Here is a 115343-nt window from a genome sequence, read left to right on the forward strand (position 1 = left end):
GGCGCGCACGCGGCAGAAGCGCCAGTTCGATGGTGACAATGGGAGCGATTCCAGCAAACCAGCAGCCCAGCCAACGGAAAATTCGGCGAACGAGACCGATCGGGCCACGACGGATTCGAGGCCGGCAACATAGTCGAGCGATCCGTTCGTCGAGATCCTCCCATCCAAAACCGCATCCTGATGGCCGGATCGATGCGCCGATGCTCGAGCCGGCATTATCGATGGTCAGCACTCAGGAGTTGAGAGCTTCCCATACCCGTTCGGGCGTGGCCGGCATGTTGATGTGCTTGCCGCCCAGCGCGTCGGAGATGGCATTCATCACCGACGGCAGCGAGCCCGCGCAGCCGGCCTCGCCGCAGCCCTTGGCGCCCAGGACGTTCGTCTTGGCCGGCACCGAGTGGTAGTCGATCTTGAACGATGGCGCGTCGCCCGCCCGTGGGATCGCATAGTCGGTGAAGCTGCCGGTCAGCGGCTGGCCTTCTTCACTGTAGACGACGCGCTCGAAGATCGCCTGGCTGATGCCCTGTACGACACCGCCATGGCTCTGGCCCTCGACCAGTAGCGGATTGATGACCGTGCCGAAGTCGCCGACCATCGTGTACTTCACGACCTCGACATGGCCGGTGTCGGGGTCAATCTCGACCTCCGCCACATGGGTGCCATTCGGATAGGCCGACGGTGCCGCCTCGTGGACGTGGCTGACGTCGAGCGTCGTGGGTACGCCCTCGGGCAGCTTCATGCCGCTGCGCAGCCTGGCGGCCAGCTCCATGATGCCCATACCGCGGTCGGTGCCGACGATCTCGAAGCGGCCGAGCTTGAACTCGATGTCGGCGGCCGAGGCTTCGAGCGCCACGCCCGCAATCTCCTTGCCCTTCTCGATCACCTTGTCGGAGGCCTCCATGATCGCCGCGCCCGAGGCCATGATCGACTTGGAGCCGCCGGTGCCGCCGCCGGCGATCAGCAGGTCGCTGTCGCCCTGCTTCAGCTTGATCCGATGGAACGGAATGCCGAGTTTGGACGTCAGCACCTGGGCGAAGGCCGACCAGTGGCCCTGGCCGTAGTCGAGCGTGCCGGTGATGATCGTGACGTCGCCATTCTCCTCGAAACGAAGGCCGCCCATCTCGTTCATCGGGGGCGCCGTGACTTCGAGATAATCGCCGATGCCGAGGCCGCGCAGCTTGCCGCGCTTCCTGCTTTCTTCCTTGCGGGCGGCGAAGCCTGAAACGTCGGCCAGTTCCAGCGCCTTGTCGAGCAGGACGGTGAACTCGCCGCTGTCGTAGACCGTGCCCGATGCCGTCTTGTAGGGCATCTCCTCGGGCTTGATGTGGTTGCGCCGGCGCATCTCCATCTGGTCGAGGCCCATTTCGCGGGCCGCGGTCGTGATCAGGCGCTCCATGAAATAGTTGGCCTCGGGCCGGCCGGCGCCGCGATAGGCGCCGATCGGCGAGGTGTGGGTGAAGGCAACCTTGGTCTGCACCTCGATCAATGGCGTGCGGTAGACCGCCGCGAGATTGCGCGAGACGCCCAGCGCGCCCATGGCCGCGCCGACGTTGGAGAGATAGGCACCGAGATTGGCGTACCCCTTGAGGCGCACGGCGAGGAAGGTGCCGTCCTTGTCGAGGGCCAGTTCGGCGTCGAAATCGTGGTCGCGGCCATGCTGGTCGCTGAGGAAGCTGCCGGAGCGATCATCAGTCCATTTCACCGGACGGCCGAGGATCTTGGAGGCATGGAAGAGGCCGGCATATTCGGGATAGGGCGAGCCCTTCATGCCGAACGAGCCGCCGACGTTGCCGGTGACCACGCGCATCTGCGCGGGCTTGATGCCGAGCAGGGCCGCCATCTGGTTCTTGAGGCCGAACACGCCCTGGCAGCCAGCATAGAGTGTCGAGCGGTCGGTCTCCTTGTCGTAGTGGCCGATCGCCGTGCGCGGCTCCATGGCGCAGACGACGATGCGGTTGCTGACGATATGCAGCTTCGTCACGTGCGCGGCCTTGGCGAAGGCCTCGGCGACCTTGGCGCTGTCGCCGAACTGGAAGTCGGCGCAGACATTGTCCGGCACGTCGTCGAACACGATCGGCGCGCCGGGCTGGGCGGCCTCGCGCGCCTCGGTCACCGCGGGGAGCGCTTCGATGTCGAGCACGACCGCTTCCGCCGCATCGCGGGCCTGCGCCTGGGTCTCGGCGACGACGAAGGCCACCGGGTCGCCGACGAAGCGGACCTTGTCGGTGGCCAGCGAATAGCGCGTCGGCGTCTTCATCTGCGAGCCGTCGCGGTTCGGCACCATCATCACCGTCTTCAGCGCGCCGTACCCTGCAGCGTTGAGGTCGGCGCCGGTCCAGATTCCCAGCACGCCCGGCATGGCGCGGGCTTCCTCGGAATCGATGCCCTTCAGGAGCCCGTGCGCCACCTGGCTGCGGACCATCACGGCGTAGGCCTGGCCGGGCAGGTTGATGTCGTCGGTATAACGGCCCTGGCCCTGCAGCAGGGTCGGGTCTTCCTGGCGCGGCACGGGCTGGCCGACGCCGAATTTCATCAAATCGAGATTGTCGGCGGCAAGAGGCGCGTTCATGGGGATTCCGCTTCGAAAAGTGGGGGATTTGAATGCCATCATAGCGCAGCAAGGCACGGCCTGTGCTAGTCATTCGGACATGTCGAACCTCGATCCCGTCACCTTGACAGTCATCCAGAACGGCCTGATCCAGGTCTGCAACGAGATGGATCTGGCCTTCGTTCGTGCCGCCTTTTCGCCGGTGATCTCCGAAGGCATGGACCGCTCCGACGGCATCTACGACACCGTCGACGGCTCCTTGATCGCCCAGGGCGAACTCGGGCTGCCGGTTTTCGTCGGCACCATGCAGTTTTCCACCCGCGCCGTGATAGAGAGGGTGAAGACGCACTATGCCGGCAAGGTCGATCCGGGCGACGTGTTCATCGTCAACGATCCCTATCTCGGCGGCACGCATCTGATGGATGTGCGCTTCGTGAAGCCGTTCTTCTACAAGGGCGAGCTGTTCGCTTGGCTCGCCAATACCGGCCACTGGCCGGATGTCGGCGGCATGGTGCCGGGCGGCTTCTCCGCCAGCGCGACGGAGGTCGAGCAAGAGGGGCTCCGCCTGCCGCCGGTGAAGTTCTTCAAGAAGGGCGAGATGGACCAGGAGATCCTGTCCATCATCCTGTCCAACATCCGCATCGCCGATCAGCGCATCGGCGACATCAAGGCGCAGGCCGCCGCGCTCACGACCGGCGAAGTCCGGCTCACCGAACTGATCGACCGCTACGGTGCCGACGTCGTACGGGCCGCGATCGCGGAGATGCGCCATCGGGCGGAGCGGCAGATGCGCGCCAAGATCGCCGGCATTCCCGACGGCGTGTACGAGGGCGCCTCGCAGGTCGACAGTGATGGCGTGGTCGACGAGCCGCTCACCATCAGGATGAAAGTCACGAAGAAGGGCGAGGAGCTCACCTTCGACATGACGGGATCGAGCCCGCCTTGCCGCGGCCCGATGAACAGCGTGATCGCCACCACCAAGTCGGCGATCTATCTCGCGGTGAAGCATGTTTTCCCCGACGTGCCGATCAACGCCGGCACCTTCGAGCCGCTGCGCATCGTCGAGCCCGAGGGCACGTTCCTGTACGCGAAGTATCCGCGGCCGGTGTCGGGCTGCGCGGCCGAGGTGAGCCAGCGTGTTGCCGAGGCGGTGTTCGTGGCGCTCACCAAGGCGATCCCCGATCTGCTGTTTGCGGCGCCCGCTGGCACATCCGGCAATCTCGGCGTCGGCGGCTACGATCCGGAGCGCAAGCGCAACTACATCATGTATCTGTTCACGGGCGGAGGCTACGGCGGCTTCCAGGGCGGCGACGGCCTGAGCAACGGCTGCTCGACCATCGGCATCTCCAAGATGCCGCCGGTCGAGGTGCTGGAACAGTTCTATCCCGTGCTGTTCGAGGAGTTCTCGCTGCGCGAAGGCTCCGGCGGCGCCGGCGAGTTCCGCGGCGGCTTCGGCATCAATTACGCGATCAAGCTCCGGCGCGGCGAGGCGCGGGTGTCGATGGTGATGGACCATGGTCGCACCGGCCCGCAGGGTGTGCTGGGCGGGAAGGACGGCGGTACCAACACGGTGCAGGTCGAGCAGGGCGGCCGCGCCTACCATCCGCCGCATCTCTCGAAGGACCAGGACATCGAGATCGGCGTCGGCGATGTCGTGCGCGTTTCGACCCCGGGCGGCGGCGGCTTCGGCGATCCGGCCAGGCGCCATCCGGACGCGGTCGCCCGCGACGTGGCGCGCGGCTACTACACGGCGGCCGAAGCCCGCGAGAAGTTCGGATCGGCGCAGGCCGCCGAATGACTCGCTACAGGCGGTCTTTTCTCGCGCTGCCGGTGGCATTGCTGGCGGCGGACGCAGCGGCGCAGTCGGCCTCGTGGTTTCCGGTCGAGGGCGCCGACAAGTCGTTCTTCGTCGAGATGCCGGGCGCGCCAGTCTACAAGGTGCTCGATACGGTGTCGGCCGGCGGCACGCCCTTCGTCTATCACTCCTACAGCCTCGAATACCGGCGCCTGTCGTTCGTGGCGCAGAGTGCGCTCTTTCCCGCCGATGTCGACGTGCGGCAACCCAAGGTCAACCTGCAATCCGCGCTCGACGATCGCGCGCTGCGCCTGGCCGGGGCCAAGTGGACCAGCGTCGACTGGAAGACGGTGCAGGGTGCGCCGGCCGTCGAATCGACGGGGCCGCTGGCCGGCGGCAATGCGCTTCGGCAGCTCGTCGTGCTGAAGGGCCGCCAATACGTTTCGCTGGGCTATCTCGCGCCGGCCGATGCGCTGCGTGCGCCGGAAGCCGAGCGCTTCTTCCGCTCCCTGAGGCTCCTGTCATGACCCTTCCGCGTATCCAGATCCTGGCCCTTGGCGGCACAATTGCGACAGCACCGGATGCGTCGGGCGCCATGCAGATGGGACTGGGCGCCGACGATCTCGTCGCCGCCGTACCGCTGCTGGCCACGCTCGCCGACATTCGCGCGGAGACGGTGTCGCGAGTCGGCAGTCATTCGCTGTCCTTCGACCAGATCCACGCGCTGGCGAACAAGATCATGAACCTCGATGTCGACGGCGTGGTAGTGACGCAGGGTACCGACACGCTCGAGGAGACCAGCTTCCTGCTCGACCTGCTGGTCGAGCGCGACATCCCGATGATCGTGACGGCGGCGATGCGCAATCCCGCACTCACGTCGGCGGACGGGCCCGGCAATCTGCTCGCGGCGGTGCGCGTCGCCTGCGATCCCTGGGTGAAGGCGCACGCGAAAGCGCTGGGCGTCGTCGCGGTGATGCTGGACGAGGTCTATGCAGCATCCGACGTGCTGAAGATCCATCCGACGCGGCTCAATGCCTTCGCCTCACCGCAGACCGGCCCGCTCGCGGCGCTGGTCGAGGAGAGGGTCGTGCCGCTGTCGCTGCCGGTTCGTGCGCCCGTCGAGGCAGCGCGCAAGCGGCTGGGCGCGGCGTCGGCAGGAAGGGAGCAGCCGGTGGCGCTGCTGTGGCTGGGGCTCGACGAGCCGGGCTATATCCTCGAGGCAATGGTCGATCATCGCGACCAGCTCGGCTATCGCGGCGCCGTCGTGGGCGCGATGGGCGGCGGTCACGTTCCTGAGCGGGTCGCCTCGCTCGTCGGACAACTTGCCGAGATCATTCCCACCGTCGTGTCGCCACGCGCCGGCGGTGGGCCGCTGCTGCGCCAGACCTATGGTGGGCCCAGTTCGGAGATCGCCCTGCGCAAGGCCGGTCTCATCTGGGGTGGCCGCCTCAATCCGCTGAAGGCGCGCGTGCTGTTGCAGACTTGTCTGCGTGCCGGGCTCGATCGATCGGCGATTGCCGAGGTCTTCGACGTTTTCGGTTAAGCGAGCTTTTCCCGGACCCTCGATCGAGGCCGCCTCAGTCGACGCAGCAGCTCATGATGCTCGCGGAGGGCGGGACATCGAGAGCCGGATTTTCCGTGAAGAATCCCGCGGGATGAAGGGCGAAACCGGCGGTGATCACGGGCTGGACCGGGAAATCCTCGGGGCGCGGAATATGGTGCAGACCGAAGCTGTGCCAGATCACGACATCGGTATCGACCAGCCGTCGGTCCGATTCCGTCCAGGCCGGCAACCCATCGCCGCCGCCACTCTGGTTGGGGTAGCGCCCGGCCGCGTAGATCTCGTCGGGATGGTAGGCGGTGACCCAGAGTTGCCGGGTCATGAAGGCCGCGCGCCGGGAGACCATCGACTGGGGATGTGAGAACGTGGGAATCGGGCTCAACGGGAGCAACTTGTAGGCGGTGGGCTGGCCCAGCCGGTTGCGGACCTCGGCACTCTCGATCTTCCAGAAGCGGGCGGCGTTGAAGTCGACGCTGCGCTGCGCGCCCTGCTCGGTTTCGAGGACCGTCTCGCGTGTGGTGAAGGCATTGCCGTACGGATTGTCGGGGCCCATGGGCAAGGCCACGGTGTCGACCTCGACGACGCGGTTGCGCTCGCCGTCGACCGCCACGTCGAGGCGCATGTTGAATACGTGCTGATGGTAGTGGGCATAGACGCCCGGCGACACGATCGTCCCATAATCCGGCGCCTCGCCGGGCCGGAGGCCGGCGGTGTTCATGATACCGGTCGCCTTCATCTCGAAGTGGATCGAGCCGTCCTGGTGAAAGTACCAGAACGAGCCGTACTCGTAGTTGCCGACCGTCGAGATCGACGACACGACCAGCCGCCGGGCGCGCCTCACGTCGACTTCGCCCGTGAACAGGTCGGTATGCTTCCACAGGATGCCGAAATCCTCCTCGTGCAGACAAACCGCGCTCTCGATGCAGTAGGGATCGCCCTTGCTGTCGGCCAGCCAGGCGTCGAAGTAGCGGATGGCGCCGAGACAGTCGCAGCCCAGTGTCAGGGAATTGGCCAGCACGCCGATGCCGTACTCGCCGACATCGAAGGCATTCTTGCGAAAATGCCCGCCGCCGGGGTGACCGTAAGGCACGACCATCTCGGACAACGCTGCCCGGTGCAACACCGACCGCAGCCGTCCATCGTCCTCGTAGCCGATCGCATGTAGCACCAGCCCTTCGCGGGCATTGAAGCCGACGCGGAAGCGCCATTTCTGCCAGCGTACCTCGTTGCCCTCGACGACGAAGCTCGGGCCGGCCGGCTGGACGATCTCCAGAGGCTTCACGTCATCGCGAAAGACGCTTCGATAGCGGGCGGCATAGTTGCGATCGGGCCTCGGGACCTCGGCCACGCCGTAGTCGTCGACACGTAGCACCTCGGCCCGATCGAGATCGACGACGGCACAGAGCCCCTCGATGGGGTGGGCATAGCCGTTGTCGTTCTTCTCGCTGCGGTACCAGCAGAAAGTATGCGAGAGCCGCCGGCCCTCTTCGTCCGGCAGCCCGTAATTGCCGGCCGACCAGGGGTCGACCTGGACGTTTTCGATGTCAGTTATGCCACGCCGCGCCAGGGCCTCGCGGAAGCGGGGATCGGCTCGCGCCACCTCTCCGACCAGTGTTATGTCGTCGAGCAGGATGCGCGGCCGGACGCCGGGAACGTGACGCCAGTCGACGACCTTGTCGGCAATGAGGTCCACCCGGGCCTCCCAGACCTTGCCGTTGGTGCGGTCGAAAGTGCAAACGAACGCCTCGCGCGGAAACGACGCACCCGCCCGGAAGTCCTTCACGACGCTCTTGTCGGGTTCGTGCAGGCTCACCGTTTCGAACATCATGCCCGGCCCGAGATCGTGTGCCGCACGCACGGCCGCCGACGCTCGGCGTATCTCGTCGGGGGTCAGTGGATCGAGCGGATGGCCGGGGGCCGCGTGCGTCGGAGTCTCGGCGATGGCATCGGGCATGGTCTTCCTCTCGATCGCATTGTCACGTTGGCGATCGCAGAGCGCAAGAAGCCAGGGCGTGCAAGCGCGGACCTTGAGCTCCGACGAAACAAGACGCCGAATCCTATGGCTCGAATGGAATTGGCGCCGCCAGGTTCAATGGTCCATCTGGGAGAGGTGGCTAACAGTATTCGGCGCGGGCTTGCTTCGCCGCGGCGAAGCCGTGCATGCCCATGTGCCACTGCAGCGCGACGATCATGCCCTTGATCGGCTGCAGCAGGCCGATCGACAGAAGGATCACCAGCGGCGCCCACAGGGCCGTGTGCAGCCAGTAGGACGGCTGGTAGACGATCTCGACGTACATCGCGATCGGCACCACCAGATGGCCCACCAGGAAGATCGTCAGGTAGGCGGGAAAGTCGTCGGCGCGGTGATGGTGCAGGTCCTCGCCGCAGGCCGGGCAGCGATCGGCCACCTTCACGAAGGCGCGGAACAGCTTGCCCTCTCCACAGGCCGGGCAGCGTCCCATCATGCCCCTCATCAGATAAAGACCGCCCTTCCCAGCCATCATGTCCTCCTTCGATTGTCTGCTTGTATATCCATACGTATGGCCATACATTCAAGGACAAGGAGCGATATTGTATGGATTGGAGCCCTACACTCGACACAGACGGGCCGGTTTACGAAGGCATCGTGGCGGCACTCGAGCGCGACATCGCCTCCGGTCGCCTGCATCGCGGCCAGCGCCTGCCGACCCACCGGGCCCTCGCCAGGGCGTTGGATGTCGACCTGACGACGGTGACCCGCGCCTACAACGAAGCGCGCCGCCGCGGGCTTACGGATGCGCGAGTGGGGCAGGGCACCTTCGTCGCCGAGAATCGCACGCGGCCGGCCAGCCGCACCGCCGCCGGCATCGACACAGACCTGTCGATGAACCTGCCGCCGTCGCCCATCGAGGCCGATCTCGAAGGTCGGATCCTGCGGGGGCTGGCGGCCCTGCAGCGCGACCACGGCTTCTCCGATCTCCTGAGCTACCAGCAGGCGGGTGGCAGCATGGTGGATCGCGGTATCGCGGCCGAGTGGCTGCGGCGGCGTGTTCCCACGGTCCAGGCGGACCGGCTTGTCATCTCTCCCGGCGCGCAGAGCGCGCTCATGGCGCTTCTCCTGGTGGTGACGAGGCCGGGCGACGTCGTGCTGACCGACCGGCTCACCTATCCGGGCTTCAGGTCGGCGGCCGCATCGCTTGGCGTGCGTCTCGTCGGTGTGGCATCCGACGGCGAAGGCATGGATCCCCAGGCGCTCGAGGAAGCCTGCCGCCGTCACGCGCCCAAGGCGGTCTACCTGCTGCCGACGATTCACAATCCAACGACCGCGACAATCGGTCTGCCGCGTCGCGAAGAGCTTGCGGAGGCCGTTCGTCGTCACGATCTGGTGCTGATCGAGGACGACGCTTATGGAAGTTTCGAGCCGACTCCGCTGCCGATTGCGACGCTCATCCCCGAGCGCAGCTATCTCGCGATGACGCTGTCGAAGTGCATGGCGCCGGGATTGCGTGTGGCCCATGTGCTGGCGCCCGATCGCACCGCCGCGTCAGGCCTTGCCAATGCCCTGCGCACGGTATCGCAGATGCCGGCGCCGCTGATGGTCGCGCTGGTCTCGCGCTGGTTCGCCGACGGTAGCGCCGACGCCATCGTGTCGGCCGTCGCCGCTGAGGCTGCGGCCAGACAGGGCCTGGCGATCAAGGCGCTTGCGGGCCAGAGCTACGCCGCTCACGGCAAGGGTCTTCACGTGTGGCTGAGACTGCCCGCGACGTGGACCCGCGCAGAATTTGCGTCGCACGTTCAGCGACAGGGGCTTGCCGTGGTCACGAGCGACAGCTTCAGCGTCGATGGCGAACCGGAACACGCCATCCGCATCGCGCTGGGCGCGGCGCGAAGCCGTGCGGAACTCGTGGCGGCGCTGGACGTACTGGTCGTCGCATTGAAGTCGCCCGCTTACGCGTCGCGCATCGTCTAGGGAGAACGTGATGTTCGAGGGACTGGACGCCATCTTCCTCGCCAGACTGCAATTCGCCTTCACCGTCTCGTTCCACTTCATCTTCCCGTCCTTCTCGATCGGACTGGCGAGCTATCTCGCCGTGCTCGAGGGCCTGTGGCTATGGACGGGTCGCCAGGTCTATCTCGACCTCTTCAAGTACTGGCTGAAGATCTTCGCGCTCGCCTTTGGCATGGGCGTCGTGTCGGGCATCGTCATGTCCTATCAGTTCGGCACCAACTGGTCGGTCTTCTCCGACAAGGCAGGACCGGTCATCGGACCGCTGATGGCCTACGAGGTGCTGACGGCCTTCTTCCTCGAGGCGGGCTTCCTGGGCGTCATGCTGTTCGGCATGAACCGGGTGGGCAAGGGCCTGCACTTCGCGGCGACGCTCGCCGTCGCGGTCGGCACCTTCATTTCGGCCTTCTGGATCCTGAGCGCCAACAGCTGGATGCAGACGCCGGCCGGCCACGCGATCAATGCAAGCGGCCAGTTCGTGCCGGTCGACTGGTGGGCGATCATCTTCAATCCGTCCTTCCCCTACCGGCTCGTGCATACGGTGTTCGGTGCCTACCTGACGACGGCGCTGGTCGTCGGCGCGGTCGGTGCATGGCACTTGTTGCGGGAGCGCGGCAACGAGGGTGCGCGGGTCATGTTCTCCATGGCGATGGGCATGATCACCGTCGTGGCGCCGCTGCAGATCTTCGCCGGTGACCAGCATGGGCTGAACACGCTGGAGCACCAGCCGGTCAAGGTCATGGCCATGGAAGGTCACTTCCAGAGCCATCCCGACGGTGCGCCGCTGGTGCTGTTCGGGTGGCCCGACGAGGCTGCCGGCAAGAACCTGTTCGCGGTCGAGATTCCCAAGGCTTCGTCGCTGATCTTGAAGCATGCGTGGGACGCACCTCTGAAGGGGCTCGACACGGTCGACCGCAAGGACTGGCCGCCGGTGCCCGTCGTGTTCTGGTCCTTCCGGATCATGGTCGGCATGGGCATGCTGATGCTGGCCCTGGCGGCTTTCAGCCTGCTCGCGCGTGCACGCAAGCGCCTTTACGACTGGCCTCTGCTGCACCATTTCGCCCTGGCGATGGGACCGGCAGGGTTCGTTGCGGTCATCGCCGGCTGGGTGACGACGGAAGTCGGACGCCAGCCCTATACGGTGTACGGCCTGCTACGAACGGTCGATTCGGCCTCCGCGCTCGACGCGCCGGCGGTCGGTGCCTCGCTGATGGCCTTCGTCGTCGTCTACTTCTTCGCCTTCGGCGCCGGCACCTACTACATCCTGAAGCTGATGTCGCATCCGCCGCATCGCGGCGAGGAGGGGCCGCGGCGCGACCAGCCGGTGCGCGCCGCGGGCATCACGCCTGCCCCGGCGGTGGCCGATTCGCTCGCGACGGACAAGGAGGCCTGATCATGCCGTTCGACCTTCCGATGTTCTTCGCCTTCATCATCGCCTTCGCCATCCTGGCCTACGTCGTCATGGACGGGTTCGACCTGGGCATTGGCATCCTGTTTCCGTTCTTGCCGGTCGGTCGCGAGCGCGACAGCGCCATGAATTCGGTGGCACCCGTCTGGGACGGTAACGAGACATGGCTGGTGATGGGCGGCGGCGGCCTGTTGGCTGCCTTTCCGCTGGCCTACGGCATGATCCTCTCGGCCCTCTATGCACCCATCATCGCGATGCTTCTGGCACTGGTCTTCCGCGGCGTGGCCTTCGAGTTCCGTTGGCGCAACCCGCGCCATCGTGGGCTGTGGGACATGGCATTCAGCGGCGGCTCGATCGTGGCCACTCTCGCGCAGGGCATCACCCTGGGGGCGCTGCTGCAGGGAATCGCGGTCCAGAACCGTGCTTACGCCGGCGGCTGGTTCGATTGGCTGACGCCGTTCAGCCTGCTCGTTGGCGTGAGCCTTCTCTGCGGCTACGCGCTCCTGGGTTCGACCTGGCTGGTGATGAAGAGCGAGGGCTCCTTGCAGGAGCGTTGCTATCGCCTGGCGTTTCGCCTCGGCGTTGCGACGATCGTGGCGATGGCGGCGGTGAGTGCAGCGACGCCTTTCCTGCGCGACGCCTATTGGATGCGCTGGTTCGCCTGGCCGCAGGTCCTGTTCACGGCCCAGGTCCCGCTGCTGGTGGCGATCGTCACCTTCGTTCTGTTCTGGAGCTTGCGCCGCGGGCATCACTACACGCCGTTCCTGATGGCGCTCGCGCTGTTTGGCCTGGGACTAGCCGGCCTCGGCATCAGCCTCTATCCCAATGTCGTGCCGCCATCGGTCTCGATCTGGGATGCCGCGGCGCCGCATGACAGCCTGAAGTTCATGCTGCCCGGTGTCCTGGTGATCGTGCCGATCATCCTGGCCTATACCGGTTTTTCCTACTGGGTGTTCCGCGGCAAGACTGGTCACGAGGGCTATCACTGATGCCTAAAGCACGGCAGTGGCTGTGGTTCGTCGGCCTGTGGGCCGGCGGCGTCGGCGTCACGGCGCTGGTCGGCTACGCGATCAAGCTCTGGCTGAAGTAACTGCAAGCAGACATTCCGCTTGACGTTCAATCCGGCGGACGACAGTTTCGAAGAACATGATCGGGAACCACAACCTTTGTGATCGACGCCGACGTCGCTGCACCCAAGCGGCGGCTCTTCGGGCTGCGCGTCGATCAGCGTCCGTCGGTGTGGTGACTACGTCACCGTAGATCCCACCCGTCGGAAGTACTCCGGCCCGCGTTCCCGAACCCCCGCAGCCCCCGGCTCCGGGGGTTTTGTTTTGCCCAGACCCCAGAGGACACCATCATGAGCATTCGCGTCGGTATTGTCGGCATCAGTGGCTTTGGCGGCGGCGAGGCGATGCGCCTGGTCGCGAGCCATCCGTCTTTCGAACTGGTCTACGCCGCGGGCGAGGGCAGCGCGGGCAGCCGGCTGGTCGACCGCTTCCCCGGCTTGCCGGCCAGGCTGGCCGACCTCGTGATCGAGAAGTGGGATCCGGTGACCCTGCCGAAGCTTGACGTGCTGTTTGCCTCCTTGCCCACGGGCGCCTCGGCGGAGGCGCTGGCGCGCGTTCCGAAGGACGTGAAGATCGTCGATATCGGCGGCGACCACCGCTACGTCGAGGGTTGGGCGTATGGTCTCGCCGACGTCTGGCCTGCCGAGATCGCCGGGAAGACCCGCGTCGCCAATCCCGGCTGCTTTCCCGCAGCGACGCTGACCGCGCTGGCGCCGCTGCTGGCCGACAGGCTGATCGAGCCCGGCAACATCGTGATCGACGCCAAGACCGGTATTTCCGGAGCCGGCCGCGGCGGCGCCGACAGCCGGTTCGGCTATGCCGAGAGCAATGAGAACCTGGTGCCCTACGGCCTGCTGAAGCACACCCACATGCCGGAGATGGCCAGGACGATCGAGCGGCTGAGCGGCGGCAGCGCCGCCGGGCTGGTGTTCACGCCGCACCTTGTGCCGATGACCCGCGGCGTGCTTGCCACCATTTACTGCCGCGGCCGCGCCACGACGGACCAGTGCCTGGACGCGGCCCGGCGTTTCTACGCCGGCCGGGCCTTCGTGCGCGTGACCGACAAGCCGCCGCAGACCAAGTGGGCGACCGGCTCGAACCTCGCCTTCGTCAGCTATGCGGCCGATCCGGAGCGCAATCTGGTGATCGCGTTGGGCGTGGTCGACAATCTCGGCAAGGGAGCCGCCGGCCAGGCGGTGCAGAACGCGAACCTGATCTGCGGCCTGCCGGAAACCGCCGGGCTCGACGGCGCACCTGTTTGGCCGTGACCTTAAGTCGTGCGGCGCTGCGGTTGGCAGTTGGAGGCGAGCGGCGCCCCGCCGCTCAGCGCCTTGAGCGTGCCTGCATTGCCCGGGCCGGACCATTCGGTCGAGGAATCGGCGTAGCGGAAGCCCTGGCCGCCGCCCTGATATTCCATGCGCCATGTCCGGTCGCCCAGTGTCACCGAGGCGCGGTTCTTGGCGTAGACCACCGACACTTCCTTCCGACCTTCACAGAGATAGGCAATGCCTGTCGGCGTCGCCTCGTCGGGCGCGGGGCGTGGAATGTTGCTCGTCACCACTTGTTCCTGGGGCCCGCATCCACTCAACAGAGCCAAAGCAACAATCGACAGGCGCTTCATGGTGCGCTTTCCTCCTGGGGCGAACATAGCAAATCGCTTAGGAGACGGAATGGCCCTGTTCAAGCTGCGTGACGGCGCCGAACTCTACTACGAGGTCCATGGCAGCGGCCCCGCGCTGTTTCTGGTCGCCGGCCTCGGCGGCGATGGCCGATGGTGGGGCGACAACGTGTCCGAGCTCGCAAAGAATTTCACCGTCGTCGTGCACGATCATCGCGGCACCGCGCGCAGCAGCCTTTCGAGGATCGACTACAGCGTCGAACAGATGGCCGACGATGCACTGCAGCTCATCGAGGGGCTGGGCTACGACAAGGTCCATTGGTGCGGCCACTCGACCGGCGGCGCGATGGGGCAGGTCCTGGCGATCGAGCATCCCGCACGCATCGACCGGCTTGTGCTGAGCGCCACCTGGGCCAAGACCGACGCCTTCTTCCGGCGGCTGTTCGAGGTGCGTTCGCTGATGCTGCGCGAGCTGGGACCGGCGGCCTATCTGAAGTCGAGTGCGCTGGCGTTGAATTCGCCGGCCTGGGTACGCGACCACGATGCCGACCTCGTGGCCGCCGAAGCGAAGGCCCTCGATGCCATTCCCGTTCCCGAGATCGTCCTGTCGCGCATCGCCGCCATCGTGGCGCACGACCGGCGCGCGCAGCTGCAGAAGGTGGCGGCGCGTACCCTGGCCGTCTGTGCCCGCGACGATACGGTGACGCCGCTCTATTTCACCGAAGAGCTGGTGCGCCTGATCCCGGGGGCACGCGCCTATGTGCTGCCGGACGGTGGCCATGCATATCCGAACGTGCACGGCGCGGAGTTTCGTCGTGTAATGACCGCCTTCCTTTTGGAGTCCTGACCGCCATGAAGATCGAACCGCTGATCGCCGCCGCCGCCGCCGAGCTGACCGCCCTCCGGCGCGACATCCACGCGCATCCGGAACTGGGCTTCGAGGAGGAGCGCACCAGCACCATCGTCGCCCAGAAGCTGAAGGAGTGGGGCTGCGAGGTCACGACGGGTATCGGCAAGACTGGTGTCGTCGGCACCATCCGCGTCGGCAACAATCCGCGTGCCATCGGCCTGCGGGCTGACATGGATGCGCTGCCGATGGACGAGCTCAACACTTTCGATCACCGCAGCACGCACAAGGGCCGCATGCATGCCTGCGGCCACGACGGCCATACCGCGATGCTGCTGGGCGCCGCCAAGTATCTCGCCGCGACCCGCAACTTCGACGGTACGGTGCATCTCATCTTCCAGCCGGCCGAAGAGGGGCGCGGCGGCGCCGAGGCAATGGTCAAGGACGGGCTGTTCCAGAAGTTCCCCTGCGAGATCATCTTCGGCATGCACAACAGGCCGAAGCTCGACGTCGGCAAGTTCGCCATCCGCTCGGGCCCGCAGATGGCAGGCGGCGGCCTGTTCGACATCCACATCACCGGCAAGGGCGCGCATGGCGCGCGGCCCGAGACCGGCATCGATCCGGTCATCATTGCGACGCAGATCATCTCGGCGCTGCAGAGCGTGGTTTCGCGCAACGTGGCACCGCTCGATTCGGCGGTGATCTCGGTCACGCAGATGCATTCGGGCGACGCCTACAACGTGATCCCGCAGGAGGCCGTGCTGCGCGGCACGATCCGCGCCTTCCGGAAGGAGACGATGGCGCTCATCAAGGAGCGCATCGAGACGATCTCCAGCGGCATCGCCGCGAGCCTGGGCGGCAGCGCTAAGGCCGACGTGCGCATCGCCTTCCCGCCGCTGGTGAACGACAAGGACGCGGTGAAGTTCATCGCCGACGTGGCGGCCGAGATCGTGGGCCCGGAGAACATGAACCGCGAGGGCCCGTTCGTGATGGCCTCCGAGGATTTCTCGTACATGCTGGAGCAGGTCCCGGGCGCCTTCATCAACATCGGCAACGGCGGTGGCGAGGGTGGCTGCGAGGTTCACAATCCCAGCTACGACTTCAACGACGAGGCGCTCACCCTGGGCTCGACCCTGTGGGCGCGCGTGGTCGAGAAGCGGCTGGCGAAGGACGCACGGTGAGCACCGCCGGCGACGGCGCCGGCCGGCACTGGCTGGTGCGGGAGCTGCCCTATGTGGCGATGCTGGCCCTGGCGGTCGGGGGCATCATCCTGACCGGCTTTCGGGGGCCCACCACCTACGCCTACTGGATGGTCCTGGCGCCGATCTACGGCCTTGCCTGCGTGATGTCGGGATGGCGGGAGGTCGACAAGACGGCCGATCACCTGCGGCTCATCGTGACGCAGGCGCTGCACTGGCTCGCCTTCCTGGCGGCAATGTGGCTGATGTTCCTGCCCGAGGTGCGCGGCGTGGTGAACGACAATGCGACCAGCCTCGCGCTCCTGATCCTGCTGGCGCTCGGCACCTTCGTGGCGGGCGTCCACGCGCGGGTGTGGCGCATCTGCCTGGTCGGCCTGTTCCTCGCTTTGTCGGTGCCGGCCGTGGCGTGGATCCAGGATTCGGCCATGCTGCTGCTGGTCGGCACGTTGATGGTCGTCGCGGTCGGCGGCGTGTTCTGGTGGCTGTGGAGGCGCGAGAGGAGCGCGCCGTGACTGATCGCGCGAAAGTCATCCTCTGGAGCGACTATGTGAGTCCTTACGCCTTCGTGGCGAAGGCGTGGGCCTACGAACTCGAGGCCGACTACGAGATCGACCTCGACTGGCGGCCGTACACGCTCGACATCGCCTCGTTCCAGGGCTCGGTGGAGCAGCGCGATCCGCATCATTGGCGGCGTGTGCGCTATGCCTACATGGATGCCCGCCGTTTCGCCAACAAGCAGGGCCTGACCCTGATGGGACCGAAGAAGATCTACTATGCGCGGGCGATCAACGCTGGAATGCTCTACGCCCAGCAGCACGGCGTCTTCCGAGCCTACAACGATCTCGCGTTCGACCGTTTCTGGCGCCGCGATCTCGACCCCGAAAACGTCGCGGCCGTGAGTGCTGTCCTCGAACAGGCCGGCGCGCCTCCGGGCTTTGCTGGCTTCCTCGAAGGCGAGGGCGGGGCCCGGCACGATGCCCTCCGCAGCGAAGCCGAAGCGTCGGGCATTTTCGGTGTCCCGAGCTTCGTCCTCGACGGCGAGATTTTCTGGGGCGGCGATCGAGTCTTCCTTCTGCGGGAGAGACTCGACGAAAAAGGCGTGCCGCGCCGGCGCTAACCTTCCGCGCGATCCAGCGTGCGCTCGACGCGCTCGTGCAGGTTCTTCACCTCGCCCCGCTGCTTGCGCGCTCGTTCCTTGATCTGGCGCTTGGCGCGCCGGAACGCATCGTTCACCGCGAAGGTCGGATCGGCAAACCGCTCGTCGTCGTGCGACATATGATCGATGTTCACGTCGATATTGCCCGGCAGCGCGATGTGGATGTTGACGCTGTAGAGATTGCTTGTGCGGTGATGGCGGTCAGGCACCTGCACGATCACCTGGCAGGAAGTCAGCCGGCCATGCAGCTTCTCGAGCGTCTCGACATGGTCGTTGATCAGGGAGTTCAGCGCTTCGCTGGCTGTCCCACCCTGGTAGCTGATCCGCAAAGCAGTTTCCATTACAGCCTCCGCTTCTGTTCGCTTCCCCGCAGAAAACGTAGCACGTCGGGAAGGGGTTGCGCTTCTGTGGAGGGCGTCCCGGCCACCCTCATTTCATGACATAGGTCGCCGGTGCCGCGTGCCATAGGGGCGCGGCGAAAAAATCCGATGGCGGGTCAGGCCCCGGTGGCGATCGATAATTATGGAACGTTGCGCGATCGTCGGCGGCCGGGAATTAGCCCAGGGGCACGCCGTGCGCGAAACTGTTCCCCGCCCGTTCGCCATGACCAGAGAGGCGAGGGCTATGAAAGGCCCAAGGCAGGCCGGCAGGCTAAGGCGTTCGGCTAGTCGCCCGCCGCGACGACCGTAGCGTCGTCCTTTGCAGGACGCACCACGCGATGGCTCACCATGCGGTGATGAAGTGCGCGGATCGTATCGCTTCCGCGGGTCAGGCATACCCATGGAAGGATACCGTGCACGAAACAGGCGAGCGAGCCAACCAGCATCCTGGCGCCGAAGCCGAAGGCCATGCCCATGTGCTGGAGGTAGGTCTCGTTGACCGAGGCGGGGTGGTCGGTGAAGCGGCGGAACATGAGTAAATTGTACCGGCCATCGCGGGAAACGGCTTGCTACCTTCCCTGTGGCGCGCCCAAACTTGAGAACGCAATTCCTCGGGGAAGCCCATGGCCGGAAAATTCACACTGGATTCCTTCGACAAGAAGATTCTGGATTGCCTACAGGACAATGCCGACATGCCGCTGGCCGAGGTTGCAAAGCGCGTCGGCCTGTCGACGACGCCATGCTGGCGGCGCATCAACCGGCTGCAGGAGGAGGGCATCGTGCGCTCGCGCGTGGCGCTGCTCGACCGCAAGGCCGTCAACGCCCACGTCACCGTCTTCGTGGCGGTGCGCACGGCGCAGCACAATGCCCAGTGGCTGACCCGCTTCGCCAAGGCCGTGGCCTCCTTTCCCGAGGTCATGGACTGCTATCGCATGAGTGGTGAAATCGATTACCTGATCCGTCTCGCCCTGCCTGACATCGAGGCCTACGACGCCTTCTACAAGCGCCTGATCGCAAAGATCGAACTGTCCGACGTCACCTCGATGTTCGCGATGGAGGAGATCAAGTCCACCACGCGGTTGCCGTTGAACTACCTGCCCTAGCGGCTGGCTCTGGCCTCCCGCGCCGGTGAGCCTTAGGATCGCGCCCGTTTGCACAGCATGATCCAGGGGAAACGATGAATACGGGCCCGAATACAGGCAAGAATCGCAAGAAGGTGCTGATCGTCGGCCGCATGCCGGAGGCGGGAATCGACGTCCTCAAGGCGCGCGACGATGTCGACTACGAAATCCTGACCGACGACACGGTGCCGTCGCTCCATCCCAAGCTCAAGGACGCGAACGCCGTGACCCTGGGCGCCACGCCGTTCCGCCAAGCCGAGCTCGATGCGGCGCCTGGCATGATGGTGGTGGCGCGTCTGGGCGTCGGCTTCGATGCCGTCGAGATCCCGGCACTGAATAAGCGCAAGATCCCGCTGATGACCACCGGCATCGCCAACTCGGTCTCGGTGGCCGAGCATGCGATGTACATGCTGCTCGCCGCCGCGCGCCTCACCAAGAAGTCCGACCGCTGGGTGCGTACCGGCGCCTGGGGCGAGCGACTGAGCGACCTGCCGTCCGATGTCGCGGGCAAGAAGGTGCTGGTCGTCGGCATGGGCCGCATCGGCTCGCGCACGGTCAAGCGCTGCGTCGCGTTCGAGATGGAGACTTATGTGCTCGATCCCAACGTGTCGAAGGCCGACATCGAGAAGGCCGGCGCCACCAAGGTCACCGATCTCAAGGCGATCCTGCCGGAGGTCGACTATGTGTCGATCCACTGCCCGAAGGGGCCGGAGACGATCGACATGTTCAATACCGAGACGCTGGGGCTGATGAAGCCGACGGCGTTCCTGGTGAACACCGCGCGCGGCGGCATCGTCAATGAGGACGCGCTCTATGCCGCGCTGAAGGGCGGCAAGCTGCGGGGTGCCGGCCTCGACGTGCTCGACCGCGAGCCGCCGGATCCGAAGAACAAGCTGTTCGAGCTGGAGAACGTGTTCTTCAGCCCGCACATGGCAGGCGTCACCAAGGAAGCCAGCGACCGCATGGCCGTCACCGCCGTCGAGAACATCCTGAGCGTGTTCGACGGAAGGATCAACGCGGCGAACGTCGTGAACAAGGAAGTGCTCGGCTAGCCGCGGGCACGAAATCGGAGTGTGTGAAGGCGGCATCGGTCGACAGCGACCGGTGCCGCAGCTCTTTAAGGGGGTATCGATGAAGTACGGACCGCTCGGCCACTCGGGCCTGATCGTCAGCAGGATCTGTCTCGGCGGGAATTCATGGGGCGCCAAGGGTCGGCGGGGCTGGGGCAAGTTCGACGAGTCCGAAGCGCCGGCCTATTTCAAACGCGCGCTCGACGTCGGCATCACCTTCTTCGACACCGCCGATACCTACAATTTCGGCCGCTCCGAGGAGATCATGGGCGCGACGCTCATGAAGATGGCGAATCGCGAGGATTTCGTGCTGTCGACGAAGGTCGGCATCCGCATGAGCGAGAACCAGAACGACGTCGGCACCGGCCGCAAGCACCTGATGGCCTCGGTCGACGCCCAGCTGAAGCGCCTGCAGACCGACTATATCGACCTCTACCAGGTTCATCGTCTCGACCCACACACGCCGATCGAGGAGACCATGTATTCGCTCGACCAGATCGTGCGCTCGGGCAAGGTCCGCTACATCGGCGGTTCGACCATGCCGGCCTACAAGTTCGCACAGATGGTCATGGTTGCCGACTGGAAGGGTTACGCAAGGCCGATTGCCATGCAGAACCTCTACAACCTGATCCAGCGCGAGGAGGAGCATGAGATGAACCGGCTCTGCCACGAGCAGGGCGTCGGTCTGATCCCCTATTCGCCGCTGGCGCGCGGCTTCCTGGCGGGCAACCGCAGCAAGGACGGTGGCGGTTCGACCGAGCGCGCGAAGAACGACACGGTCGTGAAGGACGGCACCTACCGTGACTGCGACTGGGAAATCGTCGAGCGGCTGAAGAAGATCGCGAGCGGGAAGGGCTGCACGCCGGCCCAGGCAGCGCTCGCCTGGCTGCTGCACAAGCCTTACATGGGCTCGCCGATCATCGGCGCGACCGATCTTGACCAGCTGACTTCGGCCGCGAAGTCGACCGAGATCTCGCTCACGCCAGAGGAGTGCAAGGAGCTCGAGGCGCCCTATCAGTTCCGGGTTTCGCCGGTCAACTGAGCGCGCCGGCCGATCGCGGCGGAGAACCAGAAGGCCAGCAGCGGCAGCACGAGAGCGGCCGCCCAGAAGACGGGCGGCGCTCCCCAGCGGTCGACGATCGGCGCCGCGATGGGCACGCCGATCGCCTGGCCCACGAACAGGCAGAGCGCGAACAGCGCCATGCCGGCGCCGCGGGCTTCCGGCGCCATCTGGGTGCCGTTGGTCTGCAGCGTGTTGTGCAGCATGTAGAACGACACGCCCGACAGGACGATGGCGGCGAACTCGACCTCGGCGGTCGGCGCCAGCGCCATGGCCGCGAAGGCGATGCCCAGCCCCGTGCCGCCCCAGGTGCAGAGGCCGCGCTCTCCCAGGATGCGCACGAGATGGTGCGCCACCATCACGTAGAGGAAGCCGCCGGCGCCGAAGGCCGCGACCGCCAGTCCGATGGCGGCGAAGCCCAGGTCGAAGCGCTGGTGCAGGTCGGCGCCGACGAAGGTGAAGGCGCCCCAGAAGACGCCGCCCTCCAGCGCCACGACCAGGATGACCGTCATGGCCCAGGGTCTTTTGAGGACACCGACCATCTGGCCGATCATCGAGCCCGCAGCCCGTTCGCCCGGACGGGCGATGTCGGGCCGGGCGCGCATGACGGCGAACAGCGCGCCGCCAGCTAGGATGTATATCGCGGCCAGAACCCAGAAGACCGAGCGCCAGCCCAGCCAGTCGCCGATCGCCCCGCCCAGCGCCGATCCGGTCATCAGGCCGAGCGTCTGGCCGGTGAGGAAACGGGCCAAGGTCGCCTGCCGCTTCTCGTAGCTCACATTGTCGCCGACCCAGGCGATGGCGAGCGGGATGATCGCCGAACCGGTCACGCCCGTCAGGAAGCGCGCCAGGGTGAGCATCCCGAGCGACGTGGAGATCGCGCCCAGCATGCAGCAGAGGGCGGCGCCGATGCAGGCGATGGCGACGACGGGCATCTTGCCGTAGCGGTCGCCGAACGGGCCGTGCACCAGCACGAAGACACCGTTGGCGAAGAGGAAGGCCGTTGCGGCGATCGAGGCCGCGCCGACTGTGACGCCGAAGGAGGCGGAAAGCTGCACCAGCAGCGGATCGATCACCCTCATGTTGGCGGCCGACGCAAAGGCGGCGACCGACAGGAGCACGATGGCGATCGTCGGGGCGGCAGGAAGGGGACTGGCTGGGGAGGGCCGCGGCGGAACGGCGGGGGAAGACATCGGTTGCGGGCTTAGCGGCTCGGCCCTGCAAAAGAAAGGTCTCTTGGCGCGACCCAGCAATGACCTATGGTGGTGGGATGATGGAAGAGCTTCTCGTCCTCGCCCGCGACCCGCAAGCCTGGGCCGCGCTCGCGACCCTCGTGATCATGGAAGTCGTGCTGGGCATCGACAACCTGATCTTCATCTCCATCCTGACCAACAAGCTGCCGGAGGAGAAACGGTCCAGCGCCCGCCGCATCGGCATCGGTCTCGCGGTGATCCTGCGGCTCGGGCTGCTGAGCGGCGTCGCCTTCATCGTGCAGCTCACAACGCCGCTCTTTTCACTGTTCGACCACGGATTTTCCTGGCGGGATCTCATCCTGATCGGCGGCGGCCTGTTCCTGATCTACAAGGCGACCAGCGAGATCCGCGACCATGTCGTGGGAGAGCACGAAGACGAGGAGGAGGCGGCCGGCAAAGCCGTGCGTGTCACCGTGGCGGGCGTGATCGGCCAGATTCTGATCCTCGACCTGGTCTTTTCGCTCGACAGCATCATCACCGCCGTGGGCATGACCGACGATATCCCGATCATGGTGATCGCCGTCGTCGTGGCGGTTGGCCTGATGCTTGCTGCGGCTGACGGTCTGGCCAGGTTCATTGGCAACAATCCGACCATCGTCATGCTGGCGCTCGGCTTCCTGCTGATGATCGGCATGACTCTGATCGCCGACGGCATGGGCGTGCATGTGCCCAAGGGCTATATCTACACGGCGATGGCTTTCTCGGGTCTGATCGAGGGGCTGAACATGATGGCGCGTCGCGCCCAGCGCAAACGTCCACTGCGCAAGCGACCACGCTGACGCACTGACAAGGGGCGCGTCAGCGGGCTAAGCTTTCCGCCATGAAGCTCAAGGATCAGGTGGCTATTGTCACTGGTGCGGCGTCTGGAATCGGGGCCGCGACCGCACGATTGTTCGCAGCCGAGGGCGCCAAGGTCGCGCTGGTCGATCTCGACGAGACCGGCCTCGCGAAGATCGCCGCCGAAATCGGCGGCGAGACCCTCATCATCCCCGCCGACGTCAGCAACAACGACCAGGCCAGCGCCGGCGTGGCGAAGGTCCTGGAGACATGGGGGCGCATCGACGTGCTGGTGACGGCCGCTGGCGCCTCTTTCGGCGGCACGGTCGACAAGATCGACGAGGCGACCTGGGATCGTACCTTCGCGATCAACGTGAAGGGCACCTTTCTCTGGGTTCATCATGCCATCAAGCCGATGCTTGCCGCCGGATCGGGCGCCATCGTCACGCTGGGCTCGCAGCTCGCCCAGTCGAGCCTCGGCACCAACGTGGCCTATATCGCCTCCAAGGGCGCGATCGTCTCCTTCACCAAGACCGTGGCCGTCGATCATGCCGCCCAGGGCATCCGCATCAACGCGCTGATGCCCGGCGTCATCGACACGCCGATGCCGGCGCGTTCGCTGAAGCGTCAGCCCGACCCCGAGGCGGCGCGCGCCTTCTGGAAGGTGCGCCATCCGATGGGCCGCATCGGCCAGCCGGAGGAAGTGGCCAAAGCGGCCCTCTTCCTTGCTTCTTCGGATTCCTCCTTCACCACGGGGTCGCTGCTGTTCGTCGACGGCGGCTGGACGGCGCACTGACATGCCAAAGAAACTCACACCCGCGCAGATCGAAGGCTACGCCCGCGACGGCTATGTCTGCCCGGTCGACGCCTTCTCGCCCGAACGCACGCGGGCCTGGCGCGACAGGCTCGAGGCCTTCGAGCGCGCGCAGGGCCAGAAGCTGACGCGCGGCCACAATTTCAAGCCGCATCTTCTCTTTCCGTGGGTCGACGAGATCGTCCATTCACCCGAGGTGCTCGACGCGGTCGAGGATCTGATCGGACCCGACATCCGCCTGTTCCATCTCAGCGTCTGGCCCAAGGACGCGGGTTCCGGCGCCTATGTGAGCTGGCACCAGGATGCGACCTACTTCGCGCTGGAGCCCGCCTGCCACGTCACCGCCTGGGTCGCTCTCAGCGATGCGCCGGTCGAGGCGGGCTGCATGGAGGTCGTACCGGGGTCGCACAAGCTCGGCCAGCTGCCTCATGCCGAGATGCAGGATCCCGAGAACCTGCTGTCGCGCGGCCAGGAGCTGGCGGGCAACTTCGACCGCAGCCAGACGGCGTTCATGCCGGTGAAGGCGGGCCAGTTCTCGCTGCACCACACCCATCTTGTTCACAATTCGCGGCCCAACCGCTCGAACGACCGGCGCATCGGCCTCGGGATCAGCTATATCCCGACTTGGGCGCGATGCACTTCGCCGACTCGTGTGAGCGCCATGCTGGTGCGCGGCGAGGAGAAGTATGGACACTTCGACGACGAGCGCCGGCCGGTCCAGGAGGCGGGGCCCGAGGAGCGCGCCTTCCATGCCGAGGCGGTCGACAGGTTCCGGCGAATGAATACCGAGCAGACCGACAACAAGGTTGCGGTCGTCAAGAGGTAGGAATGCACACGATCAAGTTGCCGTATCACGACCGCTACGCCTATTCGCCGATCACCGAGCGCAAGGACTATTCGTGGCCGGAAGGCAAGCGGCTCGCGGTCTATCTCGGTCTCAACATCGAGCATTTCGCCTTCGGGGCGGGCGAGGGGCATCTTCTCACCGTCGCCAATCCACCGCCCGACCCTCGCACCTTCGCCTGGCGCGACTACGGCAACCGGGTCGGCGTCTGGCGCTGCCTCGAACTGTTCGACGAGCTCAACCTGCCGGCCGCGCACCTGATCAACACGACGGTGTTCGACTATGCGCCGCAGATCGTCGATGCGCTGAAGGCGCGCGGCGACGAGTTCATCGGCCATGGCCGCACCAATGCCGAACGCCATGGCGGCATGTGGGAGGCCGACGAGAAGCGCTTCCTGCAGGAGATCGCCGATTCGATCGAGAAGGCTTCGGGCAAGCGGCCGCGCGGCTGGATGGCGCCCTGGATGGCCTCGACCCGCGTCACGCCCGATCTTCTCAAGGAGACCGGCTACGACTTCCTGATGGACTGGCCCAACGACGATCAGCCGATCTGGATGAAGACGCGTTCGGGCCCGCTGATGAGTGTGCCCTATCCGATCGAAGTCAACGACAGCCCGCAGGTTCTGGTGCGCCACCATAGTGGCGACGAGTTCCGCGACATGATCATCGCCCAGTTCGAGGAGCTGCTGCGGCAGTCGGCGAAGCAGCCGCTGGTCTGCGGCATCGCGCTCCACACCATGATCGTGGGTCAGCCCTATCGCCTGCGGGCGCTGCGCGAGGCGCTGTCGCACATCGCCAATCATCCGCAGAAGGACAAGGTCTGGTTCACGCGGCCGAGCGACATCTACGACCATTGCGCCGCGCTGCCGGCGGGAACGATGACGCCACCGTCGCCATAGACTCTCAGTCGGGGTTCACCGAGACGCCCAGTCGTTCCAGAAGCTCCGTCTGCTGGCTTTCGCCGATCATCAGACCGGCGTAGCCGGACAGCACGGCCAGATTCAGTCCGGAGATCGTCGAGCCTCGAAGATCCGCGCGGGTCAGATTGGCCCGCTCCCATTCGGCTTTTTCGAGCGAACAGTCGCGCAGGACCGCGTCGGTGAGATTGACGTCGAAGAGCGCCGTGTCGAGAAACCTGCAGGTCCGGAATTCACAGCTCTCGAGCGACACGCCAGAGAAATCCGTGAAGGCGAAGTTGCAGGCTTCGAAACGCGCCCGCGTGACGATCACCCGCTTCGAAATTGCCTTTGTAAACGTCGAGCCGTGGAAGCGCACGCCCCGGAAGCTGCATTCCCGTGCGCCGAAATCATACATGTCGCAACGTTCGAAGCTGTTGACGGCGAAGTTGCATTTTTCCGCTTCGACGCCCCGCAGGTCGCAGAAGGCGAAGGTGCATCCTTTCTTCCGATCGGCGTCGAAAAAGCTACTGTCGTGGACGCGGGCCCCTGCGAGCTTGCAGCTCGCGAAGCGCCCTGGCGAAATGCGGCAACCCTTGAACAACGCTCCCGAGAAATCGGCGCCGCGGACGGAAGACAGGTCGAAGACGCAGTTGATGAAGCGACACTCCGCGAGGTCGAGTTCGTCGAGCGTCACGGCAGGCGTAAAGGCCACGGCGTCGAAGAGGCGATTTGTCTCCAGCGCTGTGTTGAGTTCGTCCTGGCGAACGGGCTTATGCGTGGGGTCGGTGTTCGCCATGGGGGTGACCTTGGAATAGGTTCTATCTTCGCTACGATTGTAGCTATCCTTGGCCCGCCGCGTATCGGATGTCCGGAGCTCATGTCGATGAATTCTGCGCCCCTCAACGGATGGCTGGCCCAGGGCGGTCTGCGCAACATGCCGCTGGAGGATATCGTCGAGGGGTTCGGACGCCGCCTGAACGAGGCGGGGCTCAAGGTCGAGCGGATATTCGTCGGCATGAACACGCTCCATCCGATGGTGCGGGCGCGCAGCCTGATCTGGGATGCGGCCGGGGGGATCGGCCAGCATTTCGAGTTCGGCCATGCCGAGATCGAATCGGCCGGAATCCAGCAGAGTCCTTTCGCGGCCATGCTGCGCGACGGTATCGCCGAGCTGCGGCATCGTTTCGATGGTGCCAACGACCGGCTCGACATCCCGGTGTTCGACGAGCTGCAGACAGCCGGCATGACGGAGTGGATCGGCTGGGTGCAGCCGTTCGGCGAGCTGTCGCCGCAGGTCGGCAGTTCCACCGAGGCCGATCATGCCGAGCGGCTCTGGCTCGTCTTTTCCGCCTCGACCGACCGGCCCGGCGGCTTTCGCGACGGGGACCTTGTTTTCCTGCGCGAGGTGCTGCCGGTCTTCGCCGTTGCGGTGAAGGCCACCAGCCTGCGCGGCATCGGGCACGGATTGCTCGCGGCCTATCTCGGCAACGACCCGGCGAGTCGCGTCCTTTCCGGCACGGTACTGCGCGGCGAGGTGCAGAGCGTCGAGGCGGTGGTGTTCTTCACCGATCTGAGGGGCTTCACGGCGCTTGCCGATACGATGCCCGGACGCGAGCTGATCGTGCTGCTCGACGACTATTTCAACTGCATGGTTCAGCCCATCGTTGCGCGCGACGGCGAGGTTTTGAAGTTCATGGGTGACGGCATGCTGGCGGCCTTCGGCGTGATCTCCGGCAACCGCGCCGAGGTCTGCGCGGAGGCACTGGCAGCCGCGGAAGAAGTGCTGGCCCGCGTCGAGGCACTGAACGCGGAGCGGCGAAATGCGGGACAGCGGGCCACGTCGCTCGACATTTCCCTGCACATCGGCCGTGTCCTCTACGGCAATGTCGGCTCCGATACGCGGCTCGATTTCACGGTGATCGGCCCGGCAGTGAACGAGGCCTCGCGCATCGAGGCACTGTGCCAGCCGCTCGACCAGGCTCTGCTGATATCGCAGGCTTTCGCCGAAGCCGCGACCGCGAGCCGCGACCGTCTGGTCTCTCTCGGCCGCCACCGCCTGCGCGGCGTGCGCGAGGAGACGGAGCTGTTTGGTCTTGCAGTTTAGAAAGGAATGTTTCAACGGAGCGCGCCACTCCAGTGGCGCTCATAGTTATGATGCGCCACTGGAGTGGCGCGCTCCAATGAAACTCTTCGATTAACGTCCGTACACCGCGCTCTCGAAGGCGTAGAAGAGCGGCAGCGACTTCACGTCGGCGAAGGGCAGGATCTGGGTCATGTAGACGCCGCCCAGGCGCCTCCTGCGGTCGATCCAGTAGTAGGTGTTCGGCAGGCCGGCCCAGCACAGGCTGCCGGCCGAGCGGCCGGTCGGCGCTTCCTCATTGTTGATCAGGAAGCTGAGGCCCCACTGCTTGGTGACGCCGGGGAAGAATTCGGCGTCGTTGGACAAAGCGGGCATCACGGTCTTCAGCAAGGTCACGGTCGAGTCGCCCATTGCGTTGGCCGCCATCGCGTCGACGGTCTCGGGCTTCATCACGGCCTCGCCGCGCGCCGACTTGCCGCCATCCAGCACCATCCGCACGAATTTCAGGTAGTCGTTGGCCGTCGAATAGAGACCGCCGCCGCCCGCCTCGAACTCGGGATCCTGCGGAATCTCGCGCTTGAGGTCCGCAACCAGGCTGCCGTCTGCCTGGCGATGATGGACCCTGGCCATGCGAGCGCGCATCGCGGGGGTGATCCGGAAGGCGGTGCTGTCCATGCCGAGCGGGGCGAACAGGTCGTCGTGCATCACCTGGCCGAGCTTCTTGCCCGTGACGGCCTCAACCATCTTGCCGGCCCAGTCGATGCCGATCCCGTACTGCCAGCGCGCGCCGGGGTCGAACAGCAGCGGCGTCGTCAGCGCCTTGTCGAGGCCGGAGCCTATGGTCGGCACGTCCATGGCCTCGCGATACTGCAGGATCTCCGGGTTCCAGATGTCGTAGCCGAAGCCCGCGGTGTGCGTGAGCAAATGGCGCAAGGTGATGTCGCGCACGGGCTTGCGCAGGCGCGGCTCGCCGGCGGCACCGAAGCCTTCCAGCACCTGCACCTCGCCGAGATAGGGAATCACCTCTCTCGCCGGTGCGTCCAGCGTCAGCACGCCGCGCTCGACCTGCTGCATCGCCACGGCGCCGGTGACGGCCTTGGTCATGGAAGCTAGCCAGACGACGGTGTCGGGCGTCATGTCGGCGTCCTGGCCCAGGATCGCCTTGCCGAAGCCGCCCTCGTAGATCGTGCCGTTCCCATCCGTTGCGACGGCCGCGACGCCGGGCACGTCGCCGCGCTGCACGGCCTCGTTCAGGATCGTGTCGATGCGCGTCTTCATGGCTTGGCTCCAGCAAGTCCGACTGTGTCCAGGGCGAAGGCATAGCCGATCGCGACCTCGTCGAGGCGGGAGAAGCGGCCGGACGCGCCGCCATGGCCCGCGCCCATGTTGGTGTGCAGGATCACCGGCCCGCCGCCCGTCATGGTCGCGCGCAGCCGCGCCACCCATTTGGCCGGTTCCCAATAGGTCACCCTCGGGTCGGTGAGCCCGGCCATCGCCAGGATCGCCGGATAGGCCTGCGCCACCACATTGTCGTAGGGCGAATAGGAGCGGATGGTGTTGAACGCCGCCTCGTCGGTGATCGGATTGCCCCATTCCGGCCATTCCGGCGGCGTGAGCGGCAGCTTGTCGTCGAGCATGGTGGCCAGGACGTCGACGAAGGGCACTTCGGCGAGGATGCCGGCGAACAGGTCGGGCGCCCGGTTGGCGACCGCGCCCATCAGCATGCCGCCGGCGCTGCCGCCATGGCCCACGATGCGTCCGGTCGACGTATACCTGGCCTCGATCAAGGCATGACCGGCCGCGACGAAATCGTCGAAGGTGTTGGTCTTCTTCTCGCGCTTCCCGTCGAGATACCAGGACCAGCCCTTGTCGGAACCGCCTCTGATATGCGCGATGGCGTAGACGAAGCCGCGATCGACCAGCGACAGGCGGTTGGCCGAGAAGGACGCGGGCATCGCCATGCCATAGGAGCCGTAGCCGTAGAGGAGCAGCGGCGCGCCGCTGTCGCGCACCAGGTCGCGACGATGCAGGATCGAGACAGGCACCTCGGCGCCGTCGCGTGCGATGGCCGTGATACGCGTCGTGACATAGGCGGCGGGATCGTGGCCGGACGGGATCTCCTGTCGCTTCCGCAAGGTCCGCTGCCGTGTCGCCATGTCGTAGTCGTAGACCTCCGAGGGGGTCGTCATCGACGAGTAGGCGAAGCGCATGACGGTCGTGTCGAATTCGTAACCGCCGATCATGTCGAGCGAATAGGCAGTCTCGTCGAAGGCGATCGTATGCTCGGCCTGGGTTGCGAGGTCGCGGATCACGATCGATGGCAGGGCATTGGCGCGTTCCAGTCGCACGAGATGGCCGGCGAAAAGATCGATGCCGAGGATGTAGGTGCCCGGCCGGTGCGGCACCAGTTCGCGCCAGTTGGCGCGCTCCGGCGCGGCGAGCGGCGCCGTGACGATCTTGAAATCGATGGCGCCGCCTTCGTTGGTGAGGATGAACAGCTCGTCGCCGCGATCGGCCACGCTGTAGCGCACGCCCGTCTCGCGCGGCGCGATCAGGCGCGGCATGGCGTCAGGTACCGAGAGATCGATCAGCCATTCCTCGGTCGTGTCATGGTCGCCGCCCGAGATGACGCAGAAGCGGCCGCTGGCGCTCTCGCCGATATGGGTGAACCAGCCGATGTCCTTTTCCTCGTGGACGAGGATATCGTCGGCCTGCGCCGTGCCGAGCCTGTGCCGGAAGACCTTGAGCGGTCGGTGGTTCTCGTCGACCTGCACGTAGAAGAAGAACGAGGAATCGCGGCCCCAAACGACGCTGCCGCCGGTCTCCGTCAGGATGTCGGGCAGGTCTTCGCCGGTATTCCAGCGGCGGATGCGCAACGCAAAATATTCCGAGCCGCGCAGGTCGGCGCTCCACGCTTCGAGCGCGTGATCGGGCGAATGCCGCGTGCCGCCGAACTTGAAGTAGTCCGATGCCTTCGCGAGCGCATCGCCGTCGAGGATCGTCTGCATCTCGCCGCCGCCGCGTGGCGTGCGACCGATCAGCTGATGCTGGCCACCCTCGCGGAATTTCCAGAGATAGGAAAACGGACCATCCGGCGTGGGCACGCCCGAATCGTCTTCCTTGATACGGCTGCGCATCTCTGCGACCAGCGTCTTCTGAAGTTCCTTCGTCGGTCCGAGCCTCTCCTCGGCATAGGCGTTCTCGGCTTCGAGATAGGCGCGGATGTCGGGATCGAGCAGCGACGGGTCGCGCAGCACCTCCTGCCATTTCTCGTCCTTCAGCCACGCGTAGTCGTCGGTGACCGTGACGCCGTGCAGGAGTCGCTGCGACGGCCGTCGCTGCGCGATCGGAGGCTTCATGCCGGCACTCAGTAGTTGCCAGCCTTGGCGGGCGCCTTGGCCGGCGCGGCGGTGCCGCCACCCAGCAGGCCACGCATCTCGGCGCCCTTGGTGTCCCACCAGTCGGCGAGGATGCGGACGTCCCAGCCGATGCAATAGTGCTTCACGCCCATGTCGAGGTACTTGGCGGCCTGGCTGGGATCGCGCAGCTCGACCCTCGGGTGCAGGCCCTTCCTGAGCGCCGTCTCGATCGTCTTCTTCTCGGCTGCCAGCACCTCGGGGTCGTTATACTGGCCGGTCTTGCCGATACTCATCGAGAAGTCGGAGGCGCCGAACTGCACCATGTCGATGCCCGGCACGTCGAGGATGCGGTCGAGATCGTCCACGCAGGACTTCTTCTCGACCATGATGGCGATCACCACCTCGTTCAATGCATCGACGTAGGCTGGCGAGCCGCCGGTCCGGACCGTGCCGACGTCGCGCCGCATGCCGACGCCGAGGCGCCCGCGGCCGCGCGCGCCCTGAGCCATCGTCGTCTCGGCGCGCACGGCGTCGACGGCGGCCTTGGCGTCCTCGACCGAGCGGATGTCGGCGAACAGCACGCTCTGGAAGCCAGAGCCGATCGCGCGCATGGCCTGATGCGTATACTGCGTCTGCTCGATCTTGATCATGCCCGACATGCCCATCAGCTCGAACGAGCGGCCGAGATTGTCGAGATCGTGCATGGTGAACGGCGCATATTCGGCCGTGAACTCCACGTAGTCGTACTGCCTGGAGTGACCGATCAACTCGACCAGAGTCGGCCAGGCGGACAGGATGTGCGTGCCGAGTGTCGGCTTGCCCTCGTTCAGGCGTTCACGAAGCGGATTGCGGCTCATCTTGTTCCCCCTGGGTGGTCGTTCGGGCTAGTGTGGCATCTTGTGCAGGGGGAGTTCCATGTTTCCGACACGAGATAAACTGACAATCTGCTTCGCGCATGCGGCATACCAGATGAAGGCCCGGTTCGATGCCCGGAATACCGGCATCAACAGCTTCCAGGTGCGCAGCTACGACGAGTTCGTGCAGAGGGTCGGCGAGGCCGACGTCGTCTCGGTCTCAGGCATGTGGAAGAACGACATCATCCCGCACGCCACGAAGCTCAAATTCATCCAGTCCATCAGCTCCGGCATGGACCAGTATTCGAAGGAGATGCTGGGCGCCAAGGGCATCCGCCTCGCGAGCGCCGCCGGCGTGAATGCCCGCGCCGTGGCCGAGCATGCGCTGGCCCTTATCCTGGCCGTCTACCGTCGCCTGCCGGAGGCCCGGGACAACCAGCACAAAAAGGTGTGGCGCGGCATGCTGGGCGACCTCACCCAGCGTGAGGACGAGCTCGGTGGCAAGACGTTGCTGATCGTCGGCATGGGCCGCATCGGCAGCCATCTCGCCAAGCTCGCCAAGGCCTTCGACATGAAGGTGATCGGCATCCGCCGCGATCCGAAGGCCGGCACGAACGGCGCCGACGAGATTCACGGCATGGACGATGTGGTCAAGCTGGTTCCACAGGCCGACATCGTGGCCCTGACCTGCGCGCTCACGCCGGAAACAACCGGCCTGATGAGCGCGGCGGCCTTCGCTGCGATGAAGCCCTCGTCGGTCTTCGTGAACGTCGCGCGCGGCAAGGTCGCGGACGAGGCGGCTCTGATCAAGACAATGGAAGGCAACAGGATCTGGGCCGCGGCCCTCGATGTCACGGCCGAGGAGCCGTTGCCGGCGGCATCGCCACTGTGGACGATGCCCAATGTCTTCATCACGCCCCATACGGCAGGCGAGACTCGCGCCTACGAAGACAACGTCATCGACATCCTGATCGAGAACCTCGACCGCCTGTGGCGGGGCGAGGCGACGCTCCGCAACCAGGTTCTGTAAGCAGCCTCTGAGCGCCGGCTGCTCGAGAAGGACGCGTTAGTCCTTGTCCTTGTTGCCGCCGCCGCCATTGTTGCCGCGCTGAGGCTGCGGCTGTTGGGGCTGCTGCTGTTGGGGCTGCTGCTGTTGCTGCGGCGGCTGGGCGATCTGCTGCTGCTGCGGTTGGGGCTGCGGGCGGGGCGGCTGAGCCTGCTGCGGCTGTTGCTGCTGCGGCGCCTGCTGCTGAGGCTGAGGACGCTGCGGCTGGACCTGCTCCTGGCGCTGTTGCTTCGGTTCGGCTCTCGGCTGGGGAGCCGGAGCCGGGCGGGGCGCCGGCTGCGGCGCGGCCTGACGGGGCTCTTCCTGCCGCTGCTGCGGAGTCGCGGCCGGCTTCTGCGGAGAGGGAGCCGCCTGCTTCGGTTCGTCCTGCTTGGGCTGGGGGGCAGCATTGGGCTTCTGCTGATCGGGGGAAGCCTGCTTCGGCTCTTCCCGCTTCGTGTCGTCGCGCTTCGCCGGTGACGGGTCGGGCGAGGCAAGAGCCGGCTTCGGCGGCGCGGGTGCGGCTTCCTTCTGCGGCTGGGCGGCCGGCTTGCCGGACTCCTGCTTGGCCGGCTCCTGCTTGCCAGGTTCCTGCTTGGCCGGGTTCGGCTCGGTCTTGTCTGTTTCCTTGAGCGCCGGCGGGGCAGCGCCCTGGCGCGGCCGCAAGGCTGGAGCGGTGGCGGGCTTGGCCGTGTTGGCATCGGGGCTTTCGGCCGTTGTGGCCTTGGTACCGGTGCCGGCCTTGGTGTCGGTCGAGGCGATCTTCGGGCCTGGCGCAGCCGCCTTCTTCCCTGTGTCCGTCGCCTTGGGCTTGGCCAGCGTCTCCATGTCGGCCACGGCTGTCTTGGCGACCGCAAAGTCACCCGTCTTCGCCTTGGCTTCAACCGCGGCCTTGGCTTCTGCAGCCGCCTTGGCATTGGCAGGCGCCTTCGCGTCACCCGGCTTAGCGGCGGCCTTGGTATCCGCCACCGCGGCAACCGAAGCGGCCGGGGCCGGAGGCGCGGAGACGGGCGCCACGGCAGCCTTGGCAAGCCTTTCGGCCGGCACGGTCAGCACCGCACGCTGCACCGGCTGCGATCGCACGAAGGCCTGCGAGGGCACGACCGTCGCGAAGCGCTGGTTCGCCAGCACCGAGTTCTGTCCCGCGATGAAAGCCTCGCGACGCTGCGCGCGCTCCCAACGCTCCTCGAGTTCGCGATCCTGGATTCGTGCTGCGCGGTTGATGCGCTGGTAGTAGTCACGGTTGGTCGAATAGGGTGGCACATAGACTTCACGCGGTCCCAGGGGGAACCAGCCGACCGGTCCGGTATTGCGGCCTTGGTTGCCGAGCTGCGCCGCCAGTTCGATGCCGCCTACGAAGGCGACCAGCGCCGGCGCATAGACCGGCCGCTGCTCGCGCTGCGGCGGCACCCAGACCCAGCGATTGTTGCTGTTGGCCCAGCGGCCGTAGTGATAGGGCGCGAAGCCCCAGGGCTGGTCGTCGATCCACGTCCAGCCCCACGGTTGCACATAGGACCAGTGGCCGGTGCGATAGGGCGCCCAGCCGGCCGGTGTCGACCGCGGCACCCAGACCTGGCCGTAGCTGCCGTCGTTGATCCAGTTACCGTAGCCGTTCAGGTCCTCGTAGCCGGTCATGCCGGCGGGCACATACTGCGGCTGCTGGTCGTAGACGACCTGCCGATCGCGCGCCGCCCACGTGGCGGCCGGCGCCGGCGGTGCGGCCCTCACCGTCTTGAGCTGCATCGAGCCGCCGTCGCCGTACACCTCGCCGACTTCGCCCGGCCGCACCGCCAGGGTCTGGCCGTTCAGGCCCTGGATCTGCGCCGCGCCGGCGCGGACGCCGAGGCGCGTTGGATCCTGATCCGAGCCGGCCTCAACATAGTAGTCGCCCTGCTGTTGCAGTGTGATGGTGCCGCGCGGGGTGACGATCTCGTAGGGCTGCGAGGTGTCCATCTGCGTGGTCTTCACATCGACGCGGCCCTGCGCCAGTTGCAGCCGCACCTTTTCGTCGTCGATCTGTGACATGTCGAGTTCGGTGGAACCTTCCATCCGGATGCGCGTGCCCGCGAGGGAAACCTCGCTGCGCGCATTGGGCTCGGTCCAGATGGCGTCGCCGGTCGTCAACGGCGTGTTGATCACGGCTTTCGTCCATCCGTCCTGCTGGTCATCGTGGAAGGAAACGGTTCCGTCTACGAAAGCAAGGCGGCCGACCCGATCCGGCGGGTCGTTTTGTGTCTGTGCCATGACGGTGAAAGTGACGAGAGACGCGCCGACGACGCCGGCCAGAAGATTCATCGTCCTGCGTCCAAAGGCTTCGCCCATGCGGGACCTCCTGCTAGGCTCCAGCTCCATGAACGACCGGGGGCAACCGCGGTTGCGCACTTCGTAAGAAACACAGGGGGAGAGAGATGAGTGTCGCCGACCCGCACCGCGTGATCCTGACCGGGGAAAACCCGTTCCTTCGCCTCAGCGAGAAGGACGGGGATCCCAATTCGACAGACGCCAGCTATTGGCGGATCCTGTTCTGCCCGGCCGGCCCGGGGCATGTGCTTTACCTGAAGAGTGAGCTGACGCACGGTCACTGGCGGATCTATTCCGACAACATCGCCATGGCGCGCTGGCTGCAGCAGACCGTGCAGGGCATGCTCAACCCCGAGCTGAAGGACCTGTCGATCCCGGTGATCGATGCCGACTTCAGCAAGGCCGGCGACCCGCGCTACTTCTGGACTGAATATGTTTCGGCGGCCGATGCCGAGATCGCGCTGACCTGGCACGACATCGGCGACCCGCTGCTGATCCACACCGAGCCTAACAAGGAGCCGAACCCGAGGCCATACGGTGTCTGCACCGTGCTGGTCCCTGCGCTTTCCGGCCGGCTGACGCTCAATGGCCAACAGGCGCGCGGAAGGCCTTGGCCGCGCGAACGCGAGGGACGCCCCTTCAGCACCTCGGCGCTGGCCTTCTCGGAGAGCTGGACGGAACCGCGATAGGGGTTCAGGCCGCGCTCAGCGCCATCGGGCGGAAAGTGCTCTTTTCGGTGCCGCAATCCGGGCATCGCCAGGTCGCCGGCAGTGCCGCGAAGGACGTGCCCGGAGCGAATCCTTGCTCCGGCAGGCCACTGGCTTCCTCATAGACGTAATAGCAGCCACGGCAGATGAAGCGCCGTTCCGGCATGGTAGAAACGGCTGCAAGTGCCAGTCCGACGTGGTGTTGAACGGTGTCGGTCGGCGCGATGACCTGGGCGCCGATGCTCACCGCACCGGTCTTTCGCGTCACCAGATAGACGCCCAGGTCCTTGTGCCCGAACGCCGTCCGCAGCGACGTCGGAATGTCGAGGTCGCGAAGGCCGTTCTGTGGATTGACGTTGGTCGCGCCGCATCTTCCGTTCCGACGGTCCACACGCATCACGGTATCGCCGATGACGATGTCCCGCCCGATCCACTCGAACTCCTCCCAGGGCTGGGCGCCGTCGATGTAGACGTTGGCCCGGAACCGCAGCGGATCGACCTCGACGCCCCAGCGCTCCTCGAGAGCACGTACCGTCGCGAGGTTGATCATCGAAACGATCTTGTCCGGCTTGTCCATGAAGTGGCCGCCCGTCTCGGCGCGGACCAGGCGTGGCGTGCCGTTCAGCGTGGGGACGAGCTGCTGGAAGAACGCTTCGACATCGTTGCGCCCTTTCTCGCTGGCGAGGTTGACGGCAAGGAGCTGCCGGTTGCCTTCGCGAATGGTGAAATCGAGTGTGTCGACATCCAGATGAGTGCGCACCCGAGCGAGCGCCTCATCGAGCATGAGCATGACGAAAAGGCCCTTCTTGGCCCATTTGGCGACGTGGCCGTCGATCGGGCTGCGCGGTCGCGCCAGCGCGAACATGCGGTCGTGGGGGAAGGTGTGGCCCGCCTTGAGGATCACGTCCGTCAATCGCTGCGGGCTCAGCCCCTTGATCGGGTATCGATAGATGTTGGTCACGACGGGCATGGGAAATCTGCTCTTGGCTGGATCGTCGGGGCCGAAACTTGCCTGAGGCAAAAGGGTCCGGCGTAGAGCCGGCTGTTGTGCAAAGCGAAGGGCCAGATGACCGGTCCCGGCGGGCGTCCGCGGCAGGCTGTCATTCGGCAGCTCGAGCGCGTCGTCGATCGCTTCCGAGAGGCGCGCGATGCCCTGCTCGATCTGGCGCGGCAGGAGGGCCGCATAGCCCATGAGGACGCAGCGGCGCGCGAGTTCCGAATCCGTGGCGTCATGCGCGCCGCCGCCCGCCAGCGAATAGACGCCGACACGGGCGCGGCGCGCAATCTCTTCGAGGACGGGCGCATCCGGTACGCCGGCCGGCAGCCGCCAGAACAGATGCAGGCCGCTCGAAGCGCCGCTGATCTCGGCCACGCCGAACTGCCGCCGCAATGCCAGCAGCAGGCTGTCGCGGTTCTCCTTGTAGCGCACGCGGATGCGCGCCAGGTGCGCCGCATAGCTGCCGCTCCGGATCATCTCGGCGAGAGTGGCCTGATCGAGCCACGAATTGCCGTTGTTCAACAGCGCCTTGGCGCTGCGCACCGCGACGGCGATCGGCTCGGGCACGATGACATAGCCGAGGCGAAGGCCTGCGCCCAACGACTTCGAGAAGGTGCCGAGATGGAGGGTGCAGTCGGGCGCCAGCGATGCGATCGACGGCAGCGGCGATCCCTCGTAGCAGAAGTCGCCGTCGTAATCGTCCTCGAGGATGTAGCAGCCGGTCCGGCGCGCCCAGGCGATCAGCGCATGGCGCCGTTCCAGCGACATGACATGGCCGGTCGGGTATTGGTGCGATGGTGTCACATAGATGAGCGTGGCCGGAAGGCTTGGCAGGGAATCGGTGACGATCCCCTGTGAATCCACAGGTACGCCGACGACCTGCGCGCCGTGGGCCTCGAAAGCATAGCGGGCGCCCTGGTAGCAGGGGTCTTCGATCATGCCGACCGTGCCGGCCCCGAGGAACAGGCGCGACGCGATGTTGATGCCCTCCTGGACGCCGCTCGTCACGACGACCCGATTGACGTCGGCGACGATGCTGCGCGTTGTCGCGACATGGCCAGCGATCGCCGTCCGCAGGACAGCGAGGCCCGCGGGATCGGAATACTGCGATATGCCTGCGGCGCCGCCCTGCGACAGGCTCTTCTGCAGGAGCCGTCGCCAGGTCTTCAGCGGGAACAATGCTGCGTTCGGCCGTCCGGGGAAGAAATCGAACGCGAGCCGATTGCGGTTCCTCGCCACCAGGTCCTGGGCACGGATTGGCATGCAGGGGAGAGGCATCGAGGAAGGGCTGCCCCCCTCTGCGATGATGGCGGGTGGGGCGGCCGGCCGTGCCGTGTGGTCCGGCAGATGGCTTGCCGCGAACATGCCCGAAGCCCGGCGCCCCTCGACATAGCTTTCGATCATCAGCGACTCGTAGGCGCGCACCACGGTATTGCGCGACACGTCGAGCTGGTCGGCAAGCCTGCGGGACGACGGCATGCGCGTGCCCGGCGCAATGCGACCCTGCAGGATGGCATCGCGCAGTTGCTCGACGATCTGCGCGGCCAGCGTGGCCGGGCGGGAGCGATCGAGGAGCAGCGGGATCTGCATCGTCGATCGCCCTGCAGGAGAGGTGCCAAGGTGCCGGGCGGCGATAGGTCCAGTTGATCGAAACTTGAGGCGTCCAGAGGACGAGCTGGCCCTGCCCGGCTGACAGGGACTGGCACCATACCGGCCCTGGCGGCGACGGCATGCTCAACAAACCGGCAATTTTCTGCGTGCGCGAAGCTCCTCCGTCCACTTGCTGGTCAAAGTGCAGGGCTGACGCAGCCGGCCGTCGGCGACGACTGGCACCCTGGCATTTCTCCATTGTGGCTCTCGGGCCTTCGCCCTCCTGACCGCATGCTGGACCCATTCACGGACGAACGGAGAGGCGGGGCCTCTCTTCCTGCAACGCGAACCGAGGAGAGAGCATATGAATATGGCACGAAGGTCCTGGTTGGGGGCATTGGGCGGCTTGCTGCTCATGACCGCCGGCATCGGGGGACAGGCCCAGGCCCAGGAGACGATCAAGATCGGCATCCTGCATTCGCTGTCGGGAACGATGGCGATCAGCGAGACCATCCTGAAGGACCTGATGCTGATGCAGGTCGCCGATCTCAATGCCCGGGGTGGCCTGCTGGGCAAGAAGGTCGAGGCGGTGGTGGTCGACCCGGCGTCGAACTGGCCGCTGTTCGCCGAGAAGGCGCGCGAACTCCTGTTGAAGGACAAGGTCGCCGCAGTGTTCGGCTGCTGGACCTCGGTCAGCCGCAAGTCCGTGCTGCCGGTGTTCGAGGAACTGAACGGCCTTCTCTTCTACCCGCTCGAGTACGAGGGCGAGGAAGCTTCGTACAACATCTTCTACGGCAGCTCCGTCCCCGACAACAAGGCGATCCCGGCCGTCGAGTACCTGATGAGCAAGGACGGCGGCGAAGTGAAGCGCTTCGTGCTCGAAGGCACGGACTACGTTTATCCCCGCACGTCGAACAAGATCATCCGCGCCTATCTGCAGAAGAAGGGCGTGAAGGATGAAGACATCATGGAGAACTATACGCCGTTCGGATTCTCCGACTGGCAGACCGAGGTAGCCGCCATCAAGAAGTTCGGATCGTCGGGCAAGAAGACGGCCGTCATCTCCACCGTCAACGGCGACGCGAATGTTCCTTTCTACAAGGAACTGGGGAACCAAGGCATCAAGGCCAAGGACATCCCCGTCATCGCCTTCTCGGTGGGCGAGGAGGAATTGGCCGGCGTCGATACCAAGCCGCTGGTCGGGCATCTCGCCGCCTGGAGCTACTTCCAGTCCGTCGACGGTCCGGAGAACAAGGCCTTCATCGCCAAGTGGCGCGCCTATTCGAAGAACCCGAAGCGCGTGACCAACGATCCGATGGAATCGGCCTACATCCTCTTCAACATGTGGGTGCAGGCGGTGCAGCAGGCCGGAACGACCAACGTCGATGCGGTCCGGCAGGCGATGACGGGTCAGAAGGTGAAGTCGCCCTCGGGCTTCGAGGTGACGATGGGCTCCAACCATCACATGGCAAAGCCCGTGATGATCGGGGAGATCCAGGGAGATGGTCAGTTCTCCATCGTCTACCAGAGCAAGGCATTGCAACCCAAGGCCTGGAGCCCCTACGTCGATGCCAACGCCGGGAAGATTGCCGATTGGGCATGGCCCTGGGTCTGCGGTGGTTGCACCACGCCCAAATACTCGTCCATGGCCCTGCAGTGACTTGATCCGCCGGGGCATCCGCTCGTCCTGCGCCGGATCCGGATGGCAGCCTCTCAAAAGGGCTGCCATTCTTTTTGCATGATCGGCTGGCCTCAGCCTTGGAAGCCGTAGGCCTTTGCGAGTTCGGTATAGCTGTCGCGGCGGACCTGTTCGTCGTGGGTCCAGGTGACGACGGCCATCTCGTCGACGCCGACACGTTCCTTCAATTCGGTGATGCGGGCCGCAACCTCAGGGCCGGTGCCGACGAAGGAGTCCTTGCGGAACTGTTCCATCTTCGCCGCCTCGTAGGCGGTGAGCGGCGCCTGGGCGGCCTCGTCGGGCGGCAGCAGCGGGCCCAGGATGTTCTTGTCGCGATTGATGCGGCTCAGCGCCCGAGACGTGAAGTGGTATTGCGCCTTTTCCATCGTCTCGGCGGCCAACGCCCAGACGCAGAGGGCGGAGTGCGGTTCGGGATGCCGCGCGCTCGGGCGATAGGTGCGCTTGTAGAGGTCGATGGCGCGCTCGCCGCCGGCGCCGTCGCTGAAGAACCAGGCATAGCAATAAGGCAGGCCGAACAGCGCCGCGACCTGCGCGCCATAGTCGGAACTGCCCAGGATCCAGACTTCCGGCGCGGTCTCCGCCTGCGGGAAGGCCTTCACCGAGCCGAAGGGATGGCGGTCGATCAGCGGTTCGTTGTGTACCCAGGCGATCAGGTCGCGCACGTCGGCGGGGAAATGCTCGGGGCGTTCGTTGGCCGCGGGATTGAGCGCAAAGGCGGTTCGGCCGTCCGAACCCGGCGCGCGACCGAGGCCGAGGTCGATGCGGCCCGGCGCCAGGGCATCGAGCACGCGGAAGACCTCGGCCACTTTGAACGGCGAATAGTGCGGCAGCATGATGCCGGCGCTACCGATGCGTATCCGTTCCGTCGTGGCCGCGATCGCCGCCATCACGATCTCGGGCGCGGTCCCGACGATCGTCGGATGGTTGTGGTGCTCCGACACCCAGAAGCGCTCGTAGCCCAGCGCCTCGCAATGCCGGGCAAGCGACACGGTGTTTCGGATCGACTGGTCCTGTGGCCGCCCGGAAACGGCGATGGACTGGTCGAGGACGGAAAGGCGAAAGGGACGCGACATGGACTGGAGATGGGCCCTGCGGCCTATTCCGGCAAGGTCGCGATCATGTAGAGTGTCTGCAGTTGCTGCGTCGGCCGTGCGTTCTTGCCGAACACGTCGCCGAAGATCGTGGCGATCTGGCCGGAGCGGTAGATGTGGCTCAGCGCCCGGTCGACGGCGAGGCGGAAAGGACCTTCGCCCAGCTTCATGGCGAGCGCGAAGGGCTCGAGACTGAGATAGGTGTTCGCCAGCAGGATCCTGGACGCGTCCTTGTGGTCCTTGATCATCGCGGTGAGCATCGCACCGCCCGCGAAGTAGGCGGAAATCTCGCCCTTCTCCAATGCCGTCATTGCCGCCGTGAAGTCGGTGAAGGGCACCACGGTCGCCGCCACGTGGATGGAAGCCAGCGCCTTGCGCAGTTCCTCCTCCGTCAAGGTGCCGGCAACCGCGCCGACCTTCTTGCCGGCGAGGTCCTGCATGTCGCGCGGGCCGTCGTTGCGGATGGCGAAGCTGGTGCCGTCGACGAAGGTGGTTATGGAGAAGTCGACCACGGCGCGGCGGTCCAGCGTCTCGGTGAGAGAGTCGCAGAGCAGGTCGATCTTGCCCTGCTTGATCATGTCCAGCCGGTTCTCGGTGGTGACCGGCACGAATTCGACCTTGAGGCCGGGCAGCTTGAGCTGCTTGGCGATATCCCCGGCCACGGCCTCGCAGAGCTGGACCATGAAGCCGGAGGGTTTGCCGTTCGGGCCCTTGTAGGCGAAGGGGTGGGCGTTCTCTCGGAAGCCGCCGCGGATCACGCCGTTCTTGGCGATGTCGTCCAGGGTGCCGGCCCAGGCGCTGCCGGCGACCAGGAAGCCCATGGCCAACGCCAGTGTCGGGGCAAGGCCGCTTACGAATCGCTTCATCTCGTCCCTCTTCGAATGACGGCGAAACAATCCGATATTCGGCCCGTTGTCGCCACTGGAAATCCGGAGGACACGATGGCCCGCTCCAAGAAGTCCGCTCCCGTCTCCCGCGTCGTCGGTATCGACCATATCTCCATCAGGGTCAGCGACTACGAGAAGTCGAAGGCCTTCTACGGGGGGCTGTTCACGTTCCTGGGGTTCGAAATCTCGGACGAGTATCCCTCGACCATCGGCTGGACCAACGGCAAGACGCGCTACTGGATCGCGCCGGCCGAAGGGCGCAAGACGCATCGCATCGGCGATGTCGGCCTGCATCATTATGCATTCCAGCTGCGCAGCCGGCGGGACGTCGATGCGCTGCAGGGATACCTGGAAGGGCAGGGCGTGCGCATCGTCGATCCGGCCGACGAATATTATGAGGACTACTACGCCGTGTTCTTCCTCGATCCCGACGGGCTGAAGCTCGAAGGCATGAAATACGGCGAGCTGGCCGCGAAGCGGAAGCGTCAGCGAAAGTCCTCCAGGAAGGAGGGGTAAGCCCGGCCGTTCTGCTTGTGGCGCCGCGCCCTGCGGGCCAAACTCCGGCCCTCAAAATACGGAGATGCCCATGGATACCGTGACCCCCACCAAGCTTTCGCCCGCATCGGGCACCTATCAGCCCAAGGGCCAGCTGATCGGCGGCAAATGGATCGGCAGCGTGTCCGGCAAGGTTATCACGATCGAGAACCCCGGCAAGAAGACATCGATCGCCCAGGTGCCACACGCCGGTGCCGCGGACGTCGAGCTGGCCGTGACCGCCGCCGAGAAGGCGTTCCCGTCCTGGAAGAACGTCGTGCCGCGCGAGCGCGGCAAGCTCCTGCTCAAGATCGCCGAGGCGATGGAAGCGCGTGTCGAGGAGATGGCGCGCACGATCGCCATGGAGACCGGCAACGCGCTGCGCACCCAGGCGCGCGGGGAGGCCAAGCTGGCGGCCGACATCTTCCGCTATTTCGGTGGCCTCGCGTCTGAGCTGAAAGGCGAGACCGTGCCGCTGGGCGAGAGCGTGCTGTCCTACACGCGCCGCGAGCCGCTCGGTATCGTGGGCGCCATCATCCCTTGGAACGCGCCTGTCATGCTGGGCGCGCTCAAGATCGCGCCCGCGCTCTGTGCCGGCAACGTGCTGGTGATGAAGGCGGCCGAGGACGCGCCGCTCGCGGTACTGATGATGGCGGACATCACGAACGAGTTCGTGCCGCCCGGCGTGTTGAACGTGATTACCGGATACGGCGAGGAGTGCGGCGGTGCGCTCGCCAACCATCCGAAGATCCGCAAGCTCTCCTTCACCGGCTCGACCGAGGTCGGCAAGGTGATCATGCGCGCCGCCGCCGAGCGCATCGTGCCGGTGTCGCTGGAACTCGGCGGCAAGAGCCCCTCGATCGTCTATCCCGATGCCGACGAGGATTGGGCGGTCGACGGCATCATCAATGCCATGCGCTTCACCCGCCAGAGCCAGAGCTGCACCGCCGGCTCGCGCATGTTCCTGCACGAGGACATCTTCGACAGTTTCCTCAAGAAGCTCGAGAAGAAGGTCACCGCGCTGAAGATCGGCGATCCGCTGGACGAGGCGAGCGACATCGGCACCATCATCAACAACAAGCAGTACACCAAGGTCTGCAAGTACGTGCAGGATGGTCTCGACCGCTCCGATGCCAGGCTGGTGTTCGGCGGCCTGCCGCCCAAGACCGGTCCGCTGAGCGAAGGCTACTTCACCATGCCGACCGTGTTCGCCGACCGCTCGAACGACTGGCGTCTCGCCCGCGAGGAGATCTTCGGGCCGGTGCTGGTGGCGATCCGCTGGAGCGACGAGGCCGAGGCGATCCGCATGGCCAACGACAGCCATTACGGCCTCGCCGCCTATGTCTGGACCCACGACATCGGCAAGGGCCTGCGCGCCGCGCACGCGATCGAATCGGGCTGGGTGCAGGTGAACCAGGGTGGCGGCCAGACGCCCGGCATGTCCTATGGCGGCTACAAGCAGAGCGGCCTCGGCCGCGAATTCTCGCTGGAGGGCATGCTCGACAGTTTCACGCAGCGCAAGAGCGTGACGGTCAATTTGGCGGTCTGACGCCGGGGACGCGCCCCCAGTCTAAACCGGCACCTTCAGATGATGATCGGTCGCGCCCTGATAGGCGTGACCGATCCGGTAGAGCATCGCTTCGTCGAACGGCCGGCCGACGAGCTGCAAGCCGATCGGTGCGCCGTTCGTGTCGAAGCCGCAGGGCACCGACAGTGCGGGGATGCCGAGCGTGTTGAAGGGCCGGGTGAGGCCGGTAAAGCCCGCCACCATCTTCAGGACCGCCGGACCACCCTTGGTCTCGGTGTCGGTCTCCTCGATCGTAGGCAGAGGGAAGGGGATGGCCGGCAGCAGCACGGCATCGACCCCGTCCATCGCCGTCGACAGGAACTCCGTCACGAAGTGCGCGCGCAGCCGCAGCGCGTCGATGTACTGTGTCGCCGGAATGAAGAAGCCCGCCTCCATGCGCGTGCGCACCTGGTTGGCGTAGAGTTCGGGCGTCTTCTCCATCCACGGCCGGTGCATGGCGGCGGCCTCGCACTTCACCATCACCTCGGCGGCGCGGTAGAGCGCCGTGAAGTCGGGCAGCGTGACGGGCGTGATCTTCGCGCCGAGCCGGCCGAGCGCATCGGCGGCGGCCTGGACCGCGGCGCCGATCTGCGCGTCCAGCGGTGCGGGGCCATCGTTCGGCAGAGCCAATCCGATGCGCAGGCCCGCGACGCCGCCGTCGAGCAGCGCCTCGTAGTCGGGCACGGGCTTGTCGCTGGTGGTGGAATCGTTTGGATCATGGCCGGCGATCGCCGAGAGCATGCGGGCATTGTCGCGCACCGTGCGCGTCAGCGGCCCGACATGGTCGAGGCTCCAGGAGCGCGCGACGGCGCCGGCGCGGCTTACGCGGCCGTAGGTCGCCTTCATGCCGACCACGCCGCAGGCCGCGGCGGGAAGGCGGATCGAGCCGCCGGTATCCGAGCCCAGCGCGCCATAGACCATGCGCGCGGCCACCGAGGCGCCCGAGCCGCTCGAGCTGCCACCGGTGACGCGGCTCTGGTCCCACGGATTGCGGCAATGGCCGTGATGCACGTTGTGGCCTGTCGGGCCGGCGGCGAACTCCGCCATGTTGAGGAAGCCCAGCTCGACCACGCCGGCGGCGTCGAGCTTGCCCAGCACGGTCGCCGTCACCGGCGCCACCCAGTCGCGGCGGATCGCGCTGCCCCCGGTCGAGACCTCGCCCTTGCGGTAGTACATGTCCTTGTGCGCCATAGGCACGCCGTGCAGCGGTCCGCGCCGCTTGCCGGCGGCCAGTTCGGCATCCATCGCCTTCGCTTGCTCCAGCGCCTTCTCCTTGTAGACGCGCAGGAAGGCGTTGGTGCGCGGTTGCCAGGCCTCGATGCGGGCGAGGCAGGCTTCGGTCGCCGCCACCGATGTCGTGCGTCCTGCGGCGATGTCGTCGGCAATGGAGGCAAGATCGTCCAGTGCCAGATCCTCGTTTCTCATGAGCGGGCTTCCTTCGCCATGATGCCGGCGAAGGCCGCCGGATCGTCGTCGAAGGTGAGGCGCGCGGCGGCTGCCTTGCGCACCGCATCGTTCAGGATCTCGACCTCGGTCGCCAGTTCGGCCAGGCGCTTGTCGTCGTATTTCATGCCCTGAAGACCGGCGGCGATGCCGGCGGCCGTCTTCGTCTTCTCGTCCATCGCTTACTCCTCAGAGCCTGAGACGCCGCGCCTCCATGCGCGCACGATCCTCGGGCGGGAACCTCATGATCTTGCGGATCTTCTGGTCGAACTTCATGCCGACGGCCTCGGCGCAAGCAGCAAGCGTGCCGGTCTCCGCTTCGAACAGGAAATGCGTGAAGGTGATCGTCTTGTCGGTGAAGGTCGCGAGCCCGCTCATCACCACGGCGAGGTCGCCGGCCTGCAGTGGACGGCGGTAGTGGTTCAGCATCTCGACCACGACCGACCCTTCCTGCCGCTCCTGCATCGCGGCTCGGTCGAAACCGAGGTGGTTCCACAGGACCGGCGCGCCGTCGGAGTAGCGACCGAAGTGATGGCGCGGCAGGAACTCAGCCCTCTCGTCGCATTCGTCGGGCGTGATCTGCGTGCGGCCGACTTCGATGAGGCCGATGGATGCTGCCTGGGAAAGATGCAGGTCGGGCAAGGAGAGCTGGCCGACGCTGCGCGGCCGGGCCGCCTCGGGCAAGGCGACGCAGGCCGCTTCGGCGCGCGCTCGGAAATCGGCGGGCCAGGCGCGATCGCAGTCGATGCGGCGGCGGATGGTGGCGGCGACCTCGTTCTTCGCGGGATTGCGCACCTCGTGATAGGCGACGAGATCGCGCTCACCGACCTCGACAGGAGCGGAGTGAACCTCGACCGGCTCGACCACGCGGAACTCGCGCAGGTAGCGAACATGGTCGTCGATGGCCCGAGTCGCGGCCCCTGCTGTGCGCTGGGCCCGCGGTCCGAAGCCCAGGTTTGCCAGCAGGCTCGCTGACGCCTCGTGGGCAAATTCGGTGTAGAATTGAACGTTGAGATGGTTGTTTTCGTCGCACTGCCAGGTGTTCACGGCAGTGCTGAAAGTCGGGATCAGGGCGGGACTCGACACGCTGGACGCTCTCTGCAATCTGTGGATGACTGCCTCTGATGGCCCAAAAAGCCCCAAAAATCGACATTTTCCGTGCATTCCGGACTTGCGGGGGATCGATTCGTGGATAACCTTGGCGCCGTCAACGGTGCCCTGGGGCGTCAGGAACGTTGGCAAACCAAAAATGTAAGGGACCCCTCAACCATGGCTACCAAACCCACCACTGTTCCAACCGTTCCGCTTTCCAAGGTCGCCGCAGAGCTGGCCGAGAAGACGGGCATGACCAAGAAGGATGCGACGGGCGCTCTCGATGAGTTCGTCGGACTGGTCGTTCGCCATCTGAAGAAGGGCAACAAGGTCCGCATCACCGGCCTTGGCATCCTTCAGGTCCGTGCCCGTCCGGCGCGCATGGGCCGCAACCCCGCCACCGGCGAGGCGATCAAGATCAAGGCGTCCAAGAAGGTCACCTTCCGCGTCGCGAAGGATCTCAAGGAAGCGATCTAACTCGCTTTCGACGGGTCAAGATTGGGCGGGTTCCGGCGCAGGCCGGACCCGCCCTTCCTTTTTGTCCCGCTTCAGTGCGGCTGCCGTCATCGCACAGCGACATCGTTGCAATCCTTTCAACGAGCCTGCGGCGCTTTACTCTAGTATAGCCGGAGCGCGACGCAGACCGGCATGAACACCTTCGTCATCCTCAAGATCCTCGCCGCCCTGATGCTGCCACCGGCCTCGCTGGCAGCCGGTGTCGTGCTGTCGTTGCTGCTGCGCCTGGTCGGGTGGCGCCGTCTCGCCGGCGCAACGCTGGGCGTCGCGCTCTTCCAGATTCTCGTCCTGTCCTTCCCGCCGGTGACGCGGCTGCTCAACCTGCACCTCGAAGCGAAGGCCCGAGAGCTCGTGGCCGGCAACCAGCCGTGCTGCTACGACGCCATCGTCGTGCTGGGCGGCAGCATCGCGCCCGCCGCCCCGCCCTATACGACGGAGCCGGAACTGAGCGACGCTTCCGATCGCATCTGGCACGCGGCCCGTATGTTCAAGGCGGGCGCTGCACCCAGGATCATCGTGAGCGGCGGATCGTTCGTCGAGCAGCAGGGCGGCCCGGCGACGACCGAGGCCGAGGCGATGCGGCGCTTCCTGATCGACCTCGGCATCCCCAGCGATGCGATCGTCTCCGAGGGCAAGTCGCTGAACACGATCGAGAACATGCGTAACGTCCGCGAACTCGTGAAGGGCGGAAGGGTGGCGATCGTCACGTCGGCCTTCCATGTGCCCCGGGCGGCCAGGCTTGCGAAGCGAGCCGGCCTGAACTTCGCGATCTTCGGCGTCAACTGGACCATTCCCAACGACGCGATCCCATGGTGGGACGCCTGGCTGCCTTCCGTTGGAGCGCTCGGTGAATCGAACCTGGCGATCAAGGAGCTGGTGGCGCTCAGTTTGGACCGCCGCGGCGATAGTCTCGCGCCGTGACCGCTTATCGCCTCAGCCGCCGTGCCGCGCTCGGCCTCGCCGCCGTGCCGCTCCTGCAGCCGCTCGCGAGACCGGCGCGCGCGCAGACGCTTGACAAGCTCGTGTTCCAGACCGACTGGCGCGCCCAGGCCGAACATGGCGGCTACTATCAGGCGGTCGCCGCCGGCCTCTATCGCAAGGCCGGCATCGAGTGCGACGTCCGCCAGGGCGGGCCGAGCCTGAACATCGGCCAGTTGCTGCTGACGGGCCGTGTCGACATGACCATGTCGAACAGCTTCGAGGCCTTCACCTACGTGCGCGAGGACGCCCCCTTCTTCACCATCGCATCGATCTTCCAGAAGGATCCGCAGGTCCTCATTGGGCATCCGGACACCGGATTCGACGGCTTCGAAGACCTCAAGGGGCGCACCTTGCTGATCGGGAACGGCGGACGCGTCACTTACTGGCCGTATCTCCGGAAGAAGTTCGGGCTGCGCGACGACCAGCTCAGGCCCTACACCTTCAACATGGCGCCCTTTCTTGCCGACAGGAACGTGGTACAGCAGGGCTTCCTCTCGTCGGAACCCTTTTCGATCGCGCAGGCCATCGGCCGCATGCCGCCATACCTGCTGATCGCCGATGCGGGCTTCAGCGCCTACCAGACCACCATCGCGATCTCGCGCAAGCTGGCGAGCGAGAAGCACGATCTCATCCAGCGCTTCGTCGATGCCACGCTCGAAGGATGGGCGCAGTATCTCAAGGGCGGTCCCGGGATCGAGGCCGCCAATGCGCTCATCAAGAAGGCCAATCCGGAACAGACCGACGATCGTATCCAGTACGCGATCAAGGTCATGAACGAGCGCGGCATCGTGATTTCGGGCGACGCGCTGCAGGGCGGCATCGGCGCCATGACCGATGCGCGCTGGCAGTCTTTTTATCAGTCGATGATCGATGTCGACGTGTTGCCGAAAGGCCTCGACGTGGCCCGGGCCTACACGCTCGATTTCGTCAACAAGGGCATCGGAAAGCCTTAACCGGATCAGGAGGAACAGGCATGTATCAGGTCAACGAAGAACATCAGATGCTGCGCGATCTCGTGAAAAAGTTCGTGCGCAACGAGCTGATGCCGCTCGAGAAGAACGTGCTGGATCGCTTCGCGTCTGGCCAGCCGGCCTCGCTGTCCGACGACGAGAATGCCAAGCTCTTCAAGCAGTGCAAGGATCTCGGCCTCTGGGCGCTCGACGTGCCCGAGGAAGTCGGCGGCGCCAACCTGCCGGCCGTGGCGCTGGTCGGCGTCAACGAGGAGCTGGGCTACACCTGCGTGCCCTTCACCTTTCCGCCGGACTCGCCCAACCTGCACATGCTGCTGGCGACTGCGAATCCGGAGCAGCGCAGGAAGTACCTCGAACCCTACGCGGCCGGCGAGACCAGCTCGGCCATCGCCATTTCCGAGCCCGGCGCGGGCGGCGATCCGGCCGGCATGAAGACCAGGGCGGTGAAGGACGGCAACGACTGGGTGATCAACGGCCGCAAGATCTGGATCAGCCGCATCGCCAAGGCCGATTTCACCATCGCCATGGCGGTGACCGATCCCAATCTCGGCGCGCGCGGCGGCATCACCGCCTTCCTGATCGACAAGGGCACGCCGGGCCTGGTCGTGGCGCGCGCTATCCCGATGCTGGCCGGCCAGCGCACCTATGAGGTCGTGTTCGAGGATTGCCGCGTGCCCGATACGCAGGTGCTGGGGCGCATCGGCGCGGGCTTCGCGCCCATGCAGCTCCGCCTCACCGTGCGCCGCCTGCAGATGGGCTCCTGGTGTATCGGCATGGCGCAGCGCGCACTCGACATGCTGGTCGAGCATGCCAGCCAGAGGGTCACCTTCGGCGAGAAGCTGGCCGACCGCCAGGCCGTCCAGTGGTGGGTCGCGGACGCGGCGATGAAGCTGCATGCCTGCCGCCTGATGGTGATGGATGCCGCAGTGAAGCAGGACGAGGGCCGCGACGTTCGCATGGAGGCCTCGATGATCAAGGTCTATGCGACCGAGATGGCGACCGAGGTGATCGATCATGCCCAGCAGGCGTTCGGCGCCATGGGCGTGACGCAGGAGCTACCGCTGTCGATGATGGCGCAGAAGGTGCGCACCATGCGGGTCTACGAGGGCCCGTCGGAAGTGCACCGCATGGTGATCGCCCGCCGCATCTTCGGCGGCCGTTGACAGGACGAGACAGGCGGGCGGATCATTTCCGCCTGCCGTTGGATCGAGGGAGCCGCCGCATGACTTACACGCTCGACACGTTCGTCAAGGATGCACAGGCCGCGCTCAGGACACATGAAGGACCGGCTGGCCGCGAGCAGGTCCGCATGCTGCTGGAGAAGCTGCTGGCCAACCCGTCCTTCGTCGACGAGGCCGTGGGACCAGCAGCACCGATCGGCACGCGCAAGCTCTATGAGGACAAGGACCTCGGCTTCGTCGTGCTGGCGCACTGCAATCCAAAGCCGCACAAGAGCCCGCCGCACGATCACGGCGCCTCGTGGGCGGTGTATGGTCAGGCGGTGATGTACACCGACATGAGCGAATACAAGCGCGTCGACGGCGGCACGGACGCCGGGGACGCCAAGCTCGAGAAGGTGAAGACCTACCGGCTCGAGCCCGGCCGTGCAGGCGTCTATGACGTCGGGGCGATCCACGCCATCGACTATCCCGACGGCAGCCGCTTCGTGCGGGTCACCGGCCGCGACCTCGACTACGTGCGCCGCCTCAAGTTCGACATGGCCGCCGGCAAGGCCATCACCATCGAAAGCGCAACGGCCGGGGCGAACTAGGACGCCTCGGTCCGTCCGCGCCTGCGCGGACGGTTCGCATCGCCCCATGCCTCCATCGCGTCGAGGATGGGCCCGAGCGTAAAACCCTTCTTCGTGAACGAATATTCGACATGGGGCGGGATCGTGTTGCGCACCGTGCGCGCCACGATCCCGTCCTGCTCCAGCGCGCGCAGCTGCAGGGTCAGCATGCGCTGCGTGATGCCTGGAACGAGGCGGCGCAGCTCGTTGAAGCGTCGTGGCTGGTCCTTCAGATGGAACAGGATCGTCGGCTTCCAGCGCCCGCCGATCACCTCGATGGTCGCCGCCACCGGACACCACGGAGCCTTGGTCTCGGCCATTGCGTGCGCCTTTCCGTATCCATGACTGACACCAAGTATAAAAAATGTGCGTACTTATGAGAATCGTACCTGGATGCTAGGCCTGATCTCACGCTCGAGGCCGTTCTGCGGCGAGTCGTGGAGGGCGGATGATGATCGAACAGGCGGTCTTTTATGCGACCTTCGCCGCTGCCGTGGGCAGCGGACTGGTCGCCGGCATCTTCTATGCCTTTTCGTCTTTCGTGATGGGCGCGCTTGGCCGTCTGCCGCCCGGGCACGGCATCGAGGCCATGCAGGCGATCAACGTCGTCGTCATCAACCGCAGCTTCATGCTGGCCTTCTTCGGCACGGCGCTCCTCTGCTGTGCCCTGCCGGTCGCGGCCTACCTGCGGTGGAACGACGGCGCCGGCAAGCTGCTCCTGCTTGGCAGCCTGCTCTATCTCGTCGGTACGGTCGGCGTGACGATGGCCTTCAACGTGCCGCTCAACAATGCTCTGGCGGCGGTCCGGCCGGAGACGGCGGAGGCCGCGTCCCTGTGGGCGCACTATCTCGAGCGCTGGACGATGTGGAACACGGTGCGGACGGCCGCTCCGACCGCCGCCATGATCCTGTTCATCGCCGCGCTGCGCTAGGCCAGTCGCGCTGCGGCGGCCTGGTTGGCTTCCAGCCGCTTCTGCAGCATGGCCTGGATGCGCTCCTTCAGCCGCTTCACGCGCTCCGGCCCGGCCTTCTCGGGGCTGCCCGAATCGAAGGGCGGCTTGGGATCGTATTCGAGCGTGAGCTGGATCGACTTGGCCACTTCCTCGCCGGCAAGCTCGGCGGCAAGGGTGAGGCCAAAATCGATGCCGGCGGTGACGCCGCCGCCGGATACGCGGTTGCGGTCGCGCACGACCCGGTCGGCGACGGGGATCGCGCCGAAGGCCGGCAGGAACTCGCGCGACGACCAGTGGCAGGCGGACTTGTAGCCCTTCAGCAGGCCCGCGGCGCCCAGCACCAGCGAGCCGGTGCAGACCGAGGTGACGTAGCGCGCGCCTTCCGCCTGCTTGCGCAGGAAGGCGAGCGTCTCCTCGTCGGTCATCAACGCGACCTGGCCGCCGCCGCCCGGTACGCAGATCACGTCGAGCTGCGGGCAGTCGGCGAAGGTTGTCGTAGGCACGATCGAGAAGCCGGAGTCGGTCGGCACGGGGTCGCGCGTCTTCCAGATCATATGCAGTTTCGCGTTGGGCACGCGGCACAGGACCTGGGCCGGGCCGGTGGCGTCGAGCTGGGTGACGTCGGGAAAGAGCAGGATGCCGATGTGAACCGTGTCTGCCATGGGATCTCCTTTGTTCGCAGAGACATTAGGCGACCGTGCGTGTGGCAGGAATGTCAAATGTGATGTAATTTCTGCCAATGCCCAAGCCGCACCGCATCGCCCTCCTGGCCTATGAAGGCTGCCAGCTCCTCGACGTCACCGGGCCCGCTGCCGTGTTCGGCGCGGCCAACGAGGGACATGAACGTCCCGTCTACGACGTGGAGATCGTCTCGCCCGACGGTGGTCCGGTTACGTCCAATTGTGGCGTCGCGCTGATGAGCCGCCGCTTTGGAGAGCGCTACGACACGCTGCTGGTGGCGGGCGGATCGCGCGGGCTCAGGGCCGTGATGGCGCGTGAGGACGTGCGGCGCTGGCTGCTGAGGGTGGCGCCCCGGACACGGCGCTTCGGGTCGGTATGCACCGGCGCCTTCGTGCTGGCCGCGGCCGGCCTGCTCGACGGCAAGCGCGTGGCCACGCATTGGGCGAGCTGTCAGCGGCTGGCCGAGAAGTTCCCCGCGCTGACCGTGGACGCCGACGCGCTCTACGTCGTCGACGGCAAGGTCTGGACCTCGGCCGGCGTTACGACCGGCATCGACATGGCATTGGCGCTGGTCGAGGCCGATCTCGGCGCAGCGACGGCCAACCTCATCGCGCGGCACTTCGTGCTCTATGCGCGCCGGCCCGGCTACCAGTCGCAGTTCAGCCCGCTGTTGCAGATCCAGACGGAGGCCGATGCGCCGTTCGCCCGGCTGATCGAATGGATGCAGGCCCATCTCGACGAACCACTCGATGTCCCTGCTTTGGCGGCCCGCGCCGGCCTGTCGGAGCGCAGCTTCTATCGCAAGTTCGTCGAGGCGACTGGCAAGACACCGGCGCATTTCGTCGAGGCGCTGCGTCTCGACGCGGCCCGCACCCTGCTGGCCAAGGGCCTGCCGCTCAAGACGATCGCGGACCGCGTGGGCCTGCGCTCCTCGGCACGGCTCGGCCAGGCCTTCGAGCGCCGCTTCGGCATGGCGCCGTCGCTGTTCCGCGAGATGCACGCGGCGTCAGTGACGTAGGCGAAGGCTGCTCAGGATCAGGGCGGTGAGGGCGAAGCCGGCTCCCAGCCAGAGCGCGGCCCGCGCCGCGTCGGCAGCGCCGCCGCCTGAGAAATCGAACAGGCCGAACACGAGGGCGACCAGGGCGGCGCCCATCGTCTGGCCGAGCGTGCGGGCCGTGGCGATGATGCCGCCGGCGCTGCCGCTGCGGTCGCGCGGCACGGCGTTCATCATCAACCGGTTATTGGGGGCGGCGAAGATGCCGAACCCCGCGCCGCACAGGACCAGCCGCCACATGATGTTGAAGGCGGAAGGGTCCGGCGGCAGCAGCGCCGTCAGGATCATGCCCGCGGCCATGCTGGTGAGGCCGATCGTTCCCAGCGCGCCTGCGTGGTGGCGGTCGGCCAGCCGCCCGGCGATCGGGGCCACGCCGGCCAGCGCGAGCGGCCAGGCCGTCAGCAGCAGGCCGGTCGCGGTGGCGTCGCGCCCGAGCACGGTATGGAAGAAGAAGGGCAGGCTGACGAAGGCCAATCCCTGCGCCGTAAAGGTACAGGTCGAGGCCGAGATCGAGAGCGAGAAGATCGGCCGGCCGAACATGTCGATCGGCATCATCGGGTCGGCGAGACGGCGCTGGCGCCAGACGAAGAGCGTGCCCAGCAGGGCCGCGCCGACCAGTTCGGCCACGATCACCGGCACGGGATGGCCATGGCCCACACCGTCGATGCCGAAGATCAGCAGGCCGAAGGTGCCGCCGGACAGGACCGCCGAGAGCACGTCGAAGGGCCGCTTGGCATGGGTCGTGACCGGCAGGAAGCGGCCGGCCAGGAAGAAGGAGAGGATGCCGAGCGGGATGTAGACGGCGAACAGGATCGGCCAGCTCGTGATGGCGAGCAGGGCGGCGCCGACGCTGGGGCCGGCGGCCAGCGAGGTCGCCACAACCGTCGTGTTGAAGCCGAGGCCGCGGCCGAGGGCGGCGCGTGGGTAGATCGATCGCACCAGGGCGGGCTGGATGGCCATGATGGCGGCACCACCCAGCCCCTGCAGCGTGCGCGCGGTGATCAGCCAGGCGAGCGAGGGCGCCAGGACGCAGCCGATGGACGCCAGGGAAAAGACGACCAGGCCCCAGCGATAGACGGTGCGGTAGCCCACGATGTCGCCCAGCGCCGCCACGGGCAGCAGCATCACCATGAGCGCGATCTGGTAGGCGTTGACGATCCAGATCGAGCTCTCCGCCGTGATCGCGAGATCGTTCGCGATGTAAGGCAGGGCAAGGTTGGTCATCGAATTGCTGAGCACCGCCATCGACAGGCCGATGGTGATGGTCGCCACGGCGGCGAGCCGGCGTGGTCCCGACGGCATGCCGTCGGGGAGCGGACCGGCTGAAGCGGGTTCGGCCATCTGTTACTGCGGGACCGTCAGTTCGTCGCCGCCGATGGTGGTGCGCTGCATCAGGCGCTTGTGCTTCGTCGCGTCGTAGTAGGTGGCGCGATGCAGGACGGCGCGATTGTCCCAGACGATCACGTCGCCCTCGCGCCAGGCATGGGACATCATGAACTCCGGCTGCTCCGCACGCTGCGCCAGCTCCCAGAGGATCGCCTTCGACATCGGCTCGGGCCAGTCGAGGATGCGGCCGGCATGGGCGCCGATATAGAGCGCGCGGCGGCCGTTGATCGGATTGTCGCGGAACATGCGCTGCTTGACCGGCGGCAGCTCCGCCAGCGACTTGGCGCTCAGGATGCCCTTCTGCACCCGGTCGCGCGAATGGGACAGCGCATGCTCGGCGACCAGCGGGTGGATCGTCGCCTGCAGGGCCGGCGGCAGCGCGTCCCAGGCGGCGCGCATGTTCAGGAACTCGGTATTGCCGCCCTCGGGCGGGCAGATCCGCGCCGTCAGGATCGAGCAGAGCGACGGGATGCGCTTGAAGGACGAGTCGGAGTGCCAGAAGTAGTTGGCCTTCTGGTAGATCATGCGCATGTCGTCCGGCGGGATCGGCTCGCCGGTCATGATGTCGAGGTTGGACTGGCGGGCGAACTTGGTGCCGGCGGCCGGGTTGGCGCTGAGCGTCGTCTCCAGCGGCCCGAAATTCTCGCTGAAGGCGATCTGCGTATCGTCGTCCATCGCCTGATCGCGGAACAGGAGCACGGAATGCTCCTCGAAGGCGGCGCGGATCGGCCCGAACTCGCGCGCCGAGAGGGGGCGCGTGATGTCGATGCCGGTGATCTCCGCGCCGAACAGCGGATGGAGCTTGCGGACTTCGATACTGCCGGTGTTGCGCATGGCGTCGGCCCTCAGTCGATGATCGCCTGGTAGGTGAGGACGCGCAGTTCACGCCGGATCGGGTAGGTCGACGAGGGCATGAGCTGCGTCAGCAGCACCACGGCCATGTCCTCGACCGGGTCGATCCAGAAGGCGGTCGAAGCGGCGCCGCCCCAGGCATATTCGCCCGGTGTGCCGGCGATGTAGGCCTTGGCCGGATCGATCATCACCGAGAATCCCAGGCCGAAGCCGATGCCGGTATAGGTCGATTCGGAGAAGCGTGGCGTGCCCATGTCGGCCATGTCGCCCTTGAGGTGGTTCATGGTCATCAGCTCGACCGTCTTGCGGCCCAGCAGGCGCACGCCGTCGAGTTCGCCCTTGTTCAGCATGAATTTGCAGAAGCGCAGATAGTCGGAAGCGGTCGAGACGAGGCCGCCGCCGCCCGAGTTCACCTTGCGCGGCGCGAGGTAGCGGCTCTTGGCCGGATCGTCGATCAGGTCGAGCCTGCCGCCGGGGCCGGCGCTGTAGTTGGCGGCGAAGCGGTCGTGCTTGGCGGCCGGGACGTGGAAGTCGGTGTCGATCATACCGAGCGGGTCGATGACCTTCTCCTTGAGGTACTTCTCGAAGGGCTGGCCGGAGATCACCTCGACCAGGTAGCCCAGCACGTCGGTGGAAACCGAATAGTTCCAGGCCTTGCCGGGCTGGGCGATGAGCGGCAGCTGCGCCAACCGCTCGACCACCTGCTTCAGGCTGGTCTCGGCCGTCTGGAAGTCGACTCCGTCCTGCTTGGCGCGATAGGCGGCGTCGACCGGGTTGCTCTCCATGAAGCCGTAGGTCAGGCCCGACGTGTGGGTGAGCAGGTCGCGGAAGTTGATCTCGCGCTCGGCCGGCACGGTCTCGATCTTGCCGCGGCTGCCGCCCACCATGACGCGCGGGTTGGCGAAGGCGGGAATGAACTTCGAGATCGGATCGTCGAGCTGAAACTTGCCCTCTTCGTAGAGCATCATGATCGCCGTCGAGGTCAGCGGCTTGGTCATGGAGTAGATGCGGAAGATCGTGTCGGCGCGCATCGGCTTGTTGCGGGCCACGTCGGACTTGCCCACGACCTCGGCGAACGCAAGCTCACCCTTGCGCATGACGCAGGTGACCATGCCGGCCAGCTTTCCGCTGTCGACCCATCCATTCATCCAGGTGCGCACGCGGTCGAGCCGCGCTGCGGAAAGTCCGACCTGTTCGGGGGTAACGAGCGGCAGCGTGTCCATGGCGATCCTCCCTTGAGCCCCGCTAGACTAGCCCAGGACGACGGTTTCAGACACGCAAAAGACGGGAGGGAGCAATGGCGAGATTGTGCGAAGGACGGGTGGCGATCGTAACGGGCGGCGCCCGCGGTGTCGGCCGGGAACACTGCCTGATGCTGGCCGAGCACGGCGCCAAGGTGGTCGTGAACGACCTGGGCGGTGACCGGGCCGGCAAGGGGAACGATGTCGGTCCCGCCCAGCAGGTCGTCAACGAGATCAAGGCGATGGGCGGCGAGGCGGTGGCCAACGGCGACGACGTCTCCGACTGGAACGGCGCCAAGCGCATGATCGACCAGGCGGTCGAGGCGTTCGGCAAGCTCGACGCCATCGTGCTCAACGCCGGCATCCTGCGCGACCGCATGCTCGTGAACATGAGCGAGGACGAGTGGGACGCGGTCATCAAGGTGCACCTGAAGGGCACCTTCGCGCCGGCCCGCCATGCCGCCGCCTACTGGCGCGACAAGGCCAAGCTGAAGGGCGGCCCGGTCGATGCGCGCATCGTCACGACCACGTCGGTGTCGGGCATCTACGGCAATATCGGCCAGACCAACTACGGGGCGGCCAAGGCCGGCATCGCCTCCTTCACCATCATCGCCGCGCGCGAACTCGCCCGCTATGGCGTGACCGTAAACTCGATCTCGCCCTCGGCCTTCACGCGCATGACCGAGGACCTGCGCGAATACACGGAGGAGGACAAGAAGCGCCGCGATCCCAAGTGGATCGCCCCGGTCGCGACCTGGCTGGTGAGCGAGGACAGCCGTGAGGTGACGGGCCGCGTCTTCCAGGCCGGAAACGGCATTTTCGCCGTTGCCGAGGGATGGCATAAGGGCCCGACCGTCGATCAGATCATGGATCCGGTGCAGGCTGGCAAGGTGCTGGGCGAGATCGCCAAAAAGGCACGCAAGAACGCCGGCATGAACGGTCTCGATCTGGACTGAAACAAACAGAGAAGAAGGAAGACACATGAAGATGATCAATCGCCGCACGGCGCTGGCGGCGACGGCCGCGGCCGCCCTGGTTCCGGGCGCGGCGCGCGCCCAGGCCTGGCCCAACAAGCCGATCCGCTGGATCGTGCCCTACACGGCGGGTGGCCTCACCGACGTAGTGACCCGGCTCACGCTCGAGAAGATGAACGTCGGCCAGACCTTCGTGGTGGACAATAAGCCCGGCGCCAACTCGCTGATCGGCGCGGAAGCCGCGGCGAATGCGACGCCCGATGGCTACACGTTCCTGACCGTCATCGCGGCTCACGCGGCGAACAGGACCCTCTATGCCGGCAAGCTCAAGTTCGACCCCGTCAAGAGCTTCAGCCCAGTGTCGCTGGTCGGCGTGGCGCCGCTCATCATCTGCGTCACCAACGACCTGCCGGTGAAGAACGTGGGCGAGTTGATCGCCTACGCCAAGGCGAACCCGAGCAAGCTTTCGTTCGGCTCGTCGGGCGTCGGCGCCGCTGCGCATCTCACCAGCGAGCTGATGAAGCAGGTCACCGGGATCAAGATGGAGCATGTGCCGTACAAGGGCACGGCGCCGGCGCTGGCCGACCTCGCCTCCGGCAACATCCAGGTGCTGATCGATGCGCCGATCGGCGTCATCAGCCAGGTGCGCGCCGGCAAGATCCGCGGCCTCGCGATGCTGTCCAAGAACCGCGTGCCCGGCGTCGAGGAGATTCCCACGATCGTCGAGTCCGGCGGACCGCTGATCGAATCCTCGAGCTGGGTGATGTTCCTCGCTCCGGCGGGTACGCCGAAGGACATCGTCGGCAAACTGGCCGCCGAAGTCGGCCGGGCCGTGAAGGACGAGGCGCTGCGCAAGCGGCTGGCGGAGCAGGCCGTGATCCCGGTCGGCGCGACGCCGAAAGATACCGGCAAGTTCCTTCAGGACGAGATCGATAAGTGGGAGAAGGTGATCACCACCGCCGGCGTCAAAGCCGACGCCTGATCCCGTATCCGAAATCGTAGCAGCGGCGCCGGCAGGACCGGCGCCGTTTTCGTTTGGTCAGGGCCCGCCTGGAGGGCCTGCGACGACGTGGCCAGAGCGCGCCGTGAACTGCCGCCGAGACCATCGCCATTCGTCCCGGCCGTTCGATGGAAGCGTTGCTTCCTTTGTTTCCGGGCTTTTTGACGACTTTATCCAGCAATCCAGCATCTGCGCCGCTCGACCGGATTCTCACGGACTGCAGCGGAAAAAGCGAACAGGCGACAGTGTCTGTGCAGCCTCAGCGCTTTACTCGCTTCGTGCCGTGTCGTTTCCTCTGGTCATGATTTCGACCTTGAGTCTGGCGAACGGCCTCACGCTTCTGTTCGCTGCCCTTTGCCTCTGGACGATGGCGGCGCAGTCGCGCGGCGGCGTCACGACCCTGGGCCGTGTGGCGTTACCGGGCGGCTTCGCCTTGATGGCGACGCTGATGTTGCTGGCGGGCGTGTTCGAGGCGAGCTTCCTGTTCGACATCCTCTGGGTCTGTGCCTTTGTCGTCGGCTCGGTGATCGGCCGCATTCGCGGATGGATGCTGAGCGTGCAATCGAACCGCGAGGCCGGTCTCGTGTCGCTGCCCGCGACGATCGACGGTTTCATCGCGGCGCTCGCGCTCGTCGCGCTGTCCGGCATCGACTTCACTTCGGCGATGCTCGGCGAAGCCTTGATCGAGCCGGGCTACGTCGCGGCGGCCAGCGCGCTCTGCGCCGGCTTCCTCGGCTATCGGGTCCTCGTCATAGCGCTGCGCGTCGTTCGTCCGACGCCGACCAACAACGTGTCGCGCGCCGCCTGACGGCGCGCTTGCGTCACGACGCCGTAGGTCACACCGCCTTCAACGCCTCCAGCACCCGGGGCTGTGGCCACGTCCAGCCGCTCGCGCTCTCGTAAGCGCGCATTGCCTGCAGCACGGTCGCGTCGGCGCGCGGTGCACCGATGATCTGCAACCCGACCGGCAGTCCAGCCTTCGTCAGGCCCGCGGGCATCGAGGCGGCAGGCTGGCCGGTGAGGTTGCAGGGCAGGGTGTAGGGCGCGCCCCTGGTCCAGCGCGGGAAGGCGTCCGAGTTGTAGAGCGTTTCCACCGGCGGGCCGGCCGTCGGCGTGACCGGCGCCAGCAGCAGATCGTAGTTGCGATGCCAGAGCGCCAGATCGCGCGCCAGCTTGCTCCTGGCCTCGAAGGCCTTCGCATAGTCGGCGAGCGTGATCGCCAGGCCTTTTTCCATGAGGGCCCGCAGCCCCGGATCGAGCTTGGCGTGAAGCTGGGTCGGAATCTGGCGGAAGCGCGTGGCGAAGCTGCCGATCCACAGCGGCTCGAAATGCTCCTGCAGCGGCCCGAACATCGGACCGACTTCCTCGACATGCGCGCCGAGATCCTCGAAGCGCCGCGCCGCGGCGGCGACGAGCTCGCGCACTTCCGGATCGGCTTTCACATGGCCGAGGTCGAGGCTGAGGCCGATCTTCCAGCCGCGCACGCCAGCATCGAGGCCGATCGTGTAGTCGCGCGCTTCGGCGGGCAGCGAGCGCCAGTCGCGCGGGTCGGGGCCTGCCGTGAGGTTCAGCGCCATCGCGGTGTCGAGCACCGAGCGCGCCAGCACGCCCTGGCTGATGACGTCGGCGAAGGGGGCATCGGCCGGGTATTGCGGGATGCGCCCATAGGAAGGCTTCAGGCCGACGAGGCCGGTATGGGCCGCGGGGATGCGGATCGAGCCGCCGCCGTCATTGCCGTGGTTGAACGGATTGACGCCGGCCGCCGTAAGCGCCGAGGCGCCACCGGAGGAACCGCCGGGCGAGTAGGCGAGATTCCAGGGATTGCGGGTCGTGCCCTGCAGCGGCGAGTCGGTGAGGGCCTTCCAGCCGAACTCCGGCGTCGTGCTCTTGCCGAGAAGAATCATGCCGGCGGCAAGAAACCTGTCGGTAACGGCGGCGCTGTCCTTGGCGGGAGTCTCGTCCGTGGCGTGCGATCCGTAGCGGGTCGGCCAGCCCTTTACGTTCGTCGTATCCTTGATGGTGGTCGGAATGCCGTCGAACGGCGACAGCGGTTGGCCCTTGTGCCAGCGAGATTCCGCTGCCTTTGCAGCGGCTTGCGCACCATCGGTGTCGAGGAACACGAGCGCATTGAGGTGAGGTTGCAGCGTCGATGCACGCTTCAGCATGGCGTCGACGATATCGACCGGAGAAACCTCGCCTCGTGCCAGCAGTTTTGAGAGTTCCGCTGCGGAAAGCCAGTCGAATGCAGAGTCAGACATGCGCAATTGGTCGGTTCTCGACGGAGGTTGGATGTTTCAGAGTGTGTGGGAGACGACAGTGTCGACTCTGATTTCTCTTAAGTCGAGAGCGTATTGGAGAGAACCGCGATGGAAACCGCTACCGCACTTGTCGCTGCCGGCGCCGCCTTCGGGCTTAGCCATCTGATCGGCCGTTCGCTGACCGCTTCCTTCATTCTGGTCGCTCTCGGTGGCCTGCTCGCGGGCGTCGGGTTTGCCGTTCTCTTCTTCATCTCGACCGTGACCGTCGGCCATCTCATGCCGAACCTGTTCGAGCCCTGGCTGCTCGGCGTGCACTTCATCGCGCTGATCGCCGTGGCGCCGCTCGGCGGTGCCGTCATCGCGGCGCTCACGCATTGGCATGTCGAGCGTGTCGATGCCGCGCGCCTGCCGTTCTAGGCGCGAAACGCGCGTCTTTCCCGCGGCCGCCCCGCAACGCTAATCTCCCCGACGAACAGGGGAGGTCAGGGGATGGTCGAAGTAAAGGTCGGCGCCGGTACGGCCGTGCGGATCGAAGAGAGCTATGAACCGAACTTCGACGCCAGGGCCTTCTTTCCCGACTGGGATCCCGCGGTCGTCGAGCGTCATCGGGACTGGCTCGTGCCGGCGCACTACGATGAGGCTTCGGCCTTCCTGAAGCTCAGCGTCCACAGCTGGCTGCTGAAGATCGGCGGCAAGACGATCCTGATCGACACCTGTGTCGGCAATCACAAGTCGCGTCCCCATCGTCCCAAGTGGCACCTGATGGAGACGAAGTATCTCGAGCGGCTGAAGGCGGCCGGCGTCGAGCCCGACCAGATCGACATGGTGATGTGCACGCATCTCCATGTCGACCATGTCGGCTGGAACACGCGGCTCGAGAACGGCAAGTGGGTGCCGACGTTCAGGAACGCGAAGTACGTGTTCAGCCGCGCCGACTACGATCATTACCTGAAGCTCGACAGCGATCCCGCGACCGGCCCGGTCAATGCGGGTTCCTTCCGCGACTCGGTGCTGCCGGTGGTCGAGGCGGGACTCACGCAGATGGTCGACGGCGCGGCCCGGCTCGACGAAAACCTCGAGGTCGAGCCGGCGCCGGGACACACGCCGGGCACGATCGCCATCAAGTTCGAATCGCACGGTGAGAAGGCGCTGTTCTGCGGCGACATCCTGCACCACGCGTTGCAGGTCTATCATCCCGAGTGGAACAGTTTCGCCTGCGCCGACGCCGTGGGCGCGCGCAGGAGCCGGCGCGCGGCGCTGGAACATTGCGCCGGCAGCGGCGCGCGGCTGATGCCGTGCCATTTCGGGGCGCCGTTCAGCTGCCACATCGACCACAAGGACGATGGGTTCGTGCCGCGCTTCGGCGGGCAATTCTAGGGAGAGAGACGATGATCTATGAAATGCGCGTCTACAGGTGCGTGCCGGGCCGGCTTCCGGCGCTGCTCAATCGCTTCAACACCATCACGCTCAAGATCTGGGAGCGGCACGGCATCAAGCAGGCCGGCTTCTTCACCACCCTGGTCGGCGAGTCGAACCAGGAGCTGACCTACTTCCTCGCCTGGGAGTCCCTGGCCGACCGGGAGAAGAAGTGGAATGCCTTCGCGGCCGACCCGGAATGGCTAGCCAAGCGCGCCGAGACCGAGAAGGACGGCGCCATCGTCGAGAACGTCTCGGTGCAGATGCTGACGCCGACGGGCTTCTCGTCCGTTCAGTAGGGATCACTCCGCCTTGAGGCCGGCTTCCTTCGCGAGGCCGGCCCACTTGGCGAAGTCCTGGGCCACATAGGCCGCGAACTCGGCGGGCGATCCGAATTGAGGATCCGCGCCGAGCTCAACGAACTTCCGGGCGACATCGGGCGAACGGATCGTGGCGTCGACGGCCGCGTGCAGGCGTTCGACAAGTGCCCTCGGCGCGCCGGCAGGCAGGAACACGCCGTAGGAGATCGCGGCCTCGTAGCCGGGTAGCCCCGACTCCGCGATGGTGGGGATGTCCCGCGCCGCGGCCGAGCGTTCGAGGCTGGTCTGTCCCAGCGCGCGCATCTTGCCGGCCTTCACATGCGGCAGCGCCGTCGAGAGCCCGCCGAAATAGAGATCGACCTGGCCTGCCATGAGATCAGCCATCGCAGGACCGCCGCCCTTGTAGGGCACGTGCACGATGTCGAGCCTGCCCATCGCCTTGAAGAGTTCGAGCGCCAGATGGGTCGCGCCGCCGGCGCCGGCCGAGGCGCCATTCAGATTGCCGGGGCGTGCACGCGCCAGCGCCAGCAGCTCGGCCACGGTCCTTGCCGGCAGGTCGGGACGCACGACCAGCAGCATCGGGTTGATGCCGACCGGCGCCACGGCGACGAAATCGGTGCGGACGTCGTACGGCATGTTGCGGTTGAGCGCCGGGGCGACCGTGGTCGAGCCGTTGGACGCCAGCATGAACACCGAGCCGTCGGGTGGGCTCTTGGCGGTGAAACTGGCTGCGATCTCGCCATTGGCGCCGGCCTTGTTCTCGACCACGACGGCACGGCCCAGCCGTTCGGCGATGCCAGGCGCGATCAGCCGCGTCAGGAGATCGTTGGGTCCGCCCGGCGGGAAGCCCACGATGAAGCGCAACGGCCGATCTGGAAAATCGGGCGCCTGGGCGCGGGCGGACACCCACGGCGCTGCTGCGGGCAGGGCAGCGAGGCCGACGAGCACACCGCGGCGGAGGGGCTTGCTCATGCGAGAAGTATGCTAGGCTTTTTGCAACACAGGGAGGAAATGAAAAATGCAACGCAGGACATTTGCAACCACGGGTACGGCGGCATTGGTCGGGTCGCTGGCCGGGTGGCCGGCCCTTGCGCAGAAGATCAGCGGCGACGTCCGCTTTCTCTGCGGCTTCGCGCCAGGCGGTACGGCCGACCTTCTGTGCCGGATCGTGGCGGAGGCGGTGACCTCAGAAGTCGGGCAGAAGGTGATCGTCGACACCAAGACCGGCGCCAGCGGCTTCATCGCCAACGAGATCGTTGCCAACGCCCCACCGGACGGCCGCACGATCGGCCTGGCCGCCATGGCGGCCTTGTGTGTCTCGCCGGTGATGCCGGGGCAGAAGCTGCCGATCAACGTCGACACAGACCTGACGCCGATCGCCAACATTGCCGGCGTCACCAACATGCTGGTGGTCGGCAAGCACATGCAGTACCGGACGGTTCCGGAAATCATCGACTTTGCGAAGAAGAACCCCGGCAAGCTCACCTATGCGTCGGCGGGCAACGGGACATCGCAGCACCTCGCCGCCGAACTCTTCAAGAAGATGGCCGGCATCAACATCCTTCATGTGCCCTATCGCGGCGGCGCGCCGGCCATCCAGGACATGATCTCGGGTAATTGCGACATGATGTTCGGCAACATGCCGGAGTTCCTGGGCCAGATTAACGGCGGCGGGCTGATCCCGGTCGCCTTCGGCTCGCCCAAGCCCTCGCCACTCTTCCCCAACCTGCCGCTGATCTCGAAGTTTCTGCCGGGCTTCGAGGTCGTGAACTGGTTCGGCGTATTCGGGTCCAAGGGATTGCCGGCCGACCTGGTCGATTTCTGGAACAAGGCCCTGCGGGCGGCCGTCGCCAAGCCGGACGTCCAGAAGCGCTTCGCCGAGAGCGGCATGGATACGATCATCGGGTCGCCGGCCGAATTCAAGGCAACCATCATGGCCGATCGCAAGAAGTGGGAAGAGGTGATCAAGGGCGCCGGCATCCGCGCCGACTGATCATGCCTCTCGCCACCGCCAGCCACGGAACGCTCCACTACGACATCGTCGACCAGGTGGCGCCGTGGCGTCCGGCGCACCTGCCGATCCTGTTCCATCACGGGATCGGCGCCAGTGCCGGAATCTGGGCGGGGTGGCGGCCGGCGCTTGCCGATGCCTACCGGCTCGTCACCTTCGACATGCGCGGCTACGGCCGCTCGACGATTCCGGCGGAAGATTTCGAATGGTCCCTCGACCTGCTGGTCGACGACCTGTTTGTCGTGGCCGATGCCGCCGGCGCCGCGCGCTTTCATCTGGCGGGCGAATCGATCGGCGGGACGGTGGCGTTGGCGGCGGCTCTCGCCCGGCCCGAGCGGATTGCGACGCTCACCGTCAGCAACGGCGCTCATCTCGGCGCCTCGATCCAGAGGGTCGAGGCGTGGCGGCGCCAGCTGGACGAAGGCGGCTCGAAGGGCTGGTCGGATGCCTTCCTGCGCGATCGCTTCCATGACGGCGTGCTGCCGCCCGAGCAGCTGGCCTGGTTCGCGGCCGAGCAGGAGAGGTGGCAGCGGGCCTCGATCCTGAACGCACTCGGCGTTCTCATCGGGACTGATCTCACGCCGCGGCTGCCTGAGGTGAAATGCCCGACCCTCCTGCTGCATCCCGACTGCAGCCCGTTCATCCCGGTCAGCGTTGTGGCCGAGTTGCTGGAGGGCCTGCCCGATGCCGAGTTGAATGTCTTTGGTCGTTCACGTCATGGCCTGCCTTTCTCGCATGCTGTGCAATGCTCCCGCATATTTCGGTCTTTTCTCGACTCCCGCAGGGTGGACTGATAAGCAAGTTGTCAGACAACTAAGAAGGACGAGGGAACTGATGAGACGGATTCTGGCTGGCGCCGCGGCGCTCGCGATCGCCTTTTCGGCGGTCCCGGGCTTTGCCCAGGAGAAGCTCAACGTCTGGTGGGTGAAGGGCTTCTACAAGTCCGAGGACGATGCGCTGTTCGCCGCGATCAAGAAGTTCGAGGCCAAGACCGGTGTGAAGGTCGACCTGTCGCAATATGCCGTGCAGGACATGATTCCCAAGACAGTGGCCGCCCTCGATTCCGGTTCGCCGCCCGACATCGCCTATTCCGACACCTATGACGTGCAGGTCGCGGGCAAGTGGGCCTACGACGGCAAGCTCGAGGACATCTCCGACGTCATCGAGCCGATGAAGGACCGATTCGCTCCGGTCACCATCGAGACGGCCTATCTCTACAACGACAAGGCCAAGAAGAAGGCCTTCTACGGCTTCGTCCTGAAGCAGCAGACGCTGCATATCCAGTACTGGAAGGACATGCTGGCGACGGCCGGCTTCAAGGAGAACGACATTCCCGGTACCTGGAAGGAATACTGGTCCTTCTGGTGCAACAAGGTCCAGCCGGCCTATCGCAAGGCCACCAGCAGCCGCGTCTACGGCATCGGCAATCCGATGGGCGTCGAATCGACCGACTCCTTCCAGTCGTTCCTGAGCTGGGTCGATGCCTACAACGTCAAGCTGGTCGACGATTCCGGCAAACTGCTGGTCGACGATCCGAAGGTGCGTGAAGGCCTGATCGCCGCGCTGCGCGACTACACCGACATCTACACCAAGGGCTGCACGCCGCCCTCGTCGACGACCTGGAAGGATCCCGACAACAACGTCGCCTTCCACAATCGCACGACGATCATGACGCACAACTACACGATCTCGATCGCGGCCAAGTGGCTGGACGACGCCAACAACGAGCAGCTCACGCCCGAGCAGCGCGCCGCCGGCCGCAAGGCCTATGACGACCTGATCGCGACGGCCGGCTTTCCCAAGAAGCCCGACGGCACGGCGATGGTCTATCGCACGGCGGTGAAGGTCGGCGTCATCTTCCAGGATTCCAAGAACAAGCCGCGCGCGCGGGAGTTCCTGAAGTTCCTGCTCGAGGAGGAGAATCTCCGCCCCTATGTCGAGGGTGCGCTCGGCCGCTGGTTTCCGGTGACCAAGGCCAGCCAAGAGAGCCCGTTCTGGCAGGCCGACAAGCATCGCAAGGCGGTGTACGACCAGTTCAAGGCGGGCACGCTGCCGTTCGAGTTCACCAAGAACTACAAGTTCACCATCCTCAACAACGAGAATGTGTGGGCCAAGGCGATGAACCGCGTGGTGAGCGAAAAGGTCTCCGTCGAGAAGGCGGTGGACGAGCTGATCGCCCGCATCAAGGAAGTCGCCAAGTAACCTGCTTCCCAGAGTTCGCGTATGACGGCGACTACGATCGATACGGCGGCCCGCCGGGAAAAATCCCGGTGGGCAGGCTTTGGCCTGTCGGAGCGGCAGGCCTGGAGCCTGCTGTTCGTCGCGCCCTATGTTGCGATCTTCGTCGGCTTCGTGCTGTTCCCGGTCGGCTACAGCTTCTGGCTGGCGCGCAGCCCGCAGCTCTATGTCGAATTGGCGGCCGATCCGATCTTCCTGCGGACAGTCGTCAACACCTTCGTGTTCCTGGTCGTCGCCATCAACTTGAAGATGGCGCTGGCACTCTTCCTGTCCGGCTTCTTCCTGCAGAAACGCTGGTGGGTGAAGGTCCTTGCCGTGCTGTTCGTTCTGCCCTGGGCGGTGCCGTCGATCCCGACCATCCTCTCGGTGCGCTTTATGCTCAATCCAGAGTGGGGAGTGATCAACCAGCTCATCTTCAGCCTGACCGCCGAAGATGGCCCGAACTGGCTGAACGATCCGGCGCTGGCGCTGACCTTCTCCATGCTGGTGCACATCTGGAAGTCGTTGCCCTTCTGGACCCTGATCCTGCTGGCCGGCCGGCTGGGCATCCCGGGCGAGCTCTACGAGGCCGCCTCGGTCGACGGGGCGGGGGCCTGGCACCGATTCCGCTACATCACCTGGCCGTCGATGAGCACGCTCTACGTCACCTGCACCCTGCTCTCGATGATCTTCACGGTCGGCGACTTCAACAGCGTGTATCTGCTGACTGGTGGCGGACCGGCAGACCTCACCCATGTGCTGGCGACGCTCGGCATCCGCTACCTGCGCCTCGACCAGGTCGGCCTCGCCATGGCCTCGATCGTGTGCGCGCTGCCGCTGATCCTGCCGCTGGTCTACTTCATGATGAAGCGACTCTCGCGATGAGCCCGCGCCGGCTGCTCAAGAATATCGGTTTCGAGGCCGGGCTGCTGCTGATCGGCATCCCGGTGCTGCTGTGGACGCTGATTCCGATCTACCACATGTTCCTGTTCGCGATTTCGCCCAAGGACGCGGCCTTCTCGGGGCAGCTCTGGCCGACCCATCCGACCCTGAGAAACTTCGAGACGGTGCTTTCCCAGAAACACCATTTCCTCAATCATTTCTGGCTGCAGATGTTCAACTCGCTGGTGATCTCGGTCGGCACGGCGGCGATCACGCTGTTCGTGGCGACCGCGGCGGCCTTCGCGATCAGCCGGCTGCGCATGAAGGGGGGCCGCATGGTGATGAACCTGGCCCTGCTGACCTATTTCATCCCGGCCGCGTTCCTCGCCGTGCCCATGTACAAGACCATGGGCATGTACGGGTTGCTGAACAACGACTGGGCACTCGTTCTGGCCATGGCGACCATCGCCTCGCCGTACGCAATCTGGATCCTGCGCCAGGCGTCGGACAAGCTGCCGGTCGAACTCGACGAGGCCGCAATGATCGACGGCGCCTCGCCGTTCCAGCTCTTCCGCATGATCTACCTGCCGCTGATGGTGCCGTCGCTGATCGCCGTCGGCACCTATGCGCTGCTGCTGGCGTGGAACGAATACCTCTATGCGTTCCTGCTGCTCTCCAAGAACACGGCCATCACCCTGCCGGTGGCGCTGGGCAACTTCCTCTCGGCTGACGATTCGCCGTGGGAACTGCTGATGACGGCGGGTTTTCTCTACGCGCTGCCGCCGGCGGCGATCTACTACGCCTTCCGCCGCTACATGTCGTCGGGGCTGACGGCCGGCGCGGTGAAGGGATGACATCGTGCCCTGAGGCCGAGCGCCTCACGTGGGGACGGAGGTGCATGCCGTCGAGCCTGGTCGGGATCGAACAGTGATCGACAGCGCGATCGAAGATGGAAGCCGCCCGACACACGCAGCGGCCCGGCGTCATCGTCAAGCGCGAGCGGTTGTTTCGATCGGGCTCAGGCGCGGGCGGGCTGAAGCGGCAAACCGGCGACGGCATGCGCAGCCAGTCGCTCGCGATCTTTTTCCGGACGGATGAAGAGCAGGCCGATGAGGCCGCCGGCGAGCAGCAGCACGCCGAGAATGACGTAGCCCTGTTCGTAACCGGCAAGGGGCGTCGCGGCATTCTGGATCATGGATCCCATGATGCGGGGCGCGAGAATGCCGGCGAAGGTCACGACCGACGTGGTGATTGCCAGCATCGCGGCGCGTTGCGGGTGCGGGGTGAGCTCGCTGATGATCATGGGCAGGACGACGTAGATCGTACTGCCGATGGCGGAGCCGAACACCAGGAAGGCGATCTTGAGCCCGTCGGTCGGCATGGCACCGACGAACGGGAGGACGCACCCGCCGGCGACGATCGTGAGACACGGCAACACGCCGCGGCAGACGCGACTGGAGACACCCTTCCTCTTGAGGCGCTGTGAGACGTAGCCGCCCGTCAGCACGACGAGGGCGCCGAAGACCCATGGCAGCACGGTGAGATTGCCGCCCAGTTTCTGGCTGAAGCCGAGGCCCGCAACCAGGTACGACGTGAACCAGGTGAGGCCCAGCGCCAGGCCCCAGTAGCTGGCAAAGCCCGCGGCGCACACGGCAAGGATGGTGGGGCAGGTGAGGAGGTAGCGATAGGGCACGCGCTCGTTGCCGCCGCCAGTGCTGACCGGCCGGTCGACGAGGGTGCCTTCGCGGCCGAAGATCAGCCACAGGACGGTCCAGGCAAGGCCCGCGATGCCGAGTGCACCGAAAGCCCAGTGCCAGGAGTAGGTCCCGATGATCCAGTTGAGCAGGGGGACGGCGATGATGACGCCGAAGGCCGAGCCCTGGGCGATGACGGCGGTCGGCAATCCGCGCAGGGAGTCGGGAAACCACTTGTAGATGGCGTGGGTCGCCACCGGGCCGGCCGGGCCTTCGCCGGCGCCCAGGATGACGCGGCAGACGATCAGCGTCTCCAGGCTCACCATGCCCAGCATCGGAAACTGCACGATGGACCAGATGATCGCCATGACCAGCAGCGTGTGCTTGGTCTGCACGCGGTTGGAGATGAAGCCGACGACGATCGCCGACACCGCGAACAGCAGGAAGAACGCCGAGCCGATATCGCCGAACTGTTCGGGCGTCAGCCCGAGATCCCGCGTGAGGGGAACGGCGGCCAGTCCCACGACGACCTTGTCGGCGAAGTTGATCAGCATGAAGAGGAAGAGCAGGGCAGTCATGCCCCAGGCCCCCTTGAGGGGCCGGTCCTGGACAGTCACGTGGGCGTTTCTCCTCGGCGTCCTGTTGGCCGGACGCGCATTCCCATCTGACAGGGAATGCCGCCGCTACGTCAAGGAATGACGGGACCTTTCGCGGAGTGCGGTGCGTGCGGCCAATCTCTTGCGGTCGGCTTCAGGCCGGATGAAGAGCAGGCCGACGAGGCCGCTTGCCAGCAGGAGGCCACCCAGGAGGGTAAAGCCGTTGTCGTAGCCGGTGAGGCGCGTCGACGCGTCCTGAACGACGACTCCCATCGCGAAGGGCGCGACGACCCCACCCAGGGTCATGACTGAATTCACGATGGCCAGCATGGCGGCGCGTTGAGATTGCGGGGTCAACTCGCTCACGACCAGGGGCACGACGACGAAGATCGTGCTGCCGATCGCGGTGCCGGCGACCAGGATTGCAAGCTTGAGGTCGGCCACGGGCGTGAGACCGATGAACGGCAGAATGCAGCCGCCGGCCATGACGGCGACCGACGCGAGAGCGCCGCGGGAAACCCGGCTCGAGACGCCGCTTCCCTTCAGCCGCTGTGAAAGCCAGCCACCGGCGAGCACGACCACGAGGCCAGCGATCCAGGGCAGCACGCTGAGATTGCCGCCGAGCGTCTGGCTGAAGCCCAGCCCGTCGACGAGGTAGGGCGTGAACCAGGTGAGACCAAGCGCCAGTCCCCAGTAGCTGGCGAAGCCCGTGCAGCAGGCCGCCAGGATGGTGGGGCAGGTGAGGAGGTCGCGGTACGGCACGCGAGTCTCAACGTCGACGTGTTCCGCCATCGGAGGATCGACCAGCGTGCCTTCGCGACCGAAGAAGAACCACAGGACGCTCCACAACAGGCCCGCAATGCCGATCGCGCCGAACGCCCAGTGCCAGGAATGGTGGACGATGATCCAGTTGAGCGCCGGCACCGCCACGACGACGCCGATCGCCGAGCCCTGCGCCACCACCGCCGTGGGAACGGCGCGCAGCGAATCGGGAAACCATTTGTAGAGCGCATGCGTGGCGACTGGATTGGCGGGACCTTCGGCGGCACCCAGCAGGATGCGGCAGGCAATCAGCACCTCGAAGCTCACCAGGCCCAGCATCGGGAACTGAAGCAGGGACCAGAAGATCGCCATGGCGAGCAGGGCGTGACGTGCCTGGAGGCGATTGGCGATGAAGCCGACCAGCACGGCGGAGAAAGGGAAGAGGAAGAAGAAGGCCGAGCCGATCAGCCCGAACTGCTCCGGGGTGAGCTTGAGGTCCTCCATGATCGGCTTTGCGGCGAGGCCGACCACCATCTTGTCGGCGAAGTTCACGAGCATGAAAAGGAAGATGAGGAATGTGATTCCCCAAGCCCCCTTGAGGGGGCGATCCTGAACGGCCACGCGACGCTTCTCCCCTGCTCCCCTCGCGCATCAGATGTGATGCGACGTGGCTCGTCAAGGAATGGGGGGCCTTCCATACTTCCCGCCAAGAAAACGGGAGTGAAACGAATGATCGGGACAGGCAAAACCAGCCGGCGTGCCGTGCTGGCTGGCGCAGCAGGCCTTATCGCGACCAGGACGGCCCGGGCGCAGAACTTTCCTTCATCGCGCGTCTCTCTGGTGGTGCCGTTCCCGCCCGGTGCTTCGACCGACACCACGATGCGCGTGATCGCGGACAAGCTGTCTCAGATGTGGGGACAGCCGGTGCTGGTCGATAACAAGGGCGGCGGCAATGGCATCATCGCCGCGGAGGCCGTCAAGAACGCCAAGCCCGACGGCTATACGCTGCTCGCCACCTCGTCGATGACACACGCCGGCAACCCGGTTCTCTACGACAAGCTGCCCTACGATCCGATCGCCGACTTCGAGCCGATCACGCGCATGAGCCTGGTGCCGATGGCGGTGCTCGTCACCAAGAAGCTGGGCGTGTAGACGCTCGCCGAGCTGACGGCCCGGCTGAAGGCCGAGCCCGGCAAGCACAATTTCGGTTCGGGTGCGATCTCCGCACGGGTGGCCGGCGAACTCTATCGCATGCAGGCCGGCGTCGACGCCGTCTCCGTTTCCTACAAGAACAACCAGCAGGCCGCGCCCGACCTGAACAACGGCATCATCACCTTCATGATCTGCGATACCGGCAGCGCCAAGATGATCCTGGCATCGGGCTGGGCCGACGCGCTCGCGGTCACGCAGGCCGAACCCTATTCGGCGCTGCCCGGCGTGCCGAGCGCGCCGCAGGCCGGCATGCCGGGGCTGATCTTCACCACCTGGTCGGCCTTCTATGCGCCCAAGGGCACGCCGCGCGACATCATCGTCAAGCTGAACAAGGACATCATCGCCGCGGGCACTTCGCCGGAGATCCTGGCCAAGCTCGAGAACATGGGCGGCGCGCCGAGCTTCACCACGCCCGAGGGGCTGATGGAGTTCACCAGGAGCGAGATCGAGGCGTGGCGCAAGGTGGTGAAGTCGGCGAATATCAAGATCGAGTGACAAAGAAAAAGGGGCGCCTCGCGGCGCCCCTTTCGCTTCTACGATCCGCTGAGGATCAGTTCTTCACGAACGGGCACTTGCCGTCCTTCATCGGACGATAGGCCTCGTTGCCGGGAACCGTGGCGACCAGCTTGTAGATGTCGTCCTTGCTCTTGGACTCGGCCGGCGTCTTGACCTGGAAGAGGTACATGTCGCGCTCCAGGCGGCCGTCCTCGCGCAGCTTGCCGTTCTTGGTCATGACGTCGTTGACGGGAATCTCCCGCATCTTCGCCATCACCGCCTTGGGCTCGTCGGTGCCGGCCGCCTGAACGGCCTTGAGATAGTGCAGGGTCGAGCTGTAGACGCCGACCGTCAGCATGCTGGGGATCTTGTCCTTCTTGGCGCGGAAGCGCTTGGTCCAGGCCCGGGTTTCGTCGTTGAGATCCCAGTAGAAGGCCTCCGTGAGGACGAGGCCCTGCGCCACCGGCAGGGTCAGCGCCGCCACGTCGGTCGAGAAGACCAGCAGGCCGGCGAGGCGCTGGCCGGCCTTGGTGATGCCGAACTCGCCCGCCTGCTTGATCGAGTTGATCGTGTCCTGGCCGGCATTGGCGAGGCCGATGACCTTGGCCTTCGAGGCCTGGGCCTGCAGAAGGAAGGACGAGAAGTCCTGCGTGCTGAGTGGATGCTTCACGCCGCCAACCACCTTGCCGCCGGCGGCCGTCACGACCGCGGTCACGTCACGCTCAAGCGCATGGCCGAACGCATAGTCGGCGGTGAGGAAGTACCAGGAGTCGCCGCCGTCCTTCACGACGGCGCCACCGGTCACCTTCGCCAGCGCATAGGTGTCGTAAACCCAATGCGCGCCGGTCGGCGAGCAGGCGGGGCCGGTCAGGTCGGCCGACGCCGCGCCGGTGTTGATGTCGATCATGCCCTTTTCCTGGGCGATCTTGCGGACGGCCAGCGCCACAGAGGACGTGCCGATCCCGGTGATCATCTTCACGCCATCGACATCGTACCACTTGCGCGCGATCGCCGCGCCGACGTCAGGCTTGGTCTGGTGGTCGGCCTGCAGGATCTCGATCGGACGGCCGAGGACCTTCCCTCCGAAATCGTCGATCGCCATCTGCATGGCTTCGACTTCGCCTTGGGTGAGATCGCCATAGACGCCGGAGAAGCCTTCCATGACGCCGATCTTCAGCGGCTGGGGCGCCTGGGCCTGGGCGTAGGCGGCAACACCGACGACGGCAAGACCGGCGACGGCGGCCGCCGCTCCGGCACGCCGGATGCTGGTTGTAAGCTTCACGATTTTAATCCTCCCAATGTTTCCCCGTTTCTAGTGGTCGAAATCTAGCCGCGGGCCGGGCGCGACGCCAGTGCTGGACAGCGACGCAAAGCTTCGATTAATTCGCGAGACAGGGAGAGCCGATGGCCAACGAAGAAATAATTCTCGAGGCGACCGGGCTGACGAAGGAGTTCAAGGGCTTCATCGCGGTCAAGAACGTCAATCTGCGTGTGAAGCGCCACACAATTCACGCGCTGATCGGGCCAAATGGCGCCGGCAAGACGACGTGCTTCAACCTCTTGACGCACTTCCTGTCGCCGACGGCGGGCCAGATTCACTTCAAGGGACGCAACATCACCGGCAGCTCGCCGGCCGCGATCGCCCGCATGGGCCTCGCCCGGTCCTTCCAGATCTCTGCGGTATTTCCCCATCTCAGTGTGCGTGAAAACGTCCGCGTCGCGCTGCAGCGCAAGCTCGGCATCTCCTTCCAGTTCTGGCGCTCCGAAAGCGTGCTTGGCAGCCTGGACGCGCGGGCGATGGAACTGGTGGCCGCCGTGGGACTTGCCGAATTCGCCGAGGCGCAGGCCGTCGATCTTCCCTACGGCCGCAAGCGGGCTCTGGAGATCGCCACGACGCTCGCGCTCGAGCCCGAGATGATGCTGCTCGACGAGCCGATGGCCGGCCTTGGCCAGGAAGACATCAAGCGCATCGCCGCCCTGATCCGCACCGTTTCCAAGGATCGCACCGTCCTGATGGTCGAGCACAACATGTCCGTCGTCGCCGACCTCTCGGACACCATCACCGTGCTGGCGCGTGGCGAGGTGCTGGCCGAGGGTCCCTACGCCACGGTCTCCAAACATCCCGCCGTCGTCGAGGCTTATGTCGGAACCGGTCATGGCTGAGACATTGCTCAAGGTTGCCGGCCTGCAGGCCTGGTACGGCGAATCCCACATCCTGCACGGCGTCGATTTCGAGATCCGCCGCGGCGAGCTCGTGACCTTGCTGGGCCGCAACGGCGCCGGCAAGACGACGACCCTGCGGTCGATCATGGGCATTCTCGGCAAGCGCACCGGCTCGATCGCCTTCGACGGGAAGGAGACGATCGGCCTGCCGTCGGATCTCATTGCACGCCTGGGCATCGCCTATTGCCCCGAGGAGCGCGGCATCTTCTCGAGCCTGAACGTCGACGAGAATCTGCGCCTGCCGCCGGTCGTCAAGCCGGGCGGCTTGAGCATCGAGGAGATCTACAAGCTCTTTCCCAACCTTCTGGAACGGCGGACCAGCCAGGGCACGAAACTGTCGGGCGGCGAACAGCAGATGCTGGCCATCGGCCGCATCCTGCGCACCGGCGCCAACCTGCTGCTGCTGGACGAGCCGACGGAAGGTCTGGCGCCGGTCATCGTCCAGCGCATCGGCGAGATCATCCGCCAGCTCAAGAGCCGGGGATTCACCATCCTGCTGGTCGAGCAGAACTTCCATTTCGCGGCCACGGTCGCGGACCGCCACTATGTGATGGAGGACGGTCGCGTGATCGACACGGTCGCCTCGAGCGACGTCCAGCAGAGCATCGGCAAGCTGCAATCCTATCTGGGGGTATGAGGCCGCCATGTTCGAACTCCTAGGCATTGCTCCCCAGGCGCTGTTCGGCCAGCTGCTGCTCGGCCTGATCAACGGCGCCTTCTACGCCATGTTGAGCCTCGGCCTCGCCGTCATCTTCGGCATGCTGAACGTCATCAACTTCACGCACGGCGCCCAGTACATGATGGGCGCCTTCGCGGCCTGGCTGCTTCTCGGCCTCCTCGACGTGCCGTTCTGGGCATCCCTCGTCATCGCGCCGATCATCGTCGGCCTGTTCGGCATCGTGATCGAGAAGCTGCTGCTGAAACGCATCTACCATCTCGACCATCTGTACGGCTTCCTGCTGACGTTCGGCCTCGCGCTGGTGATCGAGGGGCTATTCCAGTGGAAGTGGGGATCCTCCGGCGCCCCGTATCCCAATCCCATCCCGGGCGGCACCAATCTCGGCTTCATGTTCCTGCCGACCTATCGCGGCTTCGTCGTGGTGGCGGCGCTCGTGATCTGCCTCGCCACCTGGTACGGCATCGAGCGCACCAAGCTCGGTGCCTACCTGCGGGCGGCCACCGAGAACCCGACCCTGGTCCGCGCCTTCGGCATCAACGTGCCGCGGCTGATCACACTCACCTACGGACTGGGGGTGGCGCTCGCCGCCCTCGCCGGAGTGCTGGCGGCGCCGATCCAGCAGGTTTCGGCGCTGATGGGTGTCAATCTCGTGTTGGTCGTCTTCGCGGTCGTGGTGATCGGCGGCATGGGTTCGATCATGGGCTCTATCGTGACCGGCTTCGGCCTCGGCCTGATCGAGGGTCTGACCAAGGTGTTCTATCCGCCGGCGTCGAACACAGTGATCTTCGTTGTCATGGCGCTCGTCCTGCTGATCAAGCCGGCCGGCCTGTTCGGGCAGACCAAATGAACGCGCAACGCCTCCTCATCGCCGTCCTGGCCGTCCTGGCGCTGGCCGCGCCCTGGTTCGCCTATCCCGTGTTCCTGATGACGGCGCTGTGCTTCGCGCTGTTCGCCTGCGCCTTCAACCTGCTGCTGGGCTATGTCGGGCTGATGAGCTTCGGCCATGCCATGTTCTTCGGCACGGCCGGCTATTTCTTCGGCCATGTCGTGAAGGCCTGGGACCTGCCGCCCGAACTCGGCCTGCTGGCCGGCGTCGGCGGCGCGGCCCTGGTCGGTCTGGTGACGGGCGCGCTGGCGATCCGCCGCCAGGGCATTTACTTCGCCATGATCACGCTGGCCTTCGCGCAGATGATCTACTTCTTCTGCGTCCAGGCGCCCTTCACGCACGGCGAGGACGGGCTGCAGGGCATCCCGCGCAAGGCACTTCTGGGCGGGCTCATCCCGACCAAGGACGACCGCGTCCTCTATTACGTCGTGCTGGCCATCTTCGTGTTCGGCTACTGTGCCATCTACCGGATCATCCATTCGCCGTTCGGCCAGGTGCTGAAGGCCATTCGCGACAACGAACAGCGCGCGCAGTCGCTGGGCTACGAGGCCGATCGATACAAGCTCCTGGCCTTCGTGCTGTCGGCGGCGCTGGCGGGTCTCGCCGGCTCGACCAAGGCCATGGTGCTGCAGTTCGCCACCCTGACCGACGTGAGTGCGGCCATGTCGGGCGAGGTCGTGCTGATGGCGCTGGTCGGCGGCCTGGGCACGATCGTCGGTCCGGTGGTCGGCGCCTTCATCATCATCACGATGCAGAACTACCTCGCCGCGACCGGCGAGTTCGTGCTGGTGATCCAGGGCGCGATCTTCGTGGTCATCGTGCTCGCCTTCCGCAAGGGTGTCGTCGGCGAGCTTGCGGAGTGGTGGAAGCGGCGACAGGCACGCTGATTGATGGCGGGCGCGCGCAAGCACCTCCATTGGCGGCTGGTGCCCGCGGCCGGCCTCGCCGTCGCCCTGGTCATCTCCTTCTTCATTGGCCGCGGATCGCTGCCACCGGCGATGGCAACCGCGCTGCCGGTCGTCGAGCTGGCGGTGCTGATGGCCACGGTCTTCTCCTCGGTCCATCACGCCGACGTCATCGCCCACCGGCTGGGCGAACCCTACGGCACGCTGGTGCTGACCGTGGCGGTGACCGTGATCGAGGTCGCGTTGATCCTCTCGATCATGCTGGCGGGCGAGGGCAACGCCGGCCTCGCGCGCGAAACGGTATTCTCGGTCATCATGGTCGTCTGCAACGGCATGGTCGGCCTCTGTCTCGTCGTGGGCGGCTTGCGCTACGGCGAGCAGGGCTTCCGCCTGCCCGGTGCCAACGCCTATCTCGTGGTGCTGATGCCGCTGGCCACGCTCACCCTGATCCTGCCCACCTACACGACAAGCGCGCCGGGTCCGCTCTACTCCCCGATCCAGCTGGCGTTCGTGAGCTTCGTCACCCTCGTGCTCTACGGTGTCTTCCTCTACGTCCAGACGATCCGCCATCGCGACTACTTCCTCTCCGATTCGGGTGAGGACCATGGCGATGGGGGGGCCGACCCGACGTCACGGGAGTTCTGGGAGAGTGTCGGCCAGCTCCTGGTCGCGCTAGTTGCCGTGGTGCTTCTGGCAAAAGGCTTTGCCGGGTCCGTCGAGGCCGTCGTGACGGCCGTCGGTGCTCCGCTCGATGCGGTCGGTCTGCTGGTCGCGCTGCTGGTGCTGCTACCCGAGACCCTGGCGGCGCTGCGGGCGGCGCGGCGCAACGAACTGCAGAAGAGCCTGAACCTGGCGCTCGGATCCTCGCTGGCCACGATCGGCCTCACCATCCCGGCGGTCAGCATGCTGGCCATGGCGCTCAAGCAGCCGCTCGAACTGGGCATCGACAGGCACGACGTCGTGCTGCTGGTTCTCACCTTCGGGGTCAGCCTCGTGACCTTCGGCGGCGGACGGACCAACATCCTGCCGGGCTTCGTCCACCTGGTCCTGTTCGCGACCTTCGTCTTCCTGATTTTCGTGCCGTGAGCCCGCGGGAGAGACGCGAGCGGGGAGGGGCCTTGCCGGCCGGCTCCTTTCGCGCGAAGAACGACGCCGTACCCAGGGGGAAACGACCGACATGACCGAGCTTTCCGAAGACCAGCTGTTCGCCGAGCTGCGAAAGATCGACACGCCGACCATCACCAACGTGGTCGCGACCTACCCGAAGAATCCCCTTTGCCTCGGCCTCTACAATCCCTGGACCGAGAACTGGTACACCGACACGTCGATCCGCTGCATGTACCCCGAGATGGGGGCCATCATCGGCTATGCCGTGACCTGCGTGTACGGCCTGCCAGATCCGAACTTCGCCGGCCGGCTCACCTTCATGGACGTGGTCGACGCGCTCGACGCCATGAAGAAGCCGAGCATCCTGGTCATCCAGCAGAAGTGGCCGCCCGAGCTGATGAACAAGGCGGGCCTCGCTGGCGAGATGATGACGACCTCGATGCAGGCGGTCGGGTGCGTCGGCCTGTTGTCCAACGGCCCGTCGCGCGACGTCGACGCGATCCGGCGCATGAAGTTCCAGATGCTGCTGGGCGGCGTCACGGCCGGTCACGGCGAGATGGCGGTGCAGTCGGTCAACGCTCCCGTGTCGGTCGGCGGCATGGATGTGGCGCCGGGCGAGCTGATCCACATGGACGAGAATGGCGCGGTGAAGTTTCCCGCCCAGCATGCCCGCGCGGTGCTGAAGAACGCCCAGGCGATGCTGGCCGACGAGGCCGACAAGCTCGAGAAGATGCGCAAGGCCAAGTCCGCGGCCGAGATCCGTGCGATCAATTCCGGTGGCACCTACGGCGCCAAGAAGGGGTAGAGGCTCCCTCCGATGACGGAGATCGTTGCCGAGTCACGGCCCGTACGCTGGGGACTCGCGGCCAAGCTGTTTGCGATCCTGCTGCTGCTGGGCGCCGTGGCGGTCATGATCACCGGCGTCCTGGGATACATCCGCGCCCGCGAGGCGCTGGAGCGCGCGATCTTCGCCCAGCTCACCGCGGCGCGCGAGACCAAGGCCCATCAGGTCGAGTCCTACTTCCGCACCGTGCGCAACGAGGTCCGCCTGCTCGCGGCCTCGAAGATGGTCGTCGACGCCACGCGCGGCTTCCGCGAGGCCGTCGACGAACTCGACGGCAAGGAAGTGCCTGCGGATGTGAAGCAGGCCGTCCACGCATGGTACGACACCCAGTACATGCCGATGGTGCGCAAGCTGCTCGGCAAGGACGTAGGCGCGGACGAATTCATGCCGATGACGGCCGCGCCGTATTTCCTGCAGGACCTCTATATCGTCAGGAATCCCCATCCGGAGGGGCGACGCGACCTGCTCGACAATGCGGGCGATGGCAGCGCCTACAGCAAGGTCCATGCAATCTACCATCCGCTGATGCGGACGGCGGGGGCGACCTTGGGGTTCCAGGATTTCATGATCGTCGACCCCCGAAGCGGGCGAATGATCTACACCGTCGACAAGGACCCGGATTTCGCCACGTCGTTGCGGGCCGGCCCTTATCGCCATTCCAATCTGGCGGCGGCGGCGGCCCGGTGTGCCATTTCGCCCGATCCGTCGGCCACATGCCTCGAGGATTTTTCAGCCTACCTGCCGGCAGGCGGCGTGCCCTCGGCCTTCATGGCGGCGCCGGTCATCGAACAGGGTGTCGTGACCGGCGTGCTGGTCGCCGAACTGGCGATCGAGGAGATCGACGCGATCGTCACCGGCGGCCGGCGCTGGCGCAACGAAGGCTTCGGCGCCACCGGTGAGGCCTATCTGGTCGGGCCCGATTTCCTGGTGCGTTCGAGCGGCCGCAACTACTTTGAAAATCCCAACCTCTATTTCTCGGAGCTCAAGGCCGGCGGTGGCTCTGAAGAGGAAATGGCTGCGATCAGGAGATTTGGTTCGCCCATCCTCCACCAGCGTGCCGACACGCCCGCGACGCGGGCTGCGATCGGCGGCGTCGAAGGCGTTGGCGAAGTCGTCGGCTATCGCGGCGTTCCGACTCTGGCTTCTTGGGGGCCGATTCGAATCCCCGGCGTGAAGTGGGGCATCGTTGCCAAGATCGACGCTGCCGAGGCATTTGCACCGGTCTACCGTCTGGAGCGCGATCTCCTGATCGTGGGGGCGATCGCCTTCCTCGTGGTGATCGTGACCGGCGCCTGGCTGTCGCGCTCGCTGCTCGGCCCGTTGCGCGAACTCACTGCCGGCGTGCGCCGCTTCGCGGCCGGCGATCACGATGCGCACGTGGCGGTGCGGACGCGCGACGAGATCGGCCAGCTCTGCCTCGCCTTCAACGGCATGATCGACGACATCAACCAGAAGAACCGCGTCATCGAAACGAAGAATCGGGAGAACGAGGAACTTCTGCTCAACGTGCTGCCGGCGCCGATCGCCAATCGCCTGCGCGGCGGCGAGCAGGGGATCGCCGACGGCTTTGCGGAAGTCACGGTCGCCTTCGCCGACCTCGTGGGATTCACGGCGCTGTCGTCGGAGATGCCGCCGGCCGATGTCGTCACCCTGTTGAACGGCCTTTTCACGCGCTTCGATGTCGCCGCGAGCGAACTCGGCATCGAGAAGATCAAGACGGTGGGCGACGCCTATATGGCGGTGTGCGGCCTGCCCGTCCCGGTCCCCAACCATGCCGAACGTATGGTGCGCATGGCCATCCGCATGGTGCACATCACGCGCGAGCACGCGATGGAGCACGGCGTATCGATGAAGCTGAGGGTCGGCATCAACAGCGGGCCGGTGGTCGCGGGCGTGATCGGCAAGAGCAAGTACATCTATGACCTGTGGGGCGACACGGTGAACCTGGCGAGCCGCATGGAGTCCGGCGGCATTCCCGATTCGGTGCAGGTCACGCGCCCGGTCTACGAGAAGCTCAAGGACCAGTTCGTCTTCGAGGCGCGCGGCGAGATCGAGGTCAAGGGCAAGGGCAACGTCGAGGCCTGGGTGTTGCGGCTTTGAGTTGGCACCTTCGATGCCTCAGCGGAGGCCGAAGCTCAGCTTGATGGCGACGACAAGGCCGGTCACGGCGATGCTCGACAGGATGAGGCCGAATACCCGGGTCACGATCTCGATGCCCGACTTCCCGAGAACGCGGAACAGGGTTCCCGCGAGGGCGTAGGCGACGAAGAGCAGGCAGAGGCAGAGCGCCAGGATCGCCGTTGTCGTCACCTGTTCGCCGATCGAGCGCACGTTGTTGTCCGTCAGCAGCACCACGGTGAGGATCGCGCCTGCGCCGGCGATACCGGGAATGGCCAGGGGAAAGATCGCCCGCTGGAGCGGCGTCGCATCGGCCGGCATGGTCATCGCCTCTTCGGCGACCTTGCCCAGCGCCATCTTGAGGCCGAACAGCAGCAGGATGAGCGACCCTGCGAGCTGGAACGAGGCCATGGGGATGTGGAGCGCCGACAGGAGCGGCCGCCCCAGCACGATGAAGAACAGCAGGATCAGGAACGCGACGCCCAGAGCATAGGCCGCGACCAGCAGCGACTGCCGCCGGTCGAGGCCGGCCGTGACCATGAGGAAGAGGGGTACCGTGGCGAACGGATCGAGGATCACGAACAGGGTGACGAACTCGTAGAAGAAGTCGTGGAGAAATACCGGGCCCAAGCGAGACTTCCCTGACTGTTGGTTCCTCTCGGGAGAGTGCCGGACCTGCCCGCCGGCGTAAACAGATCGTCCCGTCGCCCAATGGCTCATCCGGCTAGCCCCGGTTTGCCTTCCCTCTTGGGGGTGTCCAGTCGAGGCGTGTTTCGAGATCTGCCGCTCGTATCTGGCCAATAGGTGCTGGCCGGTTGGCCTCTGTCGCTTTCGAATGGCGGCTCCATGTTTCGTGCGGCGGATGCGCGCCTCTGGCCAAGCGCGGCCACGATGCTCTAACAATTCTGTCGAACCACTCAAGCCATCATATCCCGGGGGAATCATCGCTCATGCAACTCGACAAGACAGTGGCCGCGGTCGTCACGGGCGGCGCGTCCGGCCTCGGCGCCGCCACCTCGCGCATGCTGGCCTCGCACGGCGTGAAGGTCGCGATCTTCGACCTCAACGAGGAACAGGGCGAGACGCTCGCCAGGGAAATCGGCGGCGTCTTCTGCAAGGTCAACGTGACGTCGACCGAAGAGGTCGAGGCCGGGTTCGCGAAGGCGCGGGCGGCCAACGGGCAGGAGCGCATCCTGGTGAACTGCGCCGGCGTCGGCGGCGGCGCCCAGAAGACCGCGTCGCTCGACCGGACGACCGGGGCTCCCAAGGAATATCCGCTGGAGAATTTCGAGCGCATCATCAACGTCAATCTCATCGGCACGTTTCGCTGCATCACCAAGTCGGCGGCGGGCATGCTGACGCTTGCACCGCAGGCCGACGGGGATCGCGGCGTGATCCTCAACACCGCATCGGTCGCGGCCGAGGACGGCCAGATCGGCCAGGTCGCCTATACCGCCTCGAAGGCCGGCGTCGTCGGCATCACGCTCGTCGTGGCGCGCGACCTCTCCAATGACGGAATTCGCTGCAACACGATCCTGCCCGGCATCTTCGACACGCCGCTGCTCGCGCGGGCGCCGGACAACGTCAAGGCGGCGCTGGCCGCCTCGGTCCCGTTCCCCAAGCGCCTGGGACGCCCCGAGGAATACGCGCAGGTCGCCCATACGATGATCACCTGCGGCTACTTCAATGGCGAAGACGTCCGAATTGACGGCGCCATCCGCATGGCGCCACGCTGAGCCGGGACCGGGAAAGGACCAAGCAATGACCGAAGCATGGATCATCGATGCCTGCCGCACGCCCCGCGGCGTCGGCAAGGCGGGCAAGGGCGCGTTGTGGGAGGTTCATCCGCAACAGCTCGGTGCGACCGTTCTCAAGGCGATCGCCGAACGCAGCAAGATCGACACGAAGGAAGTCGGCGACGTGATCTGGGGGACGGCCGCCCAGGTCTCGAAGCAGAGCGGCGATCTCGGTCGCATGTCCGCCCTTGATGCCGGCTATGACGTGAAGGCGAGCGGGATCACGATCGACCGTTTCTGCGGGTCGGGCATCAGCGCCGTGAGCCTCGCCGCCGCCTGCATCAAGTCGGGCATGGAAGACCTGGTGGTCGCCGGCGGCACCGAGATGATGTCGATGGACCGCAGCCGCGGCAGCGGCCCGCCGGTCATGGACAATGGCAATCTGCGCCTGCGCCTGCATCACCCCCAGACGCACCAGGGCATCTGCGCCGACGCTATCGCCACGCTGGAGAAGATCCCGCGCCAGGCGCTGGACGAGGCCGGCTACATCAGCCAGCAGCGCGCGGCCATCGCCATCGCCGAGGGCCGCTTCGCCAAGTCCCTGATCCCCGTCTACAAGGAAGACGGCACGCTCGCCCTGGATCGCGAGGAATATCCGCGGCCGCAGACGACTCGCGAGGGACTGGCGAACCTCAAGGCCGCCTTCACGGCGATGGCCGACATCCCGCTCGACGACAAGGGCATGACCTATCGCTCGCTGATCCTGCAGGCCTATCCCGGCCTCGAGATCGAGCATGTCCATCATGCCGGCAATTCCTCCGGCGTCGTCGACGGCTCGGCCGCCGTGCTGCTCGCGTCGCCCGACTACGCGAAAGCCCACGGCCTCAAGCCGCGCGCCCGCGTCGTGGCCATGGCGAACATGGGCGACAGCCCCGAGCTGATGCTCAACGCGCCGGTGCCGGCGGCCCGCAAGGTCCTGGAGAAGGCCGGTCTCACGAAGAACGACATCGACCTCTGGGAGATCAACGAGGCCTTCGCCGTCGTCTCGGAGAAGTTCGTGCGCGACCTCGATCTCGATCGCGACAAGGTCAACGTCAACGGCGGCTCGATCGCGCTCGGCCACCCGATCGGAGCGACCGGTGCCATCCTGATCGGCACCGTCCTCGACGAGCTCGAGAGGCAGGACAAGCAGTTCGGTCTCGTCACGATGTGCGCCGCCGGCGGCATGGCGCCGGCGATCATCATCGAGCGGATCTGAGAAGACCCAAGGGAGAAGTCCCTCGACGATCCAGAGGGCGACGGGACATTTCCCCGTCGCCGTCGACTCCGCCCGGGCCAGGGCTGCTTGCCATCGGAAAGTGCCTGGATCGTGATCGGCAACGGCCAGCCAGGCCGGGTGTCCGGAGAGTGTCCGCGGGCCTTGTGCGCGAATTGCGGACCCGGCGAGATTCGAACTCACGACCTCTGCTTTCGGCAGCGCGATTCAGACCGTGCGAGGCGAAAGCCTGACGCTCTATCGGCCGGACAAGTCCCAGCCGCCGATACTGGCGTAGATCGCATCGCGCAGGTGTCGGACGTGCGTGTTGAGCGCAGCCAACTCTGCTGCGCTCTCCCCGGAGACCGACAGGAGTGCATCGCCGAGACACCCGGCGCGGGCGCGCAACGTCCGGCCCGGTTGGGTGAGTTCCACCAGGACCTGCCGCTCGTTCTCGGGGTTGCGCGTCCGGCGCACCAGCCCGGCCTCTTCGAGCCGTTTCAGCAGCGGCGTCAGTGTGCTCGACTCGAGCCCGAGCTGTTCGGCGATGATGCCGACGGTCCGGCGGTCCTCGGCCCAGAGGACGTTGAGCACGAGGTACTGGGGATAGGTCAGTCCCAGACCGTCCAGCAGCGGCCTGTAGGCGCGCTGGATCGCCATGTTCGCCGAATAGATGGAGTAACAGAGCTGATCCTCGAGAGGGACCGGCGTGCCGGATTCGCTCTTCGCCTTCTTCACCTTCGCCTCCTGCCCCCGATGAAACCGTCGGCCGGATTGTAGCGGAAAAACGATATCGCGATAATTGTTTTCGTTGAAGTGGTCTGCCGTCGACACCATCTTTGTATTATCGCGATAATAAATATTGCGATATCACGCAAAGGAGCGATTCATGGGCGACATCGATACATCGAACACCATCCAGCGTGGGCGTGAGAATCAGGCCCGGCTGACGGAAGCGCTTCGGCCCAGCTACGATTTCATCGTCTGCGGCGCTGGCTCTTCCGGGTCGGTGATCGCGCGGCGGCTGGCCGAGAACGTCGCCGTACAGGTCTTGCTGCTTGAGGCGGGCGGCAGCGACGATGCCGAATCCGTCCTGAATCCGGCCCTGTGGCCCACCAATCTCGGCAGCGAGCGTGACTGGGGATTCCAGGCTGAACCCAATCCCCATCTCAACGGCCGCAGGATCCCCATGTCGATGGGCAAAGGGCTGGGCGGCGGGTCTAGCGTCAACGTGATGGTCTGGGCCCGTGGACACAAGAGCGACTGGGAGTTCTTCGCGTCGGAGGCGGGCGATGCGCGCTGGGGTTACGAGAGCGTGCTCGGGATCTATCGCCGCATCGAGGACTGGCAGGGTACTCCCGACCCCGCGTATCGCGGCAGCGGAGGGCCGGTCTGGGTGCAGCCCGCTTCCGCGCCGAGTCCGCTCGCGCTCGCGATGCTCGATGCCGCCGGCGAACTCGATATCCCCGTCTTCGACCATCCGAACGGGCGCATGATGGAGCAGGCGGGCGGTGCCGCGATCACCGACATGCTGGTGCGAGACGGGCGGCGTCATTCTCTGTACCGCGCCTACGTCCATCCGTGGCTCGATCGCCCGAACCTGACCGTGCTCACCGGGGCGCTCGTTCAACGGGTGGTGTTCCAGGGCACTCGGGCGAGCGGGGTGGAACTGGTGCACGGCGGACGGACCATGACCATCGGTGCGCGGACGGAAGTCGTGCTGTCTCTCGGCGCCCTCCAGACTCCGAAGGTCCTGATGCATTCCGGGATCGGCGAGCGTCGCGAGCTTGAGCGCTTCGGCATCCCGGTCGTCCAGAACCTGCCGGGCGTCGGGCGCAACCTGCAGGACCATGTTTCCTTCGGCTGTACCTGGGCCCTCTCGGAGCCGCTGGCGCCCCGGAACAGCGGCAGCGAAGCGACGATGTACTGGAAGAGCCGGCCCGACCTGGACGCGCCCGACTTGCTATTCTGTCAGGTCGAGTTTCCGGTGCCGAGCGAACGCACTGCATTGCGTGGGGTGCCACAGCATGGCTGGACGATGTTCGCGGGCCTCGCCCACCCCGAGAGCCGAGGCCGCCTGCGACTGCAGAGCGCCGATCCGACCGCGGCGCTGGAGATCGACGCGAACTTCCTGTCCGACGCCCGGGACATGACCACAGCTTCGGCCTGCGTCGAACTCTGCCGCGCGCTGGGCAATGCAACGGCGTTCCGTCCCTTCGTCAGTGGCGAAGCCATGCCGGGCGAGGTGAAGGGCGAGGATCTCGACACCTACATCCGCGACGCGGCCGTCACCTACTGGCACCAGAGCGGCACCGCCAGGATGGGGCGGGACGATATGTCGGTCGTGGATGCAACGCTGCGTGTCTATGGCACCAGCGGGCTGAGGGTGGCCGACGGCTCGATCATGCCCCGGGTCACCACCGGCAACACCCAGGCCCCTTGCGCCATCATCGGCGAACGCGCCGCCGAGATGATGCGGGAAGACCACGGTCTCTGATCCATCGATGTGCCGGGGTCCTTCGGGGCCCCGGCGCCCTCCCGAAGTACGGGCCTCCCGGCTCGAAGCCTCTACCGCCGTCGCGCGAGGCGCGCCGAGCGGCAGCCGCCCATCCGACCCCGTCAGAGGCGAATAAGGGGCTTCCCCGTAAAGCGCCCGGCAAAGAGGTCCTCGACGACCTGCGGAACGCAATCGAGTCCTTCGCGAACCGTTTGCCAGGGCCGGAACGTGCCGGCTTGTATCCACGACCACATCTGATCGCGATAGCGGCTCAGCCCATCGAGATGGTCGGTGAATGGCAAATAGCCCTCAACCCGGATGCGCTGCGTCACGATCCGGTTGAGGTGATGCATCGTGTCGGAGGCGCGTTCCTGATTGTAGCTGCTTATCATGCCGCTGATGGCAAAGCGTGCATGTGGATTGGCCAAGGCCAGGGCAGCGTCGAGATGTTCGCCGCCGACATTGTCGAGGTAGATGTCGATCCCGCCGGGAGCGGCGGCGGCGAGTTTGTCGACGAGAAGGCCCGGCGTTTTATAGTCGATGGCGACATCGGCACCGAGTTCGCGCAGAAGACGGCACTTGGCTTCTCCGCCGGCCGACCCGATGACATTCAGGCCCAGGGCTTTGCCGATCTGAATCGCCGTGCTGCCCACGGCTCCTGCGGCACCCGACACGAACAGGGTGTCGCCTGGCCGAGGTTTGCCTATTTCGACCAGACCGACATAGGCGGTGTAGCCGGTCGAGCCCAGCGCATTGAGATAGTGTTCGGGATCGGGTCCCGGTATGGGAATCTTCTCGAACTCCGTCGATGGTCCTTGGCCGACGTCGCGAAGGCCATACTGATGAACGGCCAGGTCACCTATCGCCCACTTGCCACACCTTGAATGGACCACCTCGCCGATCGCCCACCCGCTCAAGGGCGTCGCCAGATCATAGGGGGGAAGATAACCCCGGCTCTCCGCCGACATCCTGACTCGCATAGCAGGCCCAACCGTGAGCCACAGGTTGCGCACGCGGATTTCGCCGTCAGCGAGCGGGGCGAGGTCGAATTCACCCAGCGCAAAGAGATCCCGTGTTGGCAGGCCGACGGGGCGACCGATGAGCGTCCAGGCTCTTGTCTTCATGTCTATCCAACTCCCCCTTCAAAGGCATCAGCAGGATCGCAGCGGTACCGGATGAAAGACGCCACAGGCTGATGGATCTTCGGCAGCCCAGGACTCGGAAAGCGTCTCAAACCGCGACGAAGCCGCCATCGACGAACAGTTCCTCGCCTCCAACGAAGCTGCTCTCGTCCGAGGCCAGAAACAGAACCGCCTTGGCGATTTCCTCGGGCTCGGCGAGCCTGCCGAACGGGATGGTTTGCTGCATCCACGCCTCGGAGCCCGGGTTGTCCTGCAGATAGGTCTGCATGGCGGGCGTCAGCACCATTCCCGGCGAAACGACATTCACCCGGATGCCCCGACCCTTGAGATCGGTCGTCCAAGTGCGCGCGAGCGAACGTATCGCCGCCTTTGTCGCGCTGTAGACAGAGAGAGCTGGAAAACCCTTACTGCCGGCTCCCGAGCCGGCCAAAACCACGGTGCCACCGGCCGACATCAGCGGCAAAGCCTTTTGCACGGTGAAGACGGTCCCCTTCACATTAATGCCGAACACGCGATCGAAGTGATCTTCCTCAATGCCACCGATCGGTGCGGATTCCGAGACACCGGCATTGGCGAAGACCACATCCACGCGGCCTCTTGCTCTCTGGATCTCCCCGTACAGACGATCGAGGTCGGCAAGGTTGCTGACATCCCCTTGCATGCCCACGGCAGTAGGTCCGATTTCCTGCAAGGCCTCGTTCAGGCGCGCTTGCCGGCGGCCAGTGATGTGGACGTGAGCGCCCTCCCGGGCAAAGGACTTGGCCGTGGCCAAGCCGATGCCATCCGTGCCGCCCGTGACGACCACCACCTTGTTCTCGAACCGCTTCGTCATGTCGTTCGATCGCTTCCGCATTAAATGGAGGATTGCTCCACTTTATATATGGAGGCATCTTCCACTTAGCAAGCGGCAGTGGATTTCTTGTGACCGATGAACCCGCCTTGAGAGCCGATGCACGGCGAAACCGGGAGCGCATTCTCGCCGCAGCAGAAGAGGTCTTTCTGGAGCGCGGCGCCGCCGTGTCGCTGGACGATGTGGCGAAGCGCGCCGGCGTGGGGATCGGGACGCTTTACCGCCGCTTTCCCACCCGCGAGGCCCTGCTGGCGGCGGCTTACAGTGCGCGCTTCCTGAAATTCGCCGCAGCGAGCAGGCGCCGCGCGGAAAAGAGCGATCCGATGAGCGCCTTGCGCGCTTATCTCCAGGAACTCGTCCAGCACACGAATGTGTATCGCGGACTCGCGGCCTCTCTGGGGGCGGTTCTCCAGGTCGGAACGCCCGGATGCCTTGCAACCAGCGCAGAAGGCGCCCGGATTCTTCAGCTTGCGCAAACAGCGGGAATGGTGCGAGCCGATATTACCTTCGACGACATCGTCTGCGTCGCGACCGCGATTTCGCTGGCAACCCAGCAGAATGGATCATCGAAATCCCAGATCGCGCATCTGGTGGACGTGTTCGTCCACGGCATCGACAATTCTAAAGCCGCGCGGTGACCGCGTCAGGCGCGAAGCCTCCCGGAGGAATGCGGTCACCGGCGGGAGCATCGCGCGATAGGCGGGAATGGCGGACCCGGCGAGATTCGAACTCACGACCTCTGCCTTCGGAGCAATTTAAGCTGCCCATCCGAAAAGCGCGATAGGGCACGCTATGATACGATATCCGTCTGAAACCACTGGATATTCTGCATTTCAAAGGCGACGTTCCTATCCGACCATTCGCTCCGATTTTCTCCCGCCCGCTTACGTGGCGCTTACGCGAGAAAACGGCGCCGGGTCGGAGGACCGGCATGCCTAAGATTACAAAGAGGGTCGTCGACAGCGCTGGCGTTCGAGAGAAGGACTACGTCATCTGGGATGACGAGCTACCAGGTTTCGGGCTGCGCGTCTTCGCTTCTGGCAAGCGCAGCTACGTCCTTCAATACCGAGCATTGGGCCGCTCGCGCCGCTACACGATCGGCTTGCATGGCGTCTGGACCGCCGAAACCGCGAGGCAGGAGGCGAAGGTGCAGTTGGGCCGCGTTGCTCAGGGGGACAATCCCGCCGAGGAACGCCAGCTCGATCACAAGGCCATCACGGTCAAGGATCTCTGCACGCTCTACCTCAATGACCTGAACGCAGGTCTTATCCTGGGGAAGGGCGGGCGGCCTAAGAAGCCAACGACGATCGTCACGGACACCGGGCGCATCGAGCGGCACATCATCCCGCTCCTGGGGACGCGCCGCGTGAAGGACCTAACCAAGACCGACATCAACAAGGTCCTAAAGGACATCATGGCCGGCAAGACGCGAGTCTCGGTCAAGACGAAGAAGCTACGCGGCAAGGCCATTGTCCGCGGCGGGGCCGGAACGGCCACGCGAACGGTCGGGCTCCTCGGTGGCATCCTAACCTATGCCGTCGAGGCCGGGATCATAACGTCCAATCCGGCGCACGGTCTCCGCAAGCCAAAGGACAACGTGCGAAAGCGGCGACTGTCCGAAGCGGAGTATCGGACGCTGGGCGAGATGCTGCGCAAAGCCGCCGAGGAGGAGAAGTACGCGATGACGGTGGATATCATTCGCCAGATCGCGCTGACCGGCTGCCGTCGCAGCGAAATGATCCGCCTGAAGTGGACCGAGGCGGACACCGAAGCGAGCTGTCTGCGGCTCGAAGACAGCAAGGAAGGCGAATCCATCCGCCCGATCGGATTGCCGGTTGTCGAGTATCTGGAGCAACGACGCACCGACGACGTGGGCACATACGTCTTCCCCGGCCAGGGCGAGGACAACGCGTTCGGGAGCTTCCCCAACCATTGGGAGCAACTCTTCAAGGACTCTCCGCTTTCCGATGTGACACCGCACGTCCTCCGCCACAGCTTCGCGAGCATCGCCAACGACCTCGGCTTCACCGAGGTGACTATCGCGGCGCTGGTCGGCCATGCCAAAGGTTCTGTCACCAGCAAGTATATCCACACGCTCGACACCGCCCTCATCATGGCCGCCGATACGATCTCCGGTTATATTCAGGGGCTGCTTAAAGGCGTCGAGTTCAAGCAGACCGCTTACGCGCTGGACCGTGATTCGCGCAGAGCCGCGCTTGATCGGTTTCTGATCAAGGCTGTCGGGGAGCCGTCGAACGAGACCGAAGAGGAGGCACGGCTGGCTGCGTAAGGCCTTTGACGCCTTCGGCAAGACAGCGCCAGGATCGGATCGAGCGTATGCCCTTCAAGTCACTCGATGACATTCTGCAGCCCGACCCGCGCTTCGCCGATCTGTGCATCGTTGAAGGTGGCGTCGCCCGGCGGATGACGCTTGCCGATCATCATAGAGCGATCGCGAACATCAATCTCAGCGAGACCGCGCCAGGCGACGTCGACGCGGCCTTCGACCGCGCCCGCAACACCGTCATCTACGCCTTCTTCGACTATGACCTGTTCGTCGTCGGTGAGGTCCAGGCCTTCGGCGCGTTCGAGCTGGCGCTGAAACACCGCCTCAACGGCCATGGCGGCGCCTCGCGTGGCACGCTGCGCAATCTCTTGGACAGGGCGAGGAAAGGCGGCTTCCTTCCAGCGATCACATCCGGCGCCAACGCTCTTTCCGACCCGATCGAAGCCCTCATCGCCCTGCGCAATGGCCTATCCCACGGCACCTCGGACATCCACTCGCCCGGCATGGCGCTGGAGGTAGTGGAGGCGTGCGCGTTTTGGATCACCCACCTTTATCCGTCTCCGCCTTGACCATCCGAGACGAAAGCTCTCTCGCGCTCAAGCGTCTGCGCGAGGCCATCGCAACTTGCCCCGTCCCACCCTCAGCGCATCCACGACCGCCGTCGCCCCGGGCAGCCTTCCCGAGAACAAGCTCGGCTTCGGATCTACCGCCGGCTTTTTGAAGGGGACCACCCGTCGATAGTCCGGGGTCGCCAGCCATGTGCGCCCATCACCTTCGTCCGTGATGACCCGATAAAGTCCGGCCGGCGGCGCCGAGTGCGCAGGAGCGTCGAGCAGCCGCTTGTAGCGTTCGATCGACCACTTCTGGATTCCGCCGCTGAGAGCCTCTGTCCTGAAGCGAGCCCACAAAGCGGCCGTATCCGGCGTCGGCCAATCGCCTGCATCCGTGAATGCAGTGATTTCATCGGACTCAAGCCATGCGCGCATTTCCGCCGGCGTCACGAACACCGGGTTTGTGCTTTTAATAGCCGCTATTGCTGCCCGCCTCGATGGAAGTCCAGCGCGGATCAACATAGACATCATGAACTGCGGCACCCCTGTCTCCAGAGACGCAGCGCCGCCGCCTGGAATGATGTCCGACGACCAACCCAGAGTCATACGTCTGGTTCTGATCGCTTCCAGCGCCCAGACCAGTCGATAGGTGAAAGCCTCTTCGACTAACCGCATGTTGTGCGGCCCAATCTCGGAAACCTCCGCTCCCGACACCCACTGCTTGAGGATGGCCTTCCAGTTTGCAGGCAGAGCATTCTTCTTGTCCGGAATGAACGGCCTCATCACGAGAAGGCGTTCGCCGAGACCCGCCAAGGTATCCGCCAGTTCGCCGACGTCGCCTGGAAGGGACGCGGCGTCGGCTCGATCGATGAGATCGCCCAGATCTTCCGCCATCGCGTCGATCGTCAGCCCGGCTTCCAGGCCGACGCCCATCGCGAAATGGCCCCGGCGGGCCTGGGGTGTCGTCACCGACCAGATGAGATTGGCGCGCGCCTCGAAGACCTTGCGGTGTCGCGCTTCTACGCCTTCTCCCTCGCGCGCTATCTGACGCGCCCAGAGCGATCCTTTGAGCGCTTCGTCGAGAAGCTTGGGCAAATCGGCGCGATCGGCATCGAGCGCCTCCACCAAGCCAAAGACCGTTGCGTCAAGACGCTCGACGAGTTCCGAGAGCGGTTCCTCCTCGATGCTTTCCTCCTCGTCTCCTCCCGCCTCGTCGTCCTCTTCATCATCATCGGGCTCGGCTTCGGGGGGCGCCGCGGGCTGAGCGGCGAGCGCCGCTTCTTCTGCCGGCGACTTCCAGGCCTCGCGCGCGTTAGCGAGATATTCCCACGCGTCTGCGCGCGCCAGCACGCCCTCACGAGCCAGGCGCTCAAGAATCTCCGCGACGATCTGGATCAGTCCGCTCTTCAGCGTTCGGGCTTTGGAAGAGGCCACCAATCCCCGCCATTCTCCGCTTCGCCAATCGACGCGATCGAACATGACGTGGACGATGAGCCCTTCCACGTCGACAAACGCACGCCCGGCGCGGCCAGCGACATTGGCGAACTCCTCGCCGGTGATCGGTTTGCCAGCTCGGTACAGCGCCGGGACGAGCAAAACTGCGGCGTTGAGATTGAGCCCCTGCGACAGCGTCGGCGATGCGACGATGACCTTGAGGACGCCCTCCGACAGCAGAACCTCCAACTCTCGCAGGAACGGGCTGGGCAGGCGCCCGTGGTGAATGGCGACGCCGGCCTTCAGGCTCGCCACCGCCGGATGGTCTTCGCCGAGCCATTCCTTGCCGACCTCGAGCGCGCGAGCGATCGATGCTTCGTCATCCAGAAGCGAGTCCAGATAGCCGCGTTTGCAAAGGTCGACGACTTGCTTTCCGTACCCCTCAACCCAGTTCGCTTGCGTCGAGAAGATGAGTGTCCGCTTGCCCTGCGCCGCAAACTCCCAGGCCGCGAACAGGGCCAGATGTGACGTCTTTCGAGGATAGGGCTTCTTCTCACGGCCGCGGGGCGGTTTTTGAACGACGAATCGATCCAGGAACGGGCCGTTGTTGGTTAGATCCAGGGTCAGGCGCGCATCGCGCGCGCGCCACGCCAGCATTCCAAACCGCTGGCGTGTCGGCCGCCAGTCGGACCGCACGGCTTCGCCCGGCTCGTCCGCCCGTATCCACGCCGTCAGATCGTCGAGCTCGTCGCCACTCGGGAGGATCGCCGAGAGGCAGACGATACGCCGGTCGGCCGAGTCCGCGCGGCGCAACAAGCGCTGCACCAGCGTCTCGTAGCGGATCTCACGCTCACTCGGCCCGATCATATGGCCTTCGTCGAGCACGATCAGCCCGACGTCGTCGATCAGGCTCGGATCGCTTCTCAGCGCGAAGTCGAGTTTCTCCGGCGTCGCGATGATGATCTCCCGCGAGCGGAGCGCATCCTCGTCACCGGCCGAGAGCCCACTCGCGCCGTACAGCGACGACACGGTGAACCCGAGCGGCGCGAAGGTCTTGCGAAACGATCGTTCCGTCTGGGCCGAGAGCGCGCGCAACGGCGTCACGATGAGAACCCGCTTTGCCGAAGACAACGTCATCAGCGCGGCGATCTCGGCGACGCGCGTCTTCCCGGCGCTGGTGGGCAGGGCGACAACGAGGTCGTCCTTGACGTCCGTCGAGCGGCGCGCCGCCTCGCGCTGCGACGGCCACAGCTCAACCTCCGAGTTCTTGCGGGCATAGAGCGATCCAATGAACAGCCGCCGCAGGTCGGGATACTTCTCCGCGGCGCCCTCAGGCGGCTCCGTCGGAAGGTTCTGGTGCAACGAATGTTGCCAGAGGTCGTCAATCAGATGACGGCAGATATTGGTGATCCACCACAGCGGCACGTTCTCCGCATTGTCGGCCAGGCTGACGGCCGTTGTGAGAAGCGAACGCGCCACCTCGAGCGGTTCCTCTTCGCCGGTCTCCAGCGCGAAGTCGAAGAAGGCCAACGCTCGACAGATGGTGGTGTTGAGGACAGTCGCCAGGATCTCGTCGACATCGGCATCCTCGCCGGACAGCCCCGCAGCGATCCGGTCGTCACCATGGGCCTCGTCGTTGAGCCAGCCGCGCACGAAGGCTCGAAGCCCATCGAGGTCGCGGAGCACCAACCGCATCACCGCCATCTCGCCCGGCGTCAAATTCAAGTCGCCCAACGCCTCATTGAAAAGCGAATAGGCGACGGCCGAGAAGCCGGCCAGATGGTAGGCCGTCGCGGCGATCGTCCTGCGGAAGCCACGGTCGGCGGCCTCGGGATCGGCATTCCGGACCAACGCTTCGAACGCGTTGCCGGCGCGCTCGAACGCCTTGTTCGTCAGGTCGGAGGAACCAGCCTGCGCGCGAAGAGCCATTGCCGCACGGAGCAGCGCGAATCCATGTTCTGCGAGGTCGGTATCAATTGTCGCGCCAAGCGGTGGGGCGTTTTCAGGCAGAACGCCATCGCTTCGCATCAGTGACCATGCCGCCCCACGATAAAGCAGTCGGCCCTGCACGCCGTCCTGGGTCGCGCGCGTCAAGAATGCCTGCAGTTCGTCAGTCGTCTCCAAGGTCTTCCGCCTTCTGGTACATCTCCTTGATGAAGTCCTGGTGGTCTTCGATGTGGAGATTCACGACATACTGATCCCGGTTGGTCCCCGCGCCTTCGAGATCGCCCTTCAACGACGCGTGTGGACCGTTGCCCGACACCGTGAAGAGCATGTGGTCGATGCGATCAGCACGCAGAGCCTTCAGGCCAACTTCGTCGCGAAGGTCGCGGCCGAGTTGGACATCGTCGTCGTCGTTGCTTTCGAGCAAGCGGTTCGCGACAAATGCTAGTGAGTCCGGCGTGCATCTGCCATTGTCGCGATTGAGCACCTTGCGGGCGCTCGTGACAGTGGCTTTCCCAAGAACCTTGTTGCTCTTGGCTTCGCCCTTCAGCAGCCAAAGCTTTGAGTCCTCGCCTCCATAACCCGCCCCGATAAAGTCGTCACCGCGCATGGCCATGTTGCGGCCGTCCTTGTAGCGCAGGCGGCGAACGGGAACGCGTAGGCCGATTTCTTCCTCGACCAGCTCGGTCGCCAATATCTCGCCGAGATCACCTGAGCGGCCCTTGTCGGTCTGAGGGAGCTGCGCGCGCAGGATTTCCGCGGCAACCTTGTAGCCGAGCCGCTGAACGTCATCGGCTATACGCTCAAGCCGATCATAGTGGGAGCGCATCGTTTCGGCGAGCGCATCACGAATTTCGTCACGTCCCCCGTCCTTTTCAACGTAGGTCCAGTATCGCTTGCGTTTGTCCTTTTCCTTGGTGGCGTCGCACCACTTTTTATAAAGCACCACTTGGCGATTCCCTCCCGGCCGACGCCCCTCGCGCCCGCTCGCGATGACGGGTAAGCCGCCGGCGATGCTCGTCCGTCAGGGAAATCGGGGAACTCCAACGGAGTTCGGCGCGCGCTTGCTCGCTGAGACTGGGCGAGATTTCGGGCGTTCCCTCGTCATCGAAAGTCACGAGCGCGCGGTCGAATGCGGCGTCCCACAGCGCCGAAAGGAGGAGGCCGTTATGCACGTCGAGCCGCTCGGCATCGCTTTCGCAGTCCGCCCATGGGATGATGTGCGAGGCGCGTAGCAAGGCCGCGTCGGAGATGCCGGTGAGGGGGCAGCGTCCCCGCCAGTAATCCATTAGGCGGGCCCGAAATATGTCCTGCCCAATCCTCTGCACCACCAGCCGCTCGGCCTCGGTTGTCCGGGGCAGGTCTGCGACGCGAAGCTCAAATTCCCGCAGCGGCGCGTCGGGCAGGCTGACTCCCAACTCATAGACGCGGCGTAGCACTGCGTAGAGCGCGCCGAGAGTGTTGAAGGCGAAGCGGGCATGGCCCGGACCGGACATATCGGCTGCGGGCAATCCGAATTCCTGGATGATGCCGAGATGGTCGAGGGCTAGATACCACGGCCCTGACGATCCTGTGGCGGCCAGGTAGATCAGGCCCTTGGCAGTGGTCGACGCGAAGGCCAACCAGCCGGCCTCTTCTGCCAGAATGCGGCGAAAGCCGTTCTGCGATGCAGCCTTCTGGCATTCCTCGCGGACGACAAAGGACTGGGGCGCTTCAATCATCATATCTTTCAGGATCAGATGTCCATTCCAAACAGACGTTCCTCCGCCGGCGTCGAACTCATCCGAAGTCTAATGAGACTGTCGTTCTGCAGCTCAGGCGGCGGAGCGGTAGTGGTCGTAACGATGTATTGGAAGCAAGGCGTTGCCACCTCTTTCTCCCACTGATGCACAAGGCTGAAGAGACGAGCGTAGAGCTGCCCGTCCAAGTCCGCCTCACGCGGACTGTCGTGAATGAGGAAGGCTGGCAGGTCGGCTCTCTCCTCAACAGCCATGTGCAAGGCCGCAAGGTCGAAGGCCACAATCTTGAGGGAGTCCAAGGCCGCCGTTGACACCTCGCCTCGTCCTGAGAATTCGGCATCGACCTTCAAGCCGTGGCCATCTAGCTTGATGGTGCCCGCCACCCCGTCCGGGAGCCAGGCGGCCATGACCCCTTGATACCTCTCCTCCAAAGTCCTGATGGCTGCTCGCGCCCGCGAGCGCCCGGACTCCAACTGTGCCCGAACTGCTTCCAGCGCTGCAGTCCCCGGCGGCGTGGGTTTAGCGGCTGCTTCGCTTGCGTGCAGCGATCGCGCATCATCGAGTATGCGCCTTGCTCGATAGATGCGGTCTTGCACCTCCTTCGCGGTCGCCTGCGCGGCGCGGCTGGCGACGTCAGCGGCCTTGGCCTCCGCCTCAAGGGCTTCCTGTCGGGGACCGAGCTGCTGAATCTGAACCTCGACGCGCTTGGCCTGCTGCTCCGCGCCATTCGCCTCTGCGTCCAGTTCAGCGGCCTTCTTCTGCTTGTCCGCAATTGCGGCCTTCAGCGCAGACAGGTCACAGGCTTCGAGCGAAATGCTGCACCCTTTCGCTTTGACCTCATCTATGCTGACTCTACAGACGGGGCAGACCCTGATCCGTCCCTGGGTGATGTCGATCTCACCCAAATTCGCTTCGGATCGGTAGCGTCCGGCTTCGTCTCGCTTGAAGCGCGCCTCGTTCTGGAACTGCTGTTGTTTCGCAACGAATGCTCCGCGCTCTTCATTGAGCGTGTTCAGACGCGCGAAGATCGACGCAACGTCCGGCGCCTTCGGTAGATCGGTTCGCATGGCGTCAGCCAAAGCCGCCTCTGCGAGTGAGACCAATCCCCTCTGGTCAATCGTGTCGTCAAAACCAACCTCGTCGCCAACGCCCAGTGTGAGTCTCACAGCCCTCACGCCGTCGACGTATCGCTGTTGCTGATAAGCTTGGCGTCGCCGTTCATCCTCGACAGCAGCCACGAGTTCCCGCTCGCGGGCGGCGGCGGCGCGCTCTTCCGCGTCGAGAGCACGCAAAGCCAGGCGCACCATGGTTAACTTGGCCGTTTCGCCCAGCACCTGCGCGCGCGAGTGGGTTTGAGTTTGCGATGACCGCCACGCCAGAATGTCGGCTAGACGGCACTCCTGATCGCGCGTCAGCCAGGCTCGTAGGACATCCCAGACCTGGTCATGGTTGACTTCGGGCGGCGTAGCTCCTGCGATCGTCGAGAAGAAGGTGTCGATCAGGACAGGGTCGATGAATGTTTGATCGCCATCGCGACGGCCGCGCGCGATAGCCTCCTCGACGGAATCGGCTCGAATAGCGAACTCGCCGCCTGGAAGGCCCAACGGCCGCACAATAACCCAGCACAAGCTATCAATCAGAACTTCCGCCGCTATGACCCCGTTCGGAAGCCTTGCCATGATCCGTGATCGCTGGGGGTCGGTGGCATAAGCTGGCTCCCCCAGACAAGCCCGAAGCAAACGACAGAAGGTTGTTTTGCCGCTGCCGTGGGCCAGGGCGCGGCTGCCGCTGCTCGACATATCCGGCGTCCAGATGATGTTGAGACCGGGCTTCAACGTCACGTCCCGGATGATGGTCTGTGGATCGCTAAAGATGGCCAGCCGACGGACCCAGAGCCGAGGCCCGGTCCGGCTTTCAGGCGCCGCCGGCGGACCGATTGCCGGGGCGAACAGATCAGCCTGATTGGCCACTGCCGAACCTCGCCCAGATCACATTGTCTTCCGGTGCAACGGCAGCGGTGAGGCTGCCTACGTCGATGCTCCGGGCCGCACGGATCGCGAAAGCGGCCCGTTGGGCGTCGGCGGAAACGGCTTGCAGTCCCGCCGAACCAAAATGCTGACCCCGTGTCCACGCCCCGTCGGCGCGCTCCTCCAATTGGCCTGAGGTGAGCAGCGTCTCGAACATCGATCGCCACGCCGCATTGATGGCCGGGCTTAGCCGGACCGCGCCTTGTGCGGGCTGCGCCTCTGGGCCGACGAGCCTGATCCACTGACTCCGGTCGCTGGTCGTCAGCAGAGGCGTAAGCAGTGCGGGCTCCGCAAGGCTGGCGATAACGAAGCGCGCGCGTAAACCATCATTCGCCTGATCCATCTGCCAAAGAGCGTGTTGCGCCGCGTAGCGGAGACGGTCTCGGGCCTGGACGCTTGCCGACCACGTCCATGCGCCGTCTGGCAGACCATCGAGAGGCGGCAATTCGACGGAGATAGGAAGCGTGTCGGCCGGCCGGCCTACCTCCATCCGGTTCCACGCCTCTATGACCAGTCGTTCGGTGCGGTACTCCCCGAACTGGCGGATTTCCTTTTCCTTCAGAACGCGGAAGGTTTCTGACGGATAGCCCGCGCCCTTAGCCTTGGCAGGGTCGAGGACGTATTGCAGATCCTCCTCAGCCAGGCCGTATTTCCTGGCAAACAAAACATCGAGTTCGGCGCGCAATTGGGCGCGGCGGTCTTCGTTCCAATCGAAGGGCAAACCGGAATATCCCAGATCCTCCGCCCAGAGCTTCATGGCGTGGCTGGTATAGGTCAGCTCCAGCATGCGTGAGCGGATGAAGTCCAGCTCATGGGTTGAGTAGGTGGACGGAGGAAGAATGGGAAACTGCTTCAAGTAGAAATACGTAAGAGAAGACCCGCCGATTTTTTGTCGGGCTATATAGTCAAACGGCAAAGCCGTCATATTTGCCAGAAACGCAGCCGCAAGGTGAGGCGAATGGGATAAATAAAACAGTGGAACTTTGTGATTGGTACCCACCTTGGGAAACACACTCGCAATCACCGTCCGCTCCACGCTCCGGAGTGCAATATCCCGCCACCCCATGAACCAGCGCGGCTGTTTGGCCTCAATCAGCAGTTCGGCAAGTGCCAGCGCATCCTTCGGCCCCTCGGTGATGAGGGTAAGATCATCCGACGTCAGCGGCGTCTCGCGCTGCATCTCCGCGCCGCCAGTTAGCGTTTTCGGGTCGATGAGGAAACGCTCGGGTGACGCCTTCAGCACCCCGCGCCAGTCCTGTGCGCGGCCGAGAAGGCGGAAGATGTCGGCCTCCCGCGCCGGGTGGCCTTCAAATGCGGCAATGGCCCCGGCAAGCCAGGTGACAAGCGCCTTGAGTGCAGCGGCGCGGGCGGATCCCTCCAAACCAGCATCCGCCTCGCGGCGTCCCTTTCGACCTTCGCCACGCGCTAGTTTGACAGCGCTTTTCAATGCCGACGGAACGCGAGCGGCTCGTAAAATGACCTCTTCCTCAGGCACCCAATAACGCGGCGACGGCTCGAAGGCCGGGTTCTGCTTTTCGGCAAGGGTGCAATCGCGGGCGCCTTCTTCGTCGTCGCTCGCACCGCCGTTGTAGGTCGCCCACCGATGATCGAAGTGATGGATCATCTTAGCTTCGTAGAGAGGCACGCGACGCTCGACGGCCGCCGCCGTCTCGCGCAGCCAGTCTTCCCCCTGGCGCTGCCAGCCCTCAGGCTCCAACTGCGCCGGCGTGCGGAAGAAGCCGGAGTCGCCCGACATGTGGAACATCGTCTGGAACGTGATGCCCCAGGGGTTGACGTCTCCCCCTTCGTCCTGTGACCGTTCTTCGATCAGGACCGGCGCGCTCGCATAGAGCTTTGCGGTCAGTTCTGCGTCGGCGCGAGAGCGGAAGACTGGCGCCGTTCTTGTATTGGGGTTGATGCGAGCGATTTCGTCTTCTGTTAGCTCGAATCGGCGTTCTGGGTGATCTATTTCACCGACGTTCTTTATGTCAAAGCAGAACTGCGCCGCTTTGGCTTGGCCGCCCATGCAAATGATGCAAAATGATTTTCTATCGTCTGTTCCTTTGAACCATCCCCTAATTTCATAAAAACTAAACAATGATTGCAGCTTACGACTTTGGACAAGATACCCGAAAAACTCGGATGTGAAGGAGTCGGTTGCTATCCCTGTCGGCACGATCACTCCCGCTCGACCAGTCGGCTTTGCGAGGCGCGAAAACAGCTCCGCAAAAAGAGCATAGGTGTTGACATCGCCACGGCCCGTTAGCGGGTAGCGGTCGGATGATCGCGCAAATTCGCTGGCTGCTTCCGCTGTGCGCTTGGCGAAGACGAAATCCCGCCACAGGCGGCCATCTGCGCTGTCGGGATCGGCCTTCTCGAGGGCGTTGATCAGTTTTTGGCGTTCTGCCTTGTTGGGCGCGCTAGCGATTGCCGGGGAGCGCGCCGCGAAGAACTCCTGCTCCTGAAGCTTGATGCGCTCCCATGGCGGATTGCCGATGACGACATCGAAACCGCCATCACGCTCCACAATCTCGGGAAATTCGATGAACCAGTGGAAGGCGCTCACCTTCTCGGAAGTCAGCTTGGCGCCTTGGCGCAGATGCTCGGCAGGCGCTTCGCCACCTGCCGCTTGCCACACATGCTCGGTCAGCGGCATGGCGTCTGTGCCTGCCGCATTGGAAGCTTTCGGCATGAAAAAAGCAGCCATATAGAAATTGGCCGAGATATAGAGGTCACTGGCTGTCTTCAGGCGCTGCCAATCGTTCGATGCGCGGATCTCGGCAAAGCCACGGGCCTTTGCTTCGACACTTGCAAGATCGTCCTGCGCCATCTCCTTCAGCTTGTGATCCCGCTCAGCCAGAATTTCGGGCGGCGACCAATTCTTGAACAGTTGCGGATGACCCTTCGCCCGATCGCGCTGTTCTTTGTTGAGACGGGCGTAGCGGCGGGAGAGTTCCTTGTCGTCGCCGGTCAGTGGCTTGTAGGCTTCATCAGGCAATCCCTCCCGCAGCATCGTGCGGTTAAGGACGCCAATCAGGCTGTCGCCGCAGCGAATCTGCGCATCGAAGAAGGCGAGTGGACGGCCCGGCTCCAGCGCTTCGATCCAGAGCGCCACCTTGGTCAGCTCAACCGCCATGGGGTTGCGGTCCACGCCGTAGAGGCAGCGGCATGCGACTTCACGCAGCGCATGGCGGAAGTCGGCGGCCGAAGGAATTCCACCGGCGCGGTGACGGGCAACGCGGGTGGCGATGCGACGCGCCGCCGCGAGCAGGAAATGCCCAGAGCCGCAGGCGGGATCGATAACAGTGAGCTTCAGGAGCTCTTCGGCGGGATCGGAAGCTTGGGCTTCCCGATCATCAAGCACCGGATTGAGTGTGGTGTCGAGCAGGAGCTGCACTAGGCTGTCGGGCGTATAATAGGAGCCGGTTGTCTTGCGCTGGTTGCCCCGCTGCTCTGCGACTTCAGAGGCGAAAAGCAGAGTCTTGCCGTCGTCGCCCAGTTGCGGTTGGAGTTCGAGCAGAGTTTCATAGACCGAGCCCAACTCCTCGGTCTCCATCGCGCGCCAGTTCACCGGGACGATTCCGGTTTTGTCGGAGAGCCACGAAAGGCGGTAGAGTGCTTCCATGAAGGCGCGATTGCGCAGGCGCGCGGTTTCCAGATGCGGCAGCATGTCGGTGCCGAAGAGCCCGCCAAGGGCTGGGAGGCCGAGCGCCTGCTGACCGTGGGCAAGAGCTTGGAAGACTACCTTGATGCCCTCGTAGCGGTCGTAGTGCTTGTCCCAAGTGGCCGCGCGAACGCATTGCGCGCGCAGCGCCGTGAGGCTGTAGCCTTCAACATAAAGCTTGCGGGACTCTGGCTTCGCCGTTTCGGGGTGAAGGAGGTTCCGATCCTCAGCCACCATCAGGAAGATCAGGCGGTAGACGAGGCGTAGAAGCTCATTGAACCATTTGGTCAGGTTCACCTCGCCGGATTTTAGCCGGGCGGCGAGATCGGGGTTGGCTTCCAGGAAACCGGAGCCGAGCACTTTGAGCGCTGTTTCGACCTGGGCCGCCAGCCGGTCGCGGGCAGCCTCGCCTTCACGTGAGCCGGCCTCGCGCCAGCGCTCGAGCGTACAGTCGGTTACGGGTGTGTCGGCAACGCCGAACCGCGTCCGGTGAATCAGCGACCAGAGAACGGCGAAAGAGGCTGCGTCCTCGTTCGTGAAGATTTGAGTAAGGTCGGCTTCGACGTACGCCGGCCGGGTCAACGACGCGTTGTCGCGCATGAGGCGGATCACGGCCCCGTTTGTCACCATGCCCCAGAGCGCGTCGTCGCTGTCGTTAAGATAGTCCTGAAGCGCGAAAGCCGGCGAGCGCGAACGATCGGTGGAGAGCGTCGGGCTGCGCCTATCGAGCTTTTCGTCGGAGGGCGGCACGACGACAATGGGGACGCGGCCGCCCGCAAGGAACGAGACAACACCATCGGCTGGGCCCAGATCGTCGAAACCAAAAGTCTCTTTGAGGAAGTCACGCACGAAACGACGGGTCGCTTCGAGGGATGGTTTTTCAAACTTTGCGAACGCGTCGAAATGGGACTGGCCGACGCGGAAGGCGGTCGAGATCTCCTCGCGGATCGTCAGTCCCTTGCGGATCCGGTAGTCTTCCTCCGTCTGCTCGGAGGCTTGTCTGCGGTCGATGCTCGCGACCATAGCCGGTGCGATGAGGTTGCCCTCGAGCGTGAGCGACGACCAGGCAGACACATCGGTGACGGGCTTGCGCGCCATGGCTCAGGCCTCACCCGGCATCAACACGAACAGGCCGATCACGTCCGGCGGAAGCACGGCCTCTACTGTGACGCGCGATGCAGAGCCCGATGCAGCGCGGAGCCGTGCATGGTCCCTCATCAGCTCTTGCGCGCGCGAGCGGACGAATTCGGCGATTTGTCCTTCCAGCAGGCCGGGCAGATCCTCCTTCGCCTTCGCGATGAACCTGTCGCGTGCGACGGGCGCCAAATCGGCCATCGCCGGTGCATTCAGCAGTTCCCGGGCGGCCTCGCCAACCGCCACGATCCGAACGCCCTCGATCGCCACGAGCGCCGCCTCCTCGGCTAGCAGCAACCGTTCCTTGCGGGCATGGACGGTCAGCTTGAAGCGGACACGGAGCAGGGCAACGCGAGTCATTTGCTGCGCGGCGGCGGTCGGCCAGGCGCCGACCCGGCCTATGCCGAGACCTGACAGGGTCTCGGGATCAAGCGAAGCCTCGACCAGCGCTTCGGCAAGCGTGGCCGTCAGGGGATGAGTCCTGGTCAGCAGCGCCGTGCCCGAGGGCGCTGGCTCAGCCGTCGCCAGACGCACCGATCCGGTCAAATCGTGCCCAGCCAAACGCTCGCGCAAGCCGGCTTCGAGCGCATCGACATGAGCCAAGAGCACCGCTTTCCGAGCTTCAAGGGGCACACCGAAGCGCGACATCGCTCTTTCTACGAAAAGTCTCGCATCCGCCGGAGAACCGAGCAGCGTCCGGACCTTCTCCCATTCGGGGGCGACTTCTTGCGGCTTCATCGCGTTCTGAGCGAAACGCGCTCGGGATTTCTTCTCGTTCTCGGCGGCGTCGCGCCACCGGGCCTCCATGACCTTGGCGCCGTCATCGAGGCGCAGATCGAGCGTGAGTTGGCGGGGCACGCCTCGGCGCAACATCACCGACGCCATCAGTGCGTCCGTCACTGGCCCCCGTTCTTCGGGGAGCGGTACGGTCACACCGGTCGCCTTGCGGATCTCTTCGGCCTTGCGAAGGATGACATCGAGTACGGCGCCGTCGATCGCGCTGTCCGGCGAGAACATCATGATCGACCAGACAAGCTCTGCTGGCTGACCGAAGCGATCGACCCGTCCCTCGCGTTGCTGATGCCGGGTCGGATTCCACGACAAATCGTAGTGGACGACTGTGTCGAAGAGCTGCTGCAGGTTGATCCCTTCGGACAGGCAGTCGGTAGCGACGAGGATGCGCTGGACCTGTTTTTCCTCGTCCGCCGGCGCCATGTCGGCCACGCGGTCGCGGCGCTCGTCGGGCGTAAGAACACCCGTCACGGCTTCAACGATTAGCTTTGGGAAGGCCTTGCGCAGGCCATCACGGACATGTTCAGCCGTCGCCAGATAGCGACAGAAAACGACGGGATTGGCGCCCTTCTTGATGAGAGGGGTCAAAGCATCGACCAAAGCGGTCAGCTTTGGATCGGGTTTGCCGGCCAGTTCCTGGGCGCGCTCGACCAGGGCAAGAAGCTCCGGATCGACGTCGAAGGCTGTACCCGGTTCGATATCGACGGCGTCCTCGTCGTCGCTGTCCTCGTCATAGATTTGCGGCTCGAGGCGGTCGCTCTCGCTCGACATACGGTTCCGCAGCGCGCTCATAGCCGCGGCCGGCGAAGAACCAACACAACGCATCAGGGCCAGCGTGCCCCAGAAGGCCAAGCGTCGCTCCCGCTGTCCGGATCCCGCTCGGGAAACGATGCCGAGGCAGTAATCGAGCACGGCTTCCTGGAATTCGAGGTGGGCCTGAGAAAGACGATAGGGAAATTCCGTCGTCTCATGCTTCGGGAAAGCGCGATCTTCGTCCCAATCCCCCGAGACGAGATCGATCCGGCGCCGCTGCACGAAGTGCCGCGCCAGACGATCCCGGTAGCGAGCGTCCTCGAAGTTCATCGATGTAAATGATGGCTCGACCAGGGAGAGAAGGCGCCCGAAGGCTTCTTCATCCCCGGAATGCGGCGTCGCGGTCAGAAGGATCATCCGCCGATCCGGATTCCGGGCCAGCCCTAACAGAAGCTCAAAGCGCTGCTGCCGACCCTGGTGCGTGCCTACGCAGGCATGCGCCTCATCGACGATAACGAAATCCGGGCAAGCGCGTGCGAAACTCTCCCGGCGCTTCTCTGCCTTGATGTAGTCGAGGCTGACGACCGTGAAGGGATAAGCATTGAACAAGGTCTGAGCGAGTGGCAGGCCGCGTTCCAGCCTGCTCGCCGTACCCGACGTGACCGCGACAGCTTCGATCCCGAAGCGCGCTTTCAGCTCTCCCACCCACTGTTCGACGAGATGTGGCGGGCAGAGCACCGAGAACGCATCCGCCTCGCCCCGATCCATCAGCTCGCGCAAGATCAGGCCAGCCTCGATCGTCTTACCGATACCAACATCGTCCGCGATGAGCAGGCGCGGCACTGCCAGGCGAAGGGCCATCAGCAAGGGGACAAGCTGGTATGTCCGAGGTTCGAAGGCGAGTTGCGCGGCGGACCGGAAAGGACCTGCGCCGCGGCGCAGTGTCAGACCCATCGCATCTGCAAGGAGCGCGGCCTTCGCCTGAACGGTCGCGGCGGCGTCGGCAGGCAGATCGAACCGTGCAGGCTCGACCGGGAGGATCTCAAGCTCCGGATCGAGGACAATCGCGTCGTTCTCGCCGCCCGAGAGTGGGCGGAGCGCCAGAACGCCATCTTGAGGGGACGGCAGCGCGACCCATTCACGCCCACGGGCACGGACCAGATCTCCGGGAGCGAAATTCACTGTCATCAGGTCATCCCCCGAACATCGAGATCATCGAATCGGGCACGCCCGCCGCAACCGCCTCCGGCAACTCGAACAACGTCCAGCCCTTGGCTTCCGCCGCCTCGCGCGTTGCCTCGGTCAGAGGTGTGATGCAAGCGGCGACGAAATGACTGCGCCAGGCGAAGCTCATCTCCTGATTAGAGAAGCTGACAGTGGAGGTGTCGGGAGCTGGAAGCCCCATCTCCTTGAAGGCGCTCGCCCATCCACCACCATCAGCCGACTGGCCCGGCGCGACCGCGAGCACCACCTCGCCCCGCGCTAGATCGATCAGCATCTGCTTTGCTTCGTCGCTCGTTCGGTCGATCAGCTCGTGATCAGGCTGGTTGAAATAGGAGAGCAGACAGCGATAGCACCCGCGGACGCAGGCCTCCCCATCGTGACTGCTGAGCAGTTTGGCATCGCCCGCTGCGATCGCTTCATCGACCTTCTCAAAGTGCATGAGGATCAACGCTTCTCGGGCGACTTTGCCGAGGGCCTGCGGATCCTCGATCAGACGGCTCAACACCCCGGCGCCGCCCTCTGCAGCTTCGTAGGCCAGGACGGCACGGCGATTGTCGCGGGCAGGCAATGGCTCGCCAAGGATCTCGCCCTCTTCCAATTGGAAGACGACCGCAATCCCCCTCATGAGGGCATGCTGAACCGTCGCGATTGTCTTTGGCGCGTAGGCCGTAGGCTCGTTGAAACGGAAAAGCAGCGCGTTCTTGTGGTCGCGGACGATGGGGACGATCCGAACCGGCCTCACGACATCCGGCGGCACATCGACATCTGGATCTTCGTCTTCAGACTTCGACCAGTAGCCGCTGCGCGGGTCGATATAAAAACCGAACTTGGTCTGTTGCGCCCGGCGTTTCAGTCCTTTGTTGATCCGGCTGATTTCGGCGCTGTTGGCATATTGCAGATTGAGGATCGAGGTATCCTCGCAACGGAAGTCGGCCTCGGTGATCTGGACCCGGCCGTCCCGCTTCGGCCAGGAGAAGACGGTCTGAATCTCAAAGCCCTGCCGGACGCGCTCTTCATCATTTGCCGTGATCCGCTCGGTGGGCGCGGCTTCCACATTGTCGATCCGGAGCGTCCTCTGCACCGGCATTTCGCCCGCCATCGGGGCATTGCAGGCGTGGCAGCGCTCGACCTCGCCGTCATGACAGGCGCCGCAGTTCGAGCAGATGAAGATGTCTCGGGTGGCGAGCTCCGAACCGTCTCCCGTTCGGACTTCCGGCGGCAACTTCGCCTTCATGACTCTGTAAGCGCGGCCTTCGTGATAGATCAGGCTGCGCGGACCAAATTCGGAGATTGCCAGGAAACGGGCGCGCTGGAGGAACGAGCCTGTTTTTCCATCTCCAGGAATGAAGGCATAGAGCGGCAGCCGGGGGAAATTATATCCCGGCAGGAAGCCCTCGGTCGCGAGATAGCGGTAGGAATAAAAGTCCGAGCCGTTCGAGGCCTTGCCCTGTTCAAGAATGGTGATCTGGTCGCTCGCCTGCATCTGTGCAGCTTTGATTCGGCGACGGTCGGCTCCCGAGAGGCCTGTGATCTCGGAGCGGGCATTGGCCTCCATCAGCTGCGTCCGGGCTGAATTATAGAGTTCCCGCCAACGATCAAAGGCGCGATCGAATTCCTGCGGCGCCCGCAGGGCGACTGCGGAGACGAAATCATCCGGCTCGCTCATCCAGACCGGCTTTCGGCCATCCACCGAAGCGAGAATTTGGTCGAGAACGCGTTTCATCGGGGAATGCGCCGCGATCGCCAGTTCAGGCCGGTCGATGACGTCGTGGATATCCTGCTTCAGCGGGTAGCCCGTCTGAGTCAGGTCGAGGATCTCCGGGATGTCCGGAGACAGGGCGAGCTTCGTTTCGGCAAGCCAAACGGCATGCAGGTGCGAGCGCACGAGCTCTTCATTGGTGATGTCGAGCGCTGGAGGGCGAACGACGCCAGCCACCATCTCATTGCGCCGTTCGAAGAAGTACTGGTCGTGCGGGGATTGAGCGGCGCAATAAGTCACAATGACGGCGGCCTGTCCGGAACGCCCTGCACGACCGGCGCGCTGGGCATAGTTCGCCGGCGTCGGCGGTACGTTTCTCAGATAGACGGCATTGAGCGCCGAGATGTCGACGCCAAGCTCCATGGTCGGCGAACAGAACAAGGCCGGCAGAAACTGCTCCGACTCGCCTGTCGCTTTAAGCTCGGCGGCATTCTTCGTGAGATTTTCCCGGTCTTCTTTTTCAAATCGGAAGCGCCACTCGCGCCATTCGCGCTGTCTCTGGGACACCTGGGCCGTGTGTTCGCGACCCTCAAGGCCCCAAAAACTGCTCTGGCCAGCTTTCAGATTGGAAGCGATCTCATTGTAGAGCTCATGGAAGTAACGATTTCCCTGCGCCGTGCCCGTCCGGATGGCTTCGCCGGGCACAATACGAACTGCAGACGGTGACAGACGCCAACCCTGCAGATCCGTCTCTATGTCGACGCGCGACACCAACCCTTCACGAGCCAGAAGCTCCATCAGGCCCGTCATCGCCGTCAGGTAGTCTGTCTTGCCAAGCTTGGTCCCGATGACGCTCTTGCGATTGATGAGACGTCCGATACGGGAATTGTGTCCGGCCCGGATGATCGTCTGTTCTTCCCGTAGCCCCACCCGGTCTTTGCCCGGAGCTTGCAGAAACAAGGTCGTGCGGCTTCTCGGTGTCTCCTTTGCGTCGATGGCCCAGGGGGTACGCAGGAGATTTCGAGACTTTTGAGCGACAGCATCGAGGACAGTCAGATCGAGCGCTTCGGTTCCAACGGCCAGGCCATCGAGCATGGCGCCAAGGAGCAGCTTCAGCATCGCCTTTCGCGCGAGCACATCGAGCGTGCCGAATTCCGGCAAGATAGCCGTGAGGCGCTCTATATCTTCCGCGATGTCATCGAGCCCAATAAATGTAACGTCGATGAGCTTGAGCACGGAGAGGCTTGGGTTGGTGTAGCGCCACCCCCGACGCAGATCTGTCCAGAGCCGATGGGCGAGCACCTTCGCGAGGGAGCGCTGGGCGTCCTCGCGAACTACGGCGCCTGCCTCGGGGTCCAACATCCAGTGGATACGTGCGTCCTTGTTGGCCGCAGTGAACCCGAGCGCCTTCACCACCCGAAGACCGAATTCGTCCTCGGCCATGCCATCGTCGCCGGCGTCCAGAACGGCCCGCAGGATCGCGCCGCGCAGGAGGCTGACGAACAGGAAATCATTGAAGTGACCCGCCTGGAGGGCGGCGTCCTGCCGGTTGTCGGTGAAGCCGAGCAGCTTGCGTTTCTCTTTGGGAACGCTGCTGTTGCTCCAGTTCATCCATTCCAGGGCGGTCGAAACGAGTAGTGTCGTGGCCGAGCTGCGGCCCTCACCCGATAGGGCGGCGAGCTTGGTGCGTTCGCGCATGTTGGGATGCGGCTGGTCGAGGCAGCACGGGCAGAAGCCAAACTTGCCCGGTATGAACCAAAATCTCTTCCCCGAAGGATTGTAGCGACCATCCGGGGCCACCGTGATCAGCTGGGGCAGTCTGCGTTTCCTGTTCGCCCGGAGTCGCTCGACGCCATTGCGCTCCTCGCGCCAGTCCTCGGGGTACGTTTCGATCTCGCCTGTAAAGGCGTACTCGGGATCGCCATCGCCTGCGGGGGTCAGGTAGCCGGCGGTCTCTCCCTCTTGATCATCGAGTGGCGCATCATCGATGCCCCTGGGTAGAAACAGAATGCCCTCAGCATCCTCGCTCTTCGTAATGACGTGGACCTCATATCCGCATTCCCGACAAAAGCGGGTAGGATAGAGGCGATGGCCCGGCGCACTGGGATCTTCGAGTTGGCCTTCGAACAGCACGTTCCTCGGCTTTCCAGTCAGCGTGGTGAAAATCTCACCTGCGCCCGAGATGAACTGATGGAGCTTGAACGCCAGGAATGCGCCGGTTCCCGAGCCGCCCCGCTCCGTTTCCGGAAGGCTGATGCGGGTCAGGAATGTCTCAAGGCCGTTTCGACAGGTTTCTACGTCGACGCCGCTATCCTTTGACAGCAGCGCGACTGCCTCTTCAAAAGGGATCGGCTTCTTGCGCTTGAGTTCCTGCGCGTCCTCCAGGCCAATCGCCAGTTCGGTCCACACCGCCAGCGGGTGTTCTTTCAGAACCTCGTCTGTCAGACTATCCGGAAGTGCAGATCTCAGGACCGGCGCAAGCTTCGGCCGCACCTCGTCGAGTTTCAGCAGATCATCCGTCGCCCGTCGAAGCGACTCGTCGATAACCGACTCCGACCCGATAGGCGTGCCGAAAAGGCGCGACGCAACGTCCGCCACAGCCCGCGCACGGTTGGCATCGGATCCTTCGCTCGCCATGGTTGCCGAGGTTCCGATGCAGATTGGCGCCTTGTCCGGCGTGCAGCGATTGCGAAGACGACGAACGAGAATGGCGACATCAGCGCCCTGGCGGCCGCGATAGGTGTGCAGTTCGTCGAGAACAATGAAATCCAGACCGCTTGCGTTCTCTATGACCTTCGTGTCGAGGCTGTCCTGCCGCGTCAGAAGCAGCTCAGCCATCATGAAGTTGGTCAGCAGAATGTCCGGCGGGTCATCAGCAATTCGCTGCCGGTCCCCCTGGCTTTCTTGCCCCGTGTAGCGCCGCACGATCGGCTTGATCTCACTGGGTAGGCCGGATTGGGAGATGAACCTTTCGATCTCCTTGATCTGGCTGTTGGCCAGTGCGTTCATCGGATAAACGATGATGGCGCTGGTTCTGCGCGGCCTCCCCGCCTTCCGTGCGCGGACGATTGCATCGACGACCGGCACAAAGAAGCAGAGCGACTTGCCCGAGCCGGTTCCTGTGGTGACCACATAACTCTGGCCTGCCCGAGCCTTTGCGATCGACTGCGCCTGGTGGCGGTGAAATTGCACGGGCGTCGTTCCAAACCGGAATATTCTCCCAGTCGCTTCGTCAAGATCGCCGGAGGCGACGAGAGCATCGACAGTCGGGCCCTTGAGATATTGAGGGTTTAGGGACAGAAGCGCGCCCGGCCAGAAACGCCCCGCATCGTACTGGCTATTGATCTCGGTCTTCAGGTCATCAGATCGAATGGTGCTGAATGACCGAGAGAAACGGGCATAGGAATCGATAAGACGATGGTCAAATTCGAACGCCTTCATTGCCAGCCTCGCCCCCCAATACTTCTTATTATGCCATAATTGCCATCCCGGCCGGCCTCAGCAATTTGTCGCCCTAAAGGCACAAGAACGCTCTTGGCGAGGGATCGCCGCTCTGAATTGAACTCTGTTGCCAACCGGCTCGTCATTCGCAGTGGATTTTCGGATCGCCCCATGGCGCTCACGCCCACAAACACGACAGGGGTGCCGCCGCTAGCCTATCGCCGAACGGAACGACGTCTGCGCTGTCATAGAGCACGACGCCGAAGGCAAAGCGGTCCCTACACGCCTCGGCGAGCGCCTTTAGGCCCGCGAAATCCCCGGCCTTGACCGTTGCGCTCGCCTTCACTTCGATGCCTGCGATCATCCCGTCATCGCGCTCCAGCACGATGTCCACCTCGCGCATGTCCCGATCCCGAAAATGATGCGGCGTCAGCCGCAGGTCCGAGGCCGTTATGAGCTTCAGCACCTCGGAGAACACGAAGCTCTCCAACAGCGCGCCGAATGTCCCGCGATCCGCCTTCACTCTGTCGAAGGTGAGTCCGCGCACGCTGGCCAGCAGACCGGAATCGAGGAAATGCAGCTTAGGTGTCTTGACGATGCGCTTCAGCGCGTTCGTGAACCAGGGCTGCACAGTCGCGATAAGGAACACCTGCTCAAGCAGCCCGACATAACGCTGTCCCGTCTTATGGCTGACGTCGATGCTGCCACCGAACTGCGAATAATTGACCAACTGGCCGGAGTGCTCGGCCAGCAACCGTACGAATTTAGGAAGCTCCGTCAGCTTCTCGACGTCAGCGATATCCCGCAGATCGCGCGTGAGGACCGACGTGAGATAGGACCTCGACCAGTCCTGCCGCCGCCGCTCGCTATCGCGGCTGATCGCTTCGGGAAAGCCTCCGAGCAGGACGAGTTGGACAAGATCGTCGCCCACGATCGCATCCTGCTGGCTCTGCAGCTTCCCGTCGAAGAGGCGCTCCAGGAAGGTCGGTGTCCGGCCTTCGACCTCGGCCTTCGCCAGCGGTAGCATCTGGATGGTTTCCATCCGGCCGGCCAGGCTGTCGGCGATCCGCGGCAGGGTCAGCACATTCGCCGAGCCGGTGAGCAGAAACCGGCCCGGACGATAGTCCTCGTCGACCGTCTTCTTGATCGCCAACAACAGGTCCGGTGCGCGCTGGATCTCGTCGATAATGGCACGGTCGAGTCCCCGGATGAAACCGGCCGGATCCGACTGGGCGGCCTCGAGCACCGTCTGATCGTCGAGCGTGATATAGGTCCGGCCGATCTCTCCCATCTTCCTGACGAGCGTTGTTTTGCCGGCCCTGCGCGGTCCGACGATCAAGACCACCGGGGTATCCGAAAGGGCTTCCTTTGCCCGCCGCTCCACAAACCGTTCGAACATGCCCACCCCGATCCCCGGACGATTGGAACTATCGCTATCGGCTAATTGGAAGTCAATAGACCGCTGATTGGGAATTAGTGGGCGCGATCTGGAAGGGTACGAGGGGAAAGCCTTCCCCCTGGCCGGCGCCTTGGTCGCCGACACACCCCCTTCTGCGGGGAGGTCCCCACAACGCCCCCTTAGAGTGAGAGTGCGGACCGGGTTCGCCGTGACGGGTTGAGGGCTGGAGGAGAGGCCTCCGGCGCCCGTCGCGGAGACCCGCGATGTCCAGAAAGACCGCTTCAGCGCGCCCCGGCCACGACCGGGCGAGCCTCTATGATGAAATCACCGGCAAGATCATCGCCGAGCTGGACGCCGGCCGCGTCCCTTGGGTCCAGCCCTGGGGGACGGCGGCGGCGAAGGCGCCGCTCGCCATGCCGAAGAACGCCGCCACCGACCGGCGGTATTCGGGGATCAACGTCCTGATCCTCTGGGGCGCGGTGATCGAGCACGGCTTCCCCACCCAGAGCTGGCTCACCTTTCGCCAGGCGCTCTCGCTCGGCGGCCACGTCCGCAAAGGCGAGCGTGGCACGACCGTCGTCTATGCCGACCGCTTCGTACCCGACGATGAAAAGCGACGCGCCCGCGACACCGGCGAGGAAGCCGCCGCGATTCCGTTCCTGAAGCGGTTCACCGTCTTCAACGCCGCCCAGTGCGAGAATCTGCCCGCCGACGTGGCGGCCGTCGCACCACCGCCGCCGCCAGACCTGATCGAGCCGAGGGTCGAGGCGCTGATCCGGGCGATCGGCGTCGACTTCCGCATCGGCGGCAACCGCGCCTTCTACGCGCCGGGCCCGGACTTCGTGATGGTCCCGCCGCCGCAGGCCTATTTCGAGCCGATCAACTGGCACCGCACGGCCCTGCACGAGCTGGGGCACGCCAGCGGCCATCCGTCCCGTCTCGGCCGGGATCTCGGCGGCACGTTCGGCAGCAAGAAATATGCGTTCGAGGAGCTGGTCGCGGAGATGAACGCCGCCTTCTGCTGCGCCTCGCTCGGCATCGTCCCGACCGTGCGCCATGCGGATTATATCGGCTCCTGGCTCGACGTGCTGCGCGAGGACAACCGCGCCGTCGTGCGCGCTGCCTCCCAGGCCAGCAAGGCGGCCGACTGGATTCTCGGCTTCCTCCCTCAGACCGAGAACGCCGCCGCCCAAGCTGCCCCGACAGCGCAGGAGGCGGCGTGATGCTGGACCTCCTCCCATCCGCGGCCGTCAGCGACACGCCTGCGTCAGAGTCGATCCGGCTCCGTGTGCTCAGCCTCGGCGCCGGCGTGCAGTCGACCACGCTCGCGCTAATGGCCGCCCACGGCGAGGTCGGGCCGATGCCCAACTGCGCCATCTTCTCCGACACCGGCTGGGAGCCTGACGCCGTTTACGAGCACCTGACCTGGCTCATGTCGCCCAACGTGCTGCCGTTCCCCATCCACATCGTCTCGGCCGGCAACATCCGCGACAACCTGATCGCCGGAGCACAGGGTGCGCGCTGGGCGTCGATCCCGGCTTTCACCCGCAACGTCACGCCGGCCGGCACGGCCATGCCCGTGTTCGACGAGGGCGACGACGGCGAGATGGTGGCGATCGGCGAGCGCATCCTGCCGACCGATCGCGTCGATGTCGGGATGATCCGCCGCCAATGCACCAAGGACTACAAGATCGTCCCGATCCGGCGGAAGGTACGCGAGCTCGTCGGCCTCACGGGGCGGCGCTCGCCCAAGACGCCGATCGTCGAACAGTGGATCGGCATCTCGCTCGACGAGGCGATCCGCATGAAGCCCTCGTTCGAGGACTGGCAGGTCAATCGCTGGCCGCTGATCGAACAGCGTCTGTCCCGGCGCGACTGCCTGCGCTGGCTCAAACAGCATGATTATCCCATCCCGCCGAAGAGCGCCTGCATCGGCTGTCCCTTTCACTCAGACGCCCATTGGCGCCGGATGCGGGAGGACGACCCCGAGGCCTGGGCCGACGCCATCGCGGTCGATCGCGCCATTCGCACCGGCTTCCGCGGCATTCGCGGCCAACTCTTCCTTCATCGTTCCGCCGTGCCGCTCGATCAGGCCGATCTCTCCA

The 115343-nt window shown here is 65.1% G+C and carries 98 protein-coding genes and 1 pseudogene (2 of these 99 cut by a window edge); 59 read left to right on the plus strand and 40 right to left on the minus strand.

The genetic code is table 11. The features are described from left to right. A protein-coding gene (locus EPO41_RS09650; RefSeq protein WP_296323868.1) for a hypothetical protein crosses the window boundary here: on the plus strand, nt 1–133 show its 3' end. The gene continues 1535 nt to the left of window position 1, outside the view; only the last 133 of its 1668 coding nucleotides appear in the window; the start codon falls outside the window, past its left edge; the stop codon is at nt 131–133. A 99-nt stretch (nt 134–232) separates the two neighbouring features. Here EPO41_RS09650 and EPO41_RS09655 read toward each other — a convergent pair whose 3' ends face one another. Then, nucleotides 233–2569, minus strand: coding sequence for a xanthine dehydrogenase family protein molybdopterin-binding subunit (locus tag EPO41_RS09655; protein WP_296323871.1), 2337 nt, complete (start codon nt 2567–2569; stop codon nt 233–235). A gap of 79 nt (nt 2570–2648) precedes the next feature. Between EPO41_RS09655 and EPO41_RS09660 the strand changes: the two genes are divergently transcribed. From EPO41_RS09660 to EPO41_RS09670, 3 genes are read left to right on the plus strand one after another with little or no spacing between them, the layout of a single operon-like run. Further along, nucleotides 2649–4346, plus strand: coding sequence for a hydantoinase B/oxoprolinase family protein (locus tag EPO41_RS09660; RefSeq protein WP_296323874.1), 1698 nt, complete (start codon nt 2649–2651; stop codon nt 4344–4346). Next, nucleotides 4343–4870, plus strand: a complete 528-nt coding sequence (locus EPO41_RS09665; RefSeq protein ID WP_296323876.1) for a hypothetical protein — start codon at nt 4343–4345, stop codon at nt 4868–4870. Before EPO41_RS09660 ends, EPO41_RS09665 begins: the two co-directional genes overlap by 4 nt. Beyond that, a complete protein-coding gene (locus tag EPO41_RS09670) occupies nt 4867–5886 on the plus strand; it encodes an asparaginase (protein ID WP_296323878.1) in 1020 nt (339 codons plus the stop codon). The genes EPO41_RS09665 and EPO41_RS09670 overlap by 4 nt, the downstream gene beginning before the upstream one ends. A 34-nt stretch (nt 5887–5920) precedes the next feature. On the opposite strand, the gene EPO41_RS09675 is transcribed toward EPO41_RS09670, so the two are convergent. Beyond that, nucleotides 5921–7858 (minus strand): primary-amine oxidase, encoded by a 1938-nt coding sequence (locus EPO41_RS09675; RefSeq protein WP_296323880.1) that lies wholly within the window; start codon nt 7856–7858, stop codon nt 5921–5923. 160 nt (nt 7859–8018) lie between these two features. Then, nucleotides 8019–8408 (minus strand): DUF983 domain-containing protein, encoded by a 390-nt coding sequence (locus EPO41_RS09680; RefSeq protein WP_296323882.1) that lies wholly within the window; start codon nt 8406–8408, stop codon nt 8019–8021. A gap of 71 nt (nt 8409–8479) precedes the next feature. On the opposite strand from EPO41_RS09680, the gene EPO41_RS09685 reads away from it, so the two are divergent. The 4 genes from EPO41_RS09685 (at nt 8480) to argC (ending at nt 13632) form a co-directional block, all read left to right on the plus strand. Then, nucleotides 8480–9853, plus strand: coding sequence for a PLP-dependent aminotransferase family protein (locus EPO41_RS09685; RefSeq protein ID WP_296323885.1), 1374 nt, complete (start codon nt 8480–8482; stop codon nt 9851–9853). 10 nt (nt 9854–9863) lie between these two features. Beyond that, nucleotides 9864–11282, plus strand: coding sequence for a cytochrome ubiquinol oxidase subunit I (locus tag EPO41_RS09690; protein WP_296323888.1), 1419 nt, complete (start codon nt 9864–9866; stop codon nt 11280–11282). Beyond that, complete coding sequence (cydB, locus tag EPO41_RS09695; RefSeq protein ID WP_296324410.1) at nt 11279–12286, plus strand: cytochrome d ubiquinol oxidase subunit II; 1008 nt, start codon at nt 11279–11281, stop codon at nt 12284–12286. Before EPO41_RS09690 ends, cydB begins: the two co-directional genes overlap by 4 nt. 368 nt (nt 12287–12654) lie before the next feature. Beyond that, on the plus strand, nt 12655–13632 hold the full coding sequence (gene argC / locus EPO41_RS09700) for an N-acetyl-gamma-glutamyl-phosphate reductase (RefSeq protein WP_296323891.1): 978 nt from the start codon (nt 12655–12657) through the stop codon (nt 13630–13632). A gap of 2 nt (nt 13633–13634) precedes the next feature. Here argC and EPO41_RS09705 read toward each other — a convergent pair whose 3' ends face one another. Continuing rightward, on the minus strand, nt 13635–13985 hold the full coding sequence (locus EPO41_RS09705) for an MliC family protein (protein WP_296323894.1): 351 nt from the start codon (nt 13983–13985) through the stop codon (nt 13635–13637). Nucleotides 13986–14034: 49 nt separating this feature from the next. On the opposite strand from EPO41_RS09705, the gene EPO41_RS09710 reads away from it, so the two are divergent. From EPO41_RS09710 to EPO41_RS09725, 4 genes are read left to right on the plus strand one after another with little or no spacing between them, the layout of a single operon-like run. Then, the gene (locus tag EPO41_RS09710; protein ID WP_296323898.1) at nt 14035–14829 is read left to right on the plus strand and encodes an alpha/beta hydrolase; all 795 of its coding nucleotides are present in this window, start codon (nt 14035–14037) and stop codon (nt 14827–14829) included. 5 nt (nt 14830–14834) lie between these two features. Beyond that, on the plus strand, nt 14835–16010 hold the full coding sequence (locus EPO41_RS09715) for a M20 aminoacylase family protein (protein WP_296323902.1): 1176 nt from the start codon (nt 14835–14837) through the stop codon (nt 16008–16010). Further along, nucleotides 16007–16540: a hypothetical protein gene (locus EPO41_RS09720; RefSeq protein WP_296323905.1), complete on the plus strand. Its 534-nt coding sequence runs from the start codon at nt 16007–16009 to the stop codon at nt 16538–16540. Before EPO41_RS09715 ends, EPO41_RS09720 begins: the two co-directional genes overlap by 4 nt. Continuing rightward, complete coding sequence (locus tag EPO41_RS09725) at nt 16537–17145, plus strand: DsbA family protein (protein WP_296323907.1); 609 nt, start codon at nt 16537–16539, stop codon at nt 17143–17145. The genes EPO41_RS09720 and EPO41_RS09725 overlap by 4 nt, the downstream gene beginning before the upstream one ends. On the opposite strand, the gene EPO41_RS09730 is transcribed toward EPO41_RS09725, so the two are convergent. Both EPO41_RS09730 and EPO41_RS09735 read right to left on the minus strand, forming a co-directional pair. After that, on the minus strand, nt 17142–17525 hold the full coding sequence (locus tag EPO41_RS09730; RefSeq protein WP_296323910.1) for an HPF/RaiA family ribosome-associated protein: 384 nt from the start codon (nt 17523–17525) through the stop codon (nt 17142–17144). The genes EPO41_RS09725 and EPO41_RS09730 overlap by 4 nt on opposite strands. A gap of 323 nt (nt 17526–17848) precedes the next feature. Further along, nucleotides 17849–18097: a DUF6356 family protein gene (locus tag EPO41_RS09735; RefSeq protein ID WP_296323913.1), complete on the minus strand. Its 249-nt coding sequence runs from the start codon at nt 18095–18097 to the stop codon at nt 17849–17851. A 108-nt stretch (nt 18098–18205) separates the two neighbouring features. On the opposite strand from EPO41_RS09735, the gene EPO41_RS09740 reads away from it, so the two are divergent. The 3 genes from EPO41_RS09740 to EPO41_RS09750 all read left to right on the plus strand — a co-directional run bounded on the left by EPO41_RS09740 (nt 18206) and on the right by EPO41_RS09750 (nt 20797). Next, entirely contained in the window at nt 18206–18667 is a 462-nt protein-coding gene (locus tag EPO41_RS09740; RefSeq protein WP_296324413.1) for an Lrp/AsnC family transcriptional regulator, read from the plus strand. A 74-nt stretch (nt 18668–18741) separates the two neighbouring features. Beyond that, the gene (locus EPO41_RS09745; protein WP_296323917.1) at nt 18742–19737 is read left to right on the plus strand and encodes a hydroxyacid dehydrogenase; all 996 of its coding nucleotides are present in this window, start codon (nt 18742–18744) and stop codon (nt 19735–19737) included. A gap of 79 nt (nt 19738–19816) precedes the next feature. After that, a complete protein-coding gene (locus EPO41_RS09750; protein ID WP_296323919.1) occupies nt 19817–20797 on the plus strand; it encodes an aldo/keto reductase in 981 nt (326 codons plus the stop codon). On the opposite strand, the gene EPO41_RS09755 is transcribed toward EPO41_RS09750, so the two are convergent. After that, entirely contained in the window at nt 20770–21936 is a 1167-nt protein-coding gene (locus EPO41_RS09755; RefSeq protein ID WP_296323922.1) for an MFS transporter, read from the minus strand. The two genes, EPO41_RS09750 and EPO41_RS09755, sit on opposite strands and share 28 nt — an antisense overlap. Before the next feature lie 152 nt (nt 21937–22088). Here EPO41_RS09755 and EPO41_RS09760 point away from each other — a divergent pair, with 152 nt between their 5' ends. From EPO41_RS09760 to EPO41_RS09775, 4 genes are read left to right on the plus strand one after another with little or no spacing between them, the layout of a single operon-like run. Further along, the gene (locus EPO41_RS09760) at nt 22089–22847 is read left to right on the plus strand and encodes a TerC family protein (protein ID WP_296324415.1); all 759 of its coding nucleotides are present in this window, start codon (nt 22089–22091) and stop codon (nt 22845–22847) included. 41 nt (nt 22848–22888) lie between these two features. Continuing rightward, nucleotides 22889–23641: an SDR family oxidoreductase gene (locus EPO41_RS09765; protein WP_296323925.1), complete on the plus strand. Its 753-nt coding sequence runs from the start codon at nt 22889–22891 to the stop codon at nt 23639–23641. Between the two features lies 1 nt (nt 23642). Continuing rightward, on the plus strand, nt 23643–24485 hold the full coding sequence (locus EPO41_RS09770; protein WP_296323926.1) for a phytanoyl-CoA dioxygenase family protein: 843 nt from the start codon (nt 23643–23645) through the stop codon (nt 24483–24485). Nucleotides 24486–24487: 2 nt separating this feature from the next. Then, nucleotides 24488–25402: a polysaccharide deacetylase family protein gene (locus EPO41_RS09775; protein WP_296323929.1), complete on the plus strand. Its 915-nt coding sequence runs from the start codon at nt 24488–24490 to the stop codon at nt 25400–25402. Between the two features lie 4 nt (nt 25403–25406). On the opposite strand, the gene EPO41_RS09780 is transcribed toward EPO41_RS09775, so the two are convergent. Further along, nucleotides 25407–26504: a pentapeptide repeat-containing protein gene (locus EPO41_RS09780; protein WP_296323932.1), complete on the minus strand. Its 1098-nt coding sequence runs from the start codon at nt 26502–26504 to the stop codon at nt 25407–25409. Here EPO41_RS09780 and EPO41_RS09785 point away from each other — a divergent pair. After that, nucleotides 26418–27506 carry an adenylate/guanylate cyclase domain-containing protein gene (locus EPO41_RS09785; protein WP_296323935.1) on the plus strand — a complete coding sequence of 363 codons (1089 nt, stop codon included), beginning with the start codon at nt 26418–26420 and terminating at the stop codon, nt 27504–27506. The genes EPO41_RS09780 and EPO41_RS09785 overlap by 87 nt on opposite strands. A 90-nt stretch (nt 27507–27596) precedes the next feature. Here the strand turns inward: EPO41_RS09785 and EPO41_RS09790 are convergent, their stop codons facing one another. Genes EPO41_RS09790 through EPO41_RS09800 form a run of 3 tightly spaced genes read right to left on the minus strand, consistent with a single transcriptional unit; the run spans nt 27597 to nt 31698 of the window. Continuing rightward, nucleotides 27597–28760 (minus strand): serine hydrolase domain-containing protein, encoded by a 1164-nt coding sequence (locus EPO41_RS09790; RefSeq protein WP_296323939.1) that lies wholly within the window; start codon nt 28758–28760, stop codon nt 27597–27599. Then, nucleotides 28757–30841 (minus strand): S9 family peptidase, encoded by a 2085-nt coding sequence (locus tag EPO41_RS09795; RefSeq protein WP_296323942.1) that lies wholly within the window; start codon nt 30839–30841, stop codon nt 28757–28759. Before EPO41_RS09795 ends, EPO41_RS09790 begins: the two co-directional genes overlap by 4 nt. A gap of 8 nt (nt 30842–30849) precedes the next feature. Then, nucleotides 30850–31698, minus strand: coding sequence for an aldolase/citrate lyase family protein (locus EPO41_RS09800; RefSeq protein ID WP_296323944.1), 849 nt, complete (start codon nt 31696–31698; stop codon nt 30850–30852). A gap of 112 nt (nt 31699–31810) precedes the next feature. Here EPO41_RS09800 and EPO41_RS09805 point away from each other — a divergent pair, with 112 nt between their 5' ends. Continuing rightward, a complete protein-coding gene (locus tag EPO41_RS09805) occupies nt 31811–32725 on the plus strand; it encodes a D-2-hydroxyacid dehydrogenase (protein ID WP_296323948.1) in 915 nt (304 codons plus the stop codon). 36 nt (nt 32726–32761) lie between these two features. Here EPO41_RS09805 and EPO41_RS09810 read toward each other — a convergent pair whose 3' ends face one another. Then, the gene (locus EPO41_RS09810; protein WP_296323950.1) at nt 32762–35062 is read right to left on the minus strand and encodes a DUF6600 domain-containing protein; all 2301 of its coding nucleotides are present in this window, start codon (nt 35060–35062) and stop codon (nt 32762–32764) included. Nucleotides 35063–35148: 86 nt separating this feature from the next. On the opposite strand from EPO41_RS09810, the gene EPO41_RS09815 reads away from it, so the two are divergent. Continuing rightward, complete coding sequence (locus tag EPO41_RS09815) at nt 35149–35730, plus strand: hypothetical protein (RefSeq protein ID WP_296323956.1); 582 nt, start codon at nt 35149–35151, stop codon at nt 35728–35730. A 4-nt stretch (nt 35731–35734) separates the two neighbouring features. Here the strand turns inward: EPO41_RS09815 and EPO41_RS09820 are convergent, their stop codons facing one another. Further along, entirely contained in the window at nt 35735–38335 is a 2601-nt protein-coding gene (locus EPO41_RS09820; protein ID WP_296323959.1) for an aminotransferase class I/II-fold pyridoxal phosphate-dependent enzyme, read from the minus strand. Nucleotides 38336–38750: 415 nt separating this feature from the next. On the opposite strand from EPO41_RS09820, the gene urtA reads away from it, so the two are divergent. Then, entirely contained in the window at nt 38751–39995 is a 1245-nt protein-coding gene (gene urtA / locus EPO41_RS09825) for an urea ABC transporter substrate-binding protein (protein ID WP_296324418.1), read from the plus strand. Between the two features lie 92 nt (nt 39996–40087). On the opposite strand, the gene EPO41_RS09830 is transcribed toward urtA, so the two are convergent. Both EPO41_RS09830 and EPO41_RS09835 read right to left on the minus strand, forming a co-directional pair. Further along, nucleotides 40088–41107, minus strand: coding sequence for an LLM class flavin-dependent oxidoreductase (locus EPO41_RS09830; protein WP_296323962.1), 1020 nt, complete (start codon nt 41105–41107; stop codon nt 40088–40090). A gap of 23 nt (nt 41108–41130) precedes the next feature. After that, nucleotides 41131–41991: an amino acid ABC transporter substrate-binding protein gene (locus tag EPO41_RS09835; RefSeq protein WP_296323965.1), complete on the minus strand. Its 861-nt coding sequence runs from the start codon at nt 41989–41991 to the stop codon at nt 41131–41133. A 75-nt stretch (nt 41992–42066) separates the two neighbouring features. Between EPO41_RS09835 and EPO41_RS09840 the strand changes: the two genes are divergently transcribed. After that, on the plus strand, nt 42067–42528 hold the full coding sequence (locus EPO41_RS09840; RefSeq protein ID WP_296323969.1) for a VOC family protein: 462 nt from the start codon (nt 42067–42069) through the stop codon (nt 42526–42528). Between the two features lie 70 nt (nt 42529–42598). After that, nucleotides 42599–44095, plus strand: a complete 1497-nt coding sequence (locus EPO41_RS09845) for an aldehyde dehydrogenase family protein (RefSeq protein ID WP_296323972.1) — start codon at nt 42599–42601, stop codon at nt 44093–44095. A 21-nt stretch (nt 44096–44116) separates the two neighbouring features. Here EPO41_RS09845 and EPO41_RS09850 read toward each other — a convergent pair whose 3' ends face one another. Genes EPO41_RS09850 through EPO41_RS09860 form a run of 3 tightly spaced genes read right to left on the minus strand, consistent with a single transcriptional unit; the run spans nt 44117 to nt 46642 of the window. Further along, complete coding sequence (locus EPO41_RS09850) at nt 44117–45538, minus strand: amidase (protein WP_296323975.1); 1422 nt, start codon at nt 45536–45538, stop codon at nt 44117–44119. After that, a complete protein-coding gene (locus tag EPO41_RS09855; protein ID WP_296323979.1) occupies nt 45535–45735 on the minus strand; it encodes a hypothetical protein in 201 nt (66 codons plus the stop codon). The genes EPO41_RS09850 and EPO41_RS09855 overlap by 4 nt, the downstream gene beginning before the upstream one ends. A 10-nt stretch (nt 45736–45745) precedes the next feature. Further along, nucleotides 45746–46642, minus strand: coding sequence for a thioesterase family protein (locus tag EPO41_RS09860; protein WP_296323982.1), 897 nt, complete (start codon nt 46640–46642; stop codon nt 45746–45748). A 183-nt stretch (nt 46643–46825) separates the two neighbouring features. Here EPO41_RS09860 and EPO41_RS09865 point away from each other — a divergent pair, with 183 nt between their 5' ends. The 5 genes from EPO41_RS09865 to EPO41_RS09885 all read left to right on the plus strand — a co-directional run bounded on the left by EPO41_RS09865 (nt 46826) and on the right by EPO41_RS09885 (nt 50887). Beyond that, complete coding sequence (locus EPO41_RS09865) at nt 46826–47125, plus strand: HU family DNA-binding protein (RefSeq protein WP_296323984.1); 300 nt, start codon at nt 46826–46828, stop codon at nt 47123–47125. A 171-nt stretch (nt 47126–47296) separates the two neighbouring features. Next, nucleotides 47297–48085 carry a YdcF family protein gene (locus EPO41_RS09870; RefSeq protein WP_296323987.1) on the plus strand — a complete coding sequence of 263 codons (789 nt, stop codon included), beginning with the start codon at nt 47297–47299 and terminating at the stop codon, nt 48083–48085. Continuing rightward, the gene (locus tag EPO41_RS09875) at nt 48082–49098 is read left to right on the plus strand and encodes an ABC transporter substrate-binding protein (RefSeq protein ID WP_296323990.1); all 1017 of its coding nucleotides are present in this window, start codon (nt 48082–48084) and stop codon (nt 49096–49098) included. Before EPO41_RS09870 ends, EPO41_RS09875 begins: the two co-directional genes overlap by 4 nt. A 20-nt stretch (nt 49099–49118) precedes the next feature. Further along, nucleotides 49119–50279 carry an acyl-CoA dehydrogenase family protein gene (locus EPO41_RS09880; RefSeq protein ID WP_296323993.1) on the plus strand — a complete coding sequence of 387 codons (1161 nt, stop codon included), beginning with the start codon at nt 49119–49121 and terminating at the stop codon, nt 50277–50279. Between the two features lie 59 nt (nt 50280–50338). Then, nucleotides 50339–50887, plus strand: coding sequence for a hypothetical protein (locus EPO41_RS09885; RefSeq protein ID WP_296323995.1), 549 nt, complete (start codon nt 50339–50341; stop codon nt 50885–50887). Here the strand turns inward: EPO41_RS09885 and EPO41_RS09890 are convergent. Then, nucleotides 50884–51225, minus strand: a complete 342-nt coding sequence (locus EPO41_RS09890; protein WP_296323998.1) for a helix-turn-helix domain-containing protein — start codon at nt 51223–51225, stop codon at nt 50884–50886. The genes EPO41_RS09885 and EPO41_RS09890 overlap by 4 nt on opposite strands. 131 nt (nt 51226–51356) lie before the next feature. Here EPO41_RS09890 and EPO41_RS09895 point away from each other — a divergent pair, with 131 nt between their 5' ends. Further along, nucleotides 51357–51836: an anthrone oxygenase family protein gene (locus EPO41_RS09895; RefSeq protein ID WP_296324421.1), complete on the plus strand. Its 480-nt coding sequence runs from the start codon at nt 51357–51359 to the stop codon at nt 51834–51836. Here EPO41_RS09895 and EPO41_RS09900 read toward each other — a convergent pair. Beyond that, a complete protein-coding gene (locus EPO41_RS09900; protein ID WP_296324001.1) occupies nt 51833–52519 on the minus strand; it encodes a DJ-1/PfpI family protein in 687 nt (228 codons plus the stop codon). The genes EPO41_RS09895 and EPO41_RS09900 overlap by 4 nt on opposite strands. Nucleotides 52520–52596: 77 nt before the next feature. On the opposite strand from EPO41_RS09900, the gene EPO41_RS09905 reads away from it, so the two are divergent. After that, nucleotides 52597–53556, plus strand: coding sequence for a GlxA family transcriptional regulator (locus EPO41_RS09905; RefSeq protein ID WP_296324003.1), 960 nt, complete (start codon nt 52597–52599; stop codon nt 53554–53556). On the opposite strand, the gene EPO41_RS09910 is transcribed toward EPO41_RS09905, so the two are convergent. The 3 genes from EPO41_RS09910 to EPO41_RS09920 are packed head-to-tail and all read right to left on the minus strand — an operon-like array spanning nt 53545 to nt 57053. Then, nucleotides 53545–54933: an MFS transporter gene (locus EPO41_RS09910; protein WP_296324005.1), complete on the minus strand. Its 1389-nt coding sequence runs from the start codon at nt 54931–54933 to the stop codon at nt 53545–53547. The genes EPO41_RS09905 and EPO41_RS09910 overlap by 12 nt on opposite strands. A 3-nt stretch (nt 54934–54936) precedes the next feature. Next, nucleotides 54937–55812 (minus strand): TauD/TfdA family dioxygenase, encoded by an 876-nt coding sequence (locus EPO41_RS09915; RefSeq protein WP_296324007.1) that lies wholly within the window; start codon nt 55810–55812, stop codon nt 54937–54939. 11 nt (nt 55813–55823) lie between these two features. Continuing rightward, on the minus strand, nt 55824–57053 hold the full coding sequence (locus EPO41_RS09920) for a serine hydrolase domain-containing protein (protein WP_296324010.1): 1230 nt from the start codon (nt 57051–57053) through the stop codon (nt 55824–55826). 74 nt (nt 57054–57127) lie between these two features. On the opposite strand from EPO41_RS09920, the gene EPO41_RS09925 reads away from it, so the two are divergent. From EPO41_RS09925 to EPO41_RS09935, 3 genes are all read left to right on the plus strand, one after another. Then, nucleotides 57128–58027 (plus strand): SDR family NAD(P)-dependent oxidoreductase, encoded by a 900-nt coding sequence (locus EPO41_RS09925; protein ID WP_296324011.1) that lies wholly within the window; start codon nt 57128–57130, stop codon nt 58025–58027. A gap of 25 nt (nt 58028–58052) precedes the next feature. After that, a complete protein-coding gene (locus EPO41_RS09930; protein WP_296324013.1) occupies nt 58053–59027 on the plus strand; it encodes a tripartite tricarboxylate transporter substrate binding protein in 975 nt (324 codons plus the stop codon). A 301-nt stretch (nt 59028–59328) separates the two neighbouring features. Continuing rightward, on the plus strand, nt 59329–59853 hold the full coding sequence (locus EPO41_RS09935) for a hypothetical protein (RefSeq protein ID WP_296324015.1): 525 nt from the start codon (nt 59329–59331) through the stop codon (nt 59851–59853). A gap of 28 nt (nt 59854–59881) precedes the next feature. Here EPO41_RS09935 and EPO41_RS09940 read toward each other — a convergent pair whose 3' ends face one another. Beyond that, nucleotides 59882–61303, minus strand: a complete 1422-nt coding sequence (locus EPO41_RS09940) for an amidase family protein (protein ID WP_296324018.1) — start codon at nt 61301–61303, stop codon at nt 59882–59884. A gap of 108 nt (nt 61304–61411) precedes the next feature. Between EPO41_RS09940 and EPO41_RS09945 the strand changes: the two genes are divergently transcribed. The 3 genes from EPO41_RS09945 (at nt 61412) to EPO41_RS09955 (ending at nt 63018) form a co-directional block, all read left to right on the plus strand. Then, a complete protein-coding gene (locus EPO41_RS09945) occupies nt 61412–61720 on the plus strand; it encodes a hypothetical protein (RefSeq protein WP_296324021.1) in 309 nt (102 codons plus the stop codon). 72 nt (nt 61721–61792) lie between these two features. Then, nucleotides 61793–62680: an MBL fold metallo-hydrolase gene (locus EPO41_RS09950; protein ID WP_296324026.1), complete on the plus strand. Its 888-nt coding sequence runs from the start codon at nt 61793–61795 to the stop codon at nt 62678–62680. Between the two features lie 11 nt (nt 62681–62691). Next, nucleotides 62692–63018, plus strand: coding sequence for an NIPSNAP family protein (locus EPO41_RS09955; RefSeq protein WP_296324031.1), 327 nt, complete (start codon nt 62692–62694; stop codon nt 63016–63018). A gap of 3 nt (nt 63019–63021) precedes the next feature. Here the strand turns inward: EPO41_RS09955 and EPO41_RS09960 are convergent, their stop codons facing one another. Then, complete coding sequence (locus EPO41_RS09960) at nt 63022–64011, minus strand: tripartite tricarboxylate transporter substrate binding protein (protein WP_296324033.1); 990 nt, start codon at nt 64009–64011, stop codon at nt 63022–63024. Nucleotides 64012–64057: 46 nt separating this feature from the next. On the opposite strand from EPO41_RS09960, the gene EPO41_RS09965 reads away from it, so the two are divergent. From EPO41_RS09965 to EPO41_RS09985, 5 genes are read left to right on the plus strand one after another with little or no spacing between them, the layout of a single operon-like run. Beyond that, entirely contained in the window at nt 64058–65032 is a 975-nt protein-coding gene (locus tag EPO41_RS09965; protein ID WP_296324036.1) for a tripartite tricarboxylate transporter substrate-binding protein, read from the plus strand. Between the two features lie 2 nt (nt 65033–65034). Next, entirely contained in the window at nt 65035–65844 is an 810-nt protein-coding gene (locus tag EPO41_RS09970; protein WP_296324039.1) for an alpha/beta hydrolase, read from the plus strand. A gap of 40 nt (nt 65845–65884) precedes the next feature. After that, complete coding sequence (locus EPO41_RS09975; protein WP_296324042.1) at nt 65885–67252, plus strand: ABC transporter substrate-binding protein; 1368 nt, start codon at nt 65885–65887, stop codon at nt 67250–67252. A gap of 21 nt (nt 67253–67273) precedes the next feature. Further along, entirely contained in the window at nt 67274–68152 is an 879-nt protein-coding gene (locus EPO41_RS09980) for a sugar ABC transporter permease (RefSeq protein WP_296324044.1), read from the plus strand. After that, nucleotides 68149–69003: a carbohydrate ABC transporter permease gene (locus EPO41_RS09985; RefSeq protein ID WP_295139793.1), complete on the plus strand. Its 855-nt coding sequence runs from the start codon at nt 68149–68151 to the stop codon at nt 69001–69003. Before EPO41_RS09980 ends, EPO41_RS09985 begins: the two co-directional genes overlap by 4 nt. A 164-nt stretch (nt 69004–69167) precedes the next feature. Here EPO41_RS09985 and EPO41_RS09990 read toward each other — a convergent pair whose 3' ends face one another. Both EPO41_RS09990 and EPO41_RS09995 read right to left on the minus strand, forming a co-directional pair. Further along, a complete protein-coding gene (locus tag EPO41_RS09990) occupies nt 69168–70421 on the minus strand; it encodes an MFS transporter (RefSeq protein WP_296324048.1) in 1254 nt (417 codons plus the stop codon). 105 nt (nt 70422–70526) lie between these two features. Next, on the minus strand, nt 70527–71759 hold the full coding sequence (locus EPO41_RS09995; protein ID WP_296324051.1) for an MFS transporter: 1233 nt from the start codon (nt 71757–71759) through the stop codon (nt 70527–70529). A 321-nt stretch (nt 71760–72080) separates the two neighbouring features. On the opposite strand from EPO41_RS09995, the pseudogene EPO41_RS10000 reads away from it, so the two are divergent. Further along, nucleotides 72081–72908 (plus strand): annotated as a pseudogene (locus tag EPO41_RS10000) (tripartite tricarboxylate transporter substrate binding protein). 55 nt (nt 72909–72963) lie between these two features. Here the strand turns inward: EPO41_RS10000 and EPO41_RS10005 are convergent. Beyond that, a complete protein-coding gene (locus tag EPO41_RS10005) occupies nt 72964–74190 on the minus strand; it encodes an ABC transporter substrate-binding protein (RefSeq protein WP_296324054.1) in 1227 nt (408 codons plus the stop codon). A 122-nt stretch (nt 74191–74312) separates the two neighbouring features. Here EPO41_RS10005 and EPO41_RS10010 point away from each other — a divergent pair, with 122 nt between their 5' ends. The 7 genes from EPO41_RS10010 (at nt 74313) to EPO41_RS10040 (ending at nt 81652) form a co-directional block, all read left to right on the plus strand. Then, on the plus strand, nt 74313–75071 hold the full coding sequence (locus tag EPO41_RS10010) for an ABC transporter ATP-binding protein (RefSeq protein ID WP_296324056.1): 759 nt from the start codon (nt 74313–74315) through the stop codon (nt 75069–75071). Continuing rightward, on the plus strand, nt 75064–75768 hold the full coding sequence (locus EPO41_RS10015; protein WP_363246961.1) for an ABC transporter ATP-binding protein: 705 nt from the start codon (nt 75064–75066) through the stop codon (nt 75766–75768). Before EPO41_RS10010 ends, EPO41_RS10015 begins: the two co-directional genes overlap by 8 nt. Before the next feature lie 7 nt (nt 75769–75775). Then, the gene (locus EPO41_RS10020) at nt 75776–76657 is read left to right on the plus strand and encodes a branched-chain amino acid ABC transporter permease (protein ID WP_296324061.1); all 882 of its coding nucleotides are present in this window, start codon (nt 75776–75778) and stop codon (nt 76655–76657) included. Next, nucleotides 76654–77583, plus strand: coding sequence for a branched-chain amino acid ABC transporter permease (locus EPO41_RS10025; RefSeq protein WP_296324064.1), 930 nt, complete (start codon nt 76654–76656; stop codon nt 77581–77583). Before EPO41_RS10020 ends, EPO41_RS10025 begins: the two co-directional genes overlap by 4 nt. A 111-nt stretch (nt 77584–77694) precedes the next feature. Then, nucleotides 77695–78687, plus strand: coding sequence for an ionic transporter y4hA (locus EPO41_RS10030; protein WP_296324424.1), 993 nt, complete (start codon nt 77695–77697; stop codon nt 78685–78687). A gap of 91 nt (nt 78688–78778) precedes the next feature. Continuing rightward, the gene (locus EPO41_RS10035; RefSeq protein ID WP_296324067.1) at nt 78779–79513 is read left to right on the plus strand and encodes an RraA family protein; all 735 of its coding nucleotides are present in this window, start codon (nt 78779–78781) and stop codon (nt 79511–79513) included. Nucleotides 79514–79525: 12 nt separating this feature from the next. Continuing rightward, nucleotides 79526–81652 carry an adenylate/guanylate cyclase domain-containing protein gene (locus tag EPO41_RS10040; RefSeq protein WP_296324070.1) on the plus strand — a complete coding sequence of 709 codons (2127 nt, stop codon included), beginning with the start codon at nt 79526–79528 and terminating at the stop codon, nt 81650–81652. Nucleotides 81653–81670: 18 nt separating this feature from the next. On the opposite strand, the gene EPO41_RS10045 is transcribed toward EPO41_RS10040, so the two are convergent. Further along, complete coding sequence (locus tag EPO41_RS10045) at nt 81671–82300, minus strand: MarC family protein (RefSeq protein WP_296324072.1); 630 nt, start codon at nt 82298–82300, stop codon at nt 81671–81673. A gap of 320 nt (nt 82301–82620) precedes the next feature. Here EPO41_RS10045 and EPO41_RS10050 point away from each other — a divergent pair, with 320 nt between their 5' ends. Then, a complete protein-coding gene (locus tag EPO41_RS10050; RefSeq protein ID WP_296324075.1) occupies nt 82621–83406 on the plus strand; it encodes an SDR family NAD(P)-dependent oxidoreductase in 786 nt (261 codons plus the stop codon). A gap of 25 nt (nt 83407–83431) precedes the next feature. After that, the gene (locus EPO41_RS10055) at nt 83432–84664 is read left to right on the plus strand and encodes an acetyl-CoA C-acetyltransferase (RefSeq protein ID WP_296324078.1); all 1233 of its coding nucleotides are present in this window, start codon (nt 83432–83434) and stop codon (nt 84662–84664) included. 255 nt (nt 84665–84919) lie between these two features. Here the strand turns inward: EPO41_RS10055 and EPO41_RS10060 are convergent, their stop codons facing one another. Next, nucleotides 84920–85399 (minus strand): MarR family transcriptional regulator, encoded by a 480-nt coding sequence (locus EPO41_RS10060; protein ID WP_296324080.1) that lies wholly within the window; start codon nt 85397–85399, stop codon nt 84920–84922. A 151-nt stretch (nt 85400–85550) separates the two neighbouring features. Between EPO41_RS10060 and EPO41_RS10065 the strand changes: the two genes are divergently transcribed. Further along, nucleotides 85551–87158 (plus strand): GMC family oxidoreductase N-terminal domain-containing protein, encoded by a 1608-nt coding sequence (locus EPO41_RS10065; protein ID WP_296324083.1) that lies wholly within the window; start codon nt 85551–85553, stop codon nt 87156–87158. Between the two features lie 122 nt (nt 87159–87280). Here EPO41_RS10065 and EPO41_RS10070 read toward each other — a convergent pair whose 3' ends face one another. Both EPO41_RS10070 and EPO41_RS10075 read right to left on the minus strand, forming a co-directional pair. Next, nucleotides 87281–88282, minus strand: coding sequence for an NADP-dependent oxidoreductase (locus EPO41_RS10070; protein ID WP_296324088.1), 1002 nt, complete (start codon nt 88280–88282; stop codon nt 87281–87283). A gap of 106 nt (nt 88283–88388) precedes the next feature. Further along, nucleotides 88389–89132 (minus strand): glucose 1-dehydrogenase, encoded by a 744-nt coding sequence (locus tag EPO41_RS10075; protein ID WP_296324091.1) that lies wholly within the window; start codon nt 89130–89132, stop codon nt 88389–88391. Between the two features lie 89 nt (nt 89133–89221). Here EPO41_RS10075 and EPO41_RS10080 point away from each other — a divergent pair, with 89 nt between their 5' ends. The 3 genes from EPO41_RS10080 to EPO41_RS10090 all read left to right on the plus strand — a co-directional run bounded on the left by EPO41_RS10080 (nt 89222) and on the right by EPO41_RS10090 (nt 92006). Further along, nucleotides 89222–89788: a TetR/AcrR family transcriptional regulator gene (locus EPO41_RS10080; RefSeq protein ID WP_296324094.1), complete on the plus strand. Its 567-nt coding sequence runs from the start codon at nt 89222–89224 to the stop codon at nt 89786–89788. Between the two features lie 293 nt (nt 89789–90081). Next, on the plus strand, nt 90082–91440 hold the full coding sequence (locus tag EPO41_RS10085) for a site-specific integrase (protein WP_296324097.1): 1359 nt from the start codon (nt 90082–90084) through the stop codon (nt 91438–91440). 47 nt (nt 91441–91487) lie between these two features. Next, nucleotides 91488–92006 (plus strand): hypothetical protein, encoded by a 519-nt coding sequence (locus EPO41_RS10090; protein ID WP_296324100.1) that lies wholly within the window; start codon nt 91488–91490, stop codon nt 92004–92006. 27 nt (nt 92007–92033) lie between these two features. On the opposite strand, the gene EPO41_RS10095 is transcribed toward EPO41_RS10090, so the two are convergent. The 8 genes from EPO41_RS10095 to EPO41_RS10130 all read right to left on the minus strand — a co-directional run bounded on the left by EPO41_RS10095 (nt 92034) and on the right by EPO41_RS10130 (nt 113238). Beyond that, complete coding sequence (locus EPO41_RS10095; protein WP_296324103.1) at nt 92034–95546, minus strand: DEAD/DEAH box helicase; 3513 nt, start codon at nt 95544–95546, stop codon at nt 92034–92036. After that, nucleotides 95533–96315 (minus strand): DUF1837 domain-containing protein, encoded by a 783-nt coding sequence (locus tag EPO41_RS10100; protein ID WP_296324106.1) that lies wholly within the window; start codon nt 96313–96315, stop codon nt 95533–95535. The genes EPO41_RS10095 and EPO41_RS10100 overlap by 14 nt, the downstream gene beginning before the upstream one ends. Further along, nucleotides 96302–97090, minus strand: coding sequence for an HNH endonuclease signature motif containing protein (locus EPO41_RS10105; RefSeq protein WP_296324109.1), 789 nt, complete (start codon nt 97088–97090; stop codon nt 96302–96304). The genes EPO41_RS10100 and EPO41_RS10105 overlap by 14 nt, the downstream gene beginning before the upstream one ends. A gap of 11 nt (nt 97091–97101) precedes the next feature. Then, a complete protein-coding gene (locus EPO41_RS10110) occupies nt 97102–99075 on the minus strand; it encodes a DUF2326 domain-containing protein (protein ID WP_296324112.1) in 1974 nt (657 codons plus the stop codon). Continuing rightward, entirely contained in the window at nt 99059–103894 is a 4836-nt protein-coding gene (locus EPO41_RS10115) for an N-6 DNA methylase (RefSeq protein WP_296324117.1), read from the minus strand. Before EPO41_RS10115 ends, EPO41_RS10110 begins: the two co-directional genes overlap by 17 nt. 3 nt (nt 103895–103897) lie before the next feature. Then, on the minus strand, nt 103898–106663 hold the full coding sequence (locus tag EPO41_RS10120; RefSeq protein WP_296324121.1) for a DEAD/DEAH box helicase: 2766 nt from the start codon (nt 106661–106663) through the stop codon (nt 103898–103900). Between the two features lie 4 nt (nt 106664–106667). Beyond that, nucleotides 106668–111839, minus strand: coding sequence for a DEAD/DEAH box helicase (locus EPO41_RS10125; RefSeq protein ID WP_296324124.1), 5172 nt, complete (start codon nt 111837–111839; stop codon nt 106668–106670). A gap of 178 nt (nt 111840–112017) precedes the next feature. After that, complete coding sequence (locus EPO41_RS10130; protein WP_296324127.1) at nt 112018–113238, minus strand: ATP-binding protein; 1221 nt, start codon at nt 113236–113238, stop codon at nt 112018–112020. 263 nt (nt 113239–113501) lie between these two features. Between EPO41_RS10130 and EPO41_RS10135 the strand changes: the two genes are divergently transcribed. Beyond that, nucleotides 113502–114461 carry a zincin-like metallopeptidase domain-containing protein gene (locus EPO41_RS10135; protein ID WP_296324130.1) on the plus strand — a complete coding sequence of 320 codons (960 nt, stop codon included), beginning with the start codon at nt 113502–113504 and terminating at the stop codon, nt 114459–114461. Beyond that, a protein-coding gene (locus EPO41_RS10140; protein WP_296324131.1) for a hypothetical protein crosses the window boundary here: on the plus strand, nt 114461–115343 show its 5' portion. The gene runs 65 nt beyond the window's last position; only the first 883 of its 948 coding nucleotides appear in the window; it begins with the start codon at nt 114461–114463; its stop codon lies off the right edge, out of view. The genes EPO41_RS10135 and EPO41_RS10140 overlap by 1 nt, the downstream gene beginning before the upstream one ends.

It is taken from the genome of Reyranella sp. (genome assembly GCF_004297265.1).
Lineage (GTDB): Bacteria > Pseudomonadota > Alphaproteobacteria > Reyranellales > Reyranellaceae > Reyranella.

Bases quoted from the DNA above. Each gene is read 5' to 3' on its own strand.
- EPO41_RS09655 (WP_296323871.1), bottom strand. From the start codon at position 2,569: ATGAACGCGCCTCTTGCCGCCGACAATCTCGATTTGATGAAATTCGGC.
- EPO41_RS09660 (WP_296323874.1), top strand. From the start codon at position 2,649: ATGTCGAACCTCGATCCCGTCACCTTGACAGTCATCCAGAACGGCCTG.
- EPO41_RS09665 (WP_296323876.1), top strand. From the start codon at position 4,343: ATGACTCGCTACAGGCGGTCTTTTCTCGCGCTGCCGGTGGCATTGCTG.
- EPO41_RS09670 (WP_296323878.1), top strand. From the start codon at position 4,867: ATGACCCTTCCGCGTATCCAGATCCTGGCCCTTGGCGGCACAATTGCG.
- EPO41_RS09675 (WP_296323880.1), bottom strand. From the start codon at position 7,858: ATGCCCGATGCCATCGCCGAGACTCCGACGCACGCGGCCCCCGGCCAT.
- EPO41_RS09680 (WP_296323882.1), bottom strand. From the start codon at position 8,408: ATGATGGCTGGGAAGGGCGGTCTTTATCTGATGAGGGGCATGATGGGA.
- EPO41_RS09685 (WP_296323885.1), top strand. From the start codon at position 8,480: ATGGATTGGAGCCCTACACTCGACACAGACGGGCCGGTTTACGAAGGC.
- EPO41_RS09690 (WP_296323888.1), top strand. From the start codon at position 9,864: ATGTTCGAGGGACTGGACGCCATCTTCCTCGCCAGACTGCAATTCGCC.
- argC (WP_296323891.1), top strand. From the start codon at position 12,655: ATGAGCATTCGCGTCGGTATTGTCGGCATCAGTGGCTTTGGCGGCGGC.
- EPO41_RS09705 (WP_296323894.1), bottom strand. From the start codon at position 13,985: ATGAAGCGCCTGTCGATTGTTGCTTTGGCTCTGTTGAGTGGATGCGGG.
- EPO41_RS09710 (WP_296323898.1), top strand. From the start codon at position 14,035: ATGGCCCTGTTCAAGCTGCGTGACGGCGCCGAACTCTACTACGAGGTC.
- EPO41_RS09715 (WP_296323902.1), top strand. From the start codon at position 14,835: ATGAAGATCGAACCGCTGATCGCCGCCGCCGCCGCCGAGCTGACCGCC.
- EPO41_RS09730 (WP_296323910.1), bottom strand. From the start codon at position 17,525: ATGGAAACTGCTTTGCGGATCAGCTACCAGGGTGGGACAGCCAGCGAA.
- EPO41_RS09735 (WP_296323913.1), bottom strand. From the start codon at position 18,097: ATGTTCCGCCGCTTCACCGACCACCCCGCCTCGGTCAACGAGACCTAC.
- EPO41_RS09745 (WP_296323917.1), top strand. From the start codon at position 18,742: ATGAATACGGGCCCGAATACAGGCAAGAATCGCAAGAAGGTGCTGATC.
- EPO41_RS09750 (WP_296323919.1), top strand. From the start codon at position 19,817: ATGAAGTACGGACCGCTCGGCCACTCGGGCCTGATCGTCAGCAGGATC.
- EPO41_RS09760 (WP_296324415.1), top strand. From the start codon at position 22,089: ATGGAAGAGCTTCTCGTCCTCGCCCGCGACCCGCAAGCCTGGGCCGCG.
- EPO41_RS09765 (WP_296323925.1), top strand. From the start codon at position 22,889: ATGAAGCTCAAGGATCAGGTGGCTATTGTCACTGGTGCGGCGTCTGGA.
- EPO41_RS09770 (WP_296323926.1), top strand. From the start codon at position 23,643: ATGCCAAAGAAACTCACACCCGCGCAGATCGAAGGCTACGCCCGCGAC.
- EPO41_RS09775 (WP_296323929.1), top strand. From the start codon at position 24,488: ATGCACACGATCAAGTTGCCGTATCACGACCGCTACGCCTATTCGCCG.
- EPO41_RS09785 (WP_296323935.1), top strand. From the start codon at position 26,418: ATGAACACGCTCCATCCGATGGTGCGGGCGCGCAGCCTGATCTGGGAT.
- EPO41_RS09780 (WP_296323932.1), bottom strand. From the start codon at position 26,504: ATGGCCGAACTCGAAATGCTGGCCGATCCCCCCGGCCGCATCCCAGAT.
- EPO41_RS09790 (WP_296323939.1), bottom strand. From the start codon at position 28,760: ATGAAGACGCGCATCGACACGATCCTGAACGAGGCCGTGCAGCGCGGC.
- EPO41_RS09795 (WP_296323942.1), bottom strand. From the start codon at position 30,841: ATGAAGCCTCCGATCGCGCAGCGACGGCCGTCGCAGCGACTCCTGCAC.
- EPO41_RS09800 (WP_296323944.1), bottom strand. From the start codon at position 31,698: ATGAGCCGCAATCCGCTTCGTGAACGCCTGAACGAGGGCAAGCCGACA.
- EPO41_RS09805 (WP_296323948.1), top strand. From the start codon at position 31,811: ATGAAGGCCCGGTTCGATGCCCGGAATACCGGCATCAACAGCTTCCAG.
- EPO41_RS09810 (WP_296323950.1), bottom strand. From the start codon at position 35,062: ATGGGCGAAGCCTTTGGACGCAGGACGATGAATCTTCTGGCCGGCGTC.
- EPO41_RS09815 (WP_296323956.1), top strand. From the start codon at position 35,149: ATGAGTGTCGCCGACCCGCACCGCGTGATCCTGACCGGGGAAAACCCG.
- EPO41_RS09820 (WP_296323959.1), bottom strand. From the start codon at position 38,335: ATGCAGATCCCGCTGCTCCTCGATCGCTCCCGCCCGGCCACGCTGGCC.
- urtA (WP_296324418.1), top strand. From the start codon at position 38,751: ATGACCGCCGGCATCGGGGGACAGGCCCAGGCCCAGGAGACGATCAAG.
- EPO41_RS09830 (WP_296323962.1), bottom strand. From the start codon at position 41,107: ATGTCGCGTCCCTTTCGCCTTTCCGTCCTCGACCAGTCCATCGCCGTT.
- EPO41_RS09835 (WP_296323965.1), bottom strand. From the start codon at position 41,991: ATGAAGCGATTCGTAAGCGGCCTTGCCCCGACACTGGCGTTGGCCATG.
- EPO41_RS09840 (WP_296323969.1), top strand. From the start codon at position 42,067: ATGGCCCGCTCCAAGAAGTCCGCTCCCGTCTCCCGCGTCGTCGGTATC.
- EPO41_RS09845 (WP_296323972.1), top strand. From the start codon at position 42,599: ATGGATACCGTGACCCCCACCAAGCTTTCGCCCGCATCGGGCACCTAT.
- EPO41_RS09850 (WP_296323975.1), bottom strand. From the start codon at position 45,538: ATGAGAAACGAGGATCTGGCACTGGACGATCTTGCCTCCATTGCCGAC.
- EPO41_RS09855 (WP_296323979.1), bottom strand. From the start codon at position 45,735: ATGGACGAGAAGACGAAGACGGCCGCCGGCATCGCCGCCGGTCTTCAG.
- EPO41_RS09865 (WP_296323984.1), top strand. From the start codon at position 46,826: ATGGCTACCAAACCCACCACTGTTCCAACCGTTCCGCTTTCCAAGGTC.
- EPO41_RS09870 (WP_296323987.1), top strand. From the start codon at position 47,297: ATGAACACCTTCGTCATCCTCAAGATCCTCGCCGCCCTGATGCTGCCA.
- EPO41_RS09880 (WP_296323993.1), top strand. From the start codon at position 49,119: ATGTATCAGGTCAACGAAGAACATCAGATGCTGCGCGATCTCGTGAAA.
- EPO41_RS09885 (WP_296323995.1), top strand. From the start codon at position 50,339: ATGACTTACACGCTCGACACGTTCGTCAAGGATGCACAGGCCGCGCTC.
- EPO41_RS09890 (WP_296323998.1), bottom strand. From the start codon at position 51,225: ATGGCCGAGACCAAGGCTCCGTGGTGTCCGGTGGCGGCGACCATCGAG.
- EPO41_RS09895 (WP_296324421.1), top strand. From the start codon at position 51,357: ATGATCGAACAGGCGGTCTTTTATGCGACCTTCGCCGCTGCCGTGGGC.
- EPO41_RS09900 (WP_296324001.1), bottom strand. From the start codon at position 52,519: ATGGCAGACACGGTTCACATCGGCATCCTGCTCTTTCCCGACGTCACC.
- EPO41_RS09905 (WP_296324003.1), top strand. From the start codon at position 52,597: ATGCCCAAGCCGCACCGCATCGCCCTCCTGGCCTATGAAGGCTGCCAG.
- EPO41_RS09910 (WP_296324005.1), bottom strand. From the start codon at position 54,933: ATGGCCGAACCCGCTTCAGCCGGTCCGCTCCCCGACGGCATGCCGTCG.
- EPO41_RS09915 (WP_296324007.1), bottom strand. From the start codon at position 55,812: ATGCGCAACACCGGCAGTATCGAAGTCCGCAAGCTCCATCCGCTGTTC.
- EPO41_RS09920 (WP_296324010.1), bottom strand. From the start codon at position 57,053: ATGGACACGCTGCCGCTCGTTACCCCCGAACAGGTCGGACTTTCCGCA.
- EPO41_RS09925 (WP_296324011.1), top strand. From the start codon at position 57,128: ATGGCGAGATTGTGCGAAGGACGGGTGGCGATCGTAACGGGCGGCGCC.
- EPO41_RS09930 (WP_296324013.1), top strand. From the start codon at position 58,053: ATGAAGATGATCAATCGCCGCACGGCGCTGGCGGCGACGGCCGCGGCC.
- EPO41_RS09940 (WP_296324018.1), bottom strand. From the start codon at position 61,303: ATGTCTGACTCTGCATTCGACTGGCTTTCCGCAGCGGAACTCTCAAAA.
- EPO41_RS09945 (WP_296324021.1), top strand. From the start codon at position 61,412: ATGGAAACCGCTACCGCACTTGTCGCTGCCGGCGCCGCCTTCGGGCTT.
- EPO41_RS09950 (WP_296324026.1), top strand. From the start codon at position 61,793: ATGGTCGAAGTAAAGGTCGGCGCCGGTACGGCCGTGCGGATCGAAGAG.
- EPO41_RS09955 (WP_296324031.1), top strand. From the start codon at position 62,692: ATGATCTATGAAATGCGCGTCTACAGGTGCGTGCCGGGCCGGCTTCCG.
- EPO41_RS09960 (WP_296324033.1), bottom strand. From the start codon at position 64,011: ATGAGCAAGCCCCTCCGCCGCGGTGTGCTCGTCGGCCTCGCTGCCCTG.
- EPO41_RS09965 (WP_296324036.1), top strand. From the start codon at position 64,058: ATGCAACGCAGGACATTTGCAACCACGGGTACGGCGGCATTGGTCGGG.
- EPO41_RS09970 (WP_296324039.1), top strand. From the start codon at position 65,035: ATGCCTCTCGCCACCGCCAGCCACGGAACGCTCCACTACGACATCGTC.
- EPO41_RS09975 (WP_296324042.1), top strand. From the start codon at position 65,885: ATGAGACGGATTCTGGCTGGCGCCGCGGCGCTCGCGATCGCCTTTTCG.
- EPO41_RS09980 (WP_296324044.1), top strand. From the start codon at position 67,274: ATGACGGCGACTACGATCGATACGGCGGCCCGCCGGGAAAAATCCCGG.
- EPO41_RS09985 (WP_295139793.1), top strand. From the start codon at position 68,149: ATGAGCCCGCGCCGGCTGCTCAAGAATATCGGTTTCGAGGCCGGGCTG.
- EPO41_RS09990 (WP_296324048.1), bottom strand. From the start codon at position 70,421: ATGACTGCCCTGCTCTTCCTCTTCATGCTGATCAACTTCGCCGACAAG.
- EPO41_RS09995 (WP_296324051.1), bottom strand. From the start codon at position 71,759: ATGCTCGTGAACTTCGCCGACAAGATGGTGGTCGGCCTCGCCGCAAAG.
- EPO41_RS10010 (WP_296324056.1), top strand. From the start codon at position 74,313: ATGGCCAACGAAGAAATAATTCTCGAGGCGACCGGGCTGACGAAGGAG.
- EPO41_RS10015 (WP_363246961.1), top strand. From the start codon at position 75,064: ATGGCTGAGACATTGCTCAAGGTTGCCGGCCTGCAGGCCTGGTACGGC.
- EPO41_RS10020 (WP_296324061.1), top strand. From the start codon at position 75,776: ATGTTCGAACTCCTAGGCATTGCTCCCCAGGCGCTGTTCGGCCAGCTG.
- EPO41_RS10025 (WP_296324064.1), top strand. From the start codon at position 76,654: ATGAACGCGCAACGCCTCCTCATCGCCGTCCTGGCCGTCCTGGCGCTG.
- EPO41_RS10030 (WP_296324424.1), top strand. From the start codon at position 77,695: ATGGCAACCGCGCTGCCGGTCGTCGAGCTGGCGGTGCTGATGGCCACG.
- EPO41_RS10035 (WP_296324067.1), top strand. From the start codon at position 78,779: ATGACCGAGCTTTCCGAAGACCAGCTGTTCGCCGAGCTGCGAAAGATC.
- EPO41_RS10040 (WP_296324070.1), top strand. From the start codon at position 79,526: ATGACGGAGATCGTTGCCGAGTCACGGCCCGTACGCTGGGGACTCGCG.
- EPO41_RS10050 (WP_296324075.1), top strand. From the start codon at position 82,621: ATGCAACTCGACAAGACAGTGGCCGCGGTCGTCACGGGCGGCGCGTCC.
- EPO41_RS10055 (WP_296324078.1), top strand. From the start codon at position 83,432: ATGACCGAAGCATGGATCATCGATGCCTGCCGCACGCCCCGCGGCGTC.
- EPO41_RS10065 (WP_296324083.1), top strand. From the start codon at position 85,551: ATGGGCGACATCGATACATCGAACACCATCCAGCGTGGGCGTGAGAAT.
- EPO41_RS10070 (WP_296324088.1), bottom strand. From the start codon at position 88,282: ATGAAGACAAGAGCCTGGACGCTCATCGGTCGCCCCGTCGGCCTGCCA.
- EPO41_RS10075 (WP_296324091.1), bottom strand. From the start codon at position 89,132: ATGACGAAGCGGTTCGAGAACAAGGTGGTGGTCGTCACGGGCGGCACG.
- EPO41_RS10085 (WP_296324097.1), top strand. From the start codon at position 90,082: ATGCCTAAGATTACAAAGAGGGTCGTCGACAGCGCTGGCGTTCGAGAG.
- EPO41_RS10090 (WP_296324100.1), top strand. From the start codon at position 91,488: ATGCCCTTCAAGTCACTCGATGACATTCTGCAGCCCGACCCGCGCTTC.
- EPO41_RS10105 (WP_296324109.1), bottom strand. From the start codon at position 97,090: ATGATGATTGAAGCGCCCCAGTCCTTTGTCGTCCGCGAGGAATGCCAG.
- EPO41_RS10115 (WP_296324117.1), bottom strand. From the start codon at position 103,894: ATGGCGCGCAAGCCCGTCACCGATGTGTCTGCCTGGTCGTCGCTCACG.
- EPO41_RS10120 (WP_296324121.1), bottom strand. From the start codon at position 106,663: ATGACAGTGAATTTCGCTCCCGGAGATCTGGTCCGTGCCCGTGGGCGT.
- EPO41_RS10125 (WP_296324124.1), bottom strand. From the start codon at position 111,839: ATGAAGGCGTTCGAATTTGACCATCGTCTTATCGATTCCTATGCCCGT.
- EPO41_RS10130 (WP_296324127.1), bottom strand. From the start codon at position 113,238: ATGTTCGAACGGTTTGTGGAGCGGCGGGCAAAGGAAGCCCTTTCGGAT.
- EPO41_RS10135 (WP_296324130.1), top strand. From the start codon at position 113,502: ATGTCCAGAAAGACCGCTTCAGCGCGCCCCGGCCACGACCGGGCGAGC.